105 protein-coding genes, 11 tRNA genes, 2 pseudogenes and 1 riboswitch (1 of these 119 running past the window's edge) are annotated in these 115,343 nt (G+C 67.0%); of the genes and pseudogenes, 72 read left to right on the top strand and 46 right to left on the bottom strand.

Annotated features, from left to right (window positions below):
• Positions 1-232 (top strand): hypothetical protein (locus QME70_10080; GenBank protein MDI6894934.1); only part of this gene is annotated, 232 nt, incomplete at its 5' end.
• 62 nt (positions 233-294) lie between these two features.
• Here QME70_10080 and QME70_10085 read toward each other — a convergent pair.
• The 11 genes from QME70_10085 to QME70_10135 form a co-directional block, all read right to left on the bottom strand.
• The gene (locus QME70_10085) at positions 295-1,338 is read right to left on the bottom strand and encodes an N-acetylornithine carbamoyltransferase (protein ID MDI6894935.1); all 1,044 of its coding nucleotides are present in this window, start codon (positions 1,336-1,338) and stop codon (positions 295-297) included.
• Between the two features lie 168 nt (positions 1,339-1,506).
• Entirely contained in the window at positions 1,507-2,835 is a 1,329-nt protein-coding gene (locus QME70_10090) for an amidohydrolase (GenBank protein ID MDI6894936.1), read from the bottom strand.
• A gap of 2 nt (positions 2,836-2,837) precedes the next feature.
• Positions 2,838-3,629, bottom strand: a complete 792-nt coding sequence (gene mtnP / locus QME70_10095) for an S-methyl-5'-thioadenosine phosphorylase (GenBank protein ID MDI6894937.1) — start codon at positions 3,627-3,629, stop codon at positions 2,838-2,840.
• Positions 3,630-3,698: 69 nt separating this feature from the next.
• Positions 3,699-4,508 carry a QueT transporter family protein gene (locus tag QME70_10100; protein ID MDI6894938.1) on the bottom strand — a complete coding sequence of 270 codons (810 nt, stop codon included), beginning with the start codon at positions 4,506-4,508 and terminating at the stop codon, positions 3,699-3,701.
• A 36-nt stretch (positions 4,509-4,544) separates the two neighbouring features.
• Positions 4,545-5,795, bottom strand: coding sequence for an adenosylhomocysteinase (locus tag QME70_10105; protein ID MDI6894939.1), 1,251 nt, complete (start codon positions 5,793-5,795; stop codon positions 4,545-4,547).
• A 33-nt stretch (positions 5,796-5,828) separates the two neighbouring features.
• A complete protein-coding gene (locus QME70_10110; GenBank protein ID MDI6894940.1) occupies positions 5,829-6,608 on the bottom strand; it encodes an energy-coupling factor transporter transmembrane component T in 780 nt (259 codons plus the stop codon).
• Positions 6,586-8,283 carry an energy-coupling factor transporter ATPase gene (locus QME70_10115; protein MDI6894941.1) on the bottom strand — a complete coding sequence of 566 codons (1,698 nt, stop codon included), beginning with the start codon at positions 8,281-8,283 and terminating at the stop codon, positions 6,586-6,588. The genes QME70_10110 and QME70_10115 overlap by 23 nt, the downstream gene beginning before the upstream one ends.
• 120 nt (positions 8,284-8,403) lie before the next feature.
• The gene (ade, locus tag QME70_10120) at positions 8,404-10,206 is read right to left on the bottom strand and encodes an adenine deaminase (GenBank protein MDI6894942.1); all 1,803 of its coding nucleotides are present in this window, start codon (positions 10,204-10,206) and stop codon (positions 8,404-8,406) included.
• Between the two features lie 5 nt (positions 10,207-10,211).
• Positions 10,212-11,282 carry a BMP family ABC transporter substrate-binding protein gene (locus tag QME70_10125; protein ID MDI6894943.1) on the bottom strand — a complete coding sequence of 357 codons (1,071 nt, stop codon included), beginning with the start codon at positions 11,280-11,282 and terminating at the stop codon, positions 10,212-10,214.
• Positions 11,283-11,459: 177 nt separating this feature from the next.
• Positions 11,460-12,455 (bottom strand): sigma 54-interacting transcriptional regulator, encoded by a 996-nt coding sequence (locus QME70_10130; GenBank protein ID MDI6894944.1) that lies wholly within the window; start codon positions 12,453-12,455, stop codon positions 11,460-11,462.
• Positions 12,456-12,515: 60 nt separating this feature from the next.
• Positions 12,516-13,820, bottom strand: a complete 1,305-nt coding sequence (locus QME70_10135; protein MDI6894945.1) for a hypothetical protein — start codon at positions 13,818-13,820, stop codon at positions 12,516-12,518.
• A gap of 302 nt (positions 13,821-14,122) precedes the next feature.
• Between QME70_10135 and QME70_10140 the strand changes: the two are divergent.
• The 4 genes and pseudogenes from QME70_10140 (at position 14,123) to QME70_10155 (ending at position 16,404) form a co-directional block, all read left to right on the top strand.
• Positions 14,123-14,221: pseudogene (locus QME70_10140) on the top strand (pyroglutamyl-peptidase I).
• Between the two features lie 49 nt (positions 14,222-14,270).
• Positions 14,271-14,429 (top strand): hypothetical protein, encoded by a 159-nt coding sequence (locus tag QME70_10145; protein MDI6894946.1) that lies wholly within the window; start codon positions 14,271-14,273, stop codon positions 14,427-14,429.
• A 106-nt stretch (positions 14,430-14,535) separates the two neighbouring features.
• Entirely contained in the window at positions 14,536-15,714 is a 1,179-nt protein-coding gene (locus QME70_10150) for a pyridoxal phosphate-dependent aminotransferase (GenBank protein ID MDI6894947.1), read from the top strand.
• Between the two features lie 141 nt (positions 15,715-15,855).
• A complete protein-coding gene (locus tag QME70_10155) occupies positions 15,856-16,404 on the top strand; it encodes a TIGR00725 family protein (protein ID MDI6894948.1) in 549 nt (182 codons plus the stop codon).
• Between the two features lie 61 nt (positions 16,405-16,465).
• Here QME70_10155 and QME70_10160 read toward each other — a convergent pair whose 3' ends face one another.
• The 4 genes from QME70_10160 to QME70_10175 form a co-directional block, all read right to left on the bottom strand.
• Entirely contained in the window at positions 16,466-17,386 is a 921-nt protein-coding gene (locus QME70_10160) for a quinate 5-dehydrogenase (protein ID MDI6894949.1), read from the bottom strand.
• A gap of 230 nt (positions 17,387-17,616) precedes the next feature.
• Positions 17,617-17,910, bottom strand: a complete 294-nt coding sequence (locus QME70_10165; protein MDI6894950.1) for an acylphosphatase — start codon at positions 17,908-17,910, stop codon at positions 17,617-17,619.
• 136 nt (positions 17,911-18,046) lie between these two features.
• Positions 18,047-18,649, bottom strand: coding sequence for a methyltransferase domain-containing protein (locus tag QME70_10170; protein ID MDI6894951.1), 603 nt, complete (start codon positions 18,647-18,649; stop codon positions 18,047-18,049).
• A complete protein-coding gene (locus tag QME70_10175) occupies positions 18,646-18,930 on the bottom strand; it encodes a hypothetical protein (GenBank protein ID MDI6894952.1) in 285 nt (94 codons plus the stop codon). The genes QME70_10170 and QME70_10175 overlap by 4 nt, the downstream gene beginning before the upstream one ends.
• Positions 18,931-19,270: 340 nt before the next feature.
• On the opposite strand from QME70_10175, the gene QME70_10180 reads away from it, so the two are divergent.
• The 4 genes from QME70_10180 to QME70_10195 all read left to right on the top strand — a co-directional run bounded on the left by QME70_10180 (position 19,271) and on the right by QME70_10195 (position 24,628).
• Entirely contained in the window at positions 19,271-20,269 is a 999-nt protein-coding gene (locus tag QME70_10180) for a CoA-transferase (GenBank protein ID MDI6894953.1), read from the top strand.
• Between the two features lie 119 nt (positions 20,270-20,388).
• Positions 20,389-21,162, top strand: a complete 774-nt coding sequence (locus QME70_10185) for a CoA-transferase (GenBank protein MDI6894954.1) — start codon at positions 20,389-20,391, stop codon at positions 21,160-21,162.
• A 119-nt stretch (positions 21,163-21,281) separates the two neighbouring features.
• On the top strand, positions 21,282-23,066 hold the full coding sequence (locus tag QME70_10190; protein ID MDI6894955.1) for an ATP-binding protein: 1,785 nt from the start codon (positions 21,282-21,284) through the stop codon (positions 23,064-23,066).
• A complete protein-coding gene (locus QME70_10195) occupies positions 23,063-24,628 on the top strand; it encodes a sigma-54 dependent transcriptional regulator (protein ID MDI6894956.1) in 1,566 nt (521 codons plus the stop codon). The genes QME70_10190 and QME70_10195 overlap by 4 nt, the downstream gene beginning before the upstream one ends.
• A 72-nt stretch (positions 24,629-24,700) precedes the next feature.
• On the opposite strand, the gene QME70_10200 is transcribed toward QME70_10195, so the two are convergent.
• Complete coding sequence (locus tag QME70_10200) at positions 24,701-24,928, bottom strand: DUF2642 domain-containing protein (GenBank protein ID MDI6894957.1); 228 nt, start codon at positions 24,926-24,928, stop codon at positions 24,701-24,703.
• Between the two features lie 191 nt (positions 24,929-25,119).
• Between QME70_10200 and QME70_10205 the strand changes: the two genes are divergently transcribed.
• From QME70_10205 to QME70_10220, 4 genes are all read left to right on the top strand, one after another.
• A tRNA-Asn gene (locus QME70_10205) sits at positions 25,120-25,194 on the top strand.
• An 851-nt stretch (positions 25,195-26,045) separates the two neighbouring features.
• Positions 26,046-28,112, top strand: a complete 2,067-nt coding sequence (locus QME70_10210; protein ID MDI6894958.1) for a class I SAM-dependent DNA methyltransferase — start codon at positions 26,046-26,048, stop codon at positions 28,110-28,112.
• 209 nt (positions 28,113-28,321) lie between these two features.
• A complete protein-coding gene (locus QME70_10215) occupies positions 28,322-29,590 on the top strand; it encodes a restriction endonuclease subunit S (protein ID MDI6894959.1) in 1,269 nt (422 codons plus the stop codon).
• A complete protein-coding gene (locus tag QME70_10220; protein MDI6894960.1) occupies positions 29,587-32,667 on the top strand; it encodes a DEAD/DEAH box helicase family protein in 3,081 nt (1,026 codons plus the stop codon). Before QME70_10215 ends, QME70_10220 begins: the two co-directional genes overlap by 4 nt.
• A gap of 585 nt (positions 32,668-33,252) precedes the next feature.
• Here QME70_10220 and QME70_10225 read toward each other — a convergent pair.
• Positions 33,253-34,263 carry a polyprenyl synthetase family protein gene (locus QME70_10225; protein MDI6894961.1) on the bottom strand — a complete coding sequence of 337 codons (1,011 nt, stop codon included), beginning with the start codon at positions 34,261-34,263 and terminating at the stop codon, positions 33,253-33,255.
• Positions 34,264-34,302: 39 nt separating this feature from the next.
• On the opposite strand from QME70_10225, the gene QME70_10230 reads away from it, so the two are divergent.
• The 7 genes from QME70_10230 (at position 34,303) to QME70_10260 (ending at position 37,856) form a co-directional block, all read left to right on the top strand.
• On the top strand, positions 34,303-35,442 hold the full coding sequence (locus QME70_10230) for a DUF2600 family protein (GenBank protein MDI6894962.1): 1,140 nt from the start codon (positions 34,303-34,305) through the stop codon (positions 35,440-35,442).
• Entirely contained in the window at positions 35,424-36,677 is a 1,254-nt protein-coding gene (locus QME70_10235; protein ID MDI6894963.1) for an NAD(P)/FAD-dependent oxidoreductase, read from the top strand. The genes QME70_10230 and QME70_10235 overlap by 19 nt, the downstream gene beginning before the upstream one ends.
• Before the next feature lie 175 nt (positions 36,678-36,852).
• On the top strand, positions 36,853-37,038 hold the full coding sequence (locus tag QME70_10240) for a CC/Se motif family (seleno)protein (protein MDI6894964.1): 186 nt from the start codon (positions 36,853-36,855) through the stop codon (positions 37,036-37,038).
• 45 nt (positions 37,039-37,083) lie between these two features.
• On the top strand, positions 37,084-37,473 hold the full coding sequence (locus QME70_10245; GenBank protein ID MDI6894965.1) for a DUF302 domain-containing protein: 390 nt from the start codon (positions 37,084-37,086) through the stop codon (positions 37,471-37,473).
• Positions 37,474-37,575: 102 nt separating this feature from the next.
• Positions 37,576-37,651, top strand: a tRNA-Ile gene (locus tag QME70_10250).
• A 46-nt stretch (positions 37,652-37,697) separates the two neighbouring features.
• A tRNA-Glu gene (locus tag QME70_10255) sits at positions 37,698-37,772 on the top strand.
• Between the two features lie 9 nt (positions 37,773-37,781).
• Positions 37,782-37,856 (top strand) — tRNA-Val (locus tag QME70_10260).
• A 40-nt stretch (positions 37,857-37,896) separates the two neighbouring features.
• On the opposite strand, the gene QME70_10265 is transcribed toward QME70_10260, so the two are convergent.
• The 6 genes from QME70_10265 to QME70_10290 all read right to left on the bottom strand — a co-directional run bounded on the left by QME70_10265 (position 37,897) and on the right by QME70_10290 (position 44,513).
• On the bottom strand, positions 37,897-38,385 hold the full coding sequence (locus tag QME70_10265; protein MDI6894966.1) for a metallophosphoesterase family protein: 489 nt from the start codon (positions 38,383-38,385) through the stop codon (positions 37,897-37,899).
• Positions 38,386-38,418: 33 nt separating this feature from the next.
• On the bottom strand, positions 38,419-39,657 hold the full coding sequence (locus QME70_10270) for an IS110 family transposase (GenBank protein MDI6894967.1): 1,239 nt from the start codon (positions 39,655-39,657) through the stop codon (positions 38,419-38,421).
• A gap of 530 nt (positions 39,658-40,187) precedes the next feature.
• The gene (gene hisD / locus QME70_10275) at positions 40,188-41,450 is read right to left on the bottom strand and encodes a histidinol dehydrogenase (protein ID MDI6894968.1); all 1,263 of its coding nucleotides are present in this window, start codon (positions 41,448-41,450) and stop codon (positions 40,188-40,190) included.
• Between the two features lie 95 nt (positions 41,451-41,545).
• A complete protein-coding gene (locus QME70_10280) occupies positions 41,546-43,174 on the bottom strand; it encodes a (Fe-S)-binding protein (GenBank protein ID MDI6894969.1) in 1,629 nt (542 codons plus the stop codon).
• A gap of 3 nt (positions 43,175-43,177) precedes the next feature.
• Positions 43,178-44,107, bottom strand: a complete 930-nt coding sequence (locus QME70_10285; protein ID MDI6894970.1) for a nitrate reductase gamma subunit — start codon at positions 44,105-44,107, stop codon at positions 43,178-43,180.
• Between the two features lie 61 nt (positions 44,108-44,168).
• Entirely contained in the window at positions 44,169-44,513 is a 345-nt protein-coding gene (locus QME70_10290) for a TusE/DsrC/DsvC family sulfur relay protein (GenBank protein MDI6894971.1), read from the bottom strand.
• A gap of 354 nt (positions 44,514-44,867) precedes the next feature.
• Between QME70_10290 and QME70_10295 the strand changes: the two genes are divergently transcribed.
• A complete protein-coding gene (locus QME70_10295; GenBank protein MDI6894972.1) occupies positions 44,868-45,284 on the top strand; it encodes a MerR family transcriptional regulator in 417 nt (138 codons plus the stop codon).
• Between the two features lie 61 nt (positions 45,285-45,345).
• On the opposite strand, the gene QME70_10300 is transcribed toward QME70_10295, so the two are convergent.
• The 11 genes from QME70_10300 to QME70_10350 form a co-directional block, all read right to left on the bottom strand.
• On the bottom strand, positions 45,346-45,780 hold the full coding sequence (locus QME70_10300) for a divergent PAP2 family protein (GenBank protein ID MDI6894973.1): 435 nt from the start codon (positions 45,778-45,780) through the stop codon (positions 45,346-45,348).
• Positions 45,781-45,896: 116 nt separating this feature from the next.
• Positions 45,897-46,724 carry a gamma-glutamyl-gamma-aminobutyrate hydrolase family protein gene (locus tag QME70_10305; GenBank protein ID MDI6894974.1) on the bottom strand — a complete coding sequence of 276 codons (828 nt, stop codon included), beginning with the start codon at positions 46,722-46,724 and terminating at the stop codon, positions 45,897-45,899.
• The gene (locus QME70_10310; protein MDI6894975.1) at positions 46,721-47,716 is read right to left on the bottom strand and encodes an ATP-binding cassette domain-containing protein; all 996 of its coding nucleotides are present in this window, start codon (positions 47,714-47,716) and stop codon (positions 46,721-46,723) included. The genes QME70_10305 and QME70_10310 overlap by 4 nt, the downstream gene beginning before the upstream one ends.
• Before the next feature lie 31 nt (positions 47,717-47,747).
• A complete protein-coding gene (locus tag QME70_10315; protein ID MDI6894976.1) occupies positions 47,748-48,824 on the bottom strand; it encodes an ABC transporter ATP-binding protein in 1,077 nt (358 codons plus the stop codon).
• Positions 48,825-48,826: 2 nt separating this feature from the next.
• Positions 48,827-49,681, bottom strand: coding sequence for an ABC transporter permease (locus QME70_10320; GenBank protein MDI6894977.1), 855 nt, complete (start codon positions 49,679-49,681; stop codon positions 48,827-48,829).
• 84 nt (positions 49,682-49,765) lie between these two features.
• Positions 49,766-50,776, bottom strand: a complete 1,011-nt coding sequence (locus QME70_10325; GenBank protein ID MDI6894978.1) for an ABC transporter permease — start codon at positions 50,774-50,776, stop codon at positions 49,766-49,768.
• A gap of 12 nt (positions 50,777-50,788) precedes the next feature.
• A complete protein-coding gene (locus QME70_10330) occupies positions 50,789-52,369 on the bottom strand; it encodes an ABC transporter substrate-binding protein (protein MDI6894979.1) in 1,581 nt (526 codons plus the stop codon).
• A 192-nt stretch (positions 52,370-52,561) separates the two neighbouring features.
• Complete coding sequence (locus QME70_10335; GenBank protein MDI6894980.1) at positions 52,562-53,713, bottom strand: hypothetical protein; 1,152 nt, start codon at positions 53,711-53,713, stop codon at positions 52,562-52,564.
• Positions 53,714-53,790: 77 nt separating this feature from the next.
• Positions 53,791-53,950: riboswitch (cyclic di-AMP (ydaO/yuaA leader) on the bottom strand.
• 299 nt (positions 53,951-54,249) lie between these two features.
• Positions 54,250-55,731, bottom strand: a complete 1,482-nt coding sequence (locus tag QME70_10340; protein MDI6894981.1) for a transposase — start codon at positions 55,729-55,731, stop codon at positions 54,250-54,252.
• Positions 55,732-56,112: a hypothetical protein gene (locus QME70_10345; protein MDI6894982.1), complete on the bottom strand. Its 381-nt coding sequence runs from the start codon at positions 56,110-56,112 to the stop codon at positions 55,732-55,734. It lies immediately after the preceding gene.
• Between the two features lie 242 nt (positions 56,113-56,354).
• Positions 56,355-57,575, bottom strand: a complete 1,221-nt coding sequence (locus QME70_10350; GenBank protein MDI6894983.1) for an alcohol dehydrogenase catalytic domain-containing protein — start codon at positions 57,573-57,575, stop codon at positions 56,355-56,357.
• 182 nt (positions 57,576-57,757) lie between these two features.
• Here QME70_10350 and QME70_10355 point away from each other — a divergent pair, with 182 nt between their 5' ends.
• Entirely contained in the window at positions 57,758-58,912 is a 1,155-nt protein-coding gene (locus QME70_10355; protein MDI6894984.1) for a pyridoxal phosphate-dependent aminotransferase, read from the top strand.
• A 71-nt stretch (positions 58,913-58,983) separates the two neighbouring features.
• On the opposite strand, the gene QME70_10360 is transcribed toward QME70_10355, so the two are convergent.
• The gene (locus tag QME70_10360; protein MDI6894985.1) at positions 58,984-59,700 is read right to left on the bottom strand and encodes a hypothetical protein; all 717 of its coding nucleotides are present in this window, start codon (positions 59,698-59,700) and stop codon (positions 58,984-58,986) included.
• Positions 59,701-60,024: 324 nt separating this feature from the next.
• Between QME70_10360 and QME70_10365 the strand changes: the two genes are divergently transcribed.
• The 5 genes from QME70_10365 (at position 60,025) to QME70_10385 (ending at position 64,657) form a co-directional block, all read left to right on the top strand.
• Positions 60,025-61,188, top strand: a complete 1,164-nt coding sequence (locus QME70_10365; protein MDI6894986.1) for an ABC transporter substrate-binding protein — start codon at positions 60,025-60,027, stop codon at positions 61,186-61,188.
• A 70-nt stretch (positions 61,189-61,258) separates the two neighbouring features.
• Positions 61,259-62,143, top strand: a complete 885-nt coding sequence (locus QME70_10370) for a branched-chain amino acid ABC transporter permease (GenBank protein ID MDI6894987.1) — start codon at positions 61,259-61,261, stop codon at positions 62,141-62,143.
• 54 nt (positions 62,144-62,197) lie between these two features.
• The gene (locus QME70_10375) at positions 62,198-63,184 is read left to right on the top strand and encodes a branched-chain amino acid ABC transporter permease (GenBank protein MDI6894988.1); all 987 of its coding nucleotides are present in this window, start codon (positions 62,198-62,200) and stop codon (positions 63,182-63,184) included.
• Positions 63,165-63,935, top strand: a complete 771-nt coding sequence (locus QME70_10380; GenBank protein MDI6894989.1) for an ABC transporter ATP-binding protein — start codon at positions 63,165-63,167, stop codon at positions 63,933-63,935. The genes QME70_10375 and QME70_10380 overlap by 20 nt, the downstream gene beginning before the upstream one ends.
• The gene (locus QME70_10385; GenBank protein MDI6894990.1) at positions 63,935-64,657 is read left to right on the top strand and encodes an ABC transporter ATP-binding protein; all 723 of its coding nucleotides are present in this window, start codon (positions 63,935-63,937) and stop codon (positions 64,655-64,657) included. Before QME70_10380 ends, QME70_10385 begins: the two co-directional genes overlap by 1 nt.
• A gap of 11 nt (positions 64,658-64,668) precedes the next feature.
• Here QME70_10385 and QME70_10390 read toward each other — a convergent pair whose 3' ends face one another.
• Positions 64,669-65,931, bottom strand: a complete 1,263-nt coding sequence (locus QME70_10390) for a hypothetical protein (protein ID MDI6894991.1) — start codon at positions 65,929-65,931, stop codon at positions 64,669-64,671.
• Between the two features lie 88 nt (positions 65,932-66,019).
• A complete protein-coding gene (gene panB, locus QME70_10395; protein MDI6894992.1) occupies positions 66,020-66,880 on the bottom strand; it encodes a 3-methyl-2-oxobutanoate hydroxymethyltransferase in 861 nt (286 codons plus the stop codon).
• 125 nt (positions 66,881-67,005) lie between these two features.
• On the opposite strand from panB, the gene QME70_10400 reads away from it, so the two are divergent.
• From QME70_10400 to lonB, 17 genes are all read left to right on the top strand, one after another.
• On the top strand, positions 67,006-68,037 hold the full coding sequence (locus QME70_10400) for a DUF2225 domain-containing protein (GenBank protein MDI6894993.1): 1,032 nt from the start codon (positions 67,006-67,008) through the stop codon (positions 68,035-68,037).
• Between the two features lie 64 nt (positions 68,038-68,101).
• Positions 68,102-68,557 carry a MarR family transcriptional regulator gene (locus tag QME70_10405; GenBank protein MDI6894994.1) on the top strand — a complete coding sequence of 152 codons (456 nt, stop codon included), beginning with the start codon at positions 68,102-68,104 and terminating at the stop codon, positions 68,555-68,557.
• Positions 68,554-69,381, top strand: a complete 828-nt coding sequence (gene murI / locus QME70_10410) for a glutamate racemase (protein MDI6894995.1) — start codon at positions 68,554-68,556, stop codon at positions 69,379-69,381. The genes QME70_10405 and murI overlap by 4 nt, the downstream gene beginning before the upstream one ends.
• A gap of 56 nt (positions 69,382-69,437) precedes the next feature.
• Positions 69,438-70,250 carry a ribonuclease PH gene (rph, locus tag QME70_10415; protein MDI6894996.1) on the top strand — a complete coding sequence of 271 codons (813 nt, stop codon included), beginning with the start codon at positions 69,438-69,440 and terminating at the stop codon, positions 70,248-70,250.
• A gap of 34 nt (positions 70,251-70,284) precedes the next feature.
• On the top strand, positions 70,285-70,893 hold the full coding sequence (locus QME70_10420) for a non-canonical purine NTP pyrophosphatase (protein ID MDI6894997.1): 609 nt from the start codon (positions 70,285-70,287) through the stop codon (positions 70,891-70,893).
• Positions 70,884-71,375, top strand: a complete 492-nt coding sequence (locus tag QME70_10425) for a metallophosphoesterase (protein MDI6894998.1) — start codon at positions 70,884-70,886, stop codon at positions 71,373-71,375. The genes QME70_10420 and QME70_10425 overlap by 10 nt, the downstream gene beginning before the upstream one ends.
• Before the next feature lie 134 nt (positions 71,376-71,509).
• Positions 71,510-71,586, top strand: a tRNA-Pro gene (locus QME70_10430).
• Between the two features lie 7 nt (positions 71,587-71,593).
• Positions 71,594-71,667 (top strand) — tRNA-Gly (locus QME70_10435).
• Positions 71,668-71,673: 6 nt separating this feature from the next.
• Positions 71,674-71,750 (top strand) — tRNA-Arg (locus QME70_10440).
• Between the two features lie 5 nt (positions 71,751-71,755).
• Positions 71,756-71,832, top strand: a tRNA-His gene (locus QME70_10445).
• 14 nt (positions 71,833-71,846) lie between these two features.
• Positions 71,847-71,921 (top strand) — tRNA-Gln (locus QME70_10450).
• A gap of 2 nt (positions 71,922-71,923) precedes the next feature.
• Positions 71,924-71,998: transfer RNA gene (locus QME70_10455), tRNA-Lys, on the top strand.
• An 84-nt stretch (positions 71,999-72,082) separates the two neighbouring features.
• Positions 72,083-72,169 (top strand) — tRNA-Leu (locus tag QME70_10460).
• Positions 72,170-72,535: 366 nt separating this feature from the next.
• The gene (locus tag QME70_10465) at positions 72,536-73,885 is read left to right on the top strand and encodes a trigger factor (GenBank protein ID MDI6894999.1); all 1,350 of its coding nucleotides are present in this window, start codon (positions 72,536-72,538) and stop codon (positions 73,883-73,885) included.
• Positions 73,827-74,435, top strand: a complete 609-nt coding sequence (locus tag QME70_10470) for an ATP-dependent Clp protease proteolytic subunit (GenBank protein ID MDI6895000.1) — start codon at positions 73,827-73,829, stop codon at positions 74,433-74,435. The genes QME70_10465 and QME70_10470 overlap by 59 nt, the downstream gene beginning before the upstream one ends.
• Before the next feature lie 12 nt (positions 74,436-74,447).
• Entirely contained in the window at positions 74,448-75,713 is a 1,266-nt protein-coding gene (clpX, locus tag QME70_10475; GenBank protein ID MDI6895001.1) for an ATP-dependent Clp protease ATP-binding subunit ClpX, read from the top strand.
• Between the two features lie 57 nt (positions 75,714-75,770).
• A complete protein-coding gene (lonB, locus tag QME70_10480; protein ID MDI6895002.1) occupies positions 75,771-77,438 on the top strand; it encodes an ATP-dependent protease LonB in 1,668 nt (555 codons plus the stop codon).
• A gap of 10 nt (positions 77,439-77,448) precedes the next feature.
• On the opposite strand, the pseudogene QME70_10485 reads toward lonB, so the two are convergent.
• Both QME70_10485 and QME70_10490 read right to left on the bottom strand, forming a co-directional pair.
• Positions 77,449-78,246 (bottom strand): annotated as a pseudogene (locus QME70_10485) (DMT family transporter).
• 5 nt (positions 78,247-78,251) lie between these two features.
• Positions 78,252-80,054, bottom strand: coding sequence for a CapA family protein (locus QME70_10490; GenBank protein MDI6895003.1), 1,803 nt, complete (start codon positions 80,052-80,054; stop codon positions 78,252-78,254).
• A gap of 391 nt (positions 80,055-80,445) precedes the next feature.
• Here QME70_10490 and QME70_10495 point away from each other — a divergent pair, with 391 nt between their 5' ends.
• The 16 genes from QME70_10495 to QME70_10570 all read left to right on the top strand — a co-directional run bounded on the left by QME70_10495 (position 80,446) and on the right by QME70_10570 (position 96,343).
• Positions 80,446-81,060 (top strand): TetR/AcrR family transcriptional regulator, encoded by a 615-nt coding sequence (locus QME70_10495; protein MDI6895004.1) that lies wholly within the window; start codon positions 80,446-80,448, stop codon positions 81,058-81,060.
• Positions 81,061-81,063: 3 nt separating this feature from the next.
• Positions 81,064-82,506, top strand: a complete 1,443-nt coding sequence (locus QME70_10500; protein ID MDI6895005.1) for a menaquinone biosynthesis decarboxylase — start codon at positions 81,064-81,066, stop codon at positions 82,504-82,506.
• A 75-nt stretch (positions 82,507-82,581) separates the two neighbouring features.
• Complete coding sequence (locus tag QME70_10505; GenBank protein MDI6895006.1) at positions 82,582-83,457, top strand: UbiA-like polyprenyltransferase; 876 nt, start codon at positions 82,582-82,584, stop codon at positions 83,455-83,457.
• A gap of 96 nt (positions 83,458-83,553) precedes the next feature.
• Positions 83,554-84,564 carry a MetQ/NlpA family ABC transporter substrate-binding protein gene (locus QME70_10510; GenBank protein MDI6895007.1) on the top strand — a complete coding sequence of 337 codons (1,011 nt, stop codon included), beginning with the start codon at positions 83,554-83,556 and terminating at the stop codon, positions 84,562-84,564.
• On the top strand, positions 84,561-85,310 hold the full coding sequence (locus QME70_10515) for an ABC transporter ATP-binding protein (protein ID MDI6895008.1): 750 nt from the start codon (positions 84,561-84,563) through the stop codon (positions 85,308-85,310). The genes QME70_10510 and QME70_10515 overlap by 4 nt, the downstream gene beginning before the upstream one ends.
• The gene (locus tag QME70_10520) at positions 85,303-86,124 is read left to right on the top strand and encodes an ABC transporter permease (protein ID MDI6895009.1); all 822 of its coding nucleotides are present in this window, start codon (positions 85,303-85,305) and stop codon (positions 86,122-86,124) included. Before QME70_10515 ends, QME70_10520 begins: the two co-directional genes overlap by 8 nt.
• Positions 86,109-86,915, top strand: coding sequence for a ubiquinone/menaquinone biosynthesis methyltransferase (locus QME70_10525; GenBank protein MDI6895010.1), 807 nt, complete (start codon positions 86,109-86,111; stop codon positions 86,913-86,915). Before QME70_10520 ends, QME70_10525 begins: the two co-directional genes overlap by 16 nt.
• 47 nt (positions 86,916-86,962) lie before the next feature.
• A complete protein-coding gene (locus QME70_10530; protein ID MDI6895011.1) occupies positions 86,963-87,598 on the top strand; it encodes a redox-sensing transcriptional repressor Rex in 636 nt (211 codons plus the stop codon).
• Between the two features lie 50 nt (positions 87,599-87,648).
• The gene (locus tag QME70_10535; GenBank protein ID MDI6895012.1) at positions 87,649-89,253 is read left to right on the top strand and encodes a methylmalonyl-CoA mutase family protein; all 1,605 of its coding nucleotides are present in this window, start codon (positions 87,649-87,651) and stop codon (positions 89,251-89,253) included.
• Between the two features lie 114 nt (positions 89,254-89,367).
• A complete protein-coding gene (locus tag QME70_10540) occupies positions 89,368-89,775 on the top strand; it encodes a cobalamin B12-binding domain-containing protein (protein ID MDI6895013.1) in 408 nt (135 codons plus the stop codon).
• The gene (gene meaB / locus QME70_10545; GenBank protein ID MDI6895014.1) at positions 89,766-90,701 is read left to right on the top strand and encodes a methylmalonyl Co-A mutase-associated GTPase MeaB; all 936 of its coding nucleotides are present in this window, start codon (positions 89,766-89,768) and stop codon (positions 90,699-90,701) included. The genes QME70_10540 and meaB overlap by 10 nt, the downstream gene beginning before the upstream one ends.
• A 34-nt stretch (positions 90,702-90,735) precedes the next feature.
• Positions 90,736-91,863: an acyl-CoA dehydrogenase family protein gene (locus QME70_10550; GenBank protein ID MDI6895015.1), complete on the top strand. Its 1,128-nt coding sequence runs from the start codon at positions 90,736-90,738 to the stop codon at positions 91,861-91,863.
• A gap of 55 nt (positions 91,864-91,918) precedes the next feature.
• Positions 91,919-92,926, top strand: coding sequence for an NAD(P)H-dependent oxidoreductase (locus QME70_10555; protein MDI6895016.1), 1,008 nt, complete (start codon positions 91,919-91,921; stop codon positions 92,924-92,926).
• Between the two features lie 178 nt (positions 92,927-93,104).
• Positions 93,105-93,512 (top strand): hypothetical protein, encoded by a 408-nt coding sequence (locus QME70_10560; protein ID MDI6895017.1) that lies wholly within the window; start codon positions 93,105-93,107, stop codon positions 93,510-93,512.
• A gap of 259 nt (positions 93,513-93,771) precedes the next feature.
• Entirely contained in the window at positions 93,772-95,187 is a 1,416-nt protein-coding gene (locus QME70_10565; GenBank protein ID MDI6895018.1) for a M28 family peptidase, read from the top strand.
• 82 nt (positions 95,188-95,269) lie between these two features.
• Positions 95,270-96,343, top strand: coding sequence for a M42 family metallopeptidase (locus QME70_10570; protein ID MDI6895019.1), 1,074 nt, complete (start codon positions 95,270-95,272; stop codon positions 96,341-96,343).
• Positions 96,344-96,499: 156 nt separating this feature from the next.
• Here the strand turns inward: QME70_10570 and ugpC are convergent, their stop codons facing one another.
• The 6 genes from ugpC to QME70_10600 all read right to left on the bottom strand — a co-directional run bounded on the left by ugpC (position 96,500) and on the right by QME70_10600 (position 102,965).
• Positions 96,500-97,618 carry a sn-glycerol-3-phosphate ABC transporter ATP-binding protein UgpC gene (gene ugpC / locus QME70_10575; GenBank protein ID MDI6895020.1) on the bottom strand — a complete coding sequence of 373 codons (1,119 nt, stop codon included), beginning with the start codon at positions 97,616-97,618 and terminating at the stop codon, positions 96,500-96,502.
• 122 nt (positions 97,619-97,740) lie between these two features.
• Positions 97,741-98,700 (bottom strand): carbohydrate ABC transporter permease, encoded by a 960-nt coding sequence (locus QME70_10580; GenBank protein ID MDI6895021.1) that lies wholly within the window; start codon positions 98,698-98,700, stop codon positions 97,741-97,743.
• 6 nt (positions 98,701-98,706) lie between these two features.
• Positions 98,707-99,609: a sugar ABC transporter permease gene (locus QME70_10585; GenBank protein ID MDI6895022.1), complete on the bottom strand. Its 903-nt coding sequence runs from the start codon at positions 99,607-99,609 to the stop codon at positions 98,707-98,709.
• A gap of 32 nt (positions 99,610-99,641) precedes the next feature.
• A complete protein-coding gene (locus QME70_10590) occupies positions 99,642-100,844 on the bottom strand; it encodes an ABC transporter substrate-binding protein (protein MDI6895023.1) in 1,203 nt (400 codons plus the stop codon).
• 170 nt (positions 100,845-101,014) lie between these two features.
• The gene (locus QME70_10595) at positions 101,015-102,256 is read right to left on the bottom strand and encodes a glycosyltransferase (protein MDI6895024.1); all 1,242 of its coding nucleotides are present in this window, start codon (positions 102,254-102,256) and stop codon (positions 101,015-101,017) included.
• A gap of 1 nt (position 102,257) precedes the next feature.
• Positions 102,258-102,965 (bottom strand): DUF5752 family protein, encoded by a 708-nt coding sequence (locus QME70_10600; protein MDI6895025.1) that lies wholly within the window; start codon positions 102,963-102,965, stop codon positions 102,258-102,260.
• A 257-nt stretch (positions 102,966-103,222) separates the two neighbouring features.
• Between QME70_10600 and QME70_10605 the strand changes: the two genes are divergently transcribed.
• Positions 103,223-104,206 carry a DUF4921 family protein gene (locus QME70_10605; protein ID MDI6895026.1) on the top strand — a complete coding sequence of 328 codons (984 nt, stop codon included), beginning with the start codon at positions 103,223-103,225 and terminating at the stop codon, positions 104,204-104,206.
• A gap of 63 nt (positions 104,207-104,269) precedes the next feature.
• Here QME70_10605 and QME70_10610 read toward each other — a convergent pair whose 3' ends face one another.
• The gene (locus QME70_10610) at positions 104,270-106,303 is read right to left on the bottom strand and encodes a sigma 54-interacting transcriptional regulator (GenBank protein ID MDI6895027.1); all 2,034 of its coding nucleotides are present in this window, start codon (positions 106,301-106,303) and stop codon (positions 104,270-104,272) included.
• Positions 106,304-106,488: 185 nt separating this feature from the next.
• On the opposite strand from QME70_10610, the gene QME70_10615 reads away from it, so the two are divergent.
• The 11 genes from QME70_10615 to QME70_10665 all read left to right on the top strand — a co-directional run.
• Positions 106,489-106,758: a 4Fe-4S binding protein gene (locus tag QME70_10615; protein MDI6895028.1), complete on the top strand. Its 270-nt coding sequence runs from the start codon at positions 106,489-106,491 to the stop codon at positions 106,756-106,758.
• On the top strand, positions 106,752-107,912 hold the full coding sequence (locus QME70_10620) for a pyruvate synthase (GenBank protein MDI6895029.1): 1,161 nt from the start codon (positions 106,752-106,754) through the stop codon (positions 107,910-107,912). Before QME70_10615 ends, QME70_10620 begins: the two co-directional genes overlap by 7 nt.
• On the top strand, positions 107,896-108,798 hold the full coding sequence (locus QME70_10625) for a thiamine pyrophosphate-dependent enzyme (protein ID MDI6895030.1): 903 nt from the start codon (positions 107,896-107,898) through the stop codon (positions 108,796-108,798). The genes QME70_10620 and QME70_10625 overlap by 17 nt, the downstream gene beginning before the upstream one ends.
• A complete protein-coding gene (locus QME70_10630; protein MDI6895031.1) occupies positions 108,785-109,276 on the top strand; it encodes a hypothetical protein in 492 nt (163 codons plus the stop codon). Before QME70_10625 ends, QME70_10630 begins: the two co-directional genes overlap by 14 nt.
• Positions 109,260-110,030: a 4Fe-4S binding protein gene (locus QME70_10635; protein ID MDI6895032.1), complete on the top strand. Its 771-nt coding sequence runs from the start codon at positions 109,260-109,262 to the stop codon at positions 110,028-110,030. Before QME70_10630 ends, QME70_10635 begins: the two co-directional genes overlap by 17 nt.
• Positions 110,027-110,686, top strand: a complete 660-nt coding sequence (locus QME70_10640; GenBank protein MDI6895033.1) for a hypothetical protein — start codon at positions 110,027-110,029, stop codon at positions 110,684-110,686. Before QME70_10635 ends, QME70_10640 begins: the two co-directional genes overlap by 4 nt.
• Before the next feature lie 73 nt (positions 110,687-110,759).
• Positions 110,760-111,743, top strand: a complete 984-nt coding sequence (locus QME70_10645) for a tripartite tricarboxylate transporter substrate binding protein (protein ID MDI6895034.1) — start codon at positions 110,760-110,762, stop codon at positions 111,741-111,743.
• 72 nt (positions 111,744-111,815) lie between these two features.
• Positions 111,816-112,259 (top strand): tripartite tricarboxylate transporter TctB family protein, encoded by a 444-nt coding sequence (locus tag QME70_10650; protein MDI6895035.1) that lies wholly within the window; start codon positions 111,816-111,818, stop codon positions 112,257-112,259.
• Positions 112,260-112,271: 12 nt separating this feature from the next.
• Positions 112,272-113,795: a tripartite tricarboxylate transporter permease gene (locus tag QME70_10655; protein ID MDI6895036.1), complete on the top strand. Its 1,524-nt coding sequence runs from the start codon at positions 112,272-112,274 to the stop codon at positions 113,793-113,795.
• A 51-nt stretch (positions 113,796-113,846) separates the two neighbouring features.
• Complete coding sequence (locus QME70_10660; protein MDI6895037.1) at positions 113,847-114,428, top strand: 4Fe-4S dicluster domain-containing protein; 582 nt, start codon at positions 113,847-113,849, stop codon at positions 114,426-114,428.
• On the top strand, positions 114,400-115,343 hold the 5' portion of the coding sequence (locus QME70_10665; protein MDI6895038.1) for a hypothetical protein. It continues 526 nt past the right edge of the window; 944 of the gene's 1,470 nt are visible here — the first part of the coding sequence; the start codon lies at positions 114,400-114,402; its stop codon lies off the right edge, out of view. The genes QME70_10660 and QME70_10665 overlap by 29 nt, the downstream gene beginning before the upstream one ends.

The following is a 115,343-nucleotide window of genomic DNA, read 5'->3' on the forward strand; positions in this document are numbered from 1 at the left end:
CCTCCACCGTACCCCGCTGCCCGGGCTGCAGGATGGCGTTGCCTCCCAGGGCGATCACCACAAGCTCCTTAGCCACTTCCCTTTCCTCCTGCTGCCCCTATTCTCCCCGCCCCGTCACACCGGCTCGTCCCGCCGCCCCATCGCGCCGCCCCGCCGCGCCGCCAGGGCGGAAGCCCGCCCTGGCTGCAGCGACCTGGACGCGGCTATATGCCGGGAGCCCACGCTTGCATGATGCTGGCCAGTCCGGTGGCGCCACATGGCGGGCACCGGCCAGCGCCGGGGCGGGACGGGGGCTCACTGCATGATGAGGGCCATCACGGCCTTCTGGGCATGCAATCTGTTTTCCGCCTCGTCGAACACCACCGAGTTGGGACCGTCGATGACCTCGTCGGTGACCTCAAAGCCCCGGTCGGCGGGCAGGCAGTGCATGTACAGCACATCAGGCCGGGCCAGCTTAAGGGTATCCTCGTCGCAAATCCAGTGCTTGTTGGCATCGAACAGCTTCCCCACGGCGTCCCAGTCCGCTGCCCTGGCCTGGGGCGGGATGTGCTTGAGCACCCCCCAGCACTTGGGATACACCACGTCGGCATCGCGGAAGGCCTTCTTCATGTCGTGGACGATTTCGAAGGTGCCCCCGAACCTGCGCTGGTTCTCCTTCACCTTCTCGATCACCCCGGGATCGAGCTCGAATCCCTCGGGGTGGGCCAGCACGATGTCCATGCCGAAGAAGCTGGAGATGGCCACGGCGCTCTGGGGAACCGCCACCGGCTTCTCCACGCTGGGGGAGTATGCCCAGCTCACCACGACCTTCTTACCCTTCAGGTCACCCAGCTTCTCCTTCATGGTCATGATGTCCGCCATGGCCTGGCACGGGTGCCACATGTCGTCTTCCATGTTGATGACCGGGATGGTGGCCCAGCGGGCAAACTCCCGGATGTACTCATTGCCCCGGCCGTAAACCCAGCCGGTGGGCTTGCCGTAAATGCGGATGGCGATGGCGTCGCCGTAGCGGGACAGCACCCGGGCCACGTCGGACACCCGCTCGGTGGTGTACGCCTTCTCCATCCCCTTGATGGCGGGAGTGTAGACCTTGTCCGCATCCAGATAGTTGGCGTGGCCGCCCAGCTGGGCGAACCCGGCCTCGAAGCTGTTGCGCGTGCGCAGGGACCGGTTGTAGAAGATCAGGAACAGGTTCTTGCCTTCCAGCAACCGGTGGGGCCGGCGCAGGGCATAGTCTTCCTTCAGCCGGAACGCCACCTCCAGGATGGTCTCCAGCTCCTCCCGGGTGAGCTCGAACTCGGAGATGAAGTCCCTTCCCTTGAACACATCTGTCTTCACGTTACCTCTTGTACCTCCTGTATGCCGGGTGGACGCGACCGTCCCCCTCGTGTTTCATCCCGGCTTACGCCCTTGCAAGTCCCGTGCCACCTCCCCGCGCGGCGAAATCCCTTGGCAGAGAGGCCCGTCACCCCGCACCGGCACCAGGTCGCGCCCGCAACGATCTTCTCAAGGTGAGAAATGAGAAGCACGCGCCTCGCACTCGGCCATGACCCGGTGGACGTCCACGGTCAGCAGGCGCCGCTCCAGGAGGAGCGGGCGACCGTCCACGATTACCATCTCCACATTCTGGGGGCCCGCACAGTACACGATGCCGGCGTAAAGGTCATGCAGGGGCCAGCTACCCGGGACCCGCAGGTCGAGCACCACCAGGTCCGCCCTCATCCCCGGCTCCAGCCTCCCCAGCTCGTGCTCCCGGCCGACGGCCCGGGCTCCCCCGGCGGTGGCCATCTCCAGCACCCGGTAGGCGTCGGGCCGGGTGGGATCACCGGAAATGCCGCGCGGCATCAATGCCGCCAGGCGCATGGCGGCGAACATGTCCAGCGTCCCCGCGCTCGCGGCCCCATCGGTGCCCAGGGCCACGGGCACCCCGGCCTCCAGCATCTCCACCACGGGGGCAACTCCCGCCCCCAGCTTCAGGTTGCTGACGGGGCAGTGGACGCAGGCGCCCTGCAACGAAGCCAGCATCCGGACTTCGTCCTCATCCAGGTGCACACAGTGGGCGGCGAGCAACCTGTCGTCGAGCAGGCCGGCGGCGCGGATGAGCTCGGGCGGCCTCCTGCCGTACCGCGCCAGGCAGGCATCCACCTCTCCCCGGGTCTCGGCCAGGTGGATGTGCACGCCCAGGCCGGTTTCCCGCGCCAGCCGGTGCACCCGGGCCAGGAATTCCGGCGGGCAGGTATGGGGAGCGTGAGGGCCCAGCATGGCGGTGATACGGCCTCCCGCCCCGCCATGCCAGCGCGCCGCGAACCCCCGGGCGGCCTCCAGCAGTTGCTCTGCCCCCTCGCGGGCGGGCACCAGCCCGGGCGCAAGGGCAGCCCGCATCCCCGACTCCCGCACCGCCTGCGCCACTTCGTCCATGTGGAAGTACATGTCCGCAAAGGTCGTGGTACCGGACAAGATCATCTCGGCGATGGCCAGCAGGGTTCCCCAGTACACGTCCTCCGGCGTGAGACGGCCCTCTGCGGGCCATATCCTGTCCCGCAGCCACCGGTCCAGGGGCAGGTCTTCCGCGTACCCCCGGAAAAGGGACATGGCGGCGTGGGTATGGGCGTTGACCAGCCCCGGGATGACCACCTTCTCCGCCGCCTCGAGCACGCGGGTGCCCGGGCCCCACTGCCGGGGGACCCGGCTCCGGGGCCCCACCGACGCGATGCCGGGACCTTCGATCACGATCTCCCCATCGGGGATGATGCCAGCCCGCCCCGCCATGGTGACCACCGTGGCGCCGGTGATCACCAAACGCTCCTCTGCCACCCCACCACCGGGCGCCAGCACAGCTACCCCTCCACTGCCGGGCCCGCGGCCCGGCCGCACCGGCAGTGGCGCACGGGGGGGACCATCTCCACCGCCCGCTCGAGCAGGGCCCGCAGGCGGGCTGTGTTGGCCGCCATCACCTGGAGGACCTCCTCGTGGGTGAGAGGGGTAGGGGAAATGCCGGCGGCGAAGTTGGTCACCGCGGCCACCAGGGCGTAGCAGAGGTTGGCCTCCCGGGCCAGCACCACCTCGGGCACATTGGTCATCCCCACCAGGTCCCCTCCCAGGATGCGGAAGGCCCTGATCTCCGCGGGCGTCTCGAAGCGGGGGCCTTCGGTGCAGACGTAGACGCCCCCCTCGTGGGCGGCTATCTCCAGCTCCCGGGCAGCCCGGGCCAGACTCGCCCTCAGTTCGGGGCAGTACGGCTCGGTGAAGTCTACGTGCACGACGCCGGCCTCACCCCCTTCGAAGAAGGTGGACTCCCGGCGCCGGGTGAAATCGACGAACTGGTCCACCAGCACGAATTCCCCCGGTTTCATCTCCGGATTGAGCGATCCCACGGCGGCAGTGGCCAGCACCCGCTCAAAGCCCAGGTCCCGCAGGGCCCGGATGTTGGCCCGGTAGTTGACCCGGTGCGGGGGCAGGGAATGATGGGGCCCGTGCCGGGTCAGGAATCCCACCTCGATTCCCCTGAACCTTCCCAGGCTCACCCGCGCCTCTCCGTAAGGGGTGGTGACCGTCGTCTCCTCCCGGCCCTCCAGCAGGCCGGGATCGTACACCCCCGTCCCTCCGATGATGGCAACCCGCACCTCCAACGCCCCCCAGTGCCCCGCTTTCGCCGCTCAGAATGGGGGCCCGGGTGCCCCCGGGCCCCTCTCGCGCCCTTACAGAAACATGGCGAGCAGGATGAGCACCACCAGCGGAGCCAGTCCGCCCACGATGCCCAGCTTGCCCACCACCGCCAGGTTGCCGAACTGGGCGAAACCGGCGGCAAATGCCGACGCCCGGTACACCTCTATGGACAGGTAGTTCCCCACCACCAGCGCCACCAGCCCTCCCAGCCAGAGCAGGGCGGTGCGCGCCCCCGGGGCCCTGCGGCCCACATCCTCCTCCGGCATGATATCCGTCCAGAGCAGACCCCAGCGCTTGACGCGTGGGTAGAGGATATACAGCAGGATGGGGCCCAGGATGATGGCGGCGAGGAAGTTGTTCACGGTGATGATGTTGCCCAGCACGGCAAAGGGCAGCATCTTGAGGACCTCCAGGCCCCAGGCGATGATCACCGCGCATACCGTGCTGGCCAGGAAGGCAACCAGGGCGAACTCCAGCACCTGCCGACCCCGGCGGGAGCGCATGTCGGGCTCGACGCCGGAGGACAGGACGCCCATGTGTCCCCAGATGGCATAGGGAACCAGGCCGAAGAAGAAGTTGCCGATGAACCCAAAGAAGCTGCCCGGTCCCAGGGTGCCGAACAGGTCACCGATCAGGTTCCCGATGGCAGACCCCCAGGCGGCCGCGGGACCGAACAGGAGTGAGAACACCACCGGCACCACGTTGGCAGGCCGCACTTCGGTGATCCCGGGAATGAGCGGGATACCCTTGAAGGGGATCAGGATGGCCGCGTACACCGCCGCAGTAAGGGCCACCAGCACTACCATCTTGGTGCTCCGCCACATGGTGATCAGCTCTCTCACGCCACACCCTCCTCTCCACCCGCATGGCGGGTTTCCTCAGAGCCGCCACGAACGCAGATACTCCGCCTGTTCCCCGGTCAGGCCGTCGATGCTCACCCCCCATCCCGCCAGCCACAACCTGGCCACCTTCTCGTCCATTTCCCGGGGCACGCCCAGGACGCCCCTGCCCAGCTCCGGTCCCCGCTCCTGCACATGGCGGAGGGCCAGGGCCTGCAGTCCGAAGGAGAGATCCATGATCTCGGCCGGGTGGCCGTCCGCCGCGGCCAGGTTCACCAGCCTGCCCTCGGCCAGCAGGTGCAGGCGACGCCCATCGGCCAGCCGATACTCCTCCACCCCGGGACGTACCACCCGCCTGGACACAGCCAGGCGGTCCAGGTCGGGCTTGGAGATCTCCACGTCGAAGTGACCCGCGTTGGCCAGGATGGCCCCGTCCTTCATGACCTGGAAGTGCTCTCCGCGGATGACGTCCCTGTTGCCGGTCACCGTGACGAAAAAGTCGCCCACCCGGGCGGCCTCCCCGAGGGGCATGACCCCGAACCCGTCCATGATGGCCTCGATGGCGCTGATGGGATCCACTTCGCACACGATCACCCTGGCCCCCAGGCCGCGGCCCCGCATGGCCACCCCTTTGCCGCACCAGCCGTACCCGACCACCACCACCGTCTTGCCGGCCACCACCAGGTTGGTGGCCCGCATGATGCCGTCCCAGGTGGCCTGGCCGGTGCCGTAACGGTTGTCAAACAGGTGCTTGCAGTAAGCGTCGTTCACCGCCACCACCGGGATCTCCAGGACCCCCCGGGCCTCCATGGCCCGCAACCGGTGGATACCCGTGGTGGTCTCTTCGCACGCCCCCTTCACCTTCTTCAGAAGCTCCCGCCGCTCGGTGTGAATCAGGGTCACCAGATCGGCCCCGTCATCGATGATCAGGTCCGGTTCCGTGTCCAGCACCCGGTGCAGGAAGGCACGATACTCATCCCGGGCAGCATCCCGCCAGGCGTACACCAGCACCCCCGACTCGGCCAGGGCGGCGGCCACGTCGTCCTGGGTGGAGAGGGGATTGCTCCCCGCCACCGCCACCTGCGCTCCCCCGTCCCGGATCACCTGGGCCAGGTAAGCCGTCTTTGCCTCCAGGTGCAGGCATATGGCCACCCTCCGGCCGGCGAAGGGCAACTCCTTCGTGAACTCCTTCTTGATCTCGCCCAGCACCGGCATGTGCTGGCTGACCCAGTCGATCTTCAGCTTCCCCCCGGGAGCCAGAGAGGGATCTCTCACCACGCTGCTTCCCACGACCTGCCTTCCCCCCTCACCAACTGCACCCGGCTACCTGATCAGGCCGGGAATCTCCAGCCAGCCGCGCAGCTTGAAGAAAACCGTCACCGCGAGCAGGACCACCGCACAGAGCAGGACCGCGTAATCCAGGGCACGAAAGCCGATCTCCAGGTAGTACGTCCTCTCCTTTTGGGCGCCGAACCCCTTGGACTCCAGGGCCATGGCCAGCTGGTTGGTGCCCCGGATGGCGCACACGAACACGGGTATCAGCATGGGAAACTGCTTTCTCACCCGGACCAGAAACCCCCCCGAGGAGATGTCCAGGCCCCTCGATTTCTGCGCCTGTATCACCGTCACGCTGGCCCCGACGAAGGTGGGGACCAGCCTGAGGGCGGTGGAAAAGGCAAAACTGACGGGAAAGGGGGTCCCCAGCCTGATAAGTCCCGTGGTTATCTCCTCGTTGCGGGTGGTGGAGAGGAAAACCATCCCCGCTATCACCATGGTGTCCAGCTTCACGCCCGTGGCCAGCCCGTAGAGAAGCGCTTCCAGCTCGATGGGCCCCAGGAGGCGCGTAGGGCCTCCCGCCCAGAAAGACCAGATGAGGGTGGAGAGGACGCCGATGGTAACCAGCATCACCCAGATGCGCCTCAGGTTCGCCAGCACCCGGGCCGCCTGTCCCGCGGTCAGCACCACCGCCAGCAGCCCCAGCAGGGGCACGGGATGGTTCATCAGGACGGCCATGGCAAAGACCATGAGCAGGACGCACAGCTTGGAGCGCGGGTCCAGGCGGTGGACGGCGGTATCGCGGTCAAGGTACAGGTAGACGTCCACCGTCGTCGCCCCCCTTCACCAGACAGGCCCTCGCCTCCGCCACCGTGAGCAGGGGGTGACCGAGGCGGTTGCCCAGCCTCACGATCTGGGGTGGACGCAGGAAGGCCCGCGTCAGCTCCTCCTCGTGGGAGAACACTTCCCGGGTGGGACCGGCGAACATGACCCTCCCGTCCTTCATCACCACCACCCGGTGGGCGTACTCGGCCACCACCCACATGGTGTGGGTGACCGCGACGATGGTGTGGCCGTCCTGGTTGAGTTTCCTGATCAGTTCCATCATGCCCCGCTGTTCGCGGTAGTCCAGCCCGGTGGTGGGCTCGTCCAGGATGATGACCCGGGGCCTGGTGGCCAGCACCGATGCCACCGCCACCCGCTGCCTTTCCCCCTTGGTGAGGGTGAAGGGGTCGGCCCCTTCGCGGCCGGCCAGGCCCACCGCCGCCAGCGCCTCTTCCACCCGCTGCCTGACCTCCTGGGGCCACACGCCGAAGTTCCTGGGGCCGAAGGCCACCTCGTCGAAAACCGTATCGGCGAATATCTGGTGGTCGGGGTTCTGGAACACATAGCCCACCAGCCTGCTCAGTTCCAGCACTCCCGCGCGGGCCGTGTCCCTTCCCCCCACCACCACCCGCCCCTCAGTGGGGAGCAGCAGACCGTTGAAGTGCTTCACCAGGGTGGTCTTGCCGCTACCGTTCTGACCCACCACCGCCAGGAACTCGCCCTCCCGCACGGTCAGATCGATGCCGTCCAGGGCCGTCACCCCGTTGGGATAACGGTGGTGGAGCCCGCGAACCTCGATAATGGGCTCGTCCCGGGCCGGACCGCCTTTCCCCTCCAGAAGGCGGCCGTAAGCCTGCTCGTCGACGCGCCAGCCCCGCACCCCCATGAAATCCAGGGCTTCATCGACTGTGAAGGGAACCTGCTCCTCCCCCAGGTCGCGGAAAAGCCGCACCACGTGCAGCGGCTGGATCCCCGCCTCCTCCAGAGCATCCGCATCGGCCAGCACTTCCCGGGGGGACCCCTGCCTGCTGATGCGACCCCCCTGCATGACCAGCAGTCGGTCGGCGGCCAGGGCCTCTTCGGTCTCGTGCTCGACGATGACCATGGTGACGTCCCGGGCGGCCCGCAGGCGGGCGGCGGCATCGAACACCTCGTGCTTTCCGATGGGGTCCAGGTCTGTGGTGGGTTCGTCCATGCAGACCACCCACGGGGCCAGGGAGAGCACCGAGGCAATGGCCAGGCGCTGCTTCTGGCCGCCCGACAGCGTCATGGGTTGACGGCGTTCCATCCCGCTCAGGCGCACCGTGGCCAGGGCTTCCCGGACGCGGGCGGCGATTTCTTTCCGGGGAAGGCCGAAGTTCTCCGGGCCGAACGCCACCTCGAGCTCCACGTTCGTCGAGAACAGCTGGGTCTCGAAGTCCTGGAAAACCAGCCCCACGTCCCGCGCCAGCTGGCTCACCTTCGCCTGCCGGGTATCTTTGCCCAGCACGGTGACCCGGCCTTCCAGCTTGCCCCGCAGGAAGTGGGGGATGAGCCCGTTCATCGTGCAGCACAGGGTGGACTTACCCGCCCCACTGGGCCCCATGACCACGACGAACTCGCCCTCTCCCAGCTCCAGGTCGATGCCGTCCAGGGCGCAGGCGGCCTGGTCCTTGTAGCTGAAACGCACTCCCTCCATCGTCACCGCGGAACTCAACCGCGTCACCCCTCGCTCGGCCGTATACGCCGGGTTTTTCGCGGGTGGGAGGACTCCATCCTGCCGGAGCCTCCCCACGGCTAGAGTGTCCCGCACGAGTACCTAGACAAGCAGGTCCACGAAGCGGAAGGCCACCGTATCCACCAGGCCCCGGTTGGTGATGCGCAGTTCGGGCAGGACGGGCAGGGCGAGCAGGGACATGGTCATGAAGGGAGACGCCAGCTGACACCCCAGGTCGCGCCACGCCTGCCCCAGCTCGGCCACGGCCGCCGCCACCTCGCGGGCGGGCCGGTCGGACATGAGCCCGGCGATGGGCAACTCCACCCGGGCGAGCACGGTCCCGCCCGCCACCGCCACCATCCCTCCCCCGCACTCCAGTAAAGCGTTGCCGGCGGCCGCCATGTCGGCGTCGTCCACCCCCACGACCAGGAGGTTGTGGCTGTCGTGGGCCACGGTGGACGCCACCGCACCCCGGCGCAGGCCGAAGCCCTGCACGAAACCCAGACTCATGCCCCCGTTTCGCCCGTGCCGCTCCGCCACCGCCACCTTGGCGATATCTCTGTCCGGGTGGGCCTGTAGCTTCCCGCCCCGCCCGGGCAGGGAGACGATCAGGTGGCGGGTGAGGACCTTGGCCTCCAGCACCTCAATGACCCGTACCCTGACTTCCCCTTCGGGCATATCCCCCGCCCCCGGGAGCCCTGCCACGGCGAAATCCACGGGGGCAAGCGGTCGGGGTAACCGGACCGTATGGCGCACCAGGTCAGGATAAGCGGGGTCGCGCGGAGGCGAAAGGAGTCTCCCTTCGTGCGCCACCACCCGGCCGTCCACCATGACCTGGTGCACGTTCACGCCCGCCAGGTCGGTGAGGAACAGGATGTCCGCCCGCCTGCCGGGAGCGATGCTCCCCAGCTCTCCATCCACGCCGAAATATTCGGCCGGGTTGATGGTGGCCATCTGAATGGCGGTGACGGGGCGAAGCCCCTCGAAAATGGCTCTCCTCACCACCCGGTCCATGTGCCCCTCGGTGACCAGGGTGTGGGGATGGCAGTCGTCGGTGACCAGCACCGCCCGCCGGGCATCCACACCCGCTTCCGTGATGGCCTTCACCGTCTGCTTCACGTCCCGCCACGCCGAGCCCTCCCGGAGCATGGCCCACATCCCCAGCCGCAGGCGGGCCAGCACGTCCCCGGCGGTGGTGGATTCATGGTCTGACGAGACTCCGCTGGCCGCATATGCCACCAGCCCGCGCCCCAGGTCGGGGTGGGCATAGTGGCCGGTGGCGGGCTTGCCGAGGCGCAGGGCGGCCCGGATCTCCTCGTGCATCCTCTCGTCGCCGTCCAGCACGCCGGGGAAATCCATCACCTCACCCAGTCCGGCCGCCCCGGGCCAGGTGAGGGCCTCGGCGACCTGGGCCGGGTCGAGAGTGGCGCCCCCGTCCTCCAGATGGGGGGCGGCCGGCACGCAGGAAGGCACAGTGGCAAAGACCTTCAGGGGGAGATCCCGCCCCTCCTGCAGGAGCAGGCGTACGCCCTCCAGGCCCAGCACGTTGGCGATCTCGTGGGGATCCATGAAGATGGCCGTGGTGCCCCGGGGCAGCACGGCCTGGCAGAACTGAGTGAGGGAAAGCATGCTGCTTTCCACGTGCACGTGACCGTCGATGAATCCCGGGACCAGGTAGCAGCCGCCGGCGTCGATAAGTTCGGTTCGGGGGCCGACGGTATGGCGAGCATCCTCACCCACGAAGGCGATGCGTCCCGCGGCCACGGCCACGTCCTGCCTCAGCACCTCGCCCGTGAACACGTTCACCACCCGGCCCCCGCGGATAACGGTATCAGCGGGTACCGCTCCGGTGGCGACCCTGACCAGGGCCACGGACAGGTCAGCCAGGGTCTGCAGGGGCACCACCTCCACTACTTGGGCACGGTTCCCTCCACGCCTTCCACCAACCACTCCATGCTGAGCATTTCCTCGTCGGTCATCTTCTGACCGGCAGCCACCTTCACCTTACCGGATTGGTCCTTGATAGGCCCCCAGAAGACGTCCCACTTCCCGGAGAGGATCTCCTGCTTCTTCGCTTCGACCAGGTCCTTCACCTCGTCCGGAACCATGGGGCCGAAGGCCGCCAGATCGACCACACCGTCGGACATGGGGCCCCAATATGCTTCCGGCTTCCAGGTGCCGTCCATAACCGACCGGACCACCTTGACGTAGTACGGCCCCCAGTTCCACACCGGCGCGGTGAGAAACGCCTTGGGACTGAACTTGCTCATGTCTGAGTTGTAACCGATGGCGTACTTGCCTGCCTCCTCGGCCGCCTGCAGGGGGGCGGCGCTGTCAGTCTCCTGGGCCAGCACGTCGGCACCCACGGCGAGCAGGCTCTTGGCCGCCTCCTTCTCCTTCGCGGGGTCGTACCAGGCGTTGCACCATACCACCTTGACTTTGGCCTTCGGGTTGACGGATCGCACCCCCAGAGTGAAAGCGTCAATGTGGCGTACCACCTCGGGAATGGGATATGCCCCCACATAGCCCAGCAGGTTCGTCCTGGTCATCTTCCCGCACACCATGCCGGCCAGGTAGAAGGGCTGGTACATGCGACCGAAGTAGTTGCCGGCATTGTCGGCCAGCTTGTAGCCCGAGCAGTGCATGAAGACGACTTTGGGGTACTTCTGAGCGACATTGATGACGCCGTCCATGTATCCGAAGCTGGTGGCGAAGATCACCCGGCATCCGTCCTCGGCCAACTGGGTGAGTACCCGCTCGCAGTCCGCCCCCTCCGGCACCTGTTCGACGTACACCGTCTTCACCCCGGGCACCTGCTTCTCCAGGTACAGGCGGCCCAGGTCGTGAGCGTACGTCCACCCCGCGTCTCCCACCGGACCCACGTACACAAAGCCGACCTTGAACTCCTGGGCCGGCTCCGCGGGCTGGGCGGGCTTCTCCGGCGTCGCGGGCTTACCGCACGCGCTCACCGCGAGCGCCATCAGGACCAGCACACCCAGCCCCACCAGTATCCTCCGGTGCACTCTCGCTCCCTCCCTCTCCCCTGTCCATGCCCTCCCCATTGACCACCTGGCACCTCTCCTTCCGCCTGCGACGGTGCCCTTTTCGTTCTGACGACACGCCTCACCTCCTCCCATCGCCTCGCCAGTCAGCAGCCGCTAGCGCGCGTGGCGCACGGGGTATCCCTCGAGGGAGTAACGTTCCACCTTGCGATAGAGGGTGGCGACGCTGATGCCCAGGGCCCGTGCCGCCAGTCTCTTGCCCTGCAGGCCGGTGCCGTACCGCTCCAGGGCCTCCAGGATGGCGCGCTTCTCCAGGCTGCGCAGGTCGAGGCCCCACGTCCCCGCGGGAACTGCGGGCGAACCCCTCACGTACGGGGGTAAATGCTCGGGCTCGATGAGTTCGGCCTGGCACATGTTGGCGGCAAACTCCACCGCATTCTGCAGCTCGCGCACGTTGCCCGGCCAGGAGTAACCCACCAGCAGGCGCATGGCAGCGGGAGTGAAACCTTCCGGGCAACGGGGAACGGCGCCCGTCAGCCGGCCCAGGAAGTGCTCAGCGAGCGGCGGGATGTCCTCCCGCCGCTCCCGCAAAGGCGGAATCTGGATCGGAATCACCTGCAGGCGGTAGTACAGGTCCCGCCGGAACTTCCCCTCCTCGACCAGGCGCTCCAGGGGGCGGTTGCTGGCCGCGACCAGCCGCACGTCCACCCGCAGGCACGCCCTCCCCCCCAGCCGCTCGACCTCCCTTTCCTGCAGCGCCCGCAACAGCTTCACCTGCAGGGGCAGAGCCAGGTCCCCCACCTCGTCCAGGAACAGGGTACCCCCGTCTGCCAGCTCGAACTTGCCCGGCTTCCCCCGGGGATCGGCCCCGGTGAAGGCACCCCGCTCGTAGCCGAAAAGCTCACTCTCCAGCAGCCCTTCGGGAATGGCTCCGCAGTTCACGGGCACGAAAGGCCCCTCTGCCCGACGGCTCGCCTGATGGATGGCACGGGCGAGCAGTTCCTTGCCGGTGCCACTTTCCCCCTGGATGAGGACCGTCGAATCTCCCGCCGCTACCCGCCGGGCCATCTCGCACACCCGCTCCATGGCCGGGTTCCGGCTCGCTATGGCCGCGAAACCTGCCCGGCCATCACCCCGGCCATCCCGTTGCATACCAGCACCTCCACCGACGCCCGGCCTCGTTTCTCCGGGGGCACCGGGACCCTCGCCCGCTCATTCCCCCGCCGCAGCCGTCCCGGCAACCAGGCGGTACACCCGCCGGGGGCGGCCCCGCCTGCCGGGCGTCTCCTGACCCGCCCACTGCACCAGCCCGCCCGCCTCCAGCTTCCCCAGGATGCGGTTGGCGCTGCGCACCGCCACCTCCAGGTGAGCGGCTGCCTCCTGGGCCGTGAACTCCTCGCCCAGGCTCTCCAGCACGGCCAGCACCCGGCTGAGGGAGGCGGGAGCCATCCCCAGCTCCCGGGCACGATCCAGCAGGGCGGGATCCGTGCTGCGCACCTCGTAGACCACGGGGCCCGCACCCAGGGGCCCGATGAGACGCCGGTGCTCCGTCATCACGTAGCACTTGTTGCCGTCGTTCCGGATGGCCTCCTGCAGAGCCATGCGGGCGCTGGCACCCGCCCGGTTCGCTGTCTCGCCAAATCCGACGCCGACGCTCACGCGTACCCCGGCCCGGTTGAATCTTTCCACCAGGTTCCAGCTCGTGTAGAAGTTGGTCGACTTCTCAAAGAGGGTGCGCGTGGTGAAGAACTGGTACTCGTCTCCACCGTCGTGCCACAGGTGACCATCGATTTCCTCCACGAATCCCAGCAGGATATTGTACGCGCGCAGCCGTCCACGCTGCTGCTGCAGAGGCGTCACCGCGTCCTCGTCGGGGTGGACCCTGACCAGCCCCACCACCAGCTGCATGCCTCGCGCCCGGATGCTCTCCCCCACCAGCATCGCTTTCTCCAGGGCCTCTGCCACCGCCACCCGCGAGGGCACCAGCCAGGCGCAGGGCACACCCTGGGCACGCAGGCGCCCGTATACGCGACGCAGGCAGGTGAGGGCATGGGAGGTCTTCCCCTGCCGGTACAGGCCCAGGTGGAACTCCACCACCCGCTCAGGATCGGGAATGCCGGAGTAATCGTGCACGTAAAGGTCAAGCAGGGGGACGCCGACCTCCCGGTAGGTCTCCTCCACCACCCGGCGGTCCATGGTGTCCACGCTCACCCGGCCCAGGGAGCTGCGGTCCTGCACCCGAAACAGGGAGGCATACAGCCACATGGCCGAGTACGGGATGTACAGGGCGGGCACGCTGGCCCGCACCTCCGCCACCGTGCGCTGATAGGCCAGGGGACCGGTGAAGAGCACCACCTCCGCCTGCTGGGCGGCCCGTCCGTAAAGCTCCGGCGCCTGCGCCTCATGCTCGTAAGCCATGGGCAGCACCCGCACTCCGGGAATGCCGCCGGCGACGCCGGCGGCCTGGTCCACCATGTCGGCCGGCCCGATCACCGCCACGCGCACCGGCCTGGGCATCCGGTTTCCCTCCCGCTGAATTTGTCACCTGTCCCTTTATGGACCCGAAATCTTCTATTCGCCGCGCCCGGCTGGAATTCCTCCTCCCGGCCCCCCGCCCCCGCCCGTGCACCCGCGCCCGCCCGCGCTATCCCGCGCCCGCCCGTGCTACCCCGCGCCGGGAGGCGGGGCTCCGCCCCGAGCGCGCCGGCCCCGAGGTGCAGGGGAAAGGTGGCGACCCGCCGAAGACCATCTGCGCCCGCGCGAAGACGGCGCTCGGAGGAGGCAACCGCCCATGAAATGCTCAGCGCGTCATCGAACTCATGGAACGATGGCGGCCGGAAGTGGTAATCAACGTGGGCCAGGCGGGGGGCCGTTCGGACATTGCGGTCGAGCGCGTCGCCATCAACCTGCGCGACTACGGGATGCCCGACAACGCCCACCAGCAGCCGCGGGACGAACCCATAAGCCATGGGGCTCCGGAGCCTCCGGAACGGATTCATCCACATCCCCCTGCTCCCGGAGCAGGCAGCGAAATCCACTCCCCCCCGACCCAGCATGTCCCTGGCCACCATGGTGGAGGCCCTCAAGATCGCCATGGCCGAATCCGTACGGGCCCTGCAGGAATGAGGCGCCCGGGCGCGAAGATGCAAGAAAGCCGCGCAAGAGGCGCCGCAACGCGAAGATGCAGGAAGGCCGCAACAGGGCGCCGGCGCGGGCCCACGGGGGGGAGAGAATGAAGCAGGGAACGCCAACCCGGCCCTCGCAGCTGGCCGCAGACATCCCGCCTTTCATCGTGATGGACGTGATGGAGAAGGCCCAGGCCATAGGGAAAGAGGGCCCTCCCGTCATCCACCTGGAAGTGGGGGAACCGGACTTCGACACCCCGCCCCCCATCAAGGAAGCCGCCGCCCGCGCTCTGGCGGCGGGCCACACCCACTATACCCACAGTCTGGGGCTCCCCGAGCTGCGGGAAGAGATATGCGCTTACTACAGGCGGGAGTACGGGGTGGAGATCACTCCGGACCGCATCATCGTCACCTCCGGGACCTCGCCCGCCATGTTGCTGGTCTTTGCAGCCATCCTGGACCCCGGCGACGAGGTCATCCTCCCCGACCCTCACTACGCGTGCTACCCCAACACCATCCGCTTCGCAGGGGGAACCCCCGCCTGCGTCACCCTCCGCGAGGAGGAGGGATTCCGGTACCATCCCCAGGCCATCCGCGCCCGCATTGGCCCTCGCACCAGGGCCATCCTCATCAACTCCCCGGCCAATCCCACTGGCATCGTGCTCTCGCCGGAGCAGCTTGCTGAGCTGGCAGACCTCGGCATCCTGGTGGTGTCCGACGAGATCTACCACGGTCTGGTCTACGGCGACCAGGCCCACTCGCTGCTCGAATACACCGACCGCTGCGTGGTGATCAACGGCTTTTCCAAGCTGTACGCCATGACCGGATGGCGGCTCGGGTATGCCATCGTCCCTCCCGAGCTGGTGCGTCCGGTGCAGAAGCTGCAGCAGAACCTGATGATATGCGCCTCCTCGGTGGCCCAGCATGCCGCCCTGGCGGCTTTCGGCGCGTGCGGGCCATACGTCCGGGAAATGGTGCGTACCTACGACGCCCGCCGCCGGCACCTGGTGGCGCGCCTGCGGGAAATCGGGTTTGGAGTGGCCGTCGAGCCCACGGGGGCGTTTTACGTCCTGGCCAACGCCCGCAGGTTCTCCACCGACTCCTACGGCTTCGCCATGGAACTGCTCGAGCAAACCCGGGTGGCGGTGGCCCCCGGCATCGACTTTGGCCAGAACGCGGAAGGGTATCTCAGGTTCTCCTACGCCAATTCCCTGGACAACATCGAAGAAGGGCTGCGTCGCCTTGACGCCTATCTGGACGGCCGTTCCCGGACGACCGGGGCCTGACAGGGGCGCGCCCGATGGGCGCAGGGCCGACGCGCGCCCGGCCCGCTGCCCCGGCGTGAGCGGGCCTGATGCGCGCGGGCGCGGCGGTAATGCCCCATCCCACGACTGCTGGAGGTTGAGACATTGCCGGAGGCAAACACCGTGATCGTGGCAGTTTTTGGCGCCCACCAGTGCTCGGCGGAAGTTTACCAGGCGGCCCGCCTGGTGGGGCAGGGTATCGCCCGGGCGGGCGCCATCCTGGTGTGTGGCGGGACCACGGGCGTCATGGAGGCCGCCTGCCGGGGAGCCAAAGAAGCGGGAGGCCTCACCGTGGGCATCCTGCCGGGGGACTCCCGTGAACAGGCCAACCCCTACGTGGACATCCCCATCGTGACGGGGCTGGGCGACGCCCGCAATGTGATCATCGCCCGGTCCTGCCACGCAGCCATCGCCATCTCCGGCGGCTACGGTACCCTGTCGGAAATTGCCTTCGCCCTCAAGTTCGGGCTCCCCGCGGTAGGGCTGGGAACCTGGTCCCTCGCCCGGGAAGGCATCAAGGTGCCTCTGGTGCCGGCGAGCAGCCCCCACGATGCCGTGGAGAAGGCGCTGGCCGCCGCCCGCGGCAACGCGAGGCGCTGGCCGCCGCCCGCGGTAGCAGGAGGCCCTGATTCGGCCCCCGCCAGCCCACCGGGAGCGTGCTGCCTCAACTGAGCAGGTCGATACAGGGCGAGCGGGCGGGTAGCCCGGGCCGGGCACGCCGGGGCATGACGTCTCAGTTCAGCCGCTCGATGCGGGGGCGGAAGCCCAGGCGGTCGAGCATTTCCTCGTAGTCCCGGGCGGTAAGTTCTTCGGGGCGACGTCCCGACAGGGCCACCATGACGGCCTGCATGACGTTGGTACCAAAAGAGCGGCCGTCGTATTCCGGCGTGGTGGTGACCAGCAAGCTCACCCCGCACGCCCGCAGCGCCTCCACGTCGGCAGGCGTGACGGTATTGGTGATGATGATTTTGCCCGGCAGGTGATCGGGCATGTGGTGGGCGATGAAGAGGTAGTCGCCGGCGATGATCTCCGCCCGTTCGTAATAGGCAGTGAAGCGGGGGCGCCTTTCCTTCTGTTTCTTTCCCGTGGGGTACAAGAGGCGAAACGGCAACTGGACGATGACGGGAGCCAACACCCTGGCCAGAAGATCGAGAGAGCGCAGCGTGTGCAGGGGAACAGGTACGCCCAGCCCGAACATGAGGTCACCCAGGATCAGCCTGCACCCCGCCCGTACCATTGCTTCGGCCATCCCGAACCGGTCCATGGCCGAAACCATGAGCACGGTCTTTCCCCGCAGGGGCAGGCCGTATTCTTCAACCAGGTAGCTGATGACGCGCCGCTCCAGGGTATCTTTGAGCCCGCAACCGTCCACCATGGGGGTAATTCTGGCCGCCCGCGCGATGGGCACGGCGTCCCGGATGCGATACCTGTGCCTGCCCGCCTGCAGGTATAGGTCGATGCCGCCCATGCCGAAGGCATCCACCTGCCCGTCCAGCTCCCTCACCAGGGCGATGGCCTTGCTGATGTCGCCATCCGTCCCCCGCCGTTCCAGGATCACCTGCCGCCCCAGGAACTCTGCCCGGGCCAGGTGGTCCCGGGTGCTGGAACCCAGGGAAATCGACACCACCCGTGCGGTCCCGTCAGCGCCCGGCATTTTCCGCCCCCACTACCACTCGATGGGTGTGCACACGCATGTGCACACCCATCCTAGCGCACACCCGCCCTTCTGTCAATCCTGTCCCCGAGGCAAGCACTGGGTGTGCGCCGCGCGTGCGCGAGGCCTGCGGGCAATGCCCTGGCCAGGCCCGCGCGGGCCGGCGCCTGCGCGTGGGGCCTGCGACGGGACGATACCGTTATACCGTTCGACAGACCCTGCGATCGGAGTCACCGGATGCGGAAACCAGGCTCGCCGTGGGGTGTCTCCCAGTCCACCTCCACTCCGGCCACGCGGGCACCCGGGGGTCCCTGCCGGCACCATGCCAGGCAGGCCTCAACTGCCGGCCGCGGGCCCTCGAACACAGCCTCCACCCTGCCGTCGGGCAGGTTCCTCACCCACCCCGCCACCCCCGACCGCCGGGCCAGCTCGCGGGCATGGGCGCGGAAGAACACGCCCTGCACCCGTCCCGATATGTAGGCGTGGGCGCGTACCGTCTCGCCCTCATGCCCCAAACCGCCCATTCCCTGCTCCCTCCGCGTAGATTATACCGCGCCGGGGAGGACGGGCCCCCGGCCGGGCGATAAGGCGGCGGCGAGGCCAGACCACCCCCCGGGCGGCACGGAACCGGCGAGCCCGCGCCCACCGGTCCCGGGCTCCTCAGGTCCGGATGGCGACCAGAAGGTATCCCGCGGGTCCGTCGGTGAGGGTGATCTCGCGGAGGCCGGCGTGCCTGAGCAGGAGGAGCATGGTGTGGTGATCGGGGAGCAGGTGATCGGCCACCGCCCCTCCCAGCCCGCGGTGGAAGTGGTTGATGGCCTCCCGGCTCTCCGCATGCCCGATGACCAGGCGCCCCCCGGGCGACAGCACCCGGGCCATCTCGGCCATGGCCCTGCCCTGGTCGGGGAAGTGGGGGAAAGCGGAGTAGCAGACCACCACCCGGCAGGTACCATCGGGCAGGGGAATGGCCTCCGCCGGGGCACAAAGATACGTTGCATCAGGGAACCTGACCCGCGCCCGCTCCAGCATGGCGGGAGAGATGTCCAGGGCGTAGACGCGACCCTCCCGCCCCACCAGCTCGCCCAGGCCTGGCAGCAGCACTCCGGTCCCGCAGCCCACGTCCAGTACGGTCTCGCCCCGCCCCAGACCGGTGGCGGCCAGCATCCGCCGGATGAAGGCATGGGCGACCGTCACCTTCTCGTCCCAGGTGGCCGCCGCCCGGTCGAAGAAGGCCTGCAGATGCCGATACGGTTCTTCGCTCACGGGCGGGAGGGCACGGCTCGCTTTCCCACCAGGAGGACGGCCGCGCTCCGTTCCACCAGGGAAACCACCAGTGGGATGAGCACCAGTTGGAGCACCACCCCGGGCAACGACTGGCTGACGGCAAGGGTGAGGGGCGCGAGCAGGGGAATCTGCTTGAACCCGAAGAGGGGCAGAACGAGGTATCCCAGGAAGCCGTAAACCAGTCTGCCCGCCGCCATGGCCACCAGCAGGGAAGGATACGGGTCTGCGAGTATTCCTGCCGCATGGGCACCACCAGACACCCTGAGAAGTCTCGTTCACACCGCTGAGAAGCCAGGTTCCCAACCTCCATCTCGCTCGGCGGGACCAGACGCCGCCGTCGCGCCGGGTCCGGCGCCCGCCGACCCCACGAAGCGCAGCGCTGCCGCCCGCGCCGTCCCCTGCGCACCGCCCGGCCAGCCCACCGGCTGGCGGGGGGGATCGGGCCTCCTGCACCTGCATGCCTGGCACGAGAATTGCGCTATGCACCCGCGGACCCACCGCGGGCGGGTCAGACGCGTCGACCGGGCCCGGCGGACCGGCGCGTGCCGCTGCTGCGGCCCGCGGGCCCGACCCGACCGATGCAGGGAAGGAGGCAAGCGCATGGAAAACGAGCCGATGCAGGGCACCCGACCCCTCTTCATGAGCCCGGATGTGGACGCCGCCCGCCAGCATTTCCGGGCCAAGCCCAAGGGGATGGTGGACAAGGTCACCACCGTGAGCGAGGCGGTGGCGCGTCTGATCCACGACGGGGACTACATCGCCATCGGGGGGTTCGGGGCCAACCGCATTCCCACGGCGGTACTGCACGAGATCGTGCGCCAGGGCAAGCGTCACCTGGGGGTCTCGGGCCACACCGCCACCCACGACTTTCAGATCCTGGCAGCCGGGGGCTGCATGGACCGCTGTGACGTGGCCTACGTGGTGGGCCTGGAGGCCCGTGGCCTGTCGCGTGTTGCCCGGCGCCTGTTTGAGGACGGTGGCATCCAGGCCACCGAGTGGACCAACGCCGCCCTGGCCTGGCGCTACCGGGCTGCGGCCATGGGCATCCCGTTCCTACCCGCCCGCCACATCCTGGGGACCGATACCCTGCGCTACAGCGCCGCGAAGGTGATCACCTGCCCCTACACCGGAGTGAAGCTGGTGGCCCTGCCCGCCCTGTATCCCGACGTGGCCGTCGTCCACGTGCACCGGGCCGACCGCTACGGCAACTGTCAGATCGACGGCATCAACGTGGCCGATAGCGACCTGGCCCGCGCCGCCAAACGGGTAATCGTCACCGCGGAACGTCTTGTTTCTACCGACGACTTCAGACGGGAGCCGCACCGGACCGCCATCCCCTTCTTCTGCGTGGACGCCGTCATCGAGGTGCCCTACGGGTCTTACCCCGGCAACATGCCATACGAATACTTCTCGGACGAAGAGCACCTGCGGGAATGGCTGGCGGCTCAGGACGACCCCGAGACCTTCCGCAAGTTCCTCGACAAGTACATTCACGGACCCAAGGACTTCAACGAGTACATGGAGCTCTGCGGCGGCATCGAGAAGCTGCGGCGCCTCCGGGCTCTCGAACTGATGCTCGGGCGGCCCGGGGTCACCTGACACCGCCTACGCGAACCCCGGCTGACGAAGCCGGTGGTCGCCAGGAGGCCGCTGGTCGCATTGCGATGCGCGGTATGTCGAGCAGTCAGTCAAAGGCATCCCGGCAGGAGGCGATGGCTGTGACCGGCGAGTACAACCCCATGGAGCTCATGATATGCCTGGCCGCGCGGTACCTCGAAGACGGTGCCACCGTGGTGGTGGGTACCGGGGCACCCTGCGCCGCGGCCATGCTGGCCCAGCGGCTTCACGCCCCGAACCTGATCATCATGTTCGAGGCGGGTGGGGTAGCCCCCATCCTCCCCACCATGCCCATCTCGGTGGGCGATTCCCGCACCTTCTGGAAGGCCGTCATGGCGACCAGCATGGACGACATCATGTCGTTCTGCCAGAAGGGCATGGTGGACTATACCTTCCTGGGCGGAGCCCAGGTGGACATGTACGGCAACATCAACTCCACCATGATCGGCACCGATTACTCCCGGCCCCGGGTGAGGTTCCCGGGTAGCGGCGGCGCCAACGACCTGGGCTCCCTGTGCTGGCGTACCATGATGATCACCCCCCAGGACCGCCGCCGCTTCGTGCCCAGGTGCGACTTCATCACCACCCCGGGGTACCTGACCGGTCCCGGCGCGCGCGAGGCGGCGGGGCTGCCGCCCGGAACGGGCCCGTACAAGGTCATCACCAATCTGGCCGTGATCGGATTCGACGAAGAGGCCAAGCGCATGCGGGTGGAAAGCCTGCACCGGGGCATCACCCGGGAGCAGGTCCAGGAGAACACCGGATTCGAGCTGCTGTGGGCCGACGATCTGGCCCAGAGCCAGCCCCCTACTCCGGAGGAACTGGAAGTGCTCCGGCGGGAGGTCGACCCCTACCGCTACATCATCGGTCGCTGACACCGGGGTCACCCCCGGATGCGGTGCGGCAAGTCCCGCAGGTCCGGCAGGCGCCGGGCATCCTCCCTGGGGAGGGCGCCTGCTCTGTCTGTCGAAAGACCTATGCGGGGGTGCGCCTGGTGCGGGGACGATATCTCCTCCTGCAGAGGGCAGAGGCCATTCTCCTCGAAGAGAAAGCGGACAAGCTCTTCGGACTCACCCGCCTGCTGGATGCCCACCTCGAGGGCGACTACGACGATATCCTGCGCCTGCGCGGTATTCCCCCTGACGCTCCCCCGGAGCAGAAGCTGAAGGTCCTCAATGAAGCCCTCAGTCCCTTCACCGATCTGGTGGCAGGCGCTTTCCCGGGCGTGGGAGTAGGATACTACTCGGCCGACCTGGACTGCATCCTGACCTACGGGCCGAGCGGCGAATTCGGAAACAAGGTCGGGATCACCGTGGACCCGTGCCACCTGGGGCGCCAGGCCATGGCCCAGAGGCGCGACGTGGTGGGCGTGGGCTCCATGGTGCGGGGGGACATCATGAACTGCATGAGACCCCTGCTCCGGGGGAACCGCACCATCGGCTTCTGCTGGGCCAACGAGACTCTGGAAGACATTTATCGCCAGATGGAGTTCCGCGCCCGGAAGGTGTTCTTTTCCCCCGACGTGGAGCCCGTGCTGGGGCTCACCGGCCTGCTGCTTTCCTCCAGCCGCTCCCTTCTCACCAGCCTGCGCCAGTTCCCCGCCGGGCCACCCCGGTCGCTGACATACCAGCCCCCCAGGGAATCGGCGGATGCGTTGCCCCAGCCCCCTTCCGGGGACGCGCTGGGCGCGCTGGCCTGGTCGCTGGACCGCATCCGCCGCTATCTCACCCTCTTTCTCAACAGCCTCAGCCTCGGGGTGCTCATCGCCGACCACCAGGAAGAAGTGGCCTTCGTCAATCAGGCACTCACCGACCTGGCCGGCATCACCTCTCCCCCCGCGGGTCTCCCCCTGCCCCAGGCCCTCACCAGCATAGGACTGAGCGAACTGGTCCCGGCAGTGGGAGAGCTGAGGCGCACGGGGGAGCGCTACCGGTTCGCCTCGCTGGTCCTGGCCCCTCCTGCCCGTGCTTCGCGACCGGTACGGGCCATCCTCTCCCGGATTGAGGACCTGCCGGGACAGGGAGCCGGCCTGGTCGTCCTGGTAGAAGACGAGGCGGGAGCCCGGGAGGAGGAGGAGCGACTGCGCCGGGCCGAAAGACTGGCGGCACTGGGGGAACTGGCTTCTACCATCGCCCACGAAATCAGGAACCCGGTCACCATCGTGGCTGGTTGCCTGGAACTCCTGGGACCACGGGCCGGGGACCGCGAGTTCGTGGCAGAAACCGCCCGTATCGCCACTGAGGAACTGGGGCGCATCAACCGCACCGTGAATGCCCTCCTGGACTTCGCCCGCTTTGCCGAGCCACACCTGACCAACACAGACGTCAACCAGGTGCTGCGCCGGGCAACTGCCCTGGTACGGGACTATGCCCGTTCCCACCACGTCCAGGTCACAGAGGAGTACGGCGACCTGCCTTCCCTCAGCGCCGATCCCGATCACCTGCAGCAGGCGTTCCTGAACCTCCTCATCAACGCCGTCCAGGCCATGCCGGGCGGAGGTACCCTGGGGGTCCGAACTTCTTGCCGGCAGGGGAGCCAGTTCGTCCGCGTGGAAATAACCGACACGGGAGAAGGCATCAAGCGGGAAGACCAGGACCGGGTCTTCAACATGTTCTTCACCACCAGGACGGGCGGCACCGGGCTGGGGCTGGCCCTGGTCCACCGCATCGTGGACGAGCACGGCGGCATGGTGGAATTCGAGAGCGAACCCGGCCGTGGTACCAGCTTCGTGGTACACCTGCCCGTGCGTGTCCTCAGCTGGCCGGAGCGACACCGGTGAAAGGCAGGTCCAGCATGCGCCCGCGACTCCTCCTCGTAGACGACGAGCCCAACATGGCCTGGCTTCTGAGGCAGATACTGGGAGAAGAGTACGACCTGTGCGCGGCCTCCTGCGGTCAGGAGGCGCTGCATCGCCTGCGCACGGAAAGGCCCGATCTGGCCCTGGTGGACATGCGCCTGGGCCAGGAAGACGGGCTGCAACTGCTGCAGGACTTGCGGAAGGTCCATCCTGGCATGCCCGTCATCGTCCTGACCGCGTACGCAACCGTGAAGACGGCAGTCGAGGCTATGAAGGCGGGTGCTTTCGACTACGTCCCCAAGCCCTTCGACCCCGAGGAGCTCAAGCTGACTCTGCAGCGGGCCCTTTCCCTGGCCCGGCTGAGCCGGCGGGTGGAGGAACTGGAGGAGGAGTTGCGGCGCCGCTACGGCCAGGCCGACCTGGTGGCCGTGAGCCCGCAGATGCTGCGGGTGCTGGCGGTGGCGGAGAAGGTGGCCGGCAGCGACGCCCCCGTCCTCATCACCGGCGAGAGCGGTACGGGCAAAGAGGTGGTCGCCCGCACCATCCACGCCCTCAGCCCCCGGCATGGCGGTCCCTTCGTGGCGGTCAACTGCGCTGCCCTGCCCGAATCCCTGCTGGAGAGCGAACTGTTCGGCTACGAGGCGGGAGCCTTCACCGGCGCCAGATCGCGCAAGCCCGGGCGGTTCGAGAACGCCGCCGGAGGGACCATCCTCCTGGATGAGGTGGCCGACATGCCCCCGCCCCTGCAGGCCAAGATCTTGCGCGTCCTGGAGGACGGAGAGGTGTTCCCGCTGGGCGCGCGCCGGGCATGCCCGGTGGACGTGCGGGTGATCTCCTGCACCAACCGCGACCTGGCCAGGCAGGTCCAGCAGGGGAGTTTCCGGGAGGACCTCTACTTCCGCCTGGCGGTCATCCCCCTCCACCTTCCTCCCCTGCGCGAGCGGCGGGAGGACATTCCCCTGCTGGCACAGCACTTCGTGAAATCGTTCGGGGAGAAATACGGCAAGCACATCCAGCTGTCGACCGACGCCCTGCGCTGCCTGCAGGGGTACACCTGGCCGGGAAACGTAAGGGAGTTGCGCAACCTCATCGAGCAGATCGTTATCCTCTCGGAGAAGAAGGTGATAGACGGGTGCGATCTGCCCCCGCACATCGCCGGTGCACCGCAGATCGCCGGTGTCCGCCCGGATGACACCACCGGTCGGCCGGCTACGCTGCACCGGGCCCGCCAGCAGGCGGAATGGTGGGCCATAAGGGAAGCCCTACGCGCAGCCGGCGGCAACCGCACCCGGGCCGCCCGTTCCCTGGGCATATCCCGACGCGCTCTGCTCAACAAACTCAAGGGGATGCCGCCGGACGAACTGCCACCGCGGGAGGCGGCGATGCCGCCCGGCGACCTCGGTCCGCGCGAGGCTCTGATGCCGCCCGCTGAACTCGGTCCGCGCGAGGCCCTGATCCCGCCCGCCGCGCCCCCTCCGCGGGACGAACTCTTGCCGCGCGACGAACGCCAGTCGCGCGGCGGGACCCAGCCGGCACCCCCCTGACGGGGCAGCCTCCCTGCCGGAAACGCCTACCGTGGGCGAGCCTGCCCGGTCCGACCCAGCCGGGTTACATCATCATCCCGCAGGCGCCGGCCGCACCCAGCACATCTGGCGCATGCGCACGTGGGTCGGCCCCTGGGGCGTCTCCAGCAGGACGTGGTCGGGGAACACCTGCCGCAGCAGGCCGGCGATAGTGCCGCACACCGTCGCCACCTGCACGTTCTGTCCCACCAGACCCTGCAGGTGACGCACGAACTGCGGCTCATCGAAGCCCGAGATCAGGGACGGATCGACGCTTGACATAATATCACCTCCCGTCTACCCATTCTTACGCGCCATCGCCCTCCGATGATCACGTACACGCGTCCGCCCGACGGGCTCCCGCCGCGCCTCTTGCGGCCCACTTTGCCTGCCACGCGAACGCGCGTCGGTATGTTGACGCCCGCCCGCGGTACCGATATAATAGGCGCGTAACAAAACATGATTAGGAACGCTCCTCGATAGCTCAATGGTAGAGCGCCCGGCTGTTAACCGGGGGGTTGCAGGTTCGAGTCCTGCTCGAGGAGCCAATCAATTTCCCGGCGTTGAAGGGGCTCCTGAGTTACGCAGCACAATGTGTTGGTTCGGCCACGGCGTGTACATAGGGACAGATGGAGGTGTGCGCTGAATGCCCGGGAATGAGCCGATCACGGTGAGACCATTCGAGCAAGGGCCGTACCTTCAAGCCGCCCTCTTTTGCGACCAAGTGATTGTAGGAAATGATAACGTCCTCTCTCTCATACGAATAATCGATACTTTGACGCACACGGAGAGAGGGCCTACCGCGCCCACCGAGATGCCGGAGGTGTCCTACCGGTCTAAGCTGGTGATCATGCTCAAGCCCGGACGCGCCAGAGGACGACACGAAGTCAAGATCCAGCCGGTCCTCCCTAACGGGGAATCGCTCCCGCCTTTCGTGACATCCGTGCACTTTGAAGCAGAGGCGAACCGTATTGCACCCGTAGCCAATACATAGTCTACCGCACGAAAGACGGCGAATACGTCGCCGGAGTACATCAGTATCTCCGTCCGGACCGTACGCTGGGCGCCAGTGGAAAGCCAGACCCCCTGAGGCGGGTCGTCGGAGGCCGGAAATGGCTTACAGCCCCCGGAAGACCCCGCGAGTCCCCAACTGGTTATAAGACGCATAGTCCCCAAGTCGGGTCGGCAAGAGGACGGGGCAAGTCGCACGCTCCTCCGTACCAGTGCTTTGTCAGCTCATGCGACGCGCCAGCGTGACGAAAACGTGGTACAATTGTCACGGGTGATCACCCGTCGCTGTACATGGCCAGAGGCGACAGCACCGGGGTTTTCGTTTGCCGCCCGTCGCCCGTACATACCACTCCGTGAACTCTCTTCCCGAGCACAAGAGGTGGGTCCATTGAATCACAGCCAGATCGTCAGCTTCATCTGGGGAGTAGCCGACCTGATCCGGGACAGCTTCAAACGCGGCAAGTACCAGGACGTCATCCTGCCCCTCACCGTTCTGCGGCGCCTCGACTGCGTCCTCGCCCCCACGAAGGGGAAGGTCCTGGAGACGGTGGCTAGGTTCAAGGAGAAGCTGGAGAACCTCGACCCCCAACTGCGCCGTGCTTCCGGCTTCGCCTTCTACAACAAGTCCCTGTATGACTTCGACAAGCTCATCGCCGACGCACCCAACCTGGCTGCCAACTTGCGTAACTATATAAGCGGCTTCAGCGCCAACATGCGCGAGGTCCTGGAGAAATTCGACTTCGACAACACCATCACCAAGCTAGATGAGGCGGGGCTGCTGTTCCAGGTGATGGAGCGGTTCAAGAACGTGGGTCTGCACCCCGACGAGGTCGACAACCCCACCATGGGCACCATCTTCGAAGAGCTGATCCGTAAGTTCAACGAGGCGCTCAATGAGAACCCAGGCGAACACTTCACCCCCCGCGACGTCGTGCACCTCATGGCCGACCTCTTGCTGGCGGGCGATGAGGAACGCATCCGCCGCAAGGGCGTGGTGCTCACTGTTTACGACCCCTGCTGCGGCACGGGGGGAATGCTCACCATCACGAAGGATCACATCCTCGGTAACGGCGGCCGGGGCGGGATCAACCCCGAAGCCGACATCCATCTGTTCGGCCAAGAGGTCAATCCGGAGACATTCGCCGTATGCAAGTCAGACCTGTTCATGAAGGACCCCACGGGGCGAGATGCCGACCACATCGCCTTTGGGAGTACCCTCTCCGGCGACCGCCACGCTGGCCGCACCTTCGACTACCTGATCGCCAACCCGCCCTACGGCAAGGACTGGAGGCGCGACGAGGACGCGGTGCGGGCGGAGCACGAACGCGGATCCGGAGGCCGCTTTGGGGCAGGTCTGCCCCGCATCAATGACGGACAACTGCTCTTCCTGCAGCACATGCTGGCCCACATGAAGCCAGTGGACGAGGGCGGCTCCCGCGTGGCCATTATCATGAACGGGTCCCCCCTCTTCTCCAGCGACGCAGGCAGCGGCGAGAGCGAGATCCGCCGCTGGATTCTGGAGAACGACTGGCTGGAGGCGCTGATCGCTTTGCCCGAGCAACTCTTTTACAATACCGGCATTGCGACCTACGTTTGGGTGCTCACGAACCGCAAAGCCCCAGAGCGCAAAGGGCTAGTACAACTCATCGATGCCACTTCATTTTGGGTACCGATGCGCAGAAGCCTGGGTGAAAAGCGCCGCGAAATCCCTCCAGACAAGGCAGCCGAAATCCTTGCCCTGCACGGCGCCTTCGAAGAAGGGGAACTGGTCAGGATCTTCCCCGCCACCCACTTTGGATACCGCAAGATCACCATAGAACGCCCACTGCGCCTGAACTTCCAGGCCACCCCCGAGCGAATCGCCCGCCTCGACGACGAACCCGCCTTCCAAAACCTTGCCCGGAGCAAGAAGAAGAGCCCCGAGGAAAGGGCCCGAGAAGAGCAGGAGGGGCGTCAGTTACAGGTGGATATCAAGCGCGTGCTTTCCACTCTTCCCCGTACCCTGTTCAAGGACCGTGATGCTTTCGTGGCCGAGCTGAAAAAGGCTGAGGGGCGCGAGGGAACCAAGCTTACGGTCCCCCTGCGCAAGGCCGTGCTCTCTGCCCTTTCGGAACGTGACGAAACGGCCTCGGTCTGCCGCGATGATAACGGCAACCCCGAACCAGACCCCGAACTCCGCGACACCGAAAACGTCCCGCTCTCCGAAAACATCGAGGCCTACTTCGAGCGAGAAGTCAAACCCTACGTCCCCGATGCCTGGATCAACACCGCCATTCGCGACCACAAGGACGGCCAGGTCGGCAAGGTGGGCTACGAGATCAACTTCAAGCGCTATTTCTTCAAGTACACCCCGCCCCGCCCACTTGAGGATATCGAAGCCGACATCCAAGCAATCGAAGGCGACGTCATCCGTTTGCTGGCCGACCTGACCAACCGGAACGAGGTGGGGCGGTGAAGCAGGTCCCCCGTACACAGACGGTCCAAGTGGACCTGGGGTTAGGTCATACGACAAGCCCAGCCCCGATGACTACGACAATCGCCATGGACACTCAGTCGCGTTCTGGTATCAGGCATTCCGCGCCTCCGTTCAGACTGTATCCGGCCTACAGGGACTCAGGCGTAAAGTGGCTCGGATCGACTCCGACGAATTGGCAGGTAAGTCGGTTGCGTTTCTTCGTAGAACTCAACCCCTCGCCCCGCGCCGAGCGCCATTCGCCGGAAATGGTCGTGTCCTTTGTTCCGATGGAGGCACTGGGAGAATTTGGCGGGCTCCGTCTGGATGCAGAGAAGAGGCTGGATGAAGTCCTCACCGGCTACACCTACTTTGCCGAAAACGATGTACTCGTGGCCAAGATCACACCGTGCTTCGAGAACGGCAAGGGTGCACTGGCGGAAGGGCTGGCCAACCGCACCGGCTTCGGAACAACTGAGCTTTATGTGTTGCGCGCCCGGCCGGGGCTCGTTTCGCGTTTCCTATTCTACCTGACCATCAGTCATCCGTTTCGGAAGATCGGCGAATCGGAGATGTACGGCGCCGGAGGCCAGAAGCGTGTTCCTCCCCACGTTGTGAGAGACTTCCGCTTCGCCAGACCCTCGCTCGCCGAGCAACGCGCCATTGCTCTGTTCCTTGACCGCGAGACAGCAAGGATTGACCGGCTAGTGGCATGCAAGAAACGGCTGATCGAGTTATTGAGCGAGAAGCGTGCCGCACTCATCACGCGTGCTGTCACCAGAGGACTCGATTCCGGCGTTCCGCTTAAAGATTCCGGGGTTAATTGGCTGGGAGAGATCCCGGCCCATTGGGAAACCAGGAGGCTCAAAGAACTGAGTGCGTTGCAGACGGGCCTCACCTTGGGCAAGACGTACGAGGGGCAGCAACTGACCACACGGCCCTACCTGAGAGTGGCGAATGTGCAGGACGGCTACCTCGATCTTGCGGAGATCACCGAGATCGAGGTCCCCGTCCAGGACGTGCACCACTACGAGCTTCAGGCGGGGGACGTCTTGATGACCGAGGGCGGTGACTTCGACAAGCTGGGGCGCGGATACGTGTGGGAAGGCCAGATAGCTGGGTGCCTTCACCAGAACCACATCTTTGTTGTCCGACCCCAGCCGGACCGACTCAATTCTCATCTTCTGGCCCTGGTCATGAGCAGCCACTATGGCCGCGCCTATTTCACCGCCGAGTCCAAGCAGTCGACCAACCTCGCCTCGACCAACACCAAGACGCTTCGGAACTTCCCTATCCCCCTGCCGCCGCTGTCGGAGCAAGAGGCTATCGTGGGTTGGGTGAAGTTGCAGACTGCGAAGATCGACCAGTTGACTGGAAGAATCCGCGAGGGTATTGACCGCCTCCATGAGTACCGGACCGCGCTCATCTGGGCGGCGGTGACGGGGAAGATCGACGTGCATGAGGAGGTGGAGGTCATATGAGCCCTGGCCCTGACATCTCGGAGCGCAGCTTTGAGGAAGCAATCGAGCGGACGTTGCTGTGGGGCCAGCCGGAACCTAAACCCGGAACGGGTACTCTGGTGCGCGGCATTTCCCTGCCATATGGGGATTTCGCCCCCGGGGGGTACCAGCGACGGACACCCGACGAGTATGATCCGACTCTGTGCCTAATTCCCCGTGACGTCGTCGATTTCGTCCTTGCCGCGCAGCCCAAGACCTGGGAGCGGCTCAAGCAGTATCACGGGAGTGACGTGAGGCGGCGCTTCCTGAGCCGCCTGTCCGCCGAGATCGCCCGGCGGGGCACACTGGACGTGCTGCGCAACGGCATCAAGGACTCGGGCTGTGCGTTGAGGCTCGCTTACTTCCGCCCGCCCAGCGGGTTGAACCCGGATCTCCAGCGCCTCTATGAGGCCAACATCTTCTCTGTGGTGCGCCAGTTGCGCTACAGGGAGGACCCCGAGGACAGGCACAGCCTGGACCTCGTCCTCTTTCTCAACGGCATGCCCATCTTCACGGCGGAACTGAAGAATCCCCTCACGGGCCAGACGGTGCACGAGGCCATTGCGCAGTACAGGAGAGATCGCGACCCGCGCGAACCCCTGCTCTCGTATGGGCGCTGCCTCGTCCACTTCGCCGTGGACCCGGATCTGGTCTATGTGACGACCCAGTTGGACGGTGCCAGAACCCGCTTTCTCCCCCTGAACCAGGGCCGCTTTGGGGGGGCCGGAAACCCCCCGGTGCCACCCACGCAGCAAGGATACCCCACCCAGTACCTGTGGACCCGGATCTGGTCGCGTGACAGCGTGCTGGACCTCATCCGCAACTTCATCCATGAGGTCGAGGAGGAGGACGAGCGGGGCCGCAAGAACGGGCGCAAGTACATCATCTTCCCTCGCTACCACCAACTCGACGCCGTGCGTCGGCTGGTCGCCCACGCTCAGAGCCACGGCCCGGGCCATCACTATCTCATCCAGCACTCGGCAGGGAGCGGCAAGAGCTTCACCATCGCCTGGCTGGCCCACCAGCTCTCGGTCCTCCATGGCGCCTCTGGCAGGCGTGTGTTCGACTCCATCGTCGTGGTCACCGACCGCCGGGTGCTCGACCGGCAGTTGCAGAGGACCGTGCGGCAGTTCGAGCAGACTCTAGGCGTGGTGGAGAACATCGACACCACGTCGCGCCAGCTCAAAGAAGCCCTGGAGTCCGGCAAGACCATCATCGTCACCACCCTGCAGAAGTTCCCTGTCATCGTAAACCAGATCAGGGAGTTGCCGGGCAAGCGTTTCGCCGTCATCGTGGACGAGGCCCACTCTTCGCAGGCGGGCGAGAGCTCGAAGAGCCTAAAGACGGTTCTCTTGTCGGGCAGCCTGGAGGAGGCGGAGGCCGACGAGGCGGAAGCAAAGACGCCCGAAGAGGAACTCGAGGACCGTGTCCTGGCCGAGATTAGGACGCGAGGTCGGCTGCCCAACGTGAGCTGGTTCGCGTTCACAGCCACCCCGAAGGCCGCGACCCTCGAACTGTTTGGCACGCAACGGGCCGATGGGAAGGTCGAGGCATTCAGCCTGTACAGCATGCGTCAGGCCATCGAGGAGGGCTTCATCCTGGACGTCCTGCGCAATTACACCACGTACAAGGCTTACTGGCGGCTCCTCAAGAGGACCGCTGACGACCCGCACTACGACAGGCGGAAGGCGGAGTATCTCCTGAAATCGTTCGTCGACCTCCACCCCCATGCCATCCGGGAAAAGGTCGGCATCATGGCGGAGCACTTCGCTGCCCGGGTGCAACACGCCATCGACGGCAAGGCCAAGGCCATGATTGTAGCCCGCTCACGGCTTCACGCTGTGCGGTACAAGCTCGCCCTCGATGCGTACCTGCGAGAGAAGGGCTATCCGTGGAAGACCCTGGTGGCCTTCTCCGGAACCGTCCACGACGGGGGCATGGACTACACAGAACCCAATATGAACGGCCTGCCGGAAACGCAGACCGCCAGGGTATTTGAGCGCCCGGAGTATCGCTTCTTGATCGTCGCCAACAAGTTCCAGACCGGCTTCGACCAGCCCCTCCTCCACACCATGTACGTGGACAAGAAGCTGGGAGGGGTGAATGCAGTTCAGACCCTATCCCGTCTCAACCGGACCCATCCGGGCAAATCCGAAACCCTGGTGCTAGACTTCGCCAACGAGGGCGAGGAGATCCAGAAAGCCTTTGAGCCATACTACGAGACCACCTTGCTCTGTGAGAAGACCGACCCCAACCTCCTCTACGAGATCGAAGCCCGCCTCCGTGACTTCGGGGTGTTCGGGGATGCGGACATCCGCGATTTCGCGCGAGTCTATTTCGACCCCAAGGCAACCCAGGACCGGGTCTACGCCGCGCTCGAACCTCCTCGCGCTCGCTTCCGGGAGTTGACCAGGGAAGAGCGCACCGGTTTCCGCGGCCAACTCAATGACTACGTACGCCTCTACGCATTCCTCTCCCAGGTGCTGACCTTCGCCGACCTCGACCTGGAGAGGCTCTACCAGTTCGCCCGCCACCTGGCCAGGGTCCTACCCCCAGAGCGGGACAACCTTCCCCGTGAAATACAGCAGAATATCGACATCGAGTCCTTCCGGATCCAACAGACCTCGAACGGCTCGATCACTTTGCAGCGTCATGCGGGTCAGTTGGAACCGCAGAAGAGCAGGGAGCGTCATGTGCCGGGAGAGGAGGAACCGGAGCCCCTCTCCCTGATCATCGCTGAGCTCAACGAACGGTTCGGCCTCAATCTGGGACCCGAGCATCGCGTCACATTGGACCAGATGATGGCCAGGCTCGATCAGGATGTCGCCCTGGACCTGAGCGCCCGAGTCAATACCCGGGAGAACGCACGTCTCACCTTTGACCAGAAAGTGGAAGATGCGATCCAGGCAATCGTCGACTCCAACTTCGAACTCTATAAGCGCATCACCGACGACGCTGCCTTTGGGAACGCCCTCAAGGATCTGCTCTTCGACCTTTACATGCGCAGCCGCCAGACCTTGCGCGAGGAGTCGGACGATCCCAACAGTGTTCGAGGCTGACCGACCGCGAGCCCGAAGCCGGGGCTTCCCGGCAGACCGCTACGGCGATCCGGGTCCCCCCGGCCAACTTCGACATTGGGCTCCGCCCTCTGCCCGGGGCGGCCGCCAGCCCCGCCTCTAGTTCCAACGCAGGTCTCGTGCCTTCTTAGCCAAACTTGAACCCAATTTGAACAGCGGAAGGCCGTTTTCGGCCCCCGGGCAGGCCAAAAACCTAGCAATGACGCCATTCCTTCTCCGCGAAACCGGAAATACGTAGTAAAAGACATTTTGGGTTGAGGTGTTTTTGTGCTTCCCGCCAGAAATGATGGTGACAATGTTCGGGGGAGACGCGCTGATCAACGGCCACCGGTACTCGATGAGGACTCTCTCCCAATCCACCAACTGTCACCTTCCGCCGGCCGAGGTGGGTTTGGCTTATGCAGTATTCGACAAAGCACCAGATCTGCCCTTTGAGCCCCGCTGACGAAACGCCCCCGCATAGACACACAGCGCACAACGTAGCAGTCTGCGTCCACACCAGTTCGCACAGCGAAGCCCAATGGCTCCGCCGCCAGCCTCCTCGACGCGCTACGAAGGGCAAGCCTCTCAAGATCGGACCGCTGTCGGCATGCCACCCCGGACCTCCGAGGTGGGCAGCCTTGCTGCCAGTTGCACAGCGAGATGCTCCAAGGCCGCCCGTGCCGCCCCCGAGGGAAGGCCGTCCAGGTGGGAGCGCGCATTGCGCAGCAACCCCGTGGCGGCGTCGGCGGCGCGGTCCAGGCCGCCCGACATCGCCACCAGGCGGCAGGCTTCGGCCACCCGGTCATCACCTTCGCCGTTGAGGCTGGCGAGTAAGCGGCGCAGCCCAGGCCCGCACGCAGGGTGATCCAGGGCACAGATCACGGGCAGGGTGATGACCCCGCGCCGCAGGTCCAGGCGCACCGGCTTTCCCATGGTCGCCGTCTCGGCGGTGAAGTCGAGCACGTCATCTATTACCTGAAAGGCGCAGCCCAGGTAGAGCCCGTAGCGGTGGAGGCAGTCCTGCCAGGGCTCCGGCAGCCCGGCTACCTGCGCTCCCGCCCTCGCACAGGCGGCCATCAGGGCCCCGGTCTTGTTCGCCGCCCGCTCCAGGTACTCGCCGGCGGTTACGGCCAGATCGCCGCGACGGGCGCGCTGGTCCAGTTCCCCCTCGCACATCCGGGCAATGGCTGCCGTGAGGGTGGCCACCACCCCGAAATGAGCGTGGCGGGCGAGCAGGCCGAAGGCGCGGGAGAACAGGAAATCACCCACCAGGGTAGCGGCCCCCTCCCCGTGCAGCACGTGGAGGGCGGCCTGACCCCGCCTGTGGGCTGCCCCGTCCAGGATGTCGTCGTGCACCAGGGACGCCAGGTGGATCAACTCGGCCGCCACGGCCACGTCCCTCACCGCGGTGGGCGGCGCATCACCGAACGAAGCAGCAAGATGGACGAGCAGGGGACGCAGCCTCTTGCCGGAGGCACCCATGAGGTGTCCCACCGCCGCTGCCACCGCCGGGCTGGAGCTCCGCAAGGCCTCCCGCATGGCTGCCTCGAAGTCGGGCGTGATCGGCCGTCCCTCCCCGCCTAGGTTGGCGAACACCGGGGGAGACTATCCGGGGCCCGGATGGGGGAAACATCGTTGCGCCACTGGCTTCTGGTATCTGATCTGATGTATCGGGCCTTCCCGGCGGTGGACAGACGACTGGCACGCTATCTGGAGCTGGCGGGCGACCGGGGCATCCGGCGTCAGGACGGCATCCAGGCCCGCCTGAGCATCCTGACCAAGCGATTCCACTGCCAGGGCGGGGCCGCCTTCGCCTGCCTGAGCCCAGCACGGCAGGCGCTGCTCGATGCCATCGTGGCCCTGCAGACCATGTCCGACTATCTCGACAACCTGTGCGACCGCCGGCATCCGCCGGAGGAATCACGCTTCCGCATGTTGCACGGCGCCATGCGGGCGGCGGTGGCGCCCGGCCCGTCCGGTTCGCACCCTCCGTGGCTGGCACAGGATCGGCTTCTCTCCACTCTGGTGGCCGATTGCCATCGCGCCCTCACCGCCCTGCCATCCCACCCGGTGATCCACCCCGAAGTGAGCCGGCTGGTGAACCTCTACTGCGACCTGCAATCATACAAACACCTGCCCCCGGGCCAGCGCGAGTCCGCCCTGGTGAGGTGGCAGGCCCGGCAGCAAGGGGAAAAGGACCCGGTGGGGCAGGCCGCCCGGGACCTGTCCTGCCACGAGTTTGCGGCCGCCTGTGGGTCCACCCTGGGGATTTTCGCCCTGTTCCGCCTGGCAGCCCAGCCGCGGCTCACCCGCGACCGCGCCGGGGCGGTAGTGCAGGCTTACTTTCCCCACATCTGCGGCCTGCACATCCTGCTCGATTACCTCATCGACATGGACGAGGACCGGGCCAGCGGCGACCTCAACTTCGTTCTCCCTTACGGTAGCCGCGACTCAGCCCGCGCCCGGCTGATCCACTTCGTCCGCCGGGCCCTGGAGAAGGCCGGCACCCTTCCGGACGCCTGGTTCCACCGCCTCGTGGTGAAAGGGCTGCTGGCCATGTACCTCTCCGATCCCAAGCTCGGAGCGCAGGAGCTCGAGGGATTCGCCACCAACCTCCTGCGGGCCGCGGGGCCTCCGGCGGCAGGCCTGTGGCGTCTCTGCCTGAGGCTGCGCCGCCGCGGGATTATACCCCCGAACTCCTGGCAACCGGTCGCCAGGGACCCGAAGGCGGGAACAACTTCGGGGAGCTTCGACGAATGGAAAAGTGGGACGTGATCGTGATCGGGGGCGGACCGGCCGGGTCCCAGGCCGCGTACGAGTGTGCCTCCCGCGGCATGCGCACCCTGCTCGTGGACCGGAACCGCTTCCCCCGGGAAAAGCCCTGCGGAGGAGGGGTTTCCCTGGCCGCCGAGAACCTGCTGGGCGAGTGCCTGCCCGCCCGGGTGGCCGAGGTCCGCTGCCGTCTTCTGCGCACCGTCCACCGGGGGTGGAAGAGGGAATTGGACTATCCCCATCCGTTCCTGGCCTCCGTGCGGCGGACCATTTTCGATCAGTGTCTCGTCGAGCGTGCCATAGCCGCCGGAGCAGAGGTGCGTGACGGCCTGGAGGCCGAATGGATCGATGCCCGGGCCGGTCATACCCAGATACAGCTGCGCACCACCGACCCGTCCCCTCCGCAACGCGAGAACGGGGCAACGGGGCGAATGGAAGTGCGGAGGCCAGCCCAAACGTCTTCCTGCGTAGCAACCATCGTAGCAGACGGCGTGGCGGGCAGGGTCTCCCGGGCTCTCCGGGGGCGCTGGCGTCCCGGGGCCCTGGCTCTCTGCTACACTGCCGAGGCCGAATGGGACGGGCACGCTGACGACCCCTACCGGCAGGAAGGCATAGAGGTCCACTACGCCTTCGTCCCCATGGGTTACGGCTGGCTGTTCCCCAAGCGCAACTCCATATACGCTGGACTGGGCGCACACCTGCCCGCGGCAGGCGGGCTGAGGCACGCCTTCACCGAGTTCGCCCGGCTGAACCGCCTCCGCTTCTGTTCCCCGGTCCGTACCGCCCTCGTCCCAGTGGGAGGCGTGGCCCTGAAGGTGGCGGGTGACGGCTGGCTCCTGGCGGGCGACGCGGCCGGTCTGGCCGATCCCTTCAGCGGGGAAGGCATCCGCTATGCCCTGAGCTCGGGGCGGCTGGCCGGTCAGGCGCTTGCCGCCTGCCTGGAGCAGGGCATGCCACCCACGGCTGCCGCTCTAGCCGCCTATTCTCGCTCTCTGCGCACGGCTTTCGGAACCCACCTGGCCCTTGCCAGGCTCATGTTCACCCTGCTCCACCGCTTCCCGCGGGCTCTGCTTGCCATCTACTTCTGCCACGACGAACCCTTCCGGCGGACTCTGGACATACTGGCCGGTCGCGCCGCCTACGCCGACCTCCTGCGATGGATTCTGCCTCGCCTCCCCCTGCTCGCCCTTGTCGGCCCTGCACCCCCCACCGGTGCGGGCCGGCACCCGACGTCCTGAGGCGGATTCGCATTTGCGCAATTGACAAGGCAACCGACAGATCACTATACTGGAGGAAACGATACAAGGAGGTACGGAAGTGCGGGTTGATATAACCCCGGACGCGATGAGCTTCCTCAAATCACGCACCGACGCCGTCACCGTCCTCATGGAGATGTGCGCCGGCTGAGGGGGCGTGTCATATGAGCCTGCCGTGTATGCAGGTGCCCCCCAGGATGTCCACAAGTATCAGGAGTTCCAGGTCGACGGTCTGAAGGTCTATCTGGCCAAAGATGCCCGCGTTGCGCGCGACGGAGTCAAGATCTCACTGTGGGGCATTGGCCCCTGGAAGCGCATACTGGTCGACGGGCTGCTCAGGTAACTGCCGGGCCGTGTCCGGGCAATCTCACTTCAGGGAGGCGCACGGGTGGGATACCCCTTCGCTTACACCGTCTGTACCCCGAAGGCGTTCGACGATGCTGTGGCTGTCGTCGAGCGGAAGGTGGCCGAGAAAGGCATGCGGGTCCAGCACGTCCACGACGTGCAGGCCACCCTCGCCAGCAAGGGCTACCAGATCAAACCCTTGAAGATCATTGAGGTTTGCGATGCGCCCCACGCCCACGCCGTGCTCAGCAAGGACGTCATGATCTCCCTCATGATGCCGTGTAAGATCAACGTCTTCGTGCGCGACGGCACCACATGGATAACTGCCCTGCGGCCAACCGTGCTGGCCCAGTTCTTCCCGGGAGCAGGACTCGACACCGTCGCCCGCGAGGTCGACGCCATACTTGTGAGCATCGTCGACGAAGCGGCATAGCACGAGCGACCACCGGCCGTCGCCCCGCTGCCTGACGCGACGGCGACTCGCAGGCCAGGGTTGCGCTCGCCCACAAACACGGTATAATGATGGTAGTGAGGTGGGCCCGTAGCTCAATTGGCAGAGCATCCGCCTCATAAGCGGGTGGTTGGGGGATCGTGCCCCTCCGGGCCCACCAGTTGAAAACCGAAATCGACCGGCTTATAATGGAGGCTGTGTCGCAAGGCCCCATGGTCTAACGGTTAAGACACCGGCCTTTCAAGCCGGCAGCAGGGGTTCGACTCCCCTTGGGGCCACCAGGTTTGGGTGGGCGGCTAGCTCAGTGGCAGAGCGCTTGACTCACATTCAAGAGGTCGTAGGTTCGAGTCCTGCGCCGCCCACCATGAGATCTCTTGGACTGCTACATCGGCGGCGGGCTGCCCGTCAAATGGGGCGAATCTCGGCCTTGACGGGCGCCCCCGGGTCGTCCTCGATGTGCAGAATCCCGTAAGATGCCTTGCCCCACAGAGTGCGCGCGGCAGGACCCGGGTTGAAGATGAGGGTCCTGCCGCGGCGTTCGAGAAAAGGACGGTGGGTGTGGCCGAAAACGACCACGTCTGCCTCGGGGAAGTTCTGTCGGGCAAGGGCCTCCGTATCTCCGGGAGGCCCCTGTCCATGCATCACCCCGATGGTCTTTCCCGCCACCTGCATGATCCTGGTCTTCTCGAGCCTGTTGCGAACCTCGGGCGCATCCATGTTCCCGGAAACCGCATGGACCGGGGCAATCTGACCCAGAACATCCAGCACGGCCAGGGTAGTGAGATCCCCGGCGTGGATGATCAGGTCCACCCCGCGAAGCCCCCGCAGGATGGCCTCGGGAATCGCCCTCTGGTGATCAGGCACGTGGGTATCCGACACAACCCCGATCCTCATCGGCAAAGCCCACCTCCTCCCCCGAAAACGCCGCTACGCCGCGCACTCCAGATCCTGGAGGTCAACTTTGTAGCCGAGCGCTTCAAGCCTCTTGGTCAGGCGCCTGGCCACCGCCTCCCGGTCCAGCCTGTCAAAGTAGTCCGCGCCAAGGTCCCGGTACACCGTCTTGTCCCTGAGGATATGGTAGACAATGGTGAGAATGGCGTGCGCTACCGCAACGGCTGCCCTCTTCTTGCCTTTTCTGGCGGCGAGCCGGTGGTACAACGAAGAGAGGTAGTTACCCTTGGACCTGCCGGCAGCGTGGGCGGCTTGCACGAGCAAAGATTTGAGCCATGGGTTCCCCTTGGTGGTCTTCCCGGATTTCCGCTTGCCGGCGGATTCGTTGTTCCCCGGGCACACCCCCGCCCAGGAGGCGATGTGCCGGTCCGAAGGGAAGACAGTCATGTCCACACCGATCTCCGCAATTATGCCCTGGATAGCTTTCACGTCCAGGCCAGGCACGCCATCGAGCCTGCGCGCGTCAGCCTCAAAAGGGCGCATCCTCTCCTCGATTTCCCGGTCAAGCTCCGCAATGGCCTCGTCGAGGTAGTCGATATGAGCAAGGATCTGGGAGATTATGAGCCGGTGATGCGGCTTCAGGAAGCCCTCCAGGGCCCTTTGCAGATCGGGGATCTTCTTCCTCATCCTGCCCCGTGCCAATTGTGCCATGGACTCGGCGTCCATCTCTCCCCGCAGAAGCTCGTGCAGGATCGCCCGCGCAGAGACCCCGGTGACATCAGTAGCCACGGACGCGAGCTTTATGTTGGCGTCCTCCAGGATCTTCTGGAGCCTGTTCACCTCGGAAGCCTTCTGGCGGGTCAGGCTGGTCCGGTACCTGGTCAGATCCCTCAGTTCCCGGATGGGCTCGGGGGGAATGAAGCTTCCCCTGATCAGCCCGTGGCGGAGCAGATCGGCAATCCACTCCGCATCGGAGATGTCGGTCTTCCTGCCGGGGACGTTCTTTATGTGCGCCGCGTTCGCCAAAACTACCTCAAAGTTCGCCTCCAGGATGTTGTACACGGGTTTCCAATAGACCCCCGTGCTCTCCATGGCCACGTGAGTGCACCCGGCCCGGGAGAGCCAGTCCGAAAGCATGAGGATGTCCCTGGTCATCGTCCCGAAGGTCCGCGTTTCCTTCTTCGGCTTGCCGTCCGGGCCCGGTACAATAAGGCACGCGGTGATGACCTTCTTGTGGACGTCCAGGCCTGCGCACCGTTCGTGCATCACTTCCATCTCTAACGCCCCCTTGAGCCGGCGGAGCGCCCCGGAACTCTTGGATTCTCCCCCGCGTGCTCACGGACACAGTCGGTGCCTCCCAGGGGACGCTCGGGTCAGACTCTCTTCCGGGCTCACGGCACCAGTGAGCAACCGACCTCCCACACCGGCAGCTTTGCACCGATTGTACCATCAACCCCCGTTTTCATCGGCGGTGGCGACGGCAGGCCGTCATGAGTGACTCTCTTCCCATTCGCGCGCGAGCTGCGATCTCCCTGTGCATTGCAGCCGCTCTCCCCGCATCCGGAACGGCAGCACAGTGGTGACGGGGCCCGGGAGGAATTGCCTCGCACGATGAAGAAATGCAGCGCCAAATCGGGCGTTCACCTGCCGGAGACCGGATACCCGATGATGGCATGGGTGGCGCGGGAGATGATGCTATGGCAGTGGGTCCTGCTCTCACTTCGGTAGGAAGGATCGTCATGATCGACCTCTCGCTCTCGGGAGACAATGCCGCAGTTCTCGCGCTGCACCCCCTGCCAGCCGGTCTACCTGATGCGGAGGCGGGCGGCGGCAGCGTGGGCGGCCAGTCCTTCCAGGGCAGCCAGGCGGGAGGCCACGGGGGCCAGGAGCTTTGCACCCTCGGAGGACAGGCGCTGGTAGCTTACCACCTTCAGGAAGGCGCCCGCCCACAGCCCGCCCGTGAAGCGGGCGGTGCCTGCGGTGGGCAGGATGTGGTTGGGACCCGCGGCGTAGTCGCCGAACACTTCTGCCGCCAGGTCCCCGAGGAAGAGGGAACCGTAGTTCCGCAACCGGGGGACGAGGCTCTCCGCGCCGGAAACGTGCAGCTCCAGGTGCTCGGGCGCCACCTCATTGGCCACCTCTGCCGCCTCCTCCAGGTCAGAAACCAGGCACACCGCGCCCCCCGTCTCCCACGCTTCTTTGGCCACCTGGGACGTGGGAAGAGCGGCAAGCTGGCGGTCCAGTTCCTCCATTACCTGCCGGGCCAGGGTCCGGGAAGTGGTGACCAGCGCGGCCCGGGCCCGGGGGTCGTGCTCGCACTGGGCCAGAAGGTCGGCGGCGACGAGAGTGGGGTCAGCGGTGTGATCGGCGATCACCAGCACCTCGCTGGGGCCGGCCAGGAAGTCGATGGCCACCCGGCCGAAGACCTGGCGCTTGGCCTCGGTTACATACCGGTTCCCGGGTCCCACCACCATGTCCACGGTGTGAACGGTTTCCGTCCCGTAAGCGAACGCCGCTACCGCCTGGGCCCCACCCATGCAGTAGATCTCGTCCGCCCCCGCGATCTCCATGGCCACCAGGGCATAGGGGTTGACGCCCCCGCTCCCTTCCGGCGGGGAACAGGCGGCCACCCGCTCCACCCCGGCCTCGCGGGCGGGAATGATCCCCATCAGTGCAGTGGACGGTAACGGGTACCGGCCCCCGGGGACATACACCCCCACCGACTGCAGGGGCAGCAGGCGGTGTCCCACCACCACACCCGGCAGCATTTCCTCCTCTACCTCGGAAATGGCACCCAATTGCAGACGGGCGAACTCCCGAATACGGGCTGCGGCGAACTCCAGGTCGCGGATGGCCTCCTCGGGCACGATGGCGCGGGCGGCCCTCCGCTCCTCCTGACCGACCACCGGAGAGGCACGATCCACCCCGTCGAAACGACGGGTGAACTCGCGCAGGGCCTCATCCCCGCCCGCCCTCACCTGCCGTACGATGTCCGCCACGGCGTCGCTGACCGGTGACCGCTCCCCCTCTTCCCGCGCCGCCGGCGTTTTGAGAACAACCCTTCCCACGCGTTGCCACCCCCGACCTTTCGGGTGGCGACATTATACCACCGCTGGCGGAGACTACGCACTCTACTACCGCCCCGGCCGCAGAGACCCCGCCCTCAGGCGGGGACGGCCGGGATCAGTTCGGCGTCGAAGGTGATGAAGGGCTGCTCGATGTCGGCCATGGCATTCACGATCAGCTCCACCAGACCGCCGTAATAGATCCCGCACTTCCGGGTGGCGTGGAAGTAATCGAGCAGGCCCCGCAGCTGACCCTTGCAGTTGGAGCAGGGGGCGCACACGTACTTGGGTACGGAAGGATGCAGCTCTCCGGCGAAAGCCTCCAGGATCTGTTTGAACTTCATCCGGCCCGCCACCCCGCTGCGCCAGTCGGGAAAGTTGAGACCGTCCATGATGGCAAAGCCGCTGCCGCCCCCGCAGCAGTAGTTCTGGGTACCGCTCGGGCTCATCTCGCGGAACCCGGGGGCGATTCTGCGCAGGATGCGCCGTTGGGGCTCAACGATTCCCATCAGCCGCACGATGTTGCAGGGGTCGTGCAGCGTCACCGGGAAATCGTTGCGCCGCGGGTCCAGCTGCAGCCGGCCGCTGGAAACCAAGTGGTCCAGCAGGGTGAGACAGCTCTCGCGGGGGATGTTGAACTCTCCGCCCAGGATGCGGTCGGCTACCACGGTGAGGGCCTTGTGGGCATGGCCGCACTCGCCGATGACGATCTTCTTGACCTTGAGCTTCCTGGCCACTTCCGCATGCCTGCGGGCGATGCGGGCGAACTGGACGTCATCGTACCACACCCCATAGTTTACGGCGTCATAGCCGACCAGCTCGCTGGAGAGGGTCCAGCTTATCCCCGCCTTCTCCAGGACGATGGCGAACGCCTCCGGGTTTTCGGGCCAGGACAGGAACTCGCCGGCGTTGTGGATGAGGAGGATGTCGGCACCCTCCCTGTCGACGGGCCACTCGAACCTCATGCCCGTCTTCTCCTCCACTTCTTCCTGCATCAGCTCGATGCTGTCCATGAGGGCCGCCGGAGTCATGCCGGTGCTCGATCCGGTCTTCAGTTGCTGCACGGTGCCCAGCCTGTGCAGCTCCGCGGGGGCCAGGCCCATCTCCTGGCTGAACACCTTGCGGATCTCCCGGGTGATGAGGGCGTTGCCGATGCCTATGGGGCAAACCTGCGCGCACCGCCGGCACAGGGTGCACCGGTATGCCAGTTCCCCCAGGCGGGCCACCGTACGCCAGTTGAGGTCGATGTCGGCGCCCTGAAACCCACTCCAGATCCGCCCGCCCGGGGCCAGGTACTTCTTGATAATTCTCCTCAGCAACTCCGACCGGAAGGTGGGCCGGTAAATTTCTTGCCGGCCACTGGCCAGATAGATGGGACAGGCCTCGGCACAGGTCTGGCACTTGGCGCAGTAGTCCAGGCGCAACATGAGGGGGCCGAGGAAAGTCCAGTTGTCGTCGGCGGAAAGGAGCCTCCTCACGCCGTCGAGGAACCGGCGTACCAGCTGCTCTTCCTCTTCCCGGTTCTGGGGATGGGGCAGCCGCAGGGCGGTGAACCCGTCCAGGGAATCGTCCAGGCGTTGCTTCTGGCTTTCCGTCAGTGATCGCAGGGGGGGCTGGCCCTCGGCGCCGTCATAGGGCGGCGGCAGGGGCACGAAATCGGCGGGATCGAGGCGGACCAGTTGACGGTCCGCTGCGGCCAGTTCGCGCGTGGTGATGGCTTTCCCCATCGTTCACTCCACCTCGCGGGCCAGTTCAGCCCACGTCTTTTTCTTCCCGGGATTGGATATGTGGGGGGCGGACCACCCCACCGGCCGGTTCAGGGCGGCGGCAACCTTTCGCTCGTATGCGGGCCCCAGGTTGGGACTGTCGTCCCAGCGCACGTGATGGTAGGTGAACCACTTGCCGATGAAGTGGCTCATGTGGGTGAAGGGCAGGTAGACCAGGAACAGCCCGAGCAGCACCATTTCGCCGGCCACGGCGGGCGGGACGGGGGTGGCGGGAGCCGAGTCGAAAACTCCCCGCACGAAGCCCCGGGCCAGGGCAAAGGATGGGTCAACGCACAGCCAGGTGACAAACCAGGTTACCGCCAGCGCCAGGATGAAGCCCACGTTGAAGTAGTCCGCCGGTGCGGTCAGAGACCGTAAATCCCGGTTCGCCAACCGCCTGGCCAGGACACCCAGACCTCCCAGAATCACCAGCAGCATGCCGGCCAGGCCGAAACCGAGGGTCAGGTAGTGCAGGATGGCCGGCGCGAGGCCGGAGCTGGCGGCTGCGGCGGGACCCCCGGGTAACGGTCCGGCCGCTCCCGCCACCCCACCCGCCGCCAGCAGGAGCAGGAAGACGGCCACGCAGTAGATGCCCAGGTGAAAGGGATAGGAAACCATCCACATCTTGCGGTTGTGGTGCCAGAGCCCCGCATGCAGGAATATCTCAGAAAGCATGACCTTCAGGTCGCCCAAGAACGATGTCTTCCGGGGCCGCCTCCACCAATCCGGCTCTTCGTAGTACGACCCGCCGTAGGGCTTCCCCGCCTCGTGGGGAACGGGGTACAGTTCCCACCGCAGGTGCATGGGGGCGCGGGAGTAGCGTACCGCCCTCACCGCCAGGCCCAGCGCGAAGACTGCCACACACAACAGGCAAAACCCCTGGGAAACAGACAAATCATGCACCCCCCGCTTCCGGCTGCATCAGGCAGGACCCAGAGTCATCCCCGCCCCCGGCCTACGCAGGGTCGGTGCCGCACCCCAGGTACCCCAGCTCGGGGAACCACTTCACACCCGCCACCCGACAGGCAGTCTGCACGGGACGCTGGGGGAACAGGACCGCAAGGGCAGTCGCACTCATCCCCGTAACCCGGCAGATGTCCTTGACCCAGGGCGGCGCCCCGAACATGGCGACGTGCTGACGGACGTAATACAGCACCTTCCAGTGATCTTCGCTTAGCTCCGGAATCCCTTCTTCTTTGGCCATTCGCCGGGCCAATGCTTCGTCCCATCCGTCCGGATCGACCAGGAAACCATGTTCGTCCAGCTGCACCCTGGCCAAACCGTGCTCCAATAGCTGCACCGGTCTCCCTCCCCTGCCCGCCTTCTCTGCCGCCCCGATCTCCGAGGCCTCCGGTCCTGGCCTGGCTCGGGTCGGCCGGGGGCATCTCCTGCACAGTCATATCATACCAGCTACACCGTCACCACTCAATATAGTTCCACCTGTCGGGTAGAACATCCTCCCATGCCCGTCCAGAATGCTGCCCCTAAGATAGAGCGAGGGGCCCCGCCAGGTCTTTGCGAAGGTCTGCTCAGTCACACAACCAGAGCGAACTTCATGGTACGCCTTTGCATTGACATCGCATCACTGTGGGGATACCATGATTGCGAAATGTTAATAATCCCTTATACTTCTCTGGCTTAAGGAAGGGAAGCCATGCCCGACCAGGTCGATCCCACCAGACCCCTCTACACGATAAGCGTGGTAGCGGACGTCCTCGGCCTCCACCCGGAGAGCCTCCGGGAATGGGAACGACGGGGTTTCCTGAGGCCCGCCCGTCGCAGCGGTCAAAGGTTGTATTCCGACGACGACCTGCGCCGCCTGAGGTTCATTCAGAGCCTTACCGCTGAAGGCCTCAATCTGGCCGGCGTGGCCCATATCCTCGGCCTCTACCCCTGCTGGTTCTTCAACGGGTGCCCCAGTTGCATGAGGCGCACCGACCGGGTCGGGTGCGCCAAACGGTGCTGGCGGGAAGAAAACATGTACTGCACGGTGGCCCTTGACGAGCAACCCCCGTGCCATACCTGTCCCTACCGTCCGCAAGCCTCTTGCGCAAGCACTGCGGCCCACTGACTTCCGGGCCGCAGGTCTTCCCGTGATCCCTCTCACACACAGGGCCACCCGGCCGAGGCGCTCACGTTGTCGCCAGCGCGGCGAGGACGCCCAGGGCGACCCCGGCCAGGGCCTCCAGCGGGCTGTGCCCCAGCAGCTCCCGCAAGCGCGCGGGAGGGATGGTACGCCCGCGGTAGAGGTCCTCCAGAATCTTGTTCAGCACCTCGGCATGCTGGCCCACCGCCTGCCGCACGCCTGTGGCGTCATACACCACGATGGAGGCGAACACCAGGGATACCGCAAAGAGCGGGCTTTCCCACCCCACCGTGCGTCCGGTGGCGGTGACCAGGGCGGAGACGAACGCCGTGTGGGAGCTGGGCATGCCCCCCGTTCCCACCAGGCGGGCCACATCGACGCGACGCTGCAGCAGGAGCACCAGCAGGAACTTCAGGACCTGGGCAGCAATCCAGGCGAGCACACTCGCCCTCAACACCGTGTTCGCCAGCAAGGCCGACAACCCGATCTCACCACCAGCTCCGTCCCCTTCAAGGGGGCTCTCAGGCTCCCACCTTATCGAACCTGTGCCGCCCCGTCAAGCCCCGTGCCACAAGCTCACGGCTCACGTTTGCCACCTTAAGCTCCAGGCATGGCGCCCCTTCTCCCGGCCGCCGCCTCCACCAGGGCCCGGAAGATAGCCAGCATGGGGGGTCGGCCGAGCATGCGTTCGGGGTGAAACTGCAGCCCGACGATCCAGGCACCCTCCGCCTCGATGGCTTCGATGATCCCATCCGGTGCCCGGGCGGCCACCCGGAAGCCGGGGGCCACCCGGCGCACGGCCTGCCGGTGAAACGAGTTCACGGCCAGGTCGGGCCGTCCGCCCGCCTCTGGCCGTCCGCCCGGCTCTGGCCGCCCGCCCGGCTCCTGCCCCTCGACCGGCTCCCGCGCAGAGGGCTGGCCCAGCGCTCTTTCCAGCAGCGTTCCTCCTTCCACCCGGACGCCATGGGCGGGGATCTCGCCCGGCTGGGGCCACTGCTGGTGCTCCAGGGTACCCGGGCACTCCGCGGCCAGGGCGCGGTAGGTACTGCCCCCGTATACCTCATTTATGGTCTGCATGCCCCGGCATATCCCCAGGATGGGGAGCCCGCGGGCGCGGGCCACCCTTATGTAGGCGCTGTCCGATTCGTACCGCCGGGGGTTTATCTCCCGCAACTCCGGAAGCAGGGGCTGTTCCAGCAGGCGGGCCGGCAGGGGGCCGCCGCCTGTGACCAGCAGCCCGTGCAGGTGGGCCATCAGCCCGGAAGCATCCTCCTCATCAAGGACCGGGAGCAGCACCGGCCATCCTCCCGCCACCTCTACCACCCGCACGTATTCCTGGCGGACGTAGTACAGGGCCGCACCAGGCTGCAGGCTGTCCTCGTCGCCCCAGTCGGACGAGACCGTCACCCCGATGAGCGGCTTCACGTCCCGGTTCCCTCCCTGGAGTAGAGATGGCAGGCTACCCGGTGGGCGGTGCGATCCTGTCCGGCGACGGTCACCAGCGCCGGCACCTCGTTCTCGCAGCCGGGCTGCCGGCTCGGGCAGCGGGTGTGAAACCTGCACCCGGAGGGCGGATCGATGGGGGTGGGAACAGTGCCCTGCAGGATGATCCTCTGCCGTCGATAGGTGCGCTCCACGCTGGGGATGGCAGAAAGCAGGGCCTGGGTGTAAGGATGCAGGGGGTGGGCGAACAGCTCCCCCGTAGGGGCAATCTCCACCACCTTCCCCAGGTACATCACCGCCACCCGGTGGCTGACGTGAAACACCACGCTGAGGTCGTGGGCAATGAACAGGTAGGCCAGGCCCAGGTCAGCCTGGAGCTCCTGCAGCAGGTTGACTATCTGGGCCTGCACGGAAACGTCCAGGGAAGAGAGAGGCTCGTCGGCCACCACGAACCTGGGACGCATGGCCAGGGCTCGCGCCACCCCGATACGCTGGCGCTGACCACCGCTGAACTGATGGGGGTACTGATCGATGTGGCGCTCGTTGAGCCCAACCCGCCGCAGGAGCACCACTGTTTCCGCCTCCCGCTCGCCCAGAGGGACACCCCGCTGGGCCAGGGCCACTCCGATGATCTGACGCACGGTGTGGCGCGGGTTGAGAGAGCTGTACGGATTCTGGAAGATGATCTGGACTTCCCGGCGCAGTACGCGCGGACTCAAGCTGCCCGGGCCCCACAGGGGCTGTCCCGCGAACCAGACCTGGCCGGCAGTGGGAGGATACAGGCCCACCACGGTGCGTCCCAGGGTGGTCTTGCCGCATCCCGACTCCCCCACCAACCCCAGTGTCTCCCCCGGGAAGACCTCCAGGTCTACCTCATCGACAGCCCGTACCGTTCGGTCGCGAGCTCCCGCCATCAGGCGGGCGAGCACGGTGCTGCGCAGGGGGAAATGCTTGGTCAGGCCGCGGGCCCGCATCAGGGCCTGGCCATCGGCCGGGAGCCCTGCTTCAGGAGCCGGCAACAGCCACACCTCCCGTAGCGTGCCTGAGGCAACGCGCCACTCTCCCCCGACCCACCGGCGCCAGCGGGGGAGGCTCCCTCTCGCAGTCCCCCAGCCGCACATCGCAGCGGGGGAAGAAGGCACAGCCCGGTGCCAGGTGGGCCAGATCGGGCACCACGCCCGGGATGGGGACCAGCCGCCGCCTTTCCGTCAACCTGGGGATGGAGCGCAGCAGGCCGCGGGTGTACGGGTGCGTGGGGTCTTCCAGGACGGCCTCGGTGCTGCCCCACTCCACGATCTGGCCCGCGTACATCACCGCTATCTCGTGGCAGAACTCGGCCGCCACCGCCAGGTCGTGAGTCACCAGGATGATGGCGGTGCCGCGGTCCCGGTTGATCCGTCTCATGAGGTCCAGGATCTGGGCCTGGATGGTGACGTCCAGGGCCGTGGTGGGCTCGTCGGCCAGAAGCAGGGCCGGCCGGCAGGCCAGGGCGATGGCGATGAGCACCCGCTGCTGCATACCACCGCTGAACTGGTGGGGGTACTCCAGGTGACGGGTATCCGGCGACGGTATGCCCACCTCCCGCATGAGGGCCAGTACCATCTCCCGCTCCCGGCGCCGGTGCTTTCCCAGCAGGCTGGCGGGAAATCCGGGCAGCAGCCCGTGTACCCGCAGGGACTCGGCGATCTGGTCTCCCACCCGGTAGGCGGGATTGAGGGTGGACATGGGATCCTGGAACACCATGGCGATGTCCCTGCCCCGGATGCCCCGCATCTGGGCGGGGGTCTTCCTGAGCAGGTCCTCCCCCTGGAAGCGGACCTCGCCCGCCACCACTTTCCCCGGGTGGGGAACCAGGCGCATGATGGAGAGTAAAGTGGCACTCTTTCCGCAGCCGGATTCTCCCACCAGCCCCAGGATACCTCCCCGCCCCAGCTGCAGGGAGACATCGCGCACCGCCTGCACCCTCCCCTTTTCCGTCGGGTAGACGGTGCTCAGGCCCCGCGCGTCCAGGAGGGGAACCTCCTCCGGCGGGACCTCGCGGGTGCGCCCAGCCAGCGCACCGGTGTGCGGAAGCGTCTCCATCTTCAATCCACCTTCAGCCGGGGATCCAGGAGATCGCGCAGGGCCTCTCCCAGCAGGTTGATGGACAACACCAGGATCACCAGGGCCAGCCCGGGCAGGGTCGATACCCACCATGCCGTCATCATGTAGCGGTGCCCGTCGTTGACCATGGATCCCCAGGCGGGAATGCGGGGCGGGATGCCCAGTCCCAGGAAGCTCAGCGAGGATTCCATGACGATCATGTTACCCATGCGCAGCGTGCCCAGCACCAGGATGGAGTGAACGATGTTGGGAAGGATCTCGGAGACGATGATGGCCAGATGGGAGCGACCCAGGGCCCGGGCGGCTTCCACGTACTCTCTGGTCTTCTCGGACATGACCTCCGCCCGCGCCAGCCGGTAGAACTCCACCCACCCCTTGAAGCTCAAGGCCCAGATCAGGTTCCAGAACCCCGGGCCGATCATCGCCATGGCCCCGATGGCGAATATGAGATAGGGAAACGCCAGGAGGAGATCGGCGAAGCGGGAAAGCACCTCGTCGAAGGGCCCCCGGAAGTAGCCCGCCGCCGTCCCCAGCCCGGTACCCACCACCACCGAGATGAGAATGGTGAGCAGCCCCACCAGCAGGGAAACCCGCGCCCCGTATATCACGCGGGAGAGGATGTCCCGCCCCAGCTGATCCGTGCCCAGGGGGAACTCCCCCGTCCAGGTGGGAGCCCGGAGGCGCTCGGCCAGCCGGACCCTCTCCGGAGAATGGGGGGCCACCCAGGGAGCCAGGACGGCAGCCGCCACGTAGGCCAGTATCACCACTGCTCCCACGACGGCGCTGGGGTGACGGGCCAGCTTACGCAGGAAAGCCCCCAGATTGCGCAGGGACATCCCCACCTGGAGGCGGGCGAAATCCCAGGTGCTGCGATGGCGCTCAACGGCGACCGGTAGCTCTTCCGAGACCCCCGCCCCCTCTCACAGGCTGATCCTGGGGTTGAGGTAAGTGTACAGCACGTCCGTGGCGAGATTGACCAGCACGAAGGTAAGGGCATACACCATCACCGACCCCTGCACCAGAGGGTAGTCACGGGCGAAGATGGCGTCCACCACCAGCCGGCCCAGTCCCGGCCAGCCGAAGATGGTCTCCACGATCATATTGCCGCCCAGCAGGGTTCCCACCTGCAAGCCCACCACCGTGACCGTGGGGATGAGGGCGTTGCGCAGGGCGTGGCGAATGATAACCGCCCGCTCCGCCACCCCCTTGGCCCGGGCCAGGAGCACATAGTCGGTGCGGAGCACCTCCAGCATGCTCGACCGCACCACCCGGGCCACCACTGCCGCCACGCCGGCCCCCAGGGTGACCGAGGGCAGCACCAGGTGCCGCAGGGCATCCCCCAGGGCGGGGAGATTGGCCGTGAGCAGGGCATCCACCACGAACAGCCCCGTGATGGTGTGCGGTTGCAGGCCGTACGCGACGCGTCCCGAGGTGGGAAACCATCCCAGATGCAGGGAAAACACGATGATACAGATGATCCCCAGCCAAAAGGCGGGCATGGAGATACCCAGAAAGGCGCCCGCCATGCTGGCCCGGTCCAGCACGGAATACTGACGGACGGCGGAGACCACCCCGATGGGCAGAGCCACCACCAGGGCAAACAGCAGGGAGAATACGGCCAGCTCCACCGTGGCCGGGATGGTCTCCGCGATGACGTCGATCACCGGGCGGGAGCGAAATATGGAGTAACCCAGGTCCCCGCGCGCCAGCCGTCCCAGGTAGAGGGCAAGCTGCACCGGCAGTGGCTTGTCGAGATGAAACTGCGCCCGCAGCATCTCGATCTCCGCCTGCGACACTCCCCCGGCCTCCCCGATCATGATGTCCACCGGGTCGCCGGGCATGAAGCGCATGAAGGCGAAGACCACCACGGCGATACCCACCGTGATGGGTATGGCCGCCAGGACCCGCTCCAGTATCCGTACTCCCCGCACCGCAATCCCCCGTTACTTGACGGTGTATCCTGCTTCCTTCAGCAGCTCCTTTGCCTTGCCGGGATCATACGGATAGGGCTTCAGGTCGGGGTTGAACCCGAACCCGCTGGGCAGGAAACACGTTGCCAACCGGGTAGCCCCGCCCCCGTACACGGTCTTCAGGATCTCGTCCCAGTTTACGGCGTAGTTCATGGCCTCGCGCACCCGCACGTCGTCAAAGGGAGGCTTGGCGTAGTTCATCTCTACCGCATAGACCCGGGTACCCTGCACCTTCTTGACCTGCACCTTGGGGTCTTTCTCCAGGTCGGCGGCCATATCGGGTGGCACCATCTGGATGACGTGGACCTCCCCGGCCTTGAGGGCGGCTATGCGGGTGGCGGGATCGGGCATCATGCGGAATATCACCCGCTTGGCGGGCGCCGGGCCCACCGGGGGCAGGTCGGGCGAGCCGCCGTAGTACCCGTCAAAGCGCTCCAGCACGATCTGGTCGTCCAGCCGGCCTTCCTTGAACTTGAAGGGACCGCAGCCCACCGGCTTCTCGGCGAACTTCTGGTCCCCCACCTTCTTGATGTAATCTTTGGGCACGATCTGGAAGTGGACCAGAGCCTGCAGGAAGACGGGGAAGGGGTTCTTGAGAGTGAAGCGCACCGTGTAGGGATCGACCTTCTCCACCTTCTCCAGGGGACCCAGCAGGCCCTTGCGGGGCGAGGACTGGCCCCCCACCGCCCCCTCCTGCAGGATACGCTCGAAGGTGAACACCACGTCGTCGGCATCCAGGGTCTCGCCATTGTGGAACTTGATGCCCTTCCGGATCTTGAACTCGTAGATGTTGGCAGCCGGGTTGGCCCAGGACTCCGCGATCTCCGGGACCACCTTACCGTCCCAGGTGCGGGTGACCAGGCCGTCGAAGATGTTGCGGATCACCGTTTCGGTGTCCCGCTCCCGGTGCATGGCCGGGTCGAGGGTGACGATCTTGTTGGTCTTCATCCCCACTACAATGGTGTCCCCGCCCTTGAGCGACACGTCATGCAGGTTGATGCGGGAATCCATGCTGGGCTGCCAGTTCCGGATATTCGCGGAGGCAGCCTCGACTTCGTCCCGGAAGTACCCGAACACCCAGGGAACGTCTTTGTACAGAATGTCCTGCGCCTTGAAGTAGGCCTCCTTGCGGGTGGCTTCGTCGATGCTGGTCAGCGCCTTGTCCATGCAGGCATCGAACTCGGCGTTGCTGTAGAAGGAGTAATTGCCTCGATCCTTCGTCTTCAGCTTGGGCACTGCCAGATCGAATGGGTCGAAGTAGGCGCTGCCCCAGTCGGTGAGGTACATCTGACGCTCACCGGCCAGGATCTTTTCTTTCATGGCGCTCCATTCCCACACCCGCACCTCAGCCTGCACGCCGATCTCGCGCAGGTTGGCGGCGATGGCCTCCGCCTCGTCCTTCCGGTTGGCCTCGCTGTCGATCACCACAGACAGGGTCTTGCCCGTCGGCTCGGGGGTGGTCGCCTCCTTCTTCGCGCAGCCCGGCAGCATCAGGCCCGCCGCCAGCACCAGCAGCACCACCCAGTACCAGGCTCGCTCCACGCCTTTCCGCATGCTCCTCCCTCCCTGGCCTTATTGTCCTCCCGGTCCCCTGCCCGGGTGCAAAAGGAGCAGCCTCCCAGGCAGGGGCACTGGTAGTGACCTGTTATAACCGAGTAGACGTTACCTTCGCTATCTTCCCGCCGTTTTCCTGCCCCGGGAATCGACAGGCCGGGCCGAAAGACGTGTCGCCGGACCGGCCGTCGTTCAGTCGCAGGCGGGGTGCTCCAGCAGGCTCTCCGGCGCCGGCTGCCGGCTCCCGGACACCAATGCCAGCGGAGTCACCCCACCCGGAGTCAGCCTGCCCGTGCACGCCAGGCGGTCCGTGCAGCGGAACAGCGCCCGCGCACCTACCGCCCGAAACCGACCCAGGGCTTCCTCAACCAGACGATCGACCAGGCTCACGTAATCCAGCCCCGCCGCCTCCGCCAGCCGGGGTAGCTCGCTGTACCCGGGCTGGAGACCGGGCATGGTGTTGACTTCCAGCACGAAAGGCACCCCGGCGCGGTCCATGCGGATGTCTACCCGGGCATAGTCAAGACACCCCAGGGCGTGGAAGGAAAGCAGGGCCATCTCCTCGATTTCTTCCCGCTGACCCGGGGCAAGGGGCGCCGGGCAACGGCGCTCGACCCGGTCGCGCTCCTTCATCACGTAACCGTAAATCTCCCCCGCCACCTCCACCTCAGCGGGCGGAAAGAGTATCTCTTCCGGCGGCAGCGCTACCGGCGGGTCATTTCCCAATACTCCCACCGTGAACTCCCGTCCCGGGATGAACTGCTCTACCAGAGCCGACTGCCCATACTCCCCGAGCACCCGGGCGACCGCCGCCCGCAGGGCGTGCTCGTCCCCCACCACTGCTTCCGGGCCTATCCCCACGCTGGAACCCTCACTGGAAGGCTTGACAATGAGGGGGAAAGGCAATCCCGGGTGCAGGGGCTGATTGGCATCCTGAAACACCTGGAAGGCGGGGGTGGGAATGCCCCAGTGGCGGAAGACCATCTTGGCCAGGGGCTTGTGCAGAGCCAGCACGTGGCTCTCCAGGGGAGATCCCGTGAAGGGAATGCTGGCCACCTCCAGCAGGGCCACCACGTTGGCCTGCTGCTTCTTCTGGCCCAGCCCGGTGGCCAGGTTGAACACCAGGTCGGGTGCCAGGGCCTTGAGCCGCCTCAGCAGGCTGCCCGTCGCCTCCAGCAGCACGGGACGGTATCCCAGCGTCCTGAGGGCCTCGCCCACGGCCTGAGCGGTGACCCGGGACTGCACCACGGAGTGGGGGTCGCGTTCGACCCCCGCCCCCGAGAGGGGCCGGTCCACCAGGACCGCGACCTTCAGCTGTCCGCGATCCGCTGCACCAACGGTCATCACCAACACCTCCGCTCTCGGTTCGCGACGCCCGGGCGGGGAACAACATACCCAGGGAAGACCCCTGGGCATGCCCAAGCGCCCCCCTTACCACGCTTACGAGGTTAGCTGTCGGGCTCGGGCCGAAGGAGCTAGCCCTACCCACCGGTACCGGGCACCTCACCGCCACCGGTCGGGATTCGCCCCCGAAGTTGGGTCCCCCGCTCTCCCCGCAGGGAGACTCAGCGCACCGGGCGGACTTCCACCTCAGTGGATGCCAGCCAGACGCACCTATTCCATTACGGAAATTCTATCACCCCCTGAGAGCGGGTGTCAACGGTCTTGCGGGAACCTGAGATCTTGAAAGTACGCCCAGAAAGAGGGTCCAGATCCAGATCCCAGTATAGCGAGCCCGCGAGAATGCCCGGCTGACGCTCAGGAAAGGGTTCCGCCGTGTTCAAGTCGGCGCCCATGAAACGCCATGAACCCGACCAGCTCGGGGCGGGCTCAAGAAAGACAATGATCCACCAGGACCCCCACGCCGGCGCAAGTCTGCATCAGTCGCGGCCCTGCTTCACCGCCTCGATGGCTTCGTCAAGCGACATGCCCCGGGCTACCAGTTGCCTGAGCCTGTCCAAAGCCTGCTCCTTGCTCACCCTCACCATCAGGGCAGCATACGCCCTCGCGTTCATCACCGTGTAAATCCGCTTCTTGGGCACGAATACCGCCAGCGTGTACCCCAAAAGATAGCTCTGCCGCCCCCTGACCCTCATCTCCACCCGCAACCGCTCCACATCTTGCGGCCTCTTCATCTCGTAGATCTTCACCGCGTTGTACAGCACCATCAGCATCACAACCTGCGCCCAGATCGCACAAAGCTTCCGCCCTACCGGCGTCCTCACCCGCCACTCCTGACTCAGCTCCCTGATCCCCTCGTTCTCCACCGTCCACCGCCGCCCATACTCCTCCACCCACCTGCCCGCCCTCCGCCCCAATGGCAGGGTGGTCACGTAAACCCACTCGTGCACCTCGCCAGTGCGCTTGTCCACCTCCCGCGCCAGCACCGCATTCACCCGGATGGCACCACCCCCAGAACGGTACTCCACACCGGGTATCCCCGCCACCTCCAACACCTTCACCCGCGGCCTCCTCTTGCCCCCCTTGCGCACCTCCACCTCCTCAGGCCGATGCTCTGCCAACCGCGCCAGCCCCCGCACGTCCTCCACCAGGTCTACGTTCGAGGGCACCAGGGTCAGATAATCGATACCGTACTCTTCCTTCAGACGGCTCAGGAACCGCGCTCCCCAGTACCCCCGGTCCAAAATGAGTAGCTCGATCATCTCCCGCACAGGACATACCCGCCGGGAAATCTCATCCAAAATGCGCAAAAGAAGCACCCTCTCGTCTGTCCCCAGCGGACCCATCGCCACCCCCACGATCCGCTCCCTCTCCTCGCACACATTAAGTAAGATCACCACCTTGTACCCCCGCAGATGCCGCCCATCCCCATCACAAGCCTCCCCCACCCCCTCGTACGTTTTGCCCTCCACCTCAATGGTGAACCCATCCGCCGCATACACCTTGCCCCTGATCCACCTCTTCCCGCGCATGAGCTTTACCGCCTCGTAAAACACCCTGCTGCTCTCTTCCACTCTCACCCGCTTCAGATGGTTGCGCAGCGTGTCCTCGTGTACCACCCCCCTGTCCTCCGCTTCCACCTCCTTCACCTCTTCTACCGTGAACCCAACCTCCATCAGCAACTTGCCATCACGCAGCACCGGCCCCGCCCGCGCAAGATGGCCAAGGTGCATGAGGTCGAACAAAATCAACAGCCCGTTCAGCCGACGGTAGTCCTCCCCATTGCGCTTCTTCAGATGCGGCTGCAGCGAAACCAGAACCTCCCAGAAGCCCGCCTCCCGCAAAAACTCCACTAAATGCTCGTTCTTGCCATACTCACTCTCCACCACTAGGTGGCGCTCGCCACTGGCCACCGCCGCCCGCACACCATCATCGTCCCGCCCGTACACCACGTATCCCATTCACTCTCCCTCCCCCCATTCCACCCTCCGCAGACGCTCAACCACGTCAAACAACTCCTCAATTTCACCCGTCAGTTCCCGAATCCGCTGCCTCGCCTGGCGCAACTCCCTGTGCCGCCTCAAAAGCACCTTCAGCTGCCGCACCTCCTTCTTGGCCACGTACCGCATCCGGGTCCGCCCATCTACCTTCTGGGACAGGTAATGGTACGGCCCGTGCTTCTCACCTCGCTTGCACCTGCAACCGGCCTTCCCACACGTCCGGTATTGCTCCACCAAAGACCCCTCCATAAACGGCCCGACCCTCATCACCCGATCCTCCCACCAGCCTCGTTCCCTCCGCAACCCGTCAATCACCTGCCGCACCCGGCTCAGTTCCTCCACCAGCGGCCACCTCCACCATATCCTGTGTGTTATGATTAAACAGGCGCACACAGGATTCCTTCCAAAACGAGAGGCCTGACAGATTATTTTGCAGGCCCCTCAGCTAATCACAACATCCATGCCTATCCTGGCAACTTTCAATTTCTCTGACAGCAAGCCCGCGGACAGCAAGCCCGCGGACAGCAAGCCCGCGGACAGCAACTCTGCGGGTGCCGGTGGGGGGTGGCGCCAATGCGCGGCTGCTAGTCGAAGACGAAGGCGGCCTTGACCACGCGGCTGCTTCTCTTGTCCGTGAGCGTTTGGAAAGCCCGGCGGTATTCGGGCAGGCGGAAGCGGTGGGTGAGCAGGGAGGACATGTCCACCGCCCCCCGGGCCATCAGGTCCAGGGCCACCTGGTAGGTGCGCACCCGGTCTCCCCGGTATTCTTCGGTGCTGTAGCAGAAGGACCCCACCAGATGGAGCTCTTTGAGCCAGATGAAGCTCCAGTCGACCCCACGGGGCACCGAGGCCAGGCCAACCAGCACCACCTTCCCCCCCCGGCCCGCGAAGCGGAGGGAGTCGTCGATGCTGCCCGAGGAGCCCACGCATTCGTAGACGATGTGCGCCCCGTTCTCCAGGACGGGCTTGCCAATCATGGTCTTGAGCGCCTGCGTGCCCAGCGCCTCCGCCGTCCGGGGCACGTATCCCGGCCCGGTGCGCACGACCTCGTCCGCTCCGTAGTGGCGGGCCAGGTCCGCCTGGAAGTCGTGGCGGGCCAGGACCACGACGCGCCCCGGGTGTCCCAGGGCCCGCAGTCCGGCCACCACCCCCAGGCCGATGATGCCGGCTCCGATCACCAGGCAGGTCTGGTCGGGGGCGGGGAAGTGGCGCATGAGGGCGTGCAGCGAAGAGGCGAAGGGATCCACCAGGACGGCCTGCTGGTCGGTGACGTGGTCGGGGACGTGAAGGAGCTGGCTGCGGTGGGCCAGGAAGTAGGGGCTCCACCCTCCACCGGTGTCACGGCAGCTGCCGGTGAGCATTCCCGGGGAGAGGTTGCCGCGGGTGAAGTTCTCGCAGATGGAGTGGTCTCCCCGCTCGCAGAGCCGGCAGCGGGGGGATATCCCCCGCACCTCGCAGGGGAGCATGGGATCCACCACCACCCGGTCACCCACCCGGAACCCCTCCACCGCCGCTCCCAGCTCGGCGATAGTGCCCACGTTCTCGTGTCCTACGGTGAAGGGGAAGCTGGCGAAAGGGGAAGTGGACGGGCTGTCGTGCAGGAGGACCAGGTTCATGTCGCTGCCGCAGATCCCCGAATACCTGGTTTTCACTTTAACCCATTCGGGCCCGGGCAGGACGGGCTCGGGCACCTGCCTGTACTGCAGGCAGGCGAGTGGGCTCCAGAACACCCCCTTCCAGACACCCCCGAGGGCCTTGCTCACTATCCATCTGGGCACGCTGTCCACGAACTGCAGTGCCTCCACGGGCATCACCCCATCTCGCGCGTTTCTGCCCAGAGGTTCGGGGACAGGCCCCGTTTTCCTGCTGCCGCCCCGGCAGGTGGTGCGGAGGAAAAGGGGGGTGGTCCGGCGTATCCTGCTGGTGAGCGGGTTGGTAGGTTCCGGGCAGGACGGAAGGCACCCGCCATCCCCGGGAGGTGTCGGCCTTGACCGTCCTGTCCGATCGTGCGGTTTCCTTGCCTGCTTCTCCCATCCGGGCCATGATGGCCCAGGCGGCCCTTTTCCCCGATGCCGTCCGCCTGGAGATGGGAGAGCCCGACTTCACCACGCCGGAGCCATACATGGAGGCGGCCTTTGCCGCCGCCCGGAGGGGGGCCACCCATTACACCCCCACTTCCGGTATCCGGGAACTGCGTGGCGCCATCGCCACCCGGCTCCGGGCCGACTACGGGTTGGAGGTTGACCCGGACCGGGAGGTACTGGTGAGCGTGGGGGCGGTGGGGGCGCTGGGGGTGGCGTGCCTGGCGGTGGTGCGCCCCGGGGACGAGGTGTTGGTCCCGGACCCCGGGTGGCCCGTTTACCGTTCCCAAATCGCCCTGGCGGGCGGGGTGGCGGTTCCCGTGCCCCTGCGGGAGGAGATGGCCTTCCACATGCAGGCGGAGGACGTGGAGTCGCACATCACCGCCCGCACCCGCGCCCTCATCCTGAACTCTCCCCACAATCCCACCGGGGCGGTGCTCTCAGAAGAGGAGACGCGCCGGATCGCGGAGGTGGCTCACCGGCACCGTCTCACCGTTATCTCCGATGAGGTCTATGAGAAGCTGCTGTACGATGGCCGGCGGCATTTCTCCCTGGCCTGCATCCCGGAGATACGCCCGCAGGTCATCACCGTCTCGGGGGTTTCCAAGACATACGCCATGACGGGCTGGCGCCTGGGATACGCGCACGCCTCCGCCGAGATCATCTCCGCCATGGGCCGCATCCAGGAGTGCCTGGCTTCATGTCCCGCCTCGGTGTCCCAGCACGCCGCCCTGGCTGCCATCGGTGGAGACCAGGGTCCCGTCGCGGAGATGCGGGAGCAGTACGATCGTCGCCGGCGCTTCCTGGTGGAGGGTCTGAACCGGCTCCCGGGGATTTCCTGCCTGATGCCGGAGGGGGCCTTCTACGTGTTCCCCAGTGTGAAAGCCCTCGGTCGTCCTTCGGCCGAACTGGCCCAGGAACTCCTGGTACGGGCCCGCGTGGTGGTGGTGCCCGGTTCCGGCTTCGGCGATGCAGGCGAGGGCTACCTGCGCCTCAGCTACGCCACCTCTCTCGAAGCGCTGCAGGCTGCCGTCCAGCGCATCGAGTCTTTTCTCTCCTGAAGTGCTTCCCGCCCACGCGGGCGGCGGTGGGAGTGGGAGTGGGTGCCGCCGGCCGGGCCGTCAGGCCGGAGTCAGTGCCCGAGAGCCTGGACTACCCGCACGGTGCCCAGGAGCAGGAGGATTACGCCGGGAGCGAGCCCCAGCAGGAGGCGGTAGGGTAACAGCGTGCGGGTTTCCGTGGGCTCGGCCGGGCACGCGTCAGCCTGTTGGGTGCGGCCCTGTTCGTGCCAGGCTGTCGGCGAGCAGTGGGCATTCAGGCGGATGGGCGCAAGAGGGATCGCCGCCGGCCACACCGCCGCGCGCACGGCAATCCTGCGACCCAGCCCATTGCCCAGCCCCACCAGTACCACGTGAGCCATGCCGAACAGGGGGGGAACCAGGGGGGAGCGGTACCCGGCCATGGCCAGTGCGCAGGCGGTAAGGGAGGCATCGACCGCCACACTGCCGCCTATGAGAATCAGAAGGCTCCATTCCAGGGGACCTTCTTCGGCGGCGGAGGCACCGGTGCCTCGAGGCGAGGTCGTGGGCCGCCGGTAACGCAGGGCTTCCCGGAAGTGCCAGCAGGCGGCGGCCAGGAAAACCGCGGCCGCGAGCCAGATGGCGGTATCCCCACCCAGGGACCCGGCCAGGGCTGTTCCGGCCGCCATGGCGAGCGCACTGCCCAGGGCGGATTCCGCTCCCACTGCTGCTATCTGCCAGGCAGTGATGCGGCGCCTGCGCAGCCCCTGGGCGAGCCCTGCCCACATTCCGTCCAGGCTGACTGCCAATGCCAGGAACACCAGGTCCACGGGGTGCGACTCACCTCGGTGGGGGGTGCGCCTGTCGGGGATGGAGGATGGCCGCTTCCTCCGGGTGCGCTACCCCCCGGAAAGGGCGTCGTACCACTCATATGCTCGCGGCGGGTTGGGGGTAACGGCCGCCCCGTTCTGTACAAATGGCAGAAGGAAAAGGGCCCAATGCAGCGAATATACGCGGAGACGAACCCGCGAAGGGGGGATGTGCAGTCCTTTGCGGGAAGCGAGGCCGCGAAGGGGGGATGTGCGGTCGCTTGCGTGAGGAGTGGGGGTCGGAAAGCGTTAACGCCAATCGGACACGAAGGGAGAGATGAGAGCGTGAAGCGCGGAACGGCGGTGGTGTGGGCGTTGCTGCTCGTGGCGTCACTGGTGCTTACCTCCGGGTGTGCCAAGAAGCCCGCCGAGCAACCCGGTGCGCAACAGCCGCAGGAGAAGATCATCAAGATAGGGATGATTGCCCCGCTGACCGGAGACGTCAAGACATTCGGAGAGTCCACCAAGAATGGGTTCCTGCTCGCTCTGGAGGAGACGGGGAACCAGGTGGCTGGGTACAAGATCGAGCCGGTGATGGGCGACGATCGGAACGACCCCACGGAAGCAGTGAACGTGGCCACCAAGCTGTGCACCCAGGACAAGGTGAAGGCCATAGTGGGTTCCGTGGCGTCCAAGTGCTCCATTCCGGTTTCTGAGGTCTGCGAGGCCAACAAGGTGGTGCAGATCAGCCCCACTTCCACCAACCCGCGGGTGACCGTTGACCTGGGCCGGCGCAAGACATATGTCTTCCGGGCCTGCTTCATCGACCCGTTCCAGGGCAAGGTGGGCGCCAAGTTCGCGCTGGACACCCTCAAGGCCAAAACTGCCGCCGTACTCTTCGACCAGGGCAACGACTACGTGATCGGGCTGGCCAACTTCTTCAAGGACGCTTTCACAGCCGGTGGGGGCAAGATTGTGGCCTGGGAAGCCTACACGAAGGACGACGCGGACTTCTCGGCCGTCCTCACCAAGATTGCCCAGAAGAAGCCGGACATTCTGTATCTCCCCGACTACTACAACAAGGTCAGCCTGATCGGTAAACAGGCACGCGAGAAGGGTATCAAAGCGACTTTCATGGGCGGGGACGGTTGGGACTCGTCGGAGCTGGACTTCGCCACCATGGAGGGCGGTTACTTCACCAACCACTACTCCGCCGAAGACCCGCGGCCCGAAGTGAAGGCGTGGGTGGACAAGTACCAGAAGAAGTACGGCTCCACTCCTGACGCCCTGGCCACCCTGGCGTACGACGCTACCAAGCTGCTCCTGAAGGCGATCGAGAACGCCGGGCCGGATGATTCCACCAAGATCCGGGATGCGATGCAGAAGCTCCAGATGGATACGGTAAGCGGCAAGATCTCCTTTGACGAGAACGGGGACCCCATCAAACCGGCCGTCATCCTGCAGGTCAGCGGAGGTAAGCAGAAGTACATTGCCACGGTGACGCCGTAAGCATGAGGCGCCGGGGAGGAGTACGGCTGCGCTCCTCCCCGGCCATCTTCTGGTTGGAGGCTGAAAGCCAGTGACTGTTGTTCTCGAGCAGATCTTCAACGGGTTCCAGCTGGGTTTTGTGTACGCCCTCATCGCCCTCGGATACACCATGGTCTACGGCATCATCAGGCTGATAAACTTCGCCCACGGAGACGTCTTCATGGTGGGGGCGTTCCTGGGCGTGTTTGGTTACACCAGCTGGAGGCTGCCCTTTCCCCTGGCCATCCTGGTTTCCATGGTGATGTGCGCCGTGCTGGGAGTGACCATCGAGCGGGCTGCGTACCGGCCCCTGCGTTATGCTCCCCGCATCGCCGCTCTGATCAGCGCCATAGGCGTTTCCCTTTTCCTGGAGTACTTCTGCTCCCTCAAGTTCGTATTCGGTCCCAACTACCGCGTGGTCGACCGGCCCTTCGCGGTCACCAGTTTCAGGGTGGCGGGTGCCAACGTCTCCAACATACAGGTGATCGTGGCCGTGGTTGTGGTCGTACTGCTGGCTTTGCTGCAGTACATGCTCTTCCACACCAAGATCGGCAAGGCCATGCGCGCGGTGTCCCAGGATCATGACGCTGCCCGCCTGATGGGTATCAACGTGGACAACGTGATCTCGGCTACCTTCGCCATCGGGTCGGCACTGGCCGCAGCCGGGGGCGTGCTGTACGCGGTCGCCTACCCGCAGATATGGCCCTTTCTGGGGATCATGCCGGGCCTCAAGGCGTTCACGGCAGCAGTGCTGGGCGGAATCGGGATAGTACCGGGGGCATTCCTGGGCGCCCTCATCATGGGACAGGTGGACGTGCTTTCTGCCGCCTTCATATCGTCCCAGTTCCGGGATGCCGTGGGATTCTCCATACTGATCCTGGTGTTGCTGGTGCGGCCCACGGGACTTTTGGGTTCCCGCCAGCCGGAGAAGGTGTAGCAGGTGGGAGGGAGAATACGTTTGCCGGGGTCAAAGCGGATACTGGAGCATCCCATGGTTTTCCCTGCCGCCGCCGCTGCGTTCTATGTGGTGGTGCGCGCCCTCACCGGTGCCGGGTTGATCAACGATTACTGGCGGCTCATCCTCGATCAGTCGCTCATCATCGCCGTTGCGTCTCTCGGCCTGAGCCTCATCTACGGTTTCTGCGGCCAGTTCTCCCTGGGACACGCCGCCTTCTACGGACTGGGTGCTTACACGGCCGGGCTCATTGGCAAGCTGTACGGTCACGGTAACCTGGCCTGGTTCGCCGCCTCGCTGGTGGCCGGGGCGCTGGTGGCCGGCTTCGTTGCCCTCCTGGTCGGGCTTCCCATCCTGCGGCTGAGGTCCGATTACCTGGGCATCGCCACCCTGGGCTTCGGCATCATAGTGAAGGTGCTCATGGACAACTCCAACAAGCTGATTCCCGCCACGGGCGGGGCCACCGGCATGACCGGCACCCCCCGGGTGGCGGACTTCACGTGGATTTTCATCACGACCGTCCTCGTGATCCTGCTGGTGCGCAACTTCGTCTATTCCCGCTACGGGAGGGCCTGGGTGGCCATCAGGGAGGACGAGGTGGCGGCAGATGCCATGGGGGCAAACACCACGCTGTACAAGACCTTGGCGTTTGTGCTGGGCTGCGGGCTGGCCGGCCTGGCGGGGGGCCTGTACGCTCACCGGTACCCGTTCGTACATCCCTCGAGTTTCGATTTCCTGAAGTCCATCGACTTCCTCATCGTGGTGGTACTGGGAGGTCTGGGCAGCTTCACGGGAACCGTAGCCACGGCCATCGGCTGGGTGTTCCTGCTGGAGGGACTGCGGGGGGTCCTGGGCCAGGCCTTCGTGGACTGGCGGGGAGTGGTGTACGCCCTCATCCTGGTGGTCACCATCATCCTGCGGCCCCGCGGGCTGCTCGGTGGCAGGGAGTGGAGCGCGCTGGTACCGAGGGTCCTGGCAGTGCCGGTGGGGAAGGGGGAGCGGCGTGGCGGAACTGGAAGTTGACCGGTTGACCAAGTTCTTCGGCGGGCTGAGGGCCGTTTCGGAGTTCCATCTTACCCTGCAGGAGGGCGAGCTGGTCGGCCTGATCGGGCCCAACGGGGCCGGCAAGACTACCGTGTTCAACCTCATCACGGGCATGATCCCTCCCAGCGCGGGAGAGGTCCGGTTCCGCGGGGACAGCATAGTGGGCTTGCCGCCCTATCGCATATTCCAGAAGGGTATGGCCAGGACGTTCCAGAACATCCGGCTCTTCAAGGAGGCCACCGTGCTCGACAACGTGCTGGTGGGGCTGGACTCCAGGCCGAAGTACGGGTCTTTCCATGCCGCCTTCCGCACCGGGCACCTGAGTGGCGCGGAAGTGAAGTTGAAATCGGAGGCCCTCGACATCCTGGAGACGGTGGGATTGCGGGAACGGGAGGGGGAGCTGGCCAGAAACCTCCCCTATGGTGCCCAGAGGCGGCTGGAGCTGGCGCGGGCACTGGCGGGACGCCCCCGGTTGCTCCTGCTGGACGAACCGGCTGCGGGCATGAACCCGGCCGAGGTGCAGGAGATGGTGCGGTTGATCCGGGATCTCAAGGAACGGTACGGCCTGACCGTGCTACTCATCGAACACCAGATGGGCGTGGTCATGAACCTGTGCCCCCGCATCGTGGTAATGGACTTCGGAGAGATCATCGCCGAGGGTAGCCCGGTGGAGATCCAGCGTAACCCGCGGGTGCTGGAGGCGTACCTGGGGAAGGGGGCCGTGGCCTGATGTTCCTCGAGGTCAAGGATCTGAATGTGTACTACGGCGCCATCCAGGCCATCCACGGTATCTCGTTTCAGGTCGACCAGGGTGAGATCGTCACCCTCATCGGTGCCAACGGGGCCGGGAAGTCGACCACCCTGCGCACCATCTCCGGACTGGTCCGGGCCCGCAGCGGGCAGGTGATTTACCGGGGCACCGACATCACCCGGGCACCCGCCCACCAGATCGTGCGCATGGGTATCAGCCAGTGTCCCGAAGGGCGCAAGATATTTGTCAACCTTACCGTACTGGAGAACCTGGAGATGGGTGCGTACACCCGTTCCGACAAGGCCGAGATTCAGGATAGCCTGGACCGGGTCTTCCACCATTTCCCCCGGCTCAAGGAGCGCATCAGGCAGGTCGCCGGAACCCTCTCCGGAGGCGAGCAACAGATGCTGGCCATGGGCAGAGCCCTGATGGCCAGGCCCCAGGCGCTGCTGCTCGACGAGCCCTCGATGGGGCTGTCACCCATCCTGGTTCAGGAGATATTTGCCATCGTCCAGGACATCAACAAGAGCGGCACCACCGTCCTGCTGGTGGAGCAAAACGCAGCCATGGCTCTTTCCATCGCCCATCGAGGCTACGTGCTGGAGACCGGTCGCATCGTCATTCAGGGGTCCGCAGAGAATCTGCGGCTCGATCCCAGGGTGAGGGCTGCCTATCTCGGGGACGTGGTGGCGGCGTCGTAGGGCGGCCAGGGCTAGCGGCGATGAAGGTTGCGGGCGGCCACGAAGGCCAGGCCGTTCTCGGTGAGGGCCCGGGCCGTGCGGTTGACCGCCTCGTGTTTGTCCAGGTAGTTCCGTTCCAGGTAGGCCATGTCCGCCGCGGCCAGGATTTCGTCTTTGGGGCGGAAATAGTCCAGGATGTCGGACGGGTGATCGCGGGTCACCTCCACCTCGGGGTCGCCGCCCTCGTGCTTGGCGGAGATGTTGGGTACGCGGGACGCCAGGTCCACCAGCTCCTCCCGCCGGTTGTAAGGTTGGCGGACGATGCTCTTGTGGGTCTCGGTGATATGGTGCTCCAGGCGTACCCGGTCCTCCAGGCCCAGCTCCTTCCTCACGTATGAGCAGAGCTCCAGGGTGCGGTTGTTCACCGAGTTGCTCAGGTTGAGGCCGGCCAGCGGCGTGGAGCCATCCTCGCGGGCGAAGAGGCGGGCTGCCACCAGCGTCCACAGGAAGAAATAGGGGTTGTCGTGCCCCGCATACACCGAGATCTTGAAGCTGATGTCGATGCCCAGCCGGTGCAGGATGAAGCCCAGCAGGATGGTACCGAAGTTGAAGTTCAGCACCTGGTTGATGCCATACTGGGTGTAGTAGTAGAGGTACTCGTCGATCCACTGCAGCGGGTGCTCGTTCGGTTGACCGATGCCTCCGAAATAACCGGTGATGGTCTCGGGCCCGCCCAGGTGGACGTTGGACCCGTCCGTGCCCTTGGTATCCAGGGTCTCCACCCATGTGGCGCCTATGATCTGCATGGCCGCCGCCATCGCCACGATGTCCCCCTGATCGGCTTCCTGCTCCCGCATCCTGCGCACCCGGATGTACCTTCCCGGCATGATCTCCTGGCGGTCGATGGCCTGCTTTGCTTCTGCGATCAACCAGGGGAAGTACTGCAGGGCGCTGATCTCCAGGGTGACGGCCCTGCCCTCGTCGAAGTACATGGTGTCCGCCTGGTCGCCCAGGATCCGGCGCCGGTAGGTGGAGATGCTCACGAAGGCCCCCCGGTCTCGCTCGGAGGCCAGCCATTCCAGGTCCTCCAGGTAGGGCGAGTGCAGGTTGCGCAACCGGGCCATGAGGTTGGGGAGCTGCCGGGCCTCGCGGGCGCGGGCGTTGATCTCCTCGGGAGTGCCGTACCTGGTTACGATGCGGAGCGCCTCGTTCACCAGGCGGTTGTCGGGATCGAGGAGGAAACGGTTGATTTCCTCCAGGGCGGCCGTCTCCAGTCGCAGGCGATCCCTCAGCATGCCTTTTCACTCCTTCTGCCGGTATGGGGTGCCGGTCCGGCGGTCCCTTCCCGCCATCGGGGCTGCTTATCGTGGGCTGTGCCGTGCCCTATTTCAGGCGTTCCCGGACCAGCGCTTCCAGGCGGGCTGCCTCTCCCGCCTTCATGCCGTAACAGTGTTCGGGCGCGGGGAAGCGACCGCTCACCACATCGTCCATGTACTCGCGGAACGCCTTCAGGATGGTCTCGTTCAAGCTGGCATACTTCTTCACGAACCGGGGGGTGAAGGCCTCGAAAAAACCCAGCATGTCGTGCACGATGAGGAGCTGGCCGTGGCAGTTCGGTCCCGCCCCGATCCCGATGATGGGGATGGATGCCCTTTCCGCCACGATCCTGCCCACCTCGGGAGGCACCGCTTCCAGCAGGATGGCAAAGGCGCCCGCCTCTTCGATGATGCGGGCGTCTTCGATGACCCGCAGGGCGGTATCCACGTCGCGGGCCTGGGCCCGGAATCCCCCCAGCTGGGCGATGGACTGGGGGGTCAACCCCAGGTGCCCCATGACGGGGATGGTGGCCCTGGTGAGGGCTTCCACCACGTCCGCCACGTTGCGGCCGCCTTCCAGCTTCACGGCGTCGCACCCCGCCTCGGCCATGAACCGGCCCGCGTTGCGGATGGCCTCTTCCCTGTTAACCTGGTAGGACATGTATGGCATGTCACCTATGAGGAATGCCCCTGGTGCGCCCCGGCGGACGGCCTGGGCGTGCACCACCATGACGTCCATGGTGGCAGGCAGCGTGCTGTCGTATCCCAGGACCGTCATGGCCAGGGAATCGCCCACCAGGATGATGTCGACCCCGGCCTTCTCTTCCAGCAGGGCCGTGGGGTAATCGTAGCAGGTGAGCATGGTGATCTTCTCCCCGCGGGCCCGCTTCTGATACAGGTAGGGGATGGTGACCTTCTCCCTTGCCACGTTAGGACCTCCTTTCCTTGCTGCCAGGGTATGGTTCGCCGGCCCCCGACCTTTTCCTGCTGCCAAGGCGCTTCACTGGGAAGGCGTGGAGGTCGATATTCCTTGGGGGTGAGATCGTGCCCGCTATGCAGGAGTTTGCATTATGTCGCCGGTGTGGCGCACGGATCCCGGCAGGAGGCGTGGCCGGGTACTGTCCCGATTGCGCCCGAGAGCTGGTAGCCCACATCAAGAAAGTAATGCCCCCCGACTCCCAGAAGCGGGTCATCCCCGCGCCTCCGGGGCGCTCGACCGGGTCCCGGACGGCGGGCGGCTTGCTTTACACCACCCGGGAGCGCTGCCCTGTTTGCAGCAACACCTTTTCTGCCACCCGGGTGGCCATGAGCCGGCTGCGGGTCGAGGAGCGAGGGCCTGACTTCTACGTGCGCTACTCCCCCCTTGACCCCAACCTGTATCAGGTGTGGGTATGTCCGGTCTGCGGGTATGCGGCTCCCCAGGGTGCCTTTGCCCCCCTGTTCCCGGACGAGCGGGAACGGGTGGCGGCCGCTGGCCTCCGCCTGCGGGAGCAGGGTGAAGTGTTGATGCGCGAGATCCTCTCCGACCTGGAGCCCGAGCCACCCGCCTGCGAGGGATCGCCAGCGGCCGGGGACGAAGCGAGTGCCCCACCCGCCGCGGGCGGGGGGACTGTCCCCGCTGGCGGCGGGGAGGCAGTTGCCCGGGCCGGCCCGGCGGAGGCTGCGGCTGTCGCCGATAGCACGGAGGGAGGCAGGCCGCCTGCCGACGTGGTGACCGAATACCGGCGTGCCCTTTACTTTGCCCGCTGCCGGCGCCTCGCTCACGGTATTGCGGCGGGGCTGTACCTCCGTCTGGGATGGATTTACCGTGCGCGGGGCGACACCGAGCGGGATGGGCAGCTCTGCGCGCGTGCTCTGGATGAGTACATGCAGGCATACGAGGGCGAGGACGGCCTGCCCGGGAATATGGACCAGTTCGCTGCTGCCTACCTCCTCGGAGTTCTGAGCATGCGCCTGGGTCGGGTGCGGGAGGCAGCCCACTACCTGGGGCAGGTGGTCAGCCCCCGGTCGGGAGCCGAGCCGGCCATCCGCAAGATGGCCCAGGACCAGTGGTACGAGTTGCAGCGCGTATGGCAAAGCAATTGACAGGTTCCTGCCAGCTCTGGTATGTTGGGGGGGAGTCAGGGGACAGGCCAGGGGGGTGGGGTTTTTGGAAGACCCCGGCTTTTCCCAGCGGGTGGCTGCTATCGAGGAGCTACTGCGGCTGGTGGCCAGGGCGGTGCGGCTCCACGGCCGGGAGATCCTGTCCCAGTTCGACATTACCCCTCCTCAGTTCGATGCCCTGCTGGTTCTCGACAGCAATGAAGGTATCACCATGGGTGAGTTGTGCCAGAGGATGCACCTTGCCTGCAGCACTGCCACCGATCTCATCGATCGCATGGAGAGGTCCGGTCTCCTGGAGCGGGTGCGCGACCCCCACGACCGGCGCGTGATCAGGCTGAAAGTGAGGCCGCGGGGGCAGGAGGTGCTCAACGCCGTGATGGATGCCCGGCGCAGGTACCTGGCCGGGGTCCTCCGCCGCCTGGACGATCAGGAACTGGAGGATCTGGCCAGACGTCTGCGGCAGGTGTACGGGCTGATGGCGGGGGAGATGGCGTCCGGGTGACCCTGCCCCTCGAGCATGAACGGTGTCGCCCCGTAGGGTTGATGGATTCGGGGGCGGGCGGCCTCTCCGTGGTGCGGCTGTTGCGCAGGCGCTTTCCCGCCGAAAACGTGGTGTATGCGGCCGACACCGGTCGCATGCCATACGGCACCCGGCCTCCTTCCCGGGTGCGAGAGTTTACCTCCCAGGTCCTGCGTTTCCTCGCCGGGCAGGGCGTGAAGGCAGCCGTGATCGCCTGCAACACCGCCACGGCTGCCTCCTGGCCCGGCATACGGGAGGAATTCCCCTTTCCCGTGCTGGGTATGATCCAGGCAGGAGCGCGCGCGGCGGCGCGGGCCACCCGGTCGGGGCGCGTGGGTATCATCGCCACTCCCGGCACGGTTGCCTCGGGCGAGTATGGCCGCGCCCTGGCGACCCTGGGGATCACCGGGGTGTGGCAGCAGGGCTGTCCGGAACTGCCCCTGCTGGTCGAGGAGGGTGTTCTCACCGGGGAACGAGCCCTGAGCGCGGTGAGGAGGTGCCTGGAGCCGCTCCTGGACCGGCGCATCGATACGCTGGTGCTGGGATGCACTCACTTCCCCTTCCTGAGTGGAGTGATCGGCGAGGTGGTGGGCCCGGCCGTGACGCTGGTGGATCCCGCCGAGGAAGTGGTCGGGGAGTTAGGAGATGTGCTGTCCGCTCGCGGCTGGCTGTGTGACGGGACAGGCCGGGGGTGGCTCAGGCTGTTCACCAGCGGCGATCCCACCCAGGTGGGCGGGGTGGCCGGCATGTTGCTGGGTGAGCCGGTGGAGGCTGCGGCGGGTGGCTGGGTCGCGTCCCCTCCCTGACCCGGGGCTCGATGGACGGATCGGGTGGACTTTCCCGATCGAAAGAGGTGGATGGGGTGGAGAGGCTGGACGGCAGGCGTCCTGACCAGTTACGGCCCGTGAGTATCACCCGTCAGGTGCTGGCATATGCCGAGGGATCTGCCCTGGTGGAGGCGGGTATGACCAGGGTGATCTGCACGGCCTCTGTGCAGGATGGTGTTCCGCCTTTTCTGAAGGGGAGCGGCCGGGGTTGGGTCACTGCCGAATACGGCATGCTTCCCCGGTCCACGGCGGAACGCATTCCCCGGGACGGGGGCCGTGGGCGCCAGGCCGGCAGGACCTACGAAATCCAGCGGTTGATCGGGCGCTCGCTGCGCGCCGTAACTGACATGGAGGCCCTCGGCGAGCGCACCCTGGTACTTGACTGCGACGTGCTGCAGGCCGACGGCGGCACCCGCACCGCCGCCATCACGGGGGCCTTCGTGGCCCTGGTGGACGCGTGCGACTACCTGCGCGGGCAGGAGCTACTGGTAACCCTGCCCCTGTTTTCTCAGGTGGCGGCGGTGAGCGTGGGTGTGGTGCAGGGACAGGTATTGCTCGACCTCACCTACGAGGAAGACGCCCGTGCCGAAGTGGACATGAACGTGGTCATGACCGGAGACGGACGCCTGGTGGAGGTCCAGGGCACGGCGGAGAGAAAGCCTTTCGACCGCACCCAGCTGGGTCGCCTCCTGGATGTGGCGGAGGCGGGCGTAAGTCAGCTCCTCGATCTGCAGCGCCGGGTGCTCGGTCCCCTGGCGGAAGCGGTGGGCAGGGGCAGGCCGGCTCCCCCGCGGCTGTACACTCCCCGCGACGTGGATGCCGGCGACGATGACCCCGCCCGGGCCTGATGTGCGCTCCGCCGGAGCGGAACCTCACCTGACGATGCTCATTCTGGCGACGCGGAACCCGCATAAGGTAGCGGAGATGCGGCTGATCCTGGCGGGGCTGCCCGTGGACATGGCCTCTCTGGCTGAACTGGGTGTGGATCTGCCTCTGCCGGAAGAACAGCCGACATTCGCCGGGAATGCCCGCTTCAAGGCCCTGGCGGTGGCCCGGCGCTGCCGGGACTGGGCTCTTGCCGACGACTCCGGCGTGGAGGTGGCGGCTCTGGGGGGCGCGCCGGGGGTGCGTTCCCACCGTTTTGCCGCACCGGACGCCACCGACGAGCAAAACAGGTCGCTGCTCCTCGAGCTCCTGGCCGGCGTCATGCCTTCCGGGAGGAGCGCGCGCTTCCGGGCCGCTGCTGCCCTGGCTTCTCCCGACGGCACGGTTTGGGTGGCGGAGGGAACCTGGGAGGGAGAGATCGCAGCATTCCCCCGGGGCCGGAGCGGCTTCGGATACGACCCGGTATTCGTTCCCAGAGTGCCGGGAGGAGGGAAAACGGTGGCCGAGCTAGAACCAGGGACAAAGGCCACATTCAGCCACCGGGGAAAGGCAGTGCGTGCTCTCTGGCCTCTGATCGCAGAGCTGGTGGGAAGAAAATGCGGATAGGGGTGCTGTCGGACACCCACGGCAATCTCGCCCTGGTCCACAGGGTTGTCGAGGAAATGGGGTCCGTCGATCTGCTCCTGCATGCGGGGGACTATTACGAGGACTCCTGCCGCCTGGCCGAATGGGGGGTCCGCGTGGTGGGAGTGGTGGGCAACTGCGATTGCCGGGTGGACGGTCCCGCGGAGAGACTGGTGCAGGTGGGGGGAAAGCGGCTCTTGCTCACCCACGGCCACCGCTATCGGGTCAAGCAGGACTTCCGGACCCTCCTGTCCCGGGCCCGCGAACTCAATGCGGATGCGGTCGTGTTCGGTCATACCCACCGGGCCGAGGCTTTTTGGCTGGGCAAGGTGCTTTTTTTCAACCCGGGCAGCCTGCACGCGCCGTGCGGCGACGGGCCTTCTTACGGCGTGCTCGTCGTCGGCGAAGATGGCATCCGTCCCGAACTACACCCCCTTCGCACGCCTAGTTGTGCGCACGCCTGACCGCCGTATCGTTTGGTCACGAAGGTGCAGGAGTCCCGGTAGGTGTGCTCCAGGCGTTGCCGCAGTCGCCGCGCGTTTGACTGCAACAGTTTTGCCCGATATAATCGTAATGGGCCAGCCAGGTTGCCGGGTTCCGGGGCGTAGCGCAGCTTGGCAGCGCGTCTGATTTGGGTTCAGAAGGTCCCGGGTTCAAATCCCGGCGCCCCGACCAGCTTCTTGCGGGAGTAGCTCAATGGCAGAGCCCCAGCCTTCCAAGCTGGTGGTGCGGGTTCGATTCCCGTCTCCCGCTCCAAACTGTGCGCCTGTAGCTCAGTGGATCAGAGCGTCTGCCTTCTAAGCAGAGGGCCGCAGGTTCGAATCCTGCCAGGCGCGCCACGGTGGTGAATGTAGCTCAGCTGGTTAGAGCGCCAGACTGTGGATCTGGAGGCCGGGGGTTCGAGTCCCCTCATTCACCCCAATCTTGAAAAACCTTGGGGAGTGGCCAAGCGGTAAGGCGCGAGACTTTGGATCTCGTATACGCAGGTTCGAATCCTGCCTCCCCAGCCAGAGGGCCATTAGCTCAGTGGTAGAGCACCCGCCTTTTAAGCGGGCTGTCGAAGGTTCGATCCCTTCATGGCCCACCACACCTTTCGTTGCCACGGGTCAGCATTTCGGCAGGGTTCAAGTCCGGCGGCCGGCGGCAGTTTGGTTCAGAATGGGTTGGTTTTGCGGGCGTGGCGGAGCAGGCAGACGCGCGGGACTTAGGATCCCGTGGGCGAAGGCCCGTGTGGGTTCAAATCCCACCGCCCGCACCAGTTTCCGGGTTAGGAGAGCAACTCCACCACCAGCGGTTGATCTCGGGTATGGCACCGCGCGCACCCGTGCCATGCGCGACCGCGGGCTGACGCCGCAGGGCAGGGGAGATCATATAGTGGCAGTTGGGGAAGAGACTGCGGGAGCACCACCCATGCCCGGCCGGCCGGGCGGTTGCCCGCGGTGGTGCGGCGCGTGGTTGCCTGAGAGGGACGCGTTCGCGTATAATCCCGGTTGGGTCGCCGGGGGACGGGCCCGTTGCACCAGCGGAAACGAGAGCAAGCGTGGTGCACGGTGCGCGTGGTGCACGGGGTGCATGCTGCGCGCCTCCACTCCGCCGGAGGGCCGGGCAAAGTGAGGGATGCGAGTTGAAGGTTTCCGCATCGTCCCAGGAAGACGGGCATGTGCTGCTGGAGATCGAAGTGGAGCCGGAACGGGTGGACGCGGCCGTTCAGGCCACCTATCGGAGGCTGGTCAGGAAGGTCAGCGTGCCCGGGTTCCGTCCCGGGAAGGCACCCCTGGCCATCCTGGATCGGCATCTGGGGAAAGGTTACATTGAGCGGCAGGCCCTGGAGGATGTGGCGTCTGCAGTTTACCGGCAGGCGGTGGCCCAGGCCGGTCTGGATCCCGTGGGGCGTCCCGAAGTCAGCCTGAAGGAGTACCGGCAGGGTCAGCCCCTGCTGGTGGAGGCGCGGGTGCTGGTGCGCCCGGAGCCGGAAATCGGGGATCTGGACGACATCCACCTGGAGCCCATTCAGGCAGAGGTGGACGCGGCCGAAGTGGATCGGGAGATTGACCGGATAAGGTATCAGCATGCCACCCTGGTGGCGGTTGAGGATGACCGGGTTCGTCCCGGGGACCGGGTTGTGGTTGACTGGGAGCTGCGGCAGGACGACAGCGTGGTCGCCTCCGGGAACAGCCGTGAGGCGGATGTCCCCGGGGCGCCGTGGGTTGCCCCGGCTGCCAGCGGGGGGGGCGAGGGAGCCGCCCGCGAAGGCGGTCCTCCTCAGGGGCTGGCCGGGGCAAGTGGCCCTCCTCCCTCTGCGCTCGAAGGGTTGGTCGGTGCGGCCCCCGGCGAAACGAGGGGGGCGGGCGGCTACCGCATGACATTGCGCGAGATCAGGCGTCCGGAGTTTCCGGAGCTCGACGACGAGTTTGCCCGGCAGGCGGGTGGGTTTTCGTCCCTGCAGGAGATGCGGGAGCAGATCGAGAATAGCCTGCGAGGGTCCAGGCTCGCCCGCATAAGGCAGGAGCGGGAGGCCCAAATTACCGATGAACTTCTCAGGCGGTGTCGGGTCGACGTGCCGGAGCCGCTGGTAGAAGAGGAACTGGAAGGACTGCTGGGCAGGTACCGCCACGCTGCGGGAGGGAGCCTCCCCGCCGAGACGGAGGCGGACCTCAGAGTGCAGTTGCGCCCGATGGCCGAGCGTTCCGCGCGGCTGAGCGTCATCCTGGAGACCATCGCGCGGCGGGAAGGCCTGCTCCCCACCGAGCAAGAGATGGAACCCCTCTTGCGCAAGGTCGTCCGGCCAGGGGAAACCCTGGCGCAAGCGCGGGGCCGGCTCGAAGAAATGGGTGTGTGGCGGGATCTGGAGTTGAGCATGGCCAGGGGGAAAGCCCTGGCGACTCTGGTGGACAGGGCGACGAGGGGGGAGTGCCATGGGGTATCTGGTACCGATGGTGGTGGAACAGACGGGCAGGGGGGAGAGGGCCTATGACATTTACTCCCGCCTGCTTAAGGATCGCATAATCTTCATCGGGGGCCCGGTGGACGACCACATGGCCAATCTGGTCATCGCCCAGCTCCTCTTCCTGGAGCTGGAAGACCCCGACAAGGACGTCAACCTGTACATCAACAGCCCGGGCGGAGCGGTGTCGGCGGGCCTGGCCATATACGACACCATGCAGCACATCAAGCCGGATGTGTCCACCGTGTGCGTGGGCCTGGCGGCCAGCATCGCGGCCGTACTCCTGACCGGCGGCACCAGGGGTAAGAGGTTCGGCCTTCCCAACGCGCGGGTCATGATCCACCAGCCCAGCATGCAGGGCCTGAGCGGTCCGGCGGCGGACCTGGAGATCAACGTGCGGGAAGTGGTGGCCATCCGGCAGCGGCTGGAGGAAATCCTGGCCCGCCACACCGGACAACCCATGGAGCGCATAAAGAGGGATGCGGACCGGGATTTCTACATGTCGCCCGAAGAGGCGAAGGAGTACGGCCTCATCGACGAGGTCCTGGCACCAAAGAAGGCAAAGGCTGCGGCAAAGTAGGGGGTGCCATCCGTGCTCAAGTACCCCGACGAACGGGGCGGACAACTCAAGTGCTCTTTCTGTGGTAAGCTGCAGGACCAGGTCAAGAGGCTGGTGGCCGGCCCGGGCGTCTATATCTGCGACGAGTGTATCGAGCTGTGCAACGAGATCATCGAGGATGAGCTGAACGAAGAGGCGGAGGTGGAGCTAAAGGACATCCCCAAGCCGCCCCAGATCAAGGCCATCCTCGACCAGTACGTCATCGGGCAGGAGAGGGCCAAGAAGATCCTCTCGGTGGCGGTGTACAACCACTACAAGCGCATCCGGGTGAGCAACAAGAAGGACGACGTGGAGCTGCAGAAGTCCAACATCGTCATGCTCGGCCCCACCGGGTGCGGCAAGACCCTGCTGGCCCAGACTCTCGCCAAGATCCTGAACGTGCCCTTCGCCATTGCCGACGCCACCTCGCTGACCGAGGCCGGCTACGTGGGCGAGGACGTGGAGAACATCCTGCTCCGCCTCATCCAGGCCGCCGACTACGACATCGAACGGGCGGAAAAGGGCATCGTCTACATCGACGAGATCGACAAGATCGCCCGCAAGGCCGAAAACCCGTCCATCACGCGGGACGTGTCGGGCGAGGGCGTGCAGCAGGCCCTGCTCAAGATCCTGGAGGGGACGGTGGCAAGCGTGCCCCCCCAGGGAGGTCGCAAGCATCCCCACCAGGAGTTCATCCAGATCGACACCACGGACATCCTCTTCATCTGCGGTGGGGCCTTCGAGGGGATCGACAAGATCGTCGAGCGGCGGATTGCCCAGCGATCGATGGGATTTGCCGCCGAGGTGAGGTCCCGCAAGGAGAGGAACGTGGGCGAGGTCCTGGCCCACATCATGCCCCAAGATCTGCTCAAGTTCGGGATGATCCCCGAGTTCGTGGGCCGGGTGCCCGTCATCGTCACCCTGGACGCTCTCACCGAGGACGACCTGGTGCGCATCCTGCTGGAGCCCAAGAACGCTCTCGTTCGCCAGTACAAGCGCATGTTCGAGCTGGATGGGGTGGAGCTGGAGTTCACCGAGGAGAGCGTGCGCGCGGTGGCCCTGGAGGCTATGAAGCGCAACACGGGTGCCCGCGGCCTGCGTGCCATCCTGGAAGAGGTCATGCTCGACATCATGTTCGACGTGCCCTCCCGCGGTGACGTGGTCAAGTGCGTGCTCACCAAGGAAGCCGTGCTCAGGCGCGAACCGCCCATCCTGGTGACCGCCGACCGTAAGATGCGCCGGCGCGAAGAGACCGCCTGACCCCGCCCCGGGATGGATGCTGGGGGCAGGAGGAAGACTACCGGGGGGTGACCCCCGGTGGAGCTTTCTCTGCTCCTTTCCTGGGTGCAACTCTTTTTCCTGGTGGTGATCGGGCTCTACTTCCTGTCCCTGCTGCGCACGCAGCACGGCGGCCGGGTGGCCGTCAACCGGGAGTCCCGCCACGAAATGGAGAAGCTCGAGAAGATGCGCGCGGTGGCCCTGTCGCCCCCATTGACGGAGCTGACGCGTCCGGCATCGTTCGCCGAGGTGGTGGGACAGGAGGACGGGCTGCGCGCCCTGCGCGCCGCCCTGTGCGGCCCCAACCCCCAGCACGTCATCGTCTACGGGCCGCCCGGTGTGGGGAAGACGGCGGCCGCCCGGCTGGTGCTGGAGGAGGCCAAGCGAAACCCCTCGTCCCCCTTCGGGCCGGGGGCCCGCTTCGTCGAGGTGGACGCCACCGCCTCCCGCTTCGACGAGCGGGGCATCGCCGACCCCCTGATCGGGTCGGTGCACGACCCCATCTACCAGGGGGCAGGTCCCCTGGGCATCGCCGGCATCCCGCAGCCCAAGCCGGGGGCGGTGACCCGCGCCCACGGGGGCATCCTCTTCCTGGACGAGATCGGGGAACTGCACCCCGTGCAACTCAACCGGCTACTCAAGGTGCTGGAGGATCGGCGCGTCCACTTCGAGAGCGCCTACTATTCCCCTGAAGACCCCAACATCCCCCGTCACATCCGGGACATCTTCGAAAATGGCCTTCCCGCTGACTTCCGCCTGGTGGGGGCCACCACCAGGTCACCCGAGGAAATCTCGCCCGCCATCAGATCCCGCTGCATGGAGGTGTTCTTCCGTCCCCTTGAAGCCAAGGAGGTGTGGCGCATCGCAGCCAACGCTGCCGCCCGGGTGGGCTTCGCCCTGGACGACGACGCCCTGGAGGTGGTGGGCAGGTACGCCGGGAACGGTCGCGATGCCGTGAGCATGGTGCAGACGGCCATCGGGGTGGCCCAGGGGGAGGGGAGGCGACGCATAACCCGCGCCGACCTGGAGTGGGTTGTCACGACGGGCCAGTACTCTCCACGGCTGGAGGTTCGCCCCGCCGCGGCGGCCCGGGTGGGGGTAGCCTATGGCCTGGGGGTGGCAGGCCCCAACGTGGGGGTGGTGATGGAGGTGGAGGCCTCCTGCCGTCATGTGGGCGGACGAGGGGGGCAGGTGCGGGTGACGGGAGCGGTGGAGGAAGAGGAGGTGGGCGTACCCGGTCGTCGCCTGCGGCGCAAGGGTCAGGCCCTGGGCGCGGTGGAGACGGTGTTGAGCGCGCTCACCGAGATCCTGGAGACCGACCTGCGCGACTACGACCTACACGTCAGCTGGCCAGGGGGCATCCCGGTGGACGGTCCTTCCGGGGGAGCGGCCCTGGGGGTGGCCGTCGCCTCTGCCCTGCTGGGGAAGCCGGTGCGGCCCACGGTCGCCCTCACAGGTGAGGTGTCCATCCGGGGCGAGGTGAAATCGGTGGGGGGTATTGTGCCCAAGGTGGCGGCCGCCCGGCGGGCCGGGTTCACGGTGGTCCTGATCCCCGCTGACAACCGTCACGAAGGCCTGGCCGGAGATGGCCTGGAGGTACGGGGGATCGAGCACCTGGCCGAGGCCCTTTCCCTGGCCCTGCTGGAAGCTGAGCAGCCAGCATCCCCAGCACCACCAGTGCTCCCCCGAGCAATCCCCGCGGGGTGAGGGTTTCCCCGCCCAAGAGCCAGGCGAAAACGGTAGCGAACACGGGTTCGGCGGAGAATATAAGGGCGGTGTGGGTGGGCTCGGTGAACCGCTGCACCGCATTTTGCACCAGGAAGGCCACGGCGGTGGCGAAAAGCCCGGTGAGGAGCAGGGCATCCCATACCCGGAGCACGGAGGGCCCGAGCAGGTGCCAGGACCAGCCCGACGGACACGCCCCTGGCAGGAGCGCGGCCAGGGCGCTGGCGAGCGCCACCGTGAGCACCTGGACGGCGGTGATGGGCACGGGGTGGGCGTCCCCCGCCCAGGCCGCCACGGAGAGGATGTGGGCGGCAAAGGCCAGGGCGCACCCCAGCACCAGCACGTCTCCCCGCCCCAGCTCACCCGCCTCCCAGCCCATGGCGGCCAGTCCCGCGGTGGCCAGCGCCACGCCCGCCACCGCCTGCCTGCCCGGCGGGCGTCGCCACAGGGCGCCCTGACCGAGGGGTACCAGCACCACCGACAGCCCGGTGATAAAGCCGGCCCGCCCTGCGGTCGTGTACTGCAGCCCCCAGGTCTGCAGCAGGTATCCCAGAAACAGGAAGGCACCGATGCCCACGCCCCGGGCGATGAGGGGGGCACGGAACTGGCGCCAGGCGGACGGGAAGGCCAGGGCCAGCACCGCTCCCGCCAGTGCGAAGCGCACGGCCAGGAAGGGCAGGACGGGCAGGGTGAGGGTGGCCCGCTTCACGGTGACGAAGGTGGCACCCCACACCGCCGCTACCCCCAGCAGGGCCAGGTCTGCCTGCCACGGCCGCACTCTGGGTACCATCCCGCTCAGGGCGGGCCCCCCTGCCCGGACCCGCCAGTGGCGGTGCCCTGCCCCGGCCCGGCGCCTGCGGTGCCCTGCGGCTGCTCCAGGCGCCGCAGCAGGCGGAGGAGGATGCAGGCTGTTTGCCCGCGGGTGAGCGAGTCGGCGGGTCCGAACCGGCCATCCGGGTACCCCTGCATGAGGCCCGCGGCAGTCACGCGCGCGATGGCGTCCAGGGCCGGGCGGGGGGTCGAGCCCAGGTCGGGGTACCCGGGGAGCGAATCGACGGGAGGCAGCGGTCGCCCGCCTGCTGCCATGGCTGCAGCCAGCATGTGTGCCGTCTTCCAGCGCGGTACGGGGGCGTTGACCGCAGGCGGGACCGTCTCTCCTTGTGAGATGAGGCCGGCCGCCAGCGCCGCCCGCAGGTGGGGGGCCGCCCAGTGGTCCTTCAGGTCGGCGGGCAACGCGACCGCGGGTGCGTCGGGCAGCCCGAGGGTGCGCACGAGCAGGGTGGTCAGCCCCGCCAGCGTGGTGGGGTCTTCGGGCCGGTACCGGCCGGTGTCATCGCCTGTGATGATACCCCGGGCGGCCAGCGCGCCGATGTCTTCCCTCGCCCAGTGGTCGCGCACGTCCGCGAAGGCGGCCCGCTCCACGCGGCCGTCCGCCGTCATGTAAGTGTCAAAGGGGGCCGATACCCGGTCGATGCGGTTCAGGATGCGGGCGGCGAGTTCGCCCTGTGCCAGGACGGTCTCCCCGGCCCGCGGGATGTGGCAGGGGATGACCCGCACCTCCCGGATGCGATCGCGCGTGAGGGTCACCAGCAGGATGCCGGTCTGCTGCTGCTGGGGGAACTCGGGACGGATGGTAAAGATGAAGTTGCCCAGGCTGTAGGCGATGAGGGACCGGTCGCGCCGATCGATGCCCTGCCAGACGTGGGGGTGGTGGCCGATGACGAGGTCGGCGCCCGCCTCCAGCATGCGCTGGGCGAGGGTCTGGTGCCACTTCTCCGGGTGGTCGGCCCGCTCGTTGCCCCAGTGGACGAACACGACGGTCCAATCGACCCGGGAGCCGAGATCACGGATTGCTTTGTAGAGCCGGTTCGTGTCAAACCCCGAGAACAGACCCGATACCTTCTCGGTTGCGCCCCAGCCTTTGGGCAGGTGCAGGCAGACCCCGAGGATGCCCACCTTGATGCCCTTCAGGTCGGCTATGTAGGGCCGAGCGGCTTCTTCCAGATTGCGTCCGCCGCCCACGTAGGCCACCTTGACCCGCTTCAGGTTGTCCAGCGTCTCCAGGAAGCACTCCCGACCGTAGTCGAGGGCATGGTTGTTTCCCAGCCCGACGACGTCGATCCCGGCCCGGGCCAGCCCATCGGCGGCCAGGGGAGGCGCCCGGAAGGTATACTCCTTGCCCTTCTCGGGTTGCCCGGTGGTGCCCACCGCGCACTCCAGGTTGCCCACGGCCAGGTCGGCTTTCTGCAGCACCGGGGCCACGTGCTGCCAGGGGTAGTCCGTACCCTTTTGCCCGATGAGCCCTGCCACCCGCAGGGCCAGCATGATGTCCCCCACGAAAGCCAGCTGGACCTCCGCGGGCGCGCCCCCCGTCGTCGTGCCCTCCGCCGTCGTGCCCCCTGCCGTCGTGCCCCCTGCCGTCGTGCCCCCTGCCGTCGTGCCCCCTGCTGTCGTGCCGGAGGTGGCCGGGCCCTGAGCGCCTGCGGCGGGGGCCGCCAGGGCCAGGCTTACTGCCACCACCACCAGCGCCGCCGCCATCCGGGCCAGGTTCGTCACTGTCTGCCGCGTGCCGCCGCGCCGCTTGAAGTGGTGCTGCACCAGCCGTCTCCCCTCTCGCGCACCGCCGCCCCTGGGTCTTCGACGGGCTGCGCCCGCATTCCTCCGGTGGCGCATTCCCGGTCCCGGGGTGGGAATCCCCGGCGCAAATGGCCGGGAGAGCTGTTCGCCCGGCCTCTCAACAGCGAGCAGGTAACTGCGAGTATTGTTGAGTTTCATGGAATCCTCTTGACTGGTGCGTGTTGGCGTGCTAGTCTGGGGAGTGAATGAACGGTCATTCAGTGTGCTGGCCGCGTGGGTGCCTGCGCAGCCGCCGAGTGGCGATTCGTCTATGTGCCCCGCGGGGAACGGCGGGCACCCGAGGGGCGCTGCGACGAGCGACAGGGATCCACGGCGTTCGCGGAGCGGTAGCGGGCCGTGCGGAGGGCAGTGGATGGAAGCGGAGAAGCGGCTGGAGAAGGAAACGATGATCCTGGACGCGGCGGAGCGCGTCTTTGCCGCCCGGGGCTATGCCGCCACGACGGTCAAAGACGTGGCCCAGGAGGCCGGGGTCGCCACCGGGACGGTATACCTGTATTTCCCCAGCAAGGAGGAGCTTTTCCTCGCCCTCATCGATCGCGGGACCAGAGCGGTGCTGGAGGGCATCGTGCGGGCCCGGCAGGGGAAGCCGGACGTGGTGGCCAAGCTGGCCGCATCTCTGGAAGGGGCGGTGCGGGCCTTTTCCGCCCACCGGGACCTGGCGCGGGTGGCGCTCCTGCAGGCGCCCGGTGCCCTGCCCTCCTGCGAGGAGAAGCTGGCCCAGCTCCACCGGCTGTTCGCCGCTTACGTGGCCCAGGATCTCGAGGAAGCCTGCGCTGGCGGGCTGGTTCCGCCCCTGGACGCGTGGGTGGCGGCCTGGGGCTGGGTGGGGTCTTTTGCCGAAATACTGCTGGCCTGGGTGCGGGGGGATGTGGCCGATCTGGAAGAGGTGCTGCCCGGCCTGGTCGCCTACAACCTGCGGGGCATCGGGGCGGGACCCGGCGCGCGGAAGAGGAGCGAGGTGACGTAGGCGGTGGCGTACCGGAACCTGGGAGAGTATCTGGCGGACCTGGAGAAGAGGGGCGAGCTCCACCGGGTGAAGGTGGAGGTCGATCCGGTACTGGAGATGGCAGAGGTGGCCGTCCGCCTGGTGCGCGGCCGGGGTCCGGCCGTCCTGTTCGAGCGGGCGAAAGGGTCGCCTTATCCGGTGGCGATGAACCTCTTCGGCACGCCCGCGCGGGTGAAGCTGGCCCTGGGTGACGACCCGGATGCCATCGGGCAGCGGGTGGCTTCCTGGCTGGACCTGCCCCGACTGGAGGGCTGGGGAGACAGGATGCGGGCTCTTCCCCGGCTGGCGCAGGTGGCGTCATTCTTCCCGCGGCGGGTGAGCCGGGCTCCCTGCCAGGAGATGGTGGAGGAGTGCCCTTCCCTGGCCGGGCTGCCCGTGTTGCAGTGCTGGCCCGGCGATGCCGGCCGGTTCCTCACCCTGCCCCTGGTTATCACCCGCGACCCGTTGAGCGGCAGGACCAACGTGGGCATGTACCGCATGCAGGTGTACGACGAGCGCACCTGCGGCATGCACTGGCACGTGCACAAGGACGGGGCCCGTCACGCCCGCGCCCTCGTGCGGGGAGAGAGGCTCCCCGTGGCGGTGGCTGTGGGCGGCGACCCCGCCACCATCTACGCCGCCACCGCGCCGCTGCCGGCAGGGCTGGACGAGTACCTGTTCGCGGGATTCCTGCGCCAGGCTCCGGTCGAGCTGGTCAAAGGGGTGAGCGTGGACCTGGAGGTGCCGGCGGAGGCGGAGTTCGTGTTGGAGGGATACGTGGAGGTGGGGGAAGAGAGGGTGGAGGGGCCCTTCGGCGACCATACCGGGTACTACTCGCCCCCGGAGCCTTACCCGGTGTTTCACCTCACGGCCCTCACGCGCCGTCGCCACCCGGTATACCCGGCCACCGTGGTGGGTCCGCCCCCCATGGAAGACGCCTGGCTGGGCAAGGCCACCGAGCGCATCTTCCTGCCCCTGCTGCGCCTCCTGATCCCCGACCTGGTGGACCTGGACCTGCCGGTGGAGGGCGTGTTCCACAATTTCGCCATTGTCTCCATCAGGAAGCGGTACCCGGGGCACGCCCGTCAGGTGATGTCGGCCCTGTGGGGGCTGGGGTTGCTGGCCCTCACCAAGGTGCTGGTGGTGGTGGACGATGACGTGGACGTACACGATTACCGCCAGGTGACCTGGGTGGTAGGTACCAGCGTGGACCCGGGGCGGGACGCGACCGTGCTGTCTGGGCCCCTTGACGCCCTCGATCATGCGGCGCCCTATCCCGGTTACGGCACCAAGATGGGTGTCGACGCCACCCGCAAGTGGCCGGGCGAGGGGCCAGTGCGCACCTGGCCGGAGCGGGCCGAGATGAGCCCGCAGGTCTGTGCCCTGGTTGACCGGCGCTGGGAGGAATACGGATTTGGGTTGCGGTGATCGGTGCTGCATGAGCCCCCGGCCGGAGGCGGGGGGCGACTAGCTGGGAACGTGGCCCGCGGGGAGGGATCAGCGGTGATTGCCGCAGGCAGGCGGGTCTTGGGCAAGCTGGTCCGGCTGGCCGAGCTGGTGCGCTGGGAACACACCGTGTTCGCCCTCCCCTTTGCGTATGCTGCCACCTTCCTGGCGGCGGAGGGATGGCCCAGCCTCCACGACTTCTTCTGGGTGACGGTGGCCATGGTGGGTGCCCGCACCGCCGCCATGGGCCTGAACAGGCTGCTGGATCGTGCCCTGGATGCCCTCAACCCGCGCACGTCCCACTGGCACCTGCCTCGCGGGATGGTGAAGCCGGGGGAAGTGGTGGCCCTGGTATTGGCGTCCCTGGCTGTGCTGGCCCTGGCGGCGGCGATGCTGAACCCCCTTTGCCTGAAGCTCTTCCCCATCGCCCTGGTGGTGCTGGTGGTGTACCCTTACACCAAGCGCTTCACCTGGGGTTGCCACTTCGTGCTGGGCCTGGCCGAGTTTGCAGCGCCCTTCGGGGGATGGATCGCGGTCACGGGACGGGCTCACCCTGCTGCGTTTCTGCTGGGGGCCGGGGCCGGGTTATGGGTGGCCGGCTTCGACATCCTTTACGCGCTGGCGGACGTGGATTTCGACCGCGCCCACGTCGTGCGCTCCATACCGGTGCGCTTTGGCATCAGGGCGGCGCTGGGGTGGTCTCTCGCTGTGCACGCGGTGGCCTGGGTATGCCTGCTTGTGGTGATGCGGTCACTGGGGGCGGGAATGTGGTACGGGGTGGGTCTCGGTGCCATGGCAGGGCTGCTGGTGTACGAGCACAGCATCCTATCCACCACCGACCTGTCGCGCCTCAACCGGGCGTTTTTCGACCTGAACGGCATCATCAGCGTGGTCTTCTTCATCGCCACGGCCCTGTCCGCCGTGGTGGGGTGAGGCTAGCCGCGCCGCGATCCTCTGCCGCGGCGGAAGGCTGGAAGCCAGCGGCCGCGACCCGAGCACCGGGATCGCGAAGGTAAGGAGGTTCCAGAAGTGAGGAAAGCGACCAGGGTTGTGGTGACCAGGGCCTGCCTGGTGACGCTGGTGGCCATATGGGGCCTGGTGGCAACGGGGCTGGTGGTGGGAGGGTTGAGCGCATCCCTGGCCGGATGCGCCCGGAAGTCATCTGCTGCGGCCCTTACCATGGGGCTCATTCCCATCGAGGACACCCTTCCCTTCTGGGTGGCCGAACGCCAGGGTTACTTCCAGGAGGAGGGCGTGGCCGTAAACCTGAAGACCTTCGCCAGTGCCGCCGAGCGCGACGCCGCCCTCACCGCGGGGGAGATCGACGGAGCGGTGGCCGACCTGGTGGCGGTGGCTCTGCTCCATGCCGGGGGAACGCGGGTGGGGGTGGTCAGTCTCACCCTGGGGGCCAGCGGATCTGAGGGGCGCATCGCCATCCTCAGCCCGCCCGGTACCGCCCTCACCGTGGACGACCTGCGGGGTAAGGAGATCGCCCTATCCCCCAACTCCCTGATCGAGTTCACCGTCAGCAGGCTCCTGGAGAAGCGGGGATTCCGGACCGACGAAATCAAGACCGTGGCGGTGGCCAAGATTCCCGTGCGCTTCGAGCTGCTCATGGCCGGCAAGGTGGCGGCTGCTGCTCTGCCCGATCCCTTTGCCGCCCTTGCCCAGAAGCGGGGGGCTCACCTCGTGCTCGATGACACTGCCGACAACATCTCGCAGGCAGTGGTTCTTTTCCGCAGCGCTGTGCTGGAGCAGAAGTCTGAGCAGGTGCAGAAGGTGATGCGGGCCTACGCCCGAGCAGTGGCCGATATCAACGCGAGCCCCATGGCGTTCAGCGATTTGCTCACTGAGAAGGCGGGCGTGCCCAAAGAGGTGCTGGACTGGTACCGCAGCCTGCACTTCCCGGGCCTGATACGGCCCAGCCAGGCCCAGGTGGAGGACGCCCTCAACTGGCTGGGGGAGAAGGGCCTGCTTCAGCAGCCCCTGCGGTATGAGGACCTGGTCGACCCGCGCTTCGCCTCCGAGGTGGTCAGGTGATCGAAGTCCGTGAGCTGTGCGTCGAATACCCGGGGCGGCCCCCGGTGAGGGCCTTGAGCGGGGTTTCCTTTACCGTGCCCCGGGGCAGGACCTGCGCCATCATCGGACCGTCCGGATGCGGTAAGACCACGCTGCTGCACGTGCTGGCGGGCCTCCTGCCTCCCCGCTCCGGCGAAGTGCGGGTGGACGGCCAGCCCGTGCGCGGCCCCCGTGAGCACACCGCCCTCATCCTGCAGGACTACGGTCTCTTCCCCTGGAAGACGGTTCGGGCCAATGCGGCTCTGGGGCTGGAGATCCGTGGGCGGCTGCCGGCGGGCCGCCACCGGGTGGAAGGATTGCTGCGCGATCTGGGCCTGTGGGAGCTGAGGGACCGCTTCCCTGCTCAGCTGAGCGGGGGGCAGCGCCAGCGGGTGGCCATCGCCCGTGCCCTGGCCCTGGAGCCCGATCTCCTGCTCATGGACGAGCCCTTCTCTTCGCTGGATGCCCTGACGCGGGAGAGCATGCAGGAACTGGTGGCGGAGCTGTTCCGGGCAGGAGGAATCACCGCCGTGCTGGTCACGCACGATATCTCGGAAGCCGCGTTTGTGGGGCAGGAGGTGCTGGTGATGGCGCCCGGGCGGATCACCCACCAGGTGGGCAACCCCGGAGCGCTCGGGGCGGGGTACCGGGCATCGCCTCAGTTCCTCTCCCTGTGCACCAGGCTGCGCGAGATGTGCCGGCCGGGGGTGGTGGCCCAGAGTGCCTGAGCCAGGTGAAGGCGTGCGGCTGCGATTGCGAGCGCGGCTCCCTGCGCAGGTGCCGCCGGGTGTGCCGGCGCGGGTGCGGGCGACCGCGCTGACATATCTGGTCGTGCTGGTCTTCCTGCTGGGCGGCTGGTGGGTCTTCAGCGCCGGGCTGGCCCTGCCGGCCCTGCCAGGGCCCATGGCGGCACTGCATGCTCTGGCCCGCACCTGGGGCGAGGGCCTGTCGTACCACACGGCTGTATCCGCCGGGCGGGTGGTGGCGAGCCTTGTGCTGGCCGCCGCCACGGCGGTACCCCTGGGGCTGGCGCTCGGCCAGGTCCGCGCGGCCGACCGCGTGGCGGGACCTGCCATCTACCTGACGTATCCGGTCCCCAAGAGCGTCTTCCTGCCGGTGGTAATGGCCGTCTTGGGCCTGGGGGACGCCGCCCGGATCTTCATGGTCTGGCTGGTGGTCTTCTTTCAGGTGCTGGTGGGGACCCGGGATGCCTCCCGGTCCATTTCCCCCCAGTTCCTGCACTCCATGCGGTCCCTGGGGGCATCACCGCTGGCCGTGTACCGGCACGTGGTGTGGCCGGCGGTGCTGCCCGCCGTCTTCACCTCCCTGCGGGTGGGTCTGGGTACCGCCATCGCCGTGCTTTTCCTGGCGGAAACCTGGGCTTCCCAGAGCGGGATCGGTTACTTCATCATGCTGGCCTGGACCAGGCTGGGGTGGGAGGACGTGTTTGCAGGTGTGCTGGCCATGGCGGCCCTGGGGATGGGCCTGTATCTCATTCTGGACCTGCTGGAGCGGGTGACCTGCCCGTGGCGCTTCGCATGACCAAGGAGAGACTCGGCCTGCCCCGGCCGGGCGGGGAGAAGGAAGCCCTCGTGCGCAGCCTCTTTGACACCATTGCCCCCCGGTACGACCTCATGAACCGGGTGATGACGGCGGGATTCTTCGGGCGCTGGCAGCGGTCGTTAGCAGAGGTCACCGGCCTGAGCCCAGGGCGGAAGGCGCTGGACGTCTGCTGCGGCACCGGCGACCTGGCCCTCATCATGGCGGGGCAGGTGGCGCCGGGGGGTGAGGTGACCGGCCTGGACTTCTCACCCCGCATGCTGGATATCGCCCGCCGCAAGGCATCTCGCTGGCAGGCGGCGTGGGAGACGCGCATCGATTTCGTGACCGGGGATGCGCTGCAGATTCCCTTTCCCGACAGGTCATTTGATTGTGCGGCCATCGGGTTCGCCCTGCGTAACGTGAGCGATATCGGCCGTTGCCTGGGGGAGATGGCCCGGGTGGTGCATCCCGGAGGACGGGTGGTGGCCCTGGAGGTATGCCGGCCCTCCTCGCTACTGGTGAGGGCCTGGTTCTACCCGTATTTCTACACCGTGGTGCCGTTGCTGGGCATCCTGGCCGGGTTCGGCCAGCGACTGGACAGAAGTCCCCTGCGACCTTACACCTACCTGCCACGATCTCTCGCCTACCTTCCCGGCCTGGAGGAACTCGCCACCGCATTCCGCGGCGCCGGTTTGAGCGACGTGCACTACCGCGTGCTGCCACCGGGGGTGGCGGCACTCCACTGGGGCACCGTGCCTGCAGTCAGACAGGGAAGGGGCCGGTGTGCGTAGAATAGTCTGGACGGAGGGCCGAATCCGGCCGGGGAGGGGGGCTGCCGGTGCGGAGAAGGCGGGTCCCCGATGTGGTGGTGCGCAGGCTGGCCATGTACTTGCGGGTGCTGGAGGAACTCGGGCCCGGCGATCCCGACCGCTTCATTTCGTCGCAGGAACTGGGGGACCGGGCGGGGGTTTCTGCGGCCCAGGTGCGCAAGGATCTGGCTCTTTTCGGCGAGTTTGGCAAGCAGGGAGTGGGTTACCAGGCCCGCTTCCTGCGCGAAGAGCTGCGGCGCATCCTGAACATCAGCCGTCCCCTGAACGTAGGCATCGTGGGGGTGGGTGAGCTGGGCACGGCCCTGGCCCGTTACACCCTCAGGCGCCTGGCGGCCGACCAGAGCTATCCCTTTCGTCTGGTGGCTCTCTTCGACAGCGATCCCGCCAAGGTCGGTGGTCGCGTCGAGAGCGTGGAGATTTCGCCGTCCTCGGCCATTCCCACCCTTGCCCGGGAGTTGAAGCTGAAGATCATGATGGTGGCCGTGCCCGCCTCCGCCGCTCAGGCGGTGGCCGACCTCTGCGTGGCAGGCGGAGTGCGGGCCATCCTCAACTTCGCTCCGTGCAAGCTGCAGGTCCCGCCCCAGGTGCACCTGCAGCAATCCGACGTGAGCCTGGAGCTGGAGCAACTGGCATTCTACCTGTAGCACCCATACGGGAAATGCCCATGCAGGGCAACGTCACGGGGGGAGTAACGTTGCACGAGGTTACAGAGCGAAAGGGTGCGTTCACGACCGTCTCCGGTCAGACCATCAAGGCCGTCTACCGCCCGGATGACATTGCCGGCCTGGACTATGAGCGGGACCTGGGCGATCCCGGCCAGTACCCTTTCGTGCGCGGCGTCTATCCCAGCATGTACCGGGGGCGCCTCTGGACCATGCGCCAGTTTTCCGGTTTTGGCGCCGCCGAGGACACCAACGCCCGCTTCAAGTACCTCCTGGAGCACGGGGAGACCGGCCTTTCCACGGCCTTCGACTTCCCCACCCTGCTCGGGTACGACTCCGACCATCCCCGCGCAGCCGGCGAGGTGGGTAAGCTGGGGGTCGCCATCGACACCCTGGACGACATGGAGAGGCTCTTTGCCGGCATCCGTCTGGATCGGGTGTCCACCTCCATGACCATCAACGCCCCCGCCGCCATCCTGTGGGCCATGTACCTGGTGGTGGCGGAGAAGCAGGGCGTCACCTGGGATCAGGTGTCGGGGACGATTCAGAACGACATCCTCAAGGAATATATCGCCCAGAAGACCTTCGTCTTCCCGCCCCGGCCCTCCATGCGCCTCATAGTGGACACCTTCGAGTTCGGTGCCCGCCACGTCCCGCGCTGGAATACCATCTCCATCTCCGGTTACCACATCAGGGAAGCGGGCGCCACGGCCGCGCAGGAACTGGCCTTCACGCTGGCGGACGGCATGGCATACGTGCAGGCCGGCAGGGAGCGGAGTCTGGACGTGGACGAGTTCGCCCCCCGGCTCTCGTTTTTCTTCAATGCCCACAACGACCTCTTTGAAGAGGTGGCCAAGTACCGGGCCGCCCGCCGCATCTGGGCCCGGCACATGCGGGAACGGTTCGGTGCCCGCAATCCCCGCTCGTGGCTGATGCGTTTCCACACCCAGACGGCGGGTTGCTCCCTCACCGCCCAACAACCCGAGTGCAACATCATCCGTACTGCCGTGCAGGCCCTGGCGGCCGTGCTGGGTGGGACCCAGTCCCTGCACACCAACTCCATGGACGAGGCCCTGGCCCTTCCCAGCGAGAAGGCGGTCCGCATCGCCCTGCGCACCCAGCAGATCCTGGCAGAAGAGTCGGGCGTGGCCAACACCATCGACCCCCTGGCGGGGTCGTACTTCGTGGAGGCCCTCACCGACCAGATGGAGGAGCAGGCGGAGGAGTACTTCCGCAAGATCGAGGACCTGGGCGGCATGATCAGGGCCATTGAGCTGGGGTTCCCCCAGCGGGAAATAGCCGACAGCGCCTACCGTTACCAGAAGGCGCTGGAGTCGGGAGAGCAGGTGGTGGTGGGGGTCAACAGGTACGTGCTGGACGAGAAGGTAGGCATCCCCATCCTGCGGGTGGATCCCGAAGTGGAGCGGCGCCAGGTCGGCCGGTTGCAGCGCGTCAGGGCAGAGCGGGATCAGGGGGCGGTGCGCCAGTGCCTGGGGCGCCTGGAAGACGGAGCGCGCGGAAGCGGCAACCTGATGTACCCCATTCTGGAGTGCGTGCGGGCGTACTGTACTCTGGGCGAAATCATGGATACCCTGCGCCGGGTTTTCGGTACCTACCGGGAGCCGGCCATGTACTGAGGCGACAGCGACCCGGCGGGGGCCGGCGGGCCGGCACGGGTAAGGGGCGGCGGGGGCCGACGGGTCGTTGTGCCGTGAGGGGGACCGGCGGGCAATGGGAGCGGAGGTGAGAAGGTGAGGAGGCCGGTGCGCGTTCTCATCGCCAAACCCGGGCTGGACAGCCACGACCGGGGGGCGAAGGTGGTGGCGCGCGCTCTGCGCGATGCCGGTATGGAGGTGATCTACACCGGTCTGCACCAGACTCCGGAGCAGATCGCCGAGAGCGCGGTCCAGGAGGACGTAGACGTGGTGGGCCTGAGCATCCTTTCGGGCGCCCACAATACCCTGGTCCCCCGGGTGGTAGAGCTCCTGCGGGGGAAGGGCCGGGAGGACGTCCTGGTGCTGGTGGGTGGTATAATCCCGGAGGAGGACGTCCCCTTCCTGCAGGAGCAGGGGGTGGCGGCCGTGTTCGGGCCGGGGACTCCCACGGAGGGGATCGCCCGGTTCGTTGCCGAGAGGCTGCGGGGGCAGGAATGTCGCTGATAGACGAGATCAGGCGCGGTAACCGCCGGGTGCTGGCGCGGGCCATTTCGATGGTCGAGGACGGAGGGGGAGAAGGTAGGCAACTGATCAAAGAGGCGTTCCCGCACACCGGGAAAGCCTTTGTCGTGGGCGTTACCGGCGCTCCGGGGGCGGGAAAGAGCACCCTGGTGGGGGTGCTCACCGGCCACTGCCGCCACCACGGGCTCACCGTGGGAGTGGTGGCGGTCGACCCCACCAGCCCCTTCACCGGCGGCGCCCTGCTGGGGGACCGGCTGCGCATGCAGGAACACGCCCTGGATGAGGGGGTGTTCATCCGCAGCCTGGCCACCCGGGGTTCCCTGGGCGGCCTGTCGCGGGCTACGGGAGACGTGGTTTGCCTCCTGGACGCGGCCGGGTTCGACGTGATCTTCGTAGAGACGGTGGGAGCCGGGCAGGCCGAGGTGGACATCATGCGTTACGCCCACACCACCCTGGTGCTGGTAACGCCCGGGATGGGGGACGAGGTGCAGGTGTTCAAGGCCGGCATCATGGAGATCGGCGACGCCTTCGCGGTGAACAAGGCTGATCAGGAGGGGGCCGACCGTCTGGCCCGGGAGCTGGAAGTGATGCTTGACCTGGCCGGTGCCCGGGCATGGCGTCCACCGGTGGTGCTGACGGTGGCCCACGAAGGGAGAGGGGTGGCGGACCTGTGGCAGGCTCTGGTCAGTCACCGCGACTTCGCGCGGCAGAGCGGGCTCTGGCAGGAGAAGCTCAGGACCAGGGCGGAAGCCGAGGTGAGGGGTATTCTCACCGCCCGCCTGCTGGACGAGGCCTGGCGGCGCGGTGTCGAGCGGGGGCTGCTGCCCGGACTGTGGGAGGACGTGGCGGGCCGGCGGATTGACCCTTACACCGCCGCCGCCATGCTGGCCGATGGCCTGTCCCGCTGACGGGACCGGGTGTCTTGCGGAAGGAGGCCTGATCATGGAGAGCCCGCATGAGGAGTTACGCCGCCGGGCGGCCGACCTGGCTACCCGGGAGCTGGAGCCGCGGGCAGCGGCGTACGACAGGGAGGGTGCCTTCCCTCGGGAAAGCATAGAGCGCATGGCGGAAGAGGGTTTCTTCGGCCTCATGCTGCCGCCTGAATACGGGGGGATGGGGCAGGGACTGCTCGCCTACGCCGTCGCAATGGAGGAGATTGCCCGGGCCTGTGCCTCCTCGGCCCTGATCTGGGGGGTACACAGCGCCCTGGTGGCCGGCTCCATCGTGGCGTGGGGCACGCAAGAGCAGAAGCGCCGCTTGCTGCCCGCCCTGGGCAGGGCCGAAATGCTGGGGGCGTTCTGCCTTACCGAGCCCGGCGCCGGTTCCGACGCGGGGGCGGTGAGGACGACAGCGCGGCGGGAGGGCCTTCACTACATACTGGACGGGGAGAAGATGTTCATCACCAGTGGCGGCGTGGCCGGCCTGTACCTGCTGATTGCCTCCACCGACCCCGCCCAGGGATCGCGGGGCCTTACCGCCTTCCTGGTGGAAAAGGAGCGCCCCGGTATCTCCTTCGGGCCGCCCCTTGAGAAGATGGGGCTGCGCTCCTCGGTCACCACTGCCGTCTACCTGGAGGACTGCCGAATCCCGGAGGGGAACCGCCTGGGCCGGGAGGGAGAGGGGTTCAAGATCGCCCTGTCGGCCCTGGACCGGGGCCGGGTGGGCATCGCCGCCCAGGCCATCGGCATCGCGCGTGCCGCGTACGAGCATGCGAGCGATTACGCGCGGCGGCGGGAACAGTTCGGGCAGCCCATTGCGAGCTTCCAGGGCATCCAGTGGAGGCTGGTGGACATGGCCACGGACATCGATGCCGCCCGCCTGCTGTGTCACCGGGCGGCGGCCCTGGCCGACCGCGGGGAGCGCTTCACCCGGGAAGCAGCCCAGGCCAAGCTGTTTGCCACCCGCATGGCCATGCGTTGCTGCGAGGATGCGGTGCAGATCCACGGGGGATACGGATACCTGTGCGACTACACGGTGGAGCGCCTCATGCGGGACGTAAAGGTGACCGAGATTTACGAGGGCACCTCCGAAATCATGCGGGTGGTCATCGCCGCTCATCTCCTCCGCTAGCAGCGGAGGGCAGGCGACGAGGGGAGGTCTCAGCCGTCCACCGGGGGGAATGAGCGTGAAGGTGCTGGGTCTGGTGGGGTCGGCCCGCCGCCTGGGCAACACGGAGATTCTGGTCAAGGAGGCGCTGGCCGGAGCGCGGGGGGCGGGGGCCGATGTGGCCATGGTGCGCCTCCCCGACCTGCGTATCCTTCCCTGCGACGGGTGCATGTCCTGCGTGTTCAGCCGGCGGCCCTGCCGCCTCGATGACGATGTACCCTGGCTGTTCGAGCGGATGCTGGATGCGGATGGGCTGGTGGTGGGAGCCCCCACCTACGTGCTGGGGCCGGCCGGCGTGATCAAGTTGGTCCTCGATCGGTACCTCATGGTCGGGCACCAGGTTGAGGAGTTGGGCCGGCGGGGGCGCCGGGGGGCGGCCATCAGCGTGGCCGGCCTGCGGGGTTGGAACCCCTTTGGCGCCGGTCCTCTCAGCCTGCTCCTGCTGGCCATGCAGGCTCCTCCGGTAGGGTGGCTGCACGCCTACGCCCCCGGTCCGGGTGAGGTGCTGCTCGAAGAAGGTATGGCGGAGCGGGCCCACCTCCTCGGCCGCCTGGTGGCGACCGGCCCCGAACCGCCACCGATGGGTTCCCGCAGGACACCGGGGGGTGCCCCGGCTGCAAGTGGTTACCCTGGGGGGTCGGCGGGGGCCGCCCGGGCCGGGAGCGCTTGCAGCGAGGGGTGGGCCGGCTGTAGAGGGCCGCGTCCGCCCCTTACCGAGGAAGGGGTGTTCGCCTGCCCGTTTTGCGGCAGCCTGGTCCTGCGCGTGGGGCGGGGCGAGGTGGAGTGCCCCGTCTGTTCGTCACGGGCACAACTGGACGCGGCAGGAGTAGGCGAGTTCCGTGCCCCGGGGCCCCAGGGGCATCGCTGGGACCCGGTGCCCGCTCGCGAGCACATCGAGGGCTGGGTTATGAGCACGCGGGACCGCTACCTTGCCCGCCGCGACGCCATCCGGCCCCTGCGCGAGCGCTACCGGCAGATGGAAGATTGGTGGATTTCCCCGCCTGCGCCACCTTCCGGCAGGGCTTGACAGCAATCGACCTGTCGGGATACAATGGAAGAGGTGGTATTTGCTTCCGTGGAGATTCCGGCCGCAGAGCGGTGGTATAATGGGGGCGGTGGATGCCATGCCGGTCAACAGTGGGAACAATTCGCCTGATTCGCGCGGATATGCGCGGAAGGTCCGCTCCCAGGAGTTTCTGTACATATTGCACCGCATCGATGGGCTGGATCGAACCCTCAGCGGTCGCATTGACTCCCTCGACCAAAAGCTGAGCGCGCGTATTGACGCGGTTGACGGGAAGCTCAGTGCGCGCATTGATACGCTCGAGCAGAGGCTGAGTGACTGGATTGCGGCGGTCGATGCGCGGCTGGACGGCCTCCGGCAGGAGTTCGGCAGCCGCCTGGGGGCGGTCGATGCGCGGCTGGACGGCCTCCGGCAGGAGTTCGGCAGCCGCCTGGGGGCGGTCGATGCGCGGCTGGACGGCCTCCGGCAGGAGCTGGGGAGCCGCCTGGAGACAGCGGAGCGGAGCCTGAGGTACTGGATCATCGGTACCATCGTTACCATGGTACTTGGTTTTGCCGGCCTGGTCACCACCGTCATCCTGACCAGGTGAGTCTGGTCAGGCTACGGCGGTCGGAAAGCGGCCTTTGCCTCCATTCTTCAGGTGCCTGTACTTCCGGGCATGGGGAGCAGCTGGTCGGCCGGGGACAGCCCCGGGGCCGGCTCAGCCCTTATTAGGGCGGCTGGGGGGTATTCCGGGGGGTAGCAACCGCCGCGCACCGTGCTGGTCCGGGCCAGGGGGCCGTCATGCCGGCGAGAGGATTTCTGCGGGCGGGCGAGAAGTTACGGTATGCGAAAGGAAGGGCTGCGGCATGAGGGAACAAAGAACTGATAGTGGCAATGCTGGGCGGCCGGACGACGGGCGGCTGCGGGACGCAGACCGTTCGCTGGCCGGTGAACTTTTCGTCTCCGACGAGGCGTACCAGAACCTCCTCGTCCTCTGCGACGAGTGCGGATCCCGGTTCGGCGGGACCGAGGGAGAGCGGAAGGCGTGCGACTTCATCCTGGAGAAGATGCGGGCTTACGGCCTGGAGGACGTCCACGCTGAGGCATTCCCTTATGCGGGATGGGTGCGGGGTAGGGCCAGCCTGCAGGCCCTCACCCCGGTGGAGAAGGAGTTCCCCTGCGTTTCTCTTCCCTACACGAAGGCCGCCACCGTGGAGGGGGATCTGGTCAACCTGGGAGAGGGTGCGCCATCCGATTACGAGCGCCTGGCCGACCAGATCCGGGGGAACTTGGTGCTGGTCAGCACACGGGCGCCCCGCTTCTTCCGGCGTCCTATGCACCGGGGCGAGAAGTACGGCCGGGCGGTGGCGGCGGGGGCAGCCGGCTTCATCTGGATGAAGGACGACCCCGGCCTGCTGGAGGAGACCGGCTCCATTCGCTTCAACCGCGAGGCCGAGATCCCGGGAGTGGGGGTGAGCAAGGAAACCGGTGAGGCCCTGTTGCGGCTGGCACGACGGGGCCCGGTGCGGGTGCGCCTGGAGACCACCGATCAGGTGCATCCCATGACCTCGTGGAACCTGGTGGGCCAGCTCACGGGTACCCGGTGGCCCGAGCGGGTACTGGTGGTGGGAGCCCACTTCGATGGCCACGACATCGCCCAGGGGGCCATGGACGACGCCTCGGGAGCGGTGGTGGTGCTGGAGGGGGCGCGCGGCCTGGCCCGCTGCCGGGACCTCCTGGGCGCCACCGTCCGCTTCATCCTCTTCCCCCTGGAAGAGATGGGGCTGATAGGTGCCCACGCTTACGTCGACGCCCATCGGGGCGAGGTGGGGAGATTCGCCTTCATGCTCAACCTGGACGGCGCTGGCCGGGAGGGGGATAAGTTCTTCGCCCTGCAGGGGTGTCCTGAACTAAAAGAGCCTATGGAGGCGGCCCTCCGGGACATGAAGCAGCCGCTGCCCGTCGGCAACAGACCCGGCCTGTACTCGGACTTCTATCCCTTCATGCTGGCCGGGGTCCCCAGTGCTACCATCTCCGGGTTCACCTCCGGTCCGGGGGCGGGACGGGGATTCGGCCACACCGCGGCCGACACCGTGGACAAGGTGAGCGCGCGCGGCCTGCAGATGGATGCCATCCTGGTCGGCCGCCTCATGCTCAGGCTGGCGGCCGTGGATCCCTGGCCGGGCCGCCACCGCGCCTGGCCGGAGATCAAAGAGACGCTGGCGGCGGAAGATCTGCTGGAGCCCCTGCGGTACGAGGGGCGCTACCCCTTCCCCGAGTAACCGGGTCAGGGAGCCGGCCACAGGCAGCCGGCCACAGGCCGGGTGCAAGGACGGGCGGGCCGGTCGCAAGGAGTGACTGAACGTGGAAAACCACGATCGGATGCTGGATACGCTGGAGGCGCTGACAGCCATCGACGGCGTCTCCGGGTTCGAGGAACCGGTAGCCACCTGGCTCAGGCGGGAACTGGAGCCCCTGGTGGACCGGGTGGAGACCGACGGCATGGGCAACCTCTACCTGGTGCGAGAAGGGCGCCCCGGGGGACCGCGGGTCATGGTGGCCGCCCACACCGATGAGATCGGGGGTATGGTCTCGCAGGTGGAAGGGAGCGGCTTTCTCCGTTTCGAGAAGCTGGGCGGGTGGCAGGACCCGCTGTTGCCGGGGCGCTTCGTGCGCATACGCGGCCACCTGGGCATCATCGGATGCAAGCCCGGGCACTTCCTGGGCGAGGAAGAGCGCCGCCGGGTGAGGGAGCACCGCGAGCTGTACATTGACGTGGGGGCGAAGAGCGCCCAGGAAGTGGCCGCTCTGGGCATAAGGCCGGGGGACCCGGTTGCCTTCCACAGCCCTCTGGTGCGCATGGCGGGGGGCATCGCGGCGGGCAAGGCCCTGGATGACCGCCTGGGGTGCGCGGTGGTGGCGGAGTTGCTCCGCCGCACCCACGAGGAAGGGCGCCGGCCCGTGGCCACCGTGGTGGCGGCCTTCACCGTGCAGGAGGAAGTGGGCTTGCGGGGCGCCACCGTGGCCGCCTACCGGGTGAACCCGGACCTGGCCCTGGTGGTGGACACCATCCCCTCCGGCGACACGCCCGACATGGCCTCGCCCCGACCCTTCTTCCCGGTGACCCTGGGTAAGGGTCCGGTCATCCAGCTCATGAGTGGCTCGGGACAGCGGGGCCACATCCTGTCACCGCGAGTGCGGGATTTGCTGGAAGAGGCGGCCTGCCGCGCGGGCGTCTCCTACCAGACGGCCGCTTTCACGGGAGGCACCACAGACGGCAGCGCCATCCACCTGGCCAGGCAGGGTGTGCCCACGGGCGTGATCACCATCCCGCGGCGGTACTCCCATTCCCCGGTGGAGATGGCCCACGTCTCCGACGTGATCTACACCCTGCGGCTGCTCGACGCCGCCCTGCAGCGCGTCCCCGCATTGACCTGATGAGCTCGCTGGTGGGTGGTGACCCGGGATGAAAGGGATGGGCGCGGGCAAGATTATCGTGAAGCAGGGTGGCGCATCGCGCTCGATGGCAGCCCCAGACCCTGTTCGCCCACGGACCCGCACAGCATTCCTTCCCGGTAACGGCGACGGTAACGTTCAAGCGGAGGTGGTGACGCGGCTCAGTGCCTGCTCGGTTGTGGGGTCGAAGAGGTGAATGCGCTCGGAGTCTGCGGCCACGGTGAGCCGGTCGCCCACGCGCACCTCGACGCGCCCGGGCACCCGGGCGGTGAGCCGGTCCTGCCCAGCCAGGAGGTGCACGTAGGCATCGGCACCGAGGGGTTCCACCACCTCCACCACGGCGTCGATGCGGGCATCCGTCACGCCCCGGACCCGCTCCGGCTCCACCAGGATGTCGTCGGGCCGGAGGCCCAGCACGATGGGTTGCCCGGCGAGACCCGCCGTGGCGCCGGCCAGGGCCGGGGGCACGCGGATGCTGATCCCGGCGGTGACGAACCAGAGCCCGCTGTCGCGGGGCGCCAGGGTCCCCGGCACAAAATTCATGGGCGGTGAGCCAATAAACCCGGCCACGAACAGGTTGGCCGGCCGCTCGTAGAGTTCCAGCGGCGAGGCCACCTGCTGGATGCGACCCTCCTTCATGACCACGATGCGGCTGCCCATGGTCATGGCTTCGGTCTGGTCGTGGGTCACGTAGATGGTGGTGACCCGCAGGCGCTGGTGCAGGCGGGCCAGTTCGGTGCGCATCTCCACCCGCAGCTTGGCGTCCAGGTTAGAGAGAGGTTCGTCCATGAGAAAGGCCTTGGGCTCCCGCACGATGGCCCGGCCCAGGGCCACCCGCTGGCGCTGTCCCCCCGAAAGCTGGGACGGCCGCCGCCTGAGCAGGTCGGACAGGCCCAGGATCTCGGCAGCCTGGCGCACGCGGCGGTCGATCTCGTCGCGGGGGGCGTGCCGCATGCGCAGGCCGAAGGCCAGGTTGTCATACACGTGCATGTGCGGGTAGAGGGCGTAGTTCTGGAACACCATGGCCACGTCGCGGTCCTTGGGGGCCACGTGGTTGACCAGGCGACCGTCAATGTAAATCTCCCCTGAGGTGATCTCTTCCAGTCCGGCGACCGCCCGCAACAGGGTGGATTTGCCGCACCCGGACGGTCCCACCAGCACCACGAATTCGCCGTCGTCGATTTCCAGGGTGAAGTCGCGCACGGCGGTGACGTAACCGAACTGCTTGGTCACGCGGTGAAGCTGCACTGTGGCCATTCACTGTCTCCTCCGATTCCGGCGGACCACGCCCCCGGCGGGTAGGCGGTCGGCACCTGCGACTGTGCGCACTGACCGGTGATGGGCCCGTGTGGCCGGCGGCGGGCCCGCACAGACCTGTGCTACTTGAGAGTCCAGCCGATCAGGCCCCTCACGTAGTAACGCTGCAGCAGGGCGAAGACGAGGATGGGGACGGCTATGGTGAGCACCGAGGCCGCCGTCAGGATGCCCCAGTCCACGTGGTACTGGCCGCGCAAGAGCGGGATGCGCTGCGTGGCCACCAGCCGGCTGGGTTCGTAAAGCAGGATGAGGGCCATGAAGAAGTCGTTCCAGGCCCAGGTCAGCTGCAGGGCCGCGGCCGAAGCCAGCCCGGGAAGGCTGAGGGGCAGGATGACGTGCCAGAAGATCTGCAGGCGGCCGGCCCCGTCCATGAGGGCGGCCTCCTCCACCTCCCGGGGGAGAGTGGCGAAGTAGTTGCGCAGGAACATGATCATCCAGGGCAGCGCCCAGGCCGTGTGGGTTACCACCAGCCCGGCATAGGAGTTGATGAAACCGAAGTCTCGCAGTATGCGGAACAGGGGGATGGCCACCATCTGTTGGGGCACCGCCAGCAGGAGGATGATGAGGGCGAAAAGCGGGGTGCGCGCGCGCGCCCGGGACCGGAGAAAGCCGTACGCGGCCAGGGAGGCGATGAGGAGCGGCAGCACCGTGGAAGGGATGGCCACCGCCAGAGAGTTGCGGATACCTTCCCCCATGGGGGCGGTGGGGTGATTCCAGGCACGCACGAAGTTCTCCGCAGAGAGAGTCGCCTGCCTGAATTGCCACCAGCCGTGGATCAGTTCCGGCTGGGGCCGCAGCGCGCTCATGAGGATGCCCAGGAAGGGCACGAGCCAGAGTAGGCCGACGAGCCAGGCCAGGGCATCGCGCAGGATGACGGCGGGTCGGAGGCGAGGCTTGCGCACGGGACGGCCGGCCGGGAAGGACCCGGGAGTGCACACGGGGGCAGGTTGCCGCTCGGGCGCAGGTTGCCGCTCGGGCGCAGGTTGTTGCCGCTCGGGCGCAGGTTGCCAAACTACACCCATCGGCGCTCACTCCTCTCGACGGCCGCTGCGGATGAACCAGATGCCCACCACCAGGGTGAACAGGGACAGTAGGGTGGCAACGGCGGCGGCGGTGTTGAACCGCAGGGCCCGGAAACCGTAGAAGTACATCTGAAGGGCGAGCACCATGGAGGATCCGCCCGGACCGCCCAGGGTGGCGGTGTAGACCAGGTCGAAGATCTTGAGCCCCCAGAGGATGGTCATGGCCACCACCACGGTGGTCACCGGCCGCAGGGAAGGGACCGTGATGTGCCAGAACTGCTGCCACGGGCTGGCCCCGTCCACGCAGGCGGCCTCGTAATAATCTCGCGGGATGGTGGAAAGGCCGGCGCTATACAGCACCATGGCGAACCCCGACCACAGCCACACCGAACCCAGGATGAGCGACAGCAGCGCCGTGTCGGGGTATGCCGTCCAGCTCCGGGCCAGGGCCTCCAGCCCCACCAGGCGCAGGAAGGCGTTGATGATGCCGGCGTGTTCGTCGAACAGGAAGCGGATGATTACCCCGCCCACGATCATGGGTGTGACCATGCCCAGGAAGATGACGGACCTCAGAATGGCGGAACCCTTCACGTCTCGTAGCAGGATGGCCAGGCCGAGTCCGATGGCGACGGTGAGGGGCAGGTGCAGCAAAATCCAGATGGCGTTGTGCACCAGCGAGCCCCACGGAGGCGTGCGGGCCGGGAACCGCGCCAGGTTCATGGTCTCCGGGTCGGAGAGCACATCGGCGAAGTTCTTGAGCCCGACGAAGGCGCCATCTTTGGACAGGAAGGAGAGCGCCACCGTCTGCAGGGCGGGATACACGATGAGGGCGAGGATCAAGAAAAGGGCCGGGGCGGCCAGCAGCAGTGGGTCAGCCCAGGGCCGGGCGCGGGCCCCTCGGGGATCCATCCCCTACCTCACCTGCCCGAGAGCTGCCCGGCTCACTTGGATTGGCGCTTGCTTTCCAGGGTGGTGAGCACGTCGTCCAGGGCTTTTGGCTTCACCCACAACAGCTTCAACTGATCCCAGAAGGTGCGCTGCCAGTCGCCCCCGATGGAGTCGTCCAGGTCGGGCAGGGTGACTTCCACCTGGGCCAGCGCCTCGGCCAGAGCCTTGTCGGCGGGCGGGTAGACATCGGCGGGCACATCCTTGCGACCGGCCAGCTTGCCGCCCTGTTTGGCTCGCGTCTCCATACCCTCGCGGCTGATGAGGTAGGCGACCAGCTTCTTGGCGGCGTCCACGTTCTCCGAGTACTTGGGGATGAAGGCGTAGTCGGTACCGGCCACCACGCCTTTGGCCCCGGGCAGGGTGAAGACGCCCAGGTCATCGGGTTGCTTGACCATGCCGGTGAGCCAGTTGCCCATGAAGTAGAGGACATACTCCCCGTTCCACCAGAGGTCGATGGCCTGGGTCCACTCCACCGGATCGCTGAAGTAGGGGAGCAACGGGACCAGCCGGTCTGCGAAAACGCTGCGTACCTGGGGGTCGGTCCACTTCACCTTGCCTGCGATGAGGTCGAGCTGCAGCTGGGGCCCGCCGCAGGTGATGAGGAAGTGCTCGGTGATGTCGCTGATGGGCCAGCCCACGCCGTCCCCGGTCACGATGGGCTTCTCCACGCCCGGCACCTTGGCCGCCTGATCCAGCAGCGCCTTCAGTTCCTCCCAGGTGTTGGGGGGCTTGAGATTGTGTTGCTGGAAGAAGGACTTGCGGTACCAGAAGCCGGGCTTCACCGTCATGGCGTAGGGGACCGCGCACACCTTGCCCCCGGCCTCGGCCGCCGTGAGGATGAACTGCCCTGCCTCGCTCTGCCAGACGTCGGTCAGGGCCACGGCGTGCTGGGTGTTCTTCTTAACCCACCAGTCCCACATGAAGATCACGTCGCCCGGGGCCTGACCCGCCTCAAACTGGGCCGGCAGGATGGCGGACAGGTCCTCCGCCCGGTAGATGCGATAGTTGATCTTGGCGCCCAGCTTTCCCTCTGCCGCTTTGAGGACGGGGACGAACGCGTCCATCTCGGGGCCTGACCAGGGACCGATGACGGTAAGCACCGGCTTGGGTGCGGGCTCGACCGCGGGGGCGGGAGCCCCGGTGCAACCCGACAGTGCCAGCAAGCCGACCACCAACAGAAGCAACCACCGTTTCACGAAACCCCCTCCTTTTCTGCGCGGGACTACTCGATCATCCTGGCATGTGTCCCGGCGAAATGAATGCGGCGGGTCCCGCCTGCGTTGGTTGCTTTCTATTATTCGCGGTCGGGTTGCCATTCCCCTCCCTGTTCTGGATCTTCCTTGCCAGATCTGGGTGCGAAGTGGCACTACGGGGCGCGCAGCTCGGTGACGTCGGCGTCGGGATGGCGCACTGCGAGGAGGAGGAGCAGGTAGTCCTTGAGGTGGCGGGTGATCAGGTAATTGTTACGCACGTGCTCGCGTCCATTGTCGCCCATGGCCCGCCGCAGGGCGGGATCGTGCAGCAGCTGGCGGAGGCGGTAGGCCAGCCCTTCCACCGACCTGACCAGGAAGCCGGTGAACCCGTGGATCACCTGGCGGCGGATACCACCTACGGCCCCTGCCACCACCGGCTTGCCTTTCCACAGGGCCTCGGTCACCGTGAGCCCGAACCCCTCCCGTAGGGACTTCTGTACGATGATGGTGGACGCCCGCTGCAGGGCGTTGATCTCGACATCGCTTTCGGGAGGAAGCTCCAGGACGTGGATGTCCGGTTGTTGGCTGGCCTCTTCTCTCACCTGGGCCAGGACCTGCTGCCCTTCGGGGTCGTCGGTGGCGCCTCCTCCCGCCAGCACCAGCTGACAGTCTTCGCGCCGTCGCACCTCCCGGAAAGCCCTCATCACCCCCAGGGGATCCTTCATGGCGTCAAAGCGGGACACCTGGGTTATGATGGGCCTTCCCGGGTCGATACCATACCGCTCGAGGACGTCCTGCACCGTGCGGACGTCCAGGTCCCGGTTCTTGTCGTTCAGGGGGTCTATGGAGGGTTCGATCATGAACTGGTTGTGGGGCAGCTCCTGGGCGAAGGCGGGTATAGAGAAGATGCTGGCGTCGTACTGCTCCACGTACGGGCGCAGGAAGCGCCAGGCCACCGGGTCGGGGGCGGACAGGTCGATGTGGCACCGCCACACCCAGCGCGACCGGCCCCGGGCGCGATGGCGGATGAGGCCGGCCGGCTGCGGGTCGTGGATGATCACGCAGTCGGCGTCCAGGTCCAACCGGGAGGCGTTGATCTCCTGGCACCTGACGTAGGTGTCCACCTGCTCCTCTCGCAGGAGGAAGGGTGCCCCCTGGAGGCCGTTGTGCAGGGCCTTGGTGAAGGGGAAGAATCCGGGCAGTGGTTCGATGACTTCCCAGCGCGCCGTGACCCCCACGCTGTTGAGAAGGGGGATCATGGCTTCCAGGATCTCGGCCACGCCCCCGCCCATCCTGGTGGAGTTAACGTGCACCATGGTGGTGCCCTCCACGTGGCGTACCACCGACCATATCTCGCGCAGCTCCTCGGGGTTCACCACTTCGGCATAGTCTTCCAGTCGGCGTGCCCTGCTCATTTCAGCGCCCCCCGGTGTCGATGTAGCGCGCCAGCACGTTCACCAGATCCGACCGCAGATCCTCGAGGGGTCGGGGGTAGGGGTCAAGCCGCCGTATCTGCCCGGCCAGGTCGTCCAGTCCCAGTTGTTCTTCTATCCACACGGCGAAGTCCCGGTCGCGGCAGTCGGGATTGAGCCGGGCCACGAAGACGTGATAGAAGAGCGAGTGGACGCTGATGCGGCTCACATGCCAGGCGAACTCCTCCAGGCTGCGGGCCACTCTCCCGGCGGGGAACACGAAGCTCCTGGAGCTGGCAAAGTGGAAAGCGTCCAGCGGGTCGGCCTGGCGGCGCTGCCGGTTTGGGTGAGCTGCCAGGTGATCCTCCATTACGGCGATGAGCGTCTGCCGCAGGTCCCGGATCGACTCGCAGTCCAGGATGTTGATGCTGCCCAGTCTTTCTGCGAGTTCTCCTTCCCCCAGGGCAGTGGCGGTCCAGGTGGCAAAGTCGTTGCCGTTGTACAGCGGTGCGGCAAACTGCCGTTGCAGGAAGCTGTGGTGGGTGTGGTAGAAGATGCTCGCCCCGCCCACCGTCCGCAGCGCGGCCAGGAATTCGTCCAGGTTGTGGGCCTTGACACCGGTCAGTTGCACCAGGCGCCGCTCGGTGTAAAAGGTGAAACCGGATTTCCCCCCGGTGAGCCGCAACGGGCGTGCCCCCGGGGGCCCGGCCATGTCCCCCACGGCGATCCCCCCGTTTCGTCTGTGTCTGACCTCCCCTCACATTCTTCGCGCGGTTGCCTTTCCCTCCTCCAGCGCGGCCGGCAACCCCTCCGGTCACGGTGCCGGCGGCCGGGGAGCACGGCATGGGAGGAGTGGACGCCCGCCGCTGTCGAAGGCAAACACCAGTCACCATGAGAATGAACCGAAGCGCCGGTCGCCGAGAGAACGAAGGCGAACACCGGGCACCATGAGAGTGGGGGAAGTCACCGGTGGAAGCGGAACTGAGGCACGATCCCTTTTCTGGCACCTGGGCGGGCGTGGCTGCCGGTAGGGCCAGGCGGCCGGTGGAAGCCAAGGGCGGGGGGGAGTGCCCCTTCTGCCCGGGAAACGAGGATCTGACGCCCCCCGAACTGGCCTCGTGGCGTGACGAGACCGGTGAGCACTGGCTGGTCAGAGTGGTTGACAACCTGTTCCCCGCTCTGCTCCCGGGAGCCAGGGGTCCCTCGGCCGGCCCGCAGAAGGAAGAACTGTACCACGCGGTGCCAGCGGTGGGGGCACACGAGGTTATCGTGGAGCACCCCGACCACCATGCCACCTGGGCCTCCATGGCGGGGCGGCACCTGACTCTGGTCCTGCAGGCATGGCAGGCCAGGTACCGGCACCATGCCCGCGACCCTTCGGTACGGTATGTCCAACTGTTCAGGAACTCGGGTCCTGCATCGGGGGCTTCGCTGAGCCATCCCCACTCCCAGCTGGTAGCGCTCCCCCTCGTCCCCCTTTCACCGGAAGCGGAACTGAGCCGGGCGGCGGCGTACTCATCTGCCACCGGCAGGTGTCCCTACTGCGATGTGGTCGCCCGGGAAGCAGGGGGACCCCGGCTGGTGCTGGCCAACGGCGATTTCGTCGCCTTCTGCCCCTTTGCCTCCCGAGTTCCCTACGAAACCTGGGTGGTGCCCCGGCGGCACGAGCCGGATTTCGGCAATCTCACGCCGCCTGAACTGGCCTTGCTGGCCAGGGTGCTGCAGGCACTGGCTGCCTGCCACTTCGGGACCCCCGGCGGCACCAGTTTTAACCTGATCCTGCATTCTGCTCCCTGTGACGGAGGCTCCTACCCTCACTATCACTGCCACCTGGAATGGATACCGAGGACGGGCACCGCCGGAGGTTTCGAGTGGGGCACGGGATGGTTCATCAATCCGGTGCCGCCCGAGGCGGCAGCCCGGCACCTGCGGTCGAACCTCGGCGCACGCTGAACCGGCCGATGTTCCTCGTCGTCACCGCGCCTTGCCCGCTCTGGGAGGGCGATCTCTGGTCGGCTAAGAGCGACGGGCGCGCAGGCGCCGCCAGAGGGTGGTGCGGCCTATGCCGAGCAAGGCAGCCGCCTGGGTCTTGTTACCCCCCGTCTGAATCAGGGCCTGACGGATGGTCTCGTCTTCCAGCTCGCCCAGGACACCTTTGCCCCTGCCGTCCTCCTTCGCGGCGGCCTTAGCGGTAGCCATGCTGGCACCGGTCGCCGCGGCGGTGGTGGGGACGCCTGATCGCGGTGCAGCGTGGGGGGAGGTGGCGGTGGGGGCCGGCGGGGCCGGGCGGGGGGCGCCAGCTGCGAGCGCGGTGGTAGAGGCAGGGGGCGAGGCAAGGGCAGGCCAGTCCAGGACGGCGGCGATGGCATCCCGCTCCAGGGTGGGCCCGTCCGTGAGGATGGCCAGGCGCTCCACCAGGTTGCGCAGCTCCCGCACGTTGCCGGGCCAATCCCATGCCCCCAGGAGGGCGAGCGCCTCCGGGGGGATGTCCTGCGGGCCGCGGCCGTAACGGTCGTGGAGTTCCCGGAGGATGGCGCGGGCCAGGATGGGTACGTCCTCCTTGCGCTCGCGCAGGGGGGGAATGCTCAAGCGCAGTACATTCAGCCGATAGTAGAGATCGTCGCGGAAGCGACCCTGCCTCACCAGGTCGGCCAGGTTGCGATTGGTGGCCGCGATCACCCGCACGTCCACGGGGATGACCCTGTCGTCACCCAGGCGGGCCACCTCGTGCTGCTCCAGCACGCGCAGTACCTTGGCCTGCAGGCGCTCGGACATTTCCGCGATCTCGTCCAGGAAGATGGTGCCCCCGTGGGCCAGCTCGAACAGGCCGGGCTTACCGCCCCGGCGGGCGCCCGTGAAGGCGCCCTCCGCATACCCGAATAGCTCGCTTTCCAGCAGCTCGTCCGCCAGGGCGGCGCAGTTGACCGCCACAAAGGGCCCGTCGTGCCGGGGGCTGTCCAGGTGGATGGCCTGGGCGAACATCTCCTTGCCCGTGCCTGTCTCCGCCGTGATGAGCACGGTGGAATCCACCTGGGCGAAGCGGTGGGCCTGCCGGATGGCGTGCTTCATGGACGGGCTCTCGCCCTGGATGTCGGCGAAGGTCCAGCGGGCCACGTGCCCGCGGGCGGCCAGCTTGCGCCGGATGTTCTGCTCCAGACGCTGGATGCTCCCCACTTCCTGAAAGGTGGCCACCACCCCGGCGATGCGGCCGTTGACCAGGATGGGTACCCGGTTGGTTACGATGCGCGTTTTCCCAAGGTCCTGGATCTCCCCCAGTTCCGGCTTGCCGCTCCCCAGCACCTGGGGGAGGCGGGTGTTGGGGATCACCTCCGCGGCGGGACGACCGATGACATCGCGGGCCCGCACCTGCATGATGCGTTCGGCCACCGGGTTGAAAACGGTGACTCTCCCGCTGGCGTCCACGGCCACGATGCCCTCGTAGGCGAAGTCGAGGATGGCCTTGATCTGCTCCGCCCGCTGCCGCTCCACCTTGCGCACCTGCAGCACGCGGGAGGCGTCCTCCAGGGCTACCGCCACCGCTTCCCGCCCGGAGTTGATGGTCACCCCGCGCATGCCGTAGCGCTCGGCCAGGCTGGCCATAACGATTTTCCCGATCACCACCCGGGCGCCGGCCGCCTTGAGGGCGGCGATGCCCCGTTCGATCTGGTCGTAGTCGGGCAGGGGGAACTTGATGAACGTCTGGCCCACGATTTCCTCCAGGCTTTCCGCCCCGCGCAGCACCTCGGGCAGGTCGGTGATGCCGATGGGGTGTCCCAGCTCGCGGGCACGGTAGTACGCATCCAGGAGGTCGTAGCCCGTGATGGGGATGTCCACCACAGGCAGGGAGACAGCCGCGTTGTGGATCCACCAGGTGGTGGCTCCCCGGCTGATCAGAACTTCGGCGCCCTCCGCCTGGCAGGTGAGGGCCATCTCCACTCCCGTCTCCATGCGGCCCACCATCACATCGACCTGTATCGCCAGTTCTGCCGCCACCCGCTCCACCATGTGGGCCAGTTCGCGATAGGGGGCAATGCAGACGATCTCCCGCACGCTTTTCCTCCCCCGACCACCTTCGCTGTTCCGGCCCATGTTTCCTTGTGGAACGCCCGGGCTGGCACGCCCGGGCTGGAACGCCGGGGCGGAATGAAACAGTTCTGGTGCCGGGCACCTGACGCGGTGCGGCTTTCCCGGGAGCGGTGCCCTGGCACGCGCCTTGCTACCCATGGGAGGAGGGGGTGAGACGGGTGCTGCATCCCGCTCCCGGCTCCGACCGGCCGGGAAGCGCCGCCCTGGCGGCCAGGGGGCCGGTGCGATTTCCCGCTCCCCGGCTGCGGGGAGAGCGGTGTGACGGCTGTCTCCTGTGCTATTACTTCTGCCCTGACGGGGCCGTCGACCCGGGACCTCCGGTCCGGGTGGTGGCGGAATGGTGCAAGGGATGCGGCATCTGTGTGCGCGAGTGCCCTCGCCAGGCTCTGGAAGGGGGGGAGGGCTTCTGTTCGTGCTGATAGATGGAAACCGGGCCGCGGCCGAGGCGGCCTGCCTGTGCGGGGTCGAGGTGATCCCGGTCTACCCCATCACTCCCGCCTCTCCCGTCATGGAGCACCTGGCGGCCATGATCGACGGGGAGCGCCTGAAAGCGTGTCTCCTGGTGGTGGAGTCCGACCACAGCGCCCTGGCCGCTGCCGTGGGTGCCAGCCTGACGGGGGCGCGGGTGTTCACCGCCACCAACTCTCAGGGTCTGGCTTACATGAGCGAGTTGCTCTACCACGCCTCGGGCCTGCGCCTTCCCATCGTGATGGCGGTGGTCAACCGGGCCATGTCGGCACCCCATTCCCGGTTCGCGGACCAGGGAGACGCCCTGGGGCAGGAGGCGGCGGGATGGATCCAGTTCCACTGCGAGAGCGCCCAGGAGGTGCTGGATACCGTCATCCAGGCCTTCCGGGTCGCCGAGGATCCCCGCGTGCAGCTGCCGACCATGGTCAACTACGAGGCGTACGTGATCAGCCACACGGCGGAACCGGTGGGGGTACCGGAGCCCGCCGCCGTGCGCGATTTCCTGTGCCACCGTCCCCGCCAGGTCCTGGATCCCGGGCATCCCCGGGCGGTGAACACGGTGGCTTCCCACGCCTGGTACCAGCGCTTCCGGCAGGCCCAGCACGGCGCCATGGCGGGGGCGGAGGGCGTTATCACGCAGGTGGCGGCAGAGTTCGCCGAGGCTTTCGGGCGCACGTGGAACGGCCTGCTGGAGGAGTACCGTACCGACGATGCTTCCACCCTGCTGGTGGTGATTGGTGCCCCCGCCAGCACGGCCCGCATCGCGGTGGATTCCCTGCGAGAGAGCGGGCTGGCGGTGGGGATGATCAAGATCCGCTGCCCGGTACCCTTTCCCCGGGCGGCGTTCCGCCGGGCCGCGGCCACGGCACGGGAGCTGGTGGTCGTGGACCGCAATCTCATCCCCGGCCAGGGGGGATTCCTGGCCCGCCAGGTGAGGGCGGCGGTGGCGGAGATGCCTTCCGCGGTCCAGCCGCGGGTGGTGGGGGTGGTGGCCGGGCTGGGAGGCGGCGACATCGAGGTGGAGGACCTGGTGCGCGTGACCGTGTCGGCGTCGGACCTGGCGGCGGATGCGGCGGGAGGGAACTGGTTTGTCGCGGCGGGCTGACGTGGGGGTACGGCTGCGGGAGCTGATGCCTCCGGCGGCGGATGAGGGCTTTTCACCGGGCCACCGGGCCTGCCCGGGCTGCGGCGCCACCATTGCCCTGCGCCAGGCGCTGCTGGCGCTGGGGCCGCGGGTGATCGTGGTGGTGCCCGCCTCGTGTGTGGCCAGCATCGGGGGCTGGGACGACGTCACCGCCTGGCGGGTGCCCTTCTACCACACTCTGTTTCCCTGCGCGGCGGCGGCGGCGGCCGGGATTGCCGCTGGCCTGGCGGCCCGGGGAAGGCGCGGGGTGACCGTGGTCTCGTGGGCGGGGGATGCCGGTAGCGGTGACATCGGCCTGCAGGCCCTCTCGGGGGCGGCCGGACGTGGCGACGACGTGCTCCACGTGTGCTACGACAACGAGGCCTGCATGAACACGGGGGGCCAGGCCAGCGGCCTGACCCGACCGGGCGCGTCCACCAGCACCACCCCGGCCGGGAAGGCAACGGCCAAGAAGGATCTTCCCCGCATCATGCTGGCGCACGGGGTGCCGTACGTCGCCACCGCCAGCATCGCCTATCCCGACGACTTCGCCGGCAAGCTGCGCCGGGCGGCGTCCCGGAGCGGCTTCCGCTATGTGCAGGTGCTGGCGCCCTGCCCCCTGGGCTCGGGATACGAGCCGTACCGCACGGTGGAGATGGCGCGCCGGGCGGTGGAAGAGGGGGTCTGGCCCCTCTGGGAAGCCGAGGAGGGCCGGGTGCGGCCCACACGGCGCGGCCGGGCAACGCAGGGCAAACCGGCCGGGCGGCGCGGACCGCTGAGCGCGCCGGGCGGGGGGCGCGGGAGCGGAGTGGCCCGCGAGCAGGGGGTGCACCCTGGCGATGGGGGGCGTGATGGTGCCGGGACATGATCGCGGTGCCACCGAGATCCTGCTGTGCGGGTGGGGGGAGCAACCCCTGCTCCAGCTGGGGCTGGCCCTGGGGCGGACGTTCCTCGACCGGGGCATGATGGTGCAGGTGCAGCCCTCCTTCGGCAACGTGCGGCCGGGTGCACCCGGCTGGGTGGCGGTGCGTGTGGGGCGGTGCTATGTGCGGGAGCGGGGGCGGCAGCGTCCCCGGCCCCAGCGCGTTCTTTGCCTGGACCCTGCCCTGACGGGGTGGGCCTCCCGCCTGGCCAGGGGGGGTTCCGCCGACACGGCCCCCATCGGCATCGTCCCCATCGACGTGATCCCCACCGACGTCGCCCCCACAGGCGCCGTCCCTGGGGACGCTGCCCCCGCCGGCGTGGTCGGCGGCGGGGCGGCCGGGCCCGATTGGCTCCAGCGGCTCATACCGGAGATGCTGAGCCTGGTGGAAGGGGGAGATAGCCGGGATGCTGGTGAGAGATGACCTCTGTACCGGTTGCGGGCTGTGCGAGCCTTACTGTCCGGTGGGTGCCATAGCCATCGAAGATGTGGCGGTGATCGATCAGGATCGCTGCGTCGAATGTGCTATCTGCTATCGCTCGGGGGTCTGCCCCCTGGATGCCCTGGAGTTGCCTGCGCTCACCTGGCCCCGGCTGGTGCGGGCCTTGTTTTCCGACCCGCTGCTGGCCCATCCCGGTACCGGAGTGCTGGGTCGCGGCACCGAAGAGATGAAGACCAACGACGTCACCGGTCGTTTTCAGCCCGGTCAGGTGGGGGTGGGGATCGAGCTGGGCCGCCCCGGGATGGGTACGTCTTTCCGGGACGTGGAGGTGATGGCCACCAGGCTGGCTGCCCTGGGCATCGGGTTTGAGCCCGAGAACCCGGTCACCCAGCTCATGGTGGACGGCACGGGGCGCCTGCGCCCGGACGTGCTGGACGAGCGCGCCCTCTCCGCCATCATCGAGCTCACCATCCCCCAGGACCGGTTGCTACCGGTGCTGGCCGCGGTGCGGGAGGCGGGTGCGCTTATCGAGACCGTGTTCAGCCTGGACGTGATCGTGCCCGACCCTGGGCAGCGGGCGGAAGAGGTGGCCCGCCTCTGCCGGGAGGCCGGCTTCGCGACGCGGCCCAACGGCAAGACCAACGTGGGCCTCGGCCACGGCCGCGCTGGGCCGGCTGGGGGCGCAGGCGGAGGGGCGGCGGGATGCGCGGGCGCTGGGGAGGGGGTGCCGCGGTGACGCACACGCTGCACAGGCAGGGGTCGGGTGACCTCGTCGGTGACTACGTGGTGCTGGTGATGGGCGCCAAAGGATTCACGCGGGAGGGGGCGGCACCCGCCCTGCGCCGCTGCCTGGAGGTGATCCTGCGGCACGATCCGGTGAACTGGGGCGACGGTCGCACGGGCAACGCTTTCTCCCGCAGCCGGGAAGAGATCCTGGCCGGCATGGGCGACAACTCCGTCATCCACGGGGTGTTCACCGACCCGGAGACGGTGGCGCGGGTGCTGGATGAACTCCGGGAGCTGGACACGGGCATGTCGGTGGTGGTTTCGGGTCTCTTCAACCGCGTGCACCCATGTGTGCGGGGGGCGGGGCTGGAACCGCACACCATCGAGTTTTCCCTGGGCGTGCACGGACGGGTGGAGGGCCTGCCCTCCGACCGGCTGGTGATGGGCATCCAGACCATGTGCGGCCACGGCATGGTTTCCTACCACCTGATTTCCCACCTGGCCGGGGAAGTGGCGGCGGGACGCCTGGGCGCGGACCGGGCGGCGGCCACCATGGCCGCCAACTGCCACTGCGGCGTGTTCAATCCCCGCCGGGCGGCGCAGCTCATATCCGAACTGGCCCGCCGGGGCGCGGCGTCGTCGAGGGGGGTGGGAGCGTCGGGCTAGCGGGGAACTGACACGATGGCGGCCGGTTACGGGAAGAGGAACCGTGCGAGGCAGAGAAAGGGGGAATCCGCAGGTGCAACGGTCAAAGGCCCTGGCTCTGGGCCTGGCGGTCCTGATGCTGCTGGCTGTGGCAGCAACGGGTTGTGCCGGCCAGAAGAAGGCCGCATACCCCGAGAAGCCCATCGAACTCGTGGTACCGTATGCGCCCGGCGGCGGCAGTGACGTGCTGGGCCGCCACATCGCTGACATCGTGCAGAAAGAGAAGATCCTGCCCCAGCCCTTCAACGTGGTGAACAAGCCGGGGGCTGGTGGCCAGGTGGGCATGAGCTACGTGAACACCAAGAAAGGTGATCCCTACGTCATACTCACGTTCATAACCGGGCAGGTTTCCGGCCCCAAGACGGTACCAGGAGCGGTGCCCGCGTCGGTGTTCACGCCCGTTGCCAGGCTGGCGCTGGACGAAGAGTGCATCGTGGTGAAGATCGACTCCAGGTACCAGACCATCGAGCAGCTGATGGAGGCGGCCAAGCAGGGAGAGAAGGCAGTTTCTATGGGCGGTACGGCGGTGGGTCAGGAAGACCAGATGGTTACCGTGATGCTGGAGCAGGCTTCGGGCGTGAAGTTCAACTACATCCCCTTCGACTCCGGTGGAGAGGTCATGAAGGCCCTGCTGGGCGGGCACATAGATGCCGCCTGGGCCAACCCCAATGAGTGTGTCTCCCAGGTGGACGGCAGCCTGGCCAAGGTGATCGCGGTGGCCGCTCCGCAGCGCCTGAAGAAGTGGCCCGATGCGCCCACCCTGAAGGAGAAGGGGTACGACGTGGTGTTCGAGCAGTTCCGCGGCATCGTGGGCCCGCCCGAGATGCCCCAGGATGCGGTGAAGGTCCTGGCGGAGGCCTTCAAGAAGCTGTCGGAGTCGCAGGACTGGCAGAGCCGGTACATCGAAAGGAACGCCCTTACGTCCGCCTACCAGGGACCGGACGAATTCGCGGCCTACATGAAGGAAGTCGACCAGCTGACCACCGAGCTGCTCAAGGCCCTGGGACTCGTCAAGTGAGCGATGGCGCGCCCGGCGCGGGACGCACGGTCCTGCGCCGGGCCCTCCTCCCCCTTATGGAGGCAGAATGCCATGAGCGTTGATTCTGTGTTGGGTCTGGTGGCTTCGGTGGGAGGGTTGCTGCTCATCTGGCAGGGCTGGGTGCTGGGGTACTGGGTGCACCTGAGCGGTCCCGGTCCCGGGTTCTTCCCGGTGGTGCTGGGGTTGCTGCTGCAGCCGGTGGCCGCCCTGCTGGTGGTGGGGGGCAGGTCGGTCAAGGAGGGGTCTGAATGGGACCGGGGTCGCCTGGGGGCGATAGGGGCGGGGGCGCTGGCGTTCGCCGTCACCATCTGGCTGGTCAGCTGGCTGGGGATGCTCGTCGCCGTCGGCCTGTATACCCTGGGGTGGCTGCGGCTGGTGGGGAGGTACCCCTGGCCCCGGGTGGTGGCCATTGCGGCGGGCACCGTGGTGGCGGTGTACCTGATCTTCGTGCTCTGGCTGAGGGTGCCGTTTCCCACCGGCATCCTGCCGCTCTGAGGGGGCGAGCCCATGGATATCTGGTCTTACCTGGGGCAGGGTTTCCTGTCCGTGTTTCAGCCCCAGCACCTCCTGTTCTGCATCATCGGCGTGGTGGCGGGGCAGGTGATCGGCGCCCTGCCCGGGATCGGTTCCGTGTCGGGGGTGGCGCTGCTCCTCCCCCTCACCTTCGGCATGGATCCCGAGTCGGCCATCATCATGCTCACCGGCATCTACTACGGCTGCATGTACGGCGGTACGGTGAGCGCCGTGCTCATCGACATCCCCGGAGACTCGGCGGCCATCATGACCGGGCTGGACGGATACCAGCTGGCCATGCGGGGGCGGGGCGGGCAGGCCCTGTTCATGGCGGCGGTCGGTTCCTTCATCGCCGGCACCTTCGGCATCCTGATGCTCACCCTCTTTGCCCCCCCGCTGGCCCGCTTCGGCCTGCGTTTCGGTCCCCCGGAGACGACTGCCCTCATGCTCCTGGCCCTCACCAGCCTGGGCTGGCTCACCGGTGAGTCCGCCGCCAAGGGGCTTCTCTCCGCCCTCCTGGGGTTGTTCCTGGCTGTGATCGGGGTGGACAGCGTCTCCGGGCGCCCCCGCTTCACCATGGGGGTCATCGACCTCATGGACGGGATTCCCTTTCTGCCCATCGTCATCGGGATATTCGGGATTACCCAGGTACTGCTCTGGCTGGAGAGCCGGGCGCACTGGAAGGTGATGAAGACCAACCTGGGGTTGCGCGCCATCCTGCCTTCCGTGCAGGAGTGGGCGGTATCGAAGTGGGCCATCGTGCGGGGAACCATCATCGGATTCTTCGTGGGGCTGATGCCGGGCGCGGGTGCCACCACCGCCTCCTTCCTGTCCTACACCATAGAGCGGCAGTCGTCCCGGCACCCCCACCTGTTCGGGAAGGGGGCCATCGAGGGCGTGGCTGCTCCCGAATCGGCCAACAACGCCGCCGCCATCGCCGCCTACGTGCCCCTGCTATCCCTGGGCATCCCCGGCTCCGCCACCACGGCGGTGCTCATGGGCGGGCTCATGCTGTGGGGGTTGCGGCCGGGGCCCCTCCTGTTCCGGGACGCCCCCGAGTTCGTGTGGGGCCTCATCGCCAGCATGTACGTGGCCAACTTCCTGCTCCTGGCCGTGAACACCCTGGCCATCCCCCCCATGATCCGCATCCTGAGCATCCCGGCCCCGGTGCTGATGGCCATCGTGTCCGTGATCAGCATCGTGGGCGCCTACTGCGTGGACAACAGCGTCTTCGACATCTGGCTGGCCCTGGGGGCGGGGGTACTGGGGTACTTCATGAACAAGCTGAAACTGCCCGTGCCCCCGGTGGTCCTGGGCCTGGTGCTGGGGCCGGACCTGGAGACGGCCATGAGGCAATCATTCATGCTTTCCAAAGGGTCGGTGGCCATTTTCTTCACCCGGCCCATTGCCCTGGGTCTGCTCATCGCCACGGCGCTTTTCCTCAGCGCCCCGGCCATCGGTGGGCTGATCCGCAGGCGCCGGGCGGCGGTCCCCCGGGAGGTGCCCGCGAGCAGGTAGCAGGGGGTGATGTGACGATGGACGACGAGGAGGTGGGCGAGGTTGGAGATCGTGGTTGATCCGGGCCGCTGCATGGCCTGCCGTTCCTGTCAGGTGGCCTGTGCCCTGGCCCGCGATTCGGCCTCCCGCACCCTGGTAGGGGGGCTGGGGGAAGACCCTCAGCCCCTGCCCCGGGTGTCGGTGCGGGAGAGCCCGCTGCCGCTGGCGATCCCAGAGGCGCGGGGAGATAGCCCGGGCCAGCCGGCGGCGGCAGGTTTGCCCGTGCAGTGTCGCCACTGCCTGGATGCTCCCTGCCTGGACGCCTGCCCGACGGGAGCCATGCACAGGCCGGAGGCGGAAGGTGCGGTACTTTATGACGAGGCCAAATGCATGGGTTGCCTGATGTGCGTGGCCGTCTGCCCCTTCGGGGCGGTCAGGCCGGGGCACGGAGGCCGGGTGTCCAAGTGCGACCGCTGCACGCAAATGGAGTACCCCTTCTGCGTGGACGCCTGCCCCACCGGAGCTCTCCAGTACCGGGAGCGCGCGGCCTGGCAGGAAGTGGCGGCTACGCGGCAGGGAGCTCTCATGAAAGCGCTGGCCCTGGTATGGGAAGGAGGCACCGCAGGTGAGGACACTGCGCAAGAGAACGGCTGACCCTCTTACCGAGCAACTGATGGCTGATTCGAGGGGAGGATCGTGGCCATCGCTTTGGGACAGGTTTGAGAAGCAGGTGCCCAACTGCGCCTTCGGCCAGATGGGGCTGTGCTGCCAGGCGTGCAGCCAGGGGCCGTGCCGGGTAGATCCCTTCGGGCAGGTGGAGGCCACCAGCTGCGGGCGCACCCGGACGGGGCTGGTGGCCAGCGAGTTCTGCCGCCAGGTGGCCCAGGGGGCCGCCGCGCAGCTGACCCATGCCCTGCGGTCGGGCGGGGAGGGCGGCAGGGGGGATCCGGCCCCGGTCCTGGAGGCAATGGAAGTGGCACGCGAGGGGGACCGCTCCCCGGAAGATACCCTCATGGCGGCGGTACGGGCCGCCCTGGCGGGGACGTCCGCCCTCGCCATGGTGCCTGCGGATGGGGCCACCGCCCGGGGAAAGGCTGGCCTGGCCGCCCTGCGCCGGGACGAACCCAACGTACTTCTGGTGGGCCGGTTCAGTGCTGCCCCGGCGGCGCTCGCGGCTGGCCGCGACGCCGGGGTGAACGTAGGCGCAGCCTGCGGTGCCGAAGGTGAGGGGCGGTTCCGCGTGGCCGGGGATTACGGATCGCAGGAGGTGCTGGTGACCTCGGGAGTGGTCGATGCCGTGGTGGCGGGCGAAGCCTGCGTGGCCCCCGGCCTGGAGAAGGCAGCCCAGGCCGCGGGTGTTCCCTTCTTCCGTGGCGGCCCGGTGGACGTGGCCGGGGTGGTGCGCGCCGCAGAGGGGCACTTCCGGCGGGCGGCGGGGCGGTCGTCGCGACCCTGGCCCGACGGGCCCGAAGCAGTGGTAGGCCTGGGCAGGGTCGCCCGCGAGGTGCTGGCGGGAGCTGCGGCCGTATCCGGGCTGCGGGGCGTGGCCTGGCTGGGTGGTTGCAGCAA

It is taken from the genome of Bacillota bacterium, from assembly GCA_030019365.1.
Lineage (GTDB): Bacteria > Bacillota > Sulfobacillia > JACIYH01 > JACIYH01 > JACIYH01.

Coding starts and splice junctions, on each gene's coding strand:
- QME70_10115 (MDI6894941.1), bottom strand. CDS start 8,283: ATGGAGGGAGTGCGTTTCAGCTACAAGGACCAGGCCGCCTGCGCCCTG.
- QME70_10125 (MDI6894943.1), bottom strand. CDS start 11,282: ATGGCGCTCGCGGTGAGCGCGTGCGGTAAGCCCGCGACGCCGGAGAAG.
- QME70_10130 (MDI6894944.1), bottom strand. CDS start 12,455: ATGCAACGGGATGGCCGGGGTGATGGCCGGGCAGGTTTCGCGGCCATA.
- QME70_10135 (MDI6894945.1), bottom strand. CDS start 13,820: ATGCCCAGGCCGGTGCGCGTGGCGGTGATCGGGCCGGCCGACATGGTG.
- QME70_10145 (MDI6894946.1), top strand. CDS start 14,271: ATGGGGCTCCGGAGCCTCCGGAACGGATTCATCCACATCCCCCTGCTC.
- QME70_10150 (MDI6894947.1), top strand. CDS start 14,536: ATGAAGCAGGGAACGCCAACCCGGCCCTCGCAGCTGGCCGCAGACATC.
- QME70_10160 (MDI6894949.1), bottom strand. CDS start 17,386: ATGCCGGGCGCTGACGGGACCGCACGGGTGGTGTCGATTTCCCTGGGT.
- QME70_10165 (MDI6894950.1), bottom strand. CDS start 17,910: ATGGGCGGTTTGGGGCATGAGGGCGAGACGGTACGCGCCCACGCCTAC.
- QME70_10180 (MDI6894953.1), top strand. CDS start 19,271: ATGGAAAACGAGCCGATGCAGGGCACCCGACCCCTCTTCATGAGCCCG.
- QME70_10200 (MDI6894957.1), bottom strand. CDS start 24,928: ATGTCAAGCGTCGATCCGTCCCTGATCTCGGGCTTCGATGAGCCGCAG.
- QME70_10220 (MDI6894960.1), top strand. CDS start 29,587: ATGAGCCCTGGCCCTGACATCTCGGAGCGCAGCTTTGAGGAAGCAATC.
- QME70_10235 (MDI6894963.1), top strand. CDS start 35,424: ATGGAAAAGTGGGACGTGATCGTGATCGGGGGCGGACCGGCCGGGTCC.
- QME70_10265 (MDI6894966.1), bottom strand. CDS start 38,385: ATGAGGATCGGGGTTGTGTCGGATACCCACGTGCCTGATCACCAGAGG.
- QME70_10270 (MDI6894967.1), bottom strand. CDS start 39,657: ATGGAAGTGATGCACGAACGGTGCGCAGGCCTGGACGTCCACAAGAAG.
- QME70_10280 (MDI6894969.1), bottom strand. CDS start 43,174: ATGGGGAAAGCCATCACCACGCGCGAACTGGCCGCAGCGGACCGTCAA.
- QME70_10295 (MDI6894972.1), top strand. CDS start 44,868: ATGCCCGACCAGGTCGATCCCACCAGACCCCTCTACACGATAAGCGTG.
- QME70_10310 (MDI6894975.1), bottom strand. CDS start 47,716: ATGCGGGCCCGCGGCCTGACCAAGCATTTCCCCCTGCGCAGCACCGTG.
- QME70_10315 (MDI6894976.1), bottom strand. CDS start 48,824: ATGGAGACGCTTCCGCACACCGGTGCGCTGGCTGGGCGCACCCGCGAG.
- QME70_10320 (MDI6894977.1), bottom strand. CDS start 49,681: ATGTCCCTGCGCAATCTGGGGGCTTTCCTGCGTAAGCTGGCCCGTCAC.
- QME70_10330 (MDI6894979.1), bottom strand. CDS start 52,369: ATGCGGAAAGGCGTGGAGCGAGCCTGGTACTGGGTGGTGCTGCTGGTG.
- QME70_10335 (MDI6894980.1), bottom strand. CDS start 53,713: ATGACCGTTGGTGCAGCGGATCGCGGACAGCTGAAGGTCGCGGTCCTG.
- QME70_10340 (MDI6894981.1), bottom strand. CDS start 55,731: ATGGGATACGTGGTGTACGGGCGGGACGATGATGGTGTGCGGGCGGCG.
- QME70_10375 (MDI6894988.1), top strand. CDS start 62,198: ATGGTTTTCCCTGCCGCCGCCGCTGCGTTCTATGTGGTGGTGCGCGCC.
- QME70_10385 (MDI6894990.1), top strand. CDS start 63,935: ATGTTCCTCGAGGTCAAGGATCTGAATGTGTACTACGGCGCCATCCAG.
- QME70_10390 (MDI6894991.1), bottom strand. CDS start 65,931: ATGCTGAGGGATCGCCTGCGACTGGAGACGGCCGCCCTGGAGGAAATC.
- QME70_10400 (MDI6894993.1), top strand. CDS start 67,006: ATGCAGGAGTTTGCATTATGTCGCCGGTGTGGCGCACGGATCCCGGCA.
- QME70_10420 (MDI6894997.1), top strand. CDS start 70,285: ATGCTCATTCTGGCGACGCGGAACCCGCATAAGGTAGCGGAGATGCGG.
- QME70_10425 (MDI6894998.1), top strand. CDS start 70,884: ATGCGGATAGGGGTGCTGTCGGACACCCACGGCAATCTCGCCCTGGTC.
- QME70_10470 (MDI6895000.1), top strand. CDS start 73,827: ATGGGGTATCTGGTACCGATGGTGGTGGAACAGACGGGCAGGGGGGAG.
- QME70_10495 (MDI6895004.1), top strand. CDS start 80,446: ATGGAAGCGGAGAAGCGGCTGGAGAAGGAAACGATGATCCTGGACGCG.
- meaB (MDI6895014.1), top strand. CDS start 89,766: ATGTCGCTGATAGACGAGATCAGGCGCGGTAACCGCCGGGTGCTGGCG.
- QME70_10550 (MDI6895015.1), top strand. CDS start 90,736: ATGGAGAGCCCGCATGAGGAGTTACGCCGCCGGGCGGCCGACCTGGCT.
- QME70_10565 (MDI6895018.1), top strand. CDS start 93,772: ATGAGGGAACAAAGAACTGATAGTGGCAATGCTGGGCGGCCGGACGAC.
- ugpC (MDI6895020.1), bottom strand. CDS start 97,618: ATGGCCACAGTGCAGCTTCACCGCGTGACCAAGCAGTTCGGTTACGTC.
- QME70_10580 (MDI6895021.1), bottom strand. CDS start 98,700: ATGGGTGTAGTTTGGCAACCTGCGCCCGAGCGGCAACAACCTGCGCCC.
- QME70_10585 (MDI6895022.1), bottom strand. CDS start 99,609: ATGGATCCCCGAGGGGCCCGCGCCCGGCCCTGGGCTGACCCACTGCTG.
- QME70_10595 (MDI6895024.1), bottom strand. CDS start 102,256: ATGAGCAGGGCACGCCGACTGGAAGACTATGCCGAAGTGGTGAACCCC.
- QME70_10600 (MDI6895025.1), bottom strand. CDS start 102,965: ATGGCCGGGCCCCCGGGGGCACGCCCGTTGCGGCTCACCGGGGGGAAA.
- QME70_10635 (MDI6895032.1), top strand. CDS start 109,260: ATGCTGGTGAGAGATGACCTCTGTACCGGTTGCGGGCTGTGCGAGCCT.
- QME70_10650 (MDI6895035.1), top strand. CDS start 111,816: ATGAGCGTTGATTCTGTGTTGGGTCTGGTGGCTTCGGTGGGAGGGTTG.
- QME70_10655 (MDI6895036.1), top strand. CDS start 112,272: ATGGATATCTGGTCTTACCTGGGGCAGGGTTTCCTGTCCGTGTTTCAG.